At 55.9% G+C, this 115,343-nt stretch carries 109 protein-coding genes and 1 tRNA gene (1 of these 110 running past the window's edge); 51 read left to right on the forward strand and 59 right to left on the reverse strand.

Annotated features, from left to right (window positions below):
* Positions 1-201: 201 nt before the first annotated feature.
* On the reverse strand, positions 202-2,193 hold the full coding sequence (gene tkt, locus L462_RS08700) for a transketolase (RefSeq protein ID WP_020883715.1): 1,992 nt from the start codon (positions 2,191-2,193) through the stop codon (positions 202-204).
* A gap of 272 nt (positions 2,194-2,465) precedes the next feature.
* Between tkt and L462_RS08695 the strand changes: the two genes are divergently transcribed.
* On the forward strand, positions 2,466-3,224 hold the full coding sequence (locus L462_RS08695) for a metalloprotease LoiP (protein ID WP_032678933.1): 759 nt from the start codon (positions 2,466-2,468) through the stop codon (positions 3,222-3,224).
* A 220-nt stretch (positions 3,225-3,444) separates the two neighbouring features.
* On the forward strand, positions 3,445-4,713 hold the full coding sequence (locus L462_RS08690) for an OprD family outer membrane porin (RefSeq protein ID WP_025203270.1): 1,269 nt from the start codon (positions 3,445-3,447) through the stop codon (positions 4,711-4,713).
* 59 nt (positions 4,714-4,772) lie between these two features.
* Here the strand turns inward: L462_RS08690 and L462_RS08685 are convergent, their stop codons facing one another.
* The 14 genes from L462_RS08685 to L462_RS08620 all read right to left on the reverse strand — a co-directional run bounded on the left by L462_RS08685 (position 4,773) and on the right by L462_RS08620 (position 17,467).
* On the reverse strand, positions 4,773-6,413 hold the full coding sequence (locus L462_RS08685) for a thiamine pyrophosphate-binding protein (RefSeq protein ID WP_014171541.1): 1,641 nt from the start codon (positions 6,411-6,413) through the stop codon (positions 4,773-4,775).
* Between the two features lie 13 nt (positions 6,414-6,426).
* Positions 6,427-7,896, reverse strand: a complete 1,470-nt coding sequence (locus tag L462_RS08680) for an aldehyde dehydrogenase (protein ID WP_032678935.1) — start codon at positions 7,894-7,896, stop codon at positions 6,427-6,429.
* Positions 7,897-7,905: 9 nt separating this feature from the next.
* On the reverse strand, positions 7,906-8,676 hold the full coding sequence (locus L462_RS08675; RefSeq protein WP_032678936.1) for an aspartate dehydrogenase: 771 nt from the start codon (positions 8,674-8,676) through the stop codon (positions 7,906-7,908).
* Between the two features lie 9 nt (positions 8,677-8,685).
* Positions 8,686-9,480 (reverse strand): SDR family oxidoreductase, encoded by a 795-nt coding sequence (locus L462_RS08670; RefSeq protein ID WP_032678938.1) that lies wholly within the window; start codon positions 9,478-9,480, stop codon positions 8,686-8,688.
* Positions 9,464-10,234 carry an alpha/beta fold hydrolase gene (locus L462_RS08665; RefSeq protein ID WP_032678939.1) on the reverse strand — a complete coding sequence of 257 codons (771 nt, stop codon included), beginning with the start codon at positions 10,232-10,234 and terminating at the stop codon, positions 9,464-9,466. Before L462_RS08665 ends, L462_RS08670 begins: the two co-directional genes overlap by 17 nt.
* 9 nt (positions 10,235-10,243) lie before the next feature.
* Positions 10,244-10,774 carry a cupin domain-containing protein gene (locus tag L462_RS08660; protein ID WP_020883709.1) on the reverse strand — a complete coding sequence of 177 codons (531 nt, stop codon included), beginning with the start codon at positions 10,772-10,774 and terminating at the stop codon, positions 10,244-10,246.
* A gap of 10 nt (positions 10,775-10,784) precedes the next feature.
* Positions 10,785-12,041, reverse strand: coding sequence for an MFS transporter (locus L462_RS08655; protein ID WP_032678941.1), 1,257 nt, complete (start codon positions 12,039-12,041; stop codon positions 10,785-10,787).
* A 25-nt stretch (positions 12,042-12,066) separates the two neighbouring features.
* Positions 12,067-13,254 carry an NAD(P)/FAD-dependent oxidoreductase gene (locus L462_RS08650; protein WP_032678942.1) on the reverse strand — a complete coding sequence of 396 codons (1,188 nt, stop codon included), beginning with the start codon at positions 13,252-13,254 and terminating at the stop codon, positions 12,067-12,069.
* A complete protein-coding gene (locus L462_RS08645) occupies positions 13,251-14,177 on the reverse strand; it encodes a VOC family protein (RefSeq protein ID WP_032678943.1) in 927 nt (308 codons plus the stop codon). Before L462_RS08645 ends, L462_RS08650 begins: the two co-directional genes overlap by 4 nt.
* 78 nt (positions 14,178-14,255) lie before the next feature.
* Positions 14,256-15,044: an IclR family transcriptional regulator gene (locus L462_RS08640; protein ID WP_020883705.1), complete on the reverse strand. Its 789-nt coding sequence runs from the start codon at positions 15,042-15,044 to the stop codon at positions 14,256-14,258.
* Positions 15,045-15,056: 12 nt separating this feature from the next.
* On the reverse strand, positions 15,057-15,806 hold the full coding sequence (locus L462_RS08635; protein ID WP_032678944.1) for an SDR family oxidoreductase: 750 nt from the start codon (positions 15,804-15,806) through the stop codon (positions 15,057-15,059).
* Positions 15,806-16,828, reverse strand: coding sequence for an aromatic ring-hydroxylating oxygenase subunit alpha (locus tag L462_RS08630; protein WP_020883703.1), 1,023 nt, complete (start codon positions 16,826-16,828; stop codon positions 15,806-15,808). The genes L462_RS08635 and L462_RS08630 overlap by 1 nt, the downstream gene beginning before the upstream one ends.
* Before the next feature lie 10 nt (positions 16,829-16,838).
* On the reverse strand, positions 16,839-17,147 hold the full coding sequence (locus L462_RS08625; protein ID WP_014171555.1) for a recombinase-like helix-turn-helix domain-containing protein: 309 nt from the start codon (positions 17,145-17,147) through the stop codon (positions 16,839-16,841).
* Positions 17,144-17,467 carry a Rieske (2Fe-2S) protein gene (locus L462_RS08620; RefSeq protein WP_013098654.1) on the reverse strand — a complete coding sequence of 108 codons (324 nt, stop codon included), beginning with the start codon at positions 17,465-17,467 and terminating at the stop codon, positions 17,144-17,146. Before L462_RS08620 ends, L462_RS08625 begins: the two co-directional genes overlap by 4 nt.
* A gap of 417 nt (positions 17,468-17,884) precedes the next feature.
* Here L462_RS08620 and L462_RS08615 point away from each other — a divergent pair, with 417 nt between their 5' ends.
* Positions 17,885-19,096: an MFS transporter gene (locus L462_RS08615; RefSeq protein WP_032678945.1), complete on the forward strand. Its 1,212-nt coding sequence runs from the start codon at positions 17,885-17,887 to the stop codon at positions 19,094-19,096.
* Between the two features lie 3 nt (positions 19,097-19,099).
* Here L462_RS08615 and speB read toward each other — a convergent pair whose 3' ends face one another.
* From speB to yqgB, 3 genes are all read right to left on the reverse strand, one after another.
* Positions 19,100-20,020, reverse strand: coding sequence for an agmatinase (gene speB / locus L462_RS08610; RefSeq protein ID WP_014071686.1), 921 nt, complete (start codon positions 20,018-20,020; stop codon positions 19,100-19,102).
* Between the two features lie 209 nt (positions 20,021-20,229).
* Positions 20,230-22,206 (reverse strand): biosynthetic arginine decarboxylase, encoded by a 1,977-nt coding sequence (gene speA, locus L462_RS08605; protein WP_020883700.1) that lies wholly within the window; start codon positions 22,204-22,206, stop codon positions 20,230-20,232.
* An 8-nt stretch (positions 22,207-22,214) separates the two neighbouring features.
* Complete coding sequence (gene yqgB, locus L462_RS24495; RefSeq protein WP_071605459.1) at positions 22,215-22,346, reverse strand: acid stress response protein YqgB; 132 nt, start codon at positions 22,344-22,346, stop codon at positions 22,215-22,217.
* A gap of 332 nt (positions 22,347-22,678) precedes the next feature.
* Here yqgB and L462_RS25170 point away from each other — a divergent pair, with 332 nt between their 5' ends.
* The 9 genes from L462_RS25170 (at position 22,679) to ruvX (ending at position 30,120) form a co-directional block, all read left to right on the forward strand.
* Complete coding sequence (locus L462_RS25170; RefSeq protein ID WP_025203262.1) at positions 22,679-22,861, forward strand: hypothetical protein; 183 nt, start codon at positions 22,679-22,681, stop codon at positions 22,859-22,861.
* 147 nt (positions 22,862-23,008) lie between these two features.
* On the forward strand, positions 23,009-24,163 hold the full coding sequence (gene metK, locus L462_RS08600; RefSeq protein ID WP_014171559.1) for a methionine adenosyltransferase: 1,155 nt from the start codon (positions 23,009-23,011) through the stop codon (positions 24,161-24,163).
* Between the two features lie 367 nt (positions 24,164-24,530).
* Positions 24,531-25,928, forward strand: coding sequence for a galactose/proton symporter (galP, locus tag L462_RS08595; protein WP_032678946.1), 1,398 nt, complete (start codon positions 24,531-24,533; stop codon positions 25,926-25,928).
* A gap of 58 nt (positions 25,929-25,986) precedes the next feature.
* Positions 25,987-26,484 carry a SprT family zinc-dependent metalloprotease gene (locus L462_RS08590; RefSeq protein ID WP_032670169.1) on the forward strand — a complete coding sequence of 166 codons (498 nt, stop codon included), beginning with the start codon at positions 25,987-25,989 and terminating at the stop codon, positions 26,482-26,484.
* A gap of 94 nt (positions 26,485-26,578) precedes the next feature.
* Positions 26,579-27,286, forward strand: a complete 708-nt coding sequence (gene endA / locus L462_RS08585; protein WP_020883698.1) for a deoxyribonuclease I — start codon at positions 26,579-26,581, stop codon at positions 27,284-27,286.
* A gap of 52 nt (positions 27,287-27,338) precedes the next feature.
* A complete protein-coding gene (gene rsmE, locus L462_RS08580; protein WP_020883697.1) occupies positions 27,339-28,070 on the forward strand; it encodes a 16S rRNA (uracil(1498)-N(3))-methyltransferase in 732 nt (243 codons plus the stop codon).
* A 39-nt stretch (positions 28,071-28,109) separates the two neighbouring features.
* Positions 28,110-29,057 (forward strand): glutathione synthase, encoded by a 948-nt coding sequence (gene gshB / locus L462_RS08575; RefSeq protein WP_020883696.1) that lies wholly within the window; start codon positions 28,110-28,112, stop codon positions 29,055-29,057.
* An 86-nt stretch (positions 29,058-29,143) separates the two neighbouring features.
* Positions 29,144-29,704 carry a YqgE/AlgH family protein gene (locus L462_RS08570; protein ID WP_020883695.1) on the forward strand — a complete coding sequence of 187 codons (561 nt, stop codon included), beginning with the start codon at positions 29,144-29,146 and terminating at the stop codon, positions 29,702-29,704.
* Entirely contained in the window at positions 29,704-30,120 is a 417-nt protein-coding gene (gene ruvX, locus L462_RS08565) for a Holliday junction resolvase RuvX (protein WP_014171567.1), read from the forward strand. Before L462_RS08570 ends, ruvX begins: the two co-directional genes overlap by 1 nt.
* On the opposite strand, the gene L462_RS08560 is transcribed toward ruvX, so the two are convergent.
* Entirely contained in the window at positions 30,086-31,111 is a 1,026-nt protein-coding gene (locus tag L462_RS08560) for a type IV pilus twitching motility protein PilT (protein WP_032678947.1), read from the reverse strand. The two genes, ruvX and L462_RS08560, sit on opposite strands and share 35 nt — an antisense overlap.
* Before the next feature lie 17 nt (positions 31,112-31,128).
* Here L462_RS08560 and L462_RS08555 point away from each other — a divergent pair, with 17 nt between their 5' ends.
* The 6 genes from L462_RS08555 (at position 31,129) to L462_RS08530 (ending at position 34,869) form a co-directional block, all read left to right on the forward strand.
* Positions 31,129-31,830: a YggS family pyridoxal phosphate-dependent enzyme gene (locus tag L462_RS08555; protein ID WP_014171569.1), complete on the forward strand. Its 702-nt coding sequence runs from the start codon at positions 31,129-31,131 to the stop codon at positions 31,828-31,830.
* A 21-nt stretch (positions 31,831-31,851) separates the two neighbouring features.
* Complete coding sequence (locus tag L462_RS08550; RefSeq protein ID WP_014171570.1) at positions 31,852-32,418, forward strand: YggT family protein; 567 nt, start codon at positions 31,852-31,854, stop codon at positions 32,416-32,418.
* Positions 32,415-32,711, forward strand: a complete 297-nt coding sequence (gene yggU / locus L462_RS08545) for a DUF167 family protein YggU (RefSeq protein WP_014885193.1) — start codon at positions 32,415-32,417, stop codon at positions 32,709-32,711. Before L462_RS08550 ends, yggU begins: the two co-directional genes overlap by 4 nt.
* A 3-nt stretch (positions 32,712-32,714) precedes the next feature.
* Complete coding sequence (locus L462_RS08540) at positions 32,715-33,308, forward strand: XTP/dITP diphosphatase (RefSeq protein WP_014171572.1); 594 nt, start codon at positions 32,715-32,717, stop codon at positions 33,306-33,308.
* Positions 33,301-34,443: a radical SAM family heme chaperone HemW gene (gene hemW, locus L462_RS08535; RefSeq protein WP_014171573.1), complete on the forward strand. Its 1,143-nt coding sequence runs from the start codon at positions 33,301-33,303 to the stop codon at positions 34,441-34,443. Before L462_RS08540 ends, hemW begins: the two co-directional genes overlap by 8 nt.
* Positions 34,444-34,506: 63 nt before the next feature.
* A complete protein-coding gene (locus L462_RS08530) occupies positions 34,507-34,869 on the forward strand; it encodes a DUF559 domain-containing protein (RefSeq protein ID WP_032678948.1) in 363 nt (120 codons plus the stop codon).
* Positions 34,870-34,930: 61 nt separating this feature from the next.
* Here the strand turns inward: L462_RS08530 and L462_RS08525 are convergent, their stop codons facing one another.
* Genes L462_RS08525 through trmB form a run of 3 tightly spaced genes read right to left on the reverse strand, consistent with a single transcriptional unit; the run spans position 34,931 to position 36,749 of the window.
* Complete coding sequence (locus L462_RS08525) at positions 34,931-35,647, reverse strand: YggN family protein (RefSeq protein WP_032678950.1); 717 nt, start codon at positions 35,645-35,647, stop codon at positions 34,931-34,933.
* A 56-nt stretch (positions 35,648-35,703) separates the two neighbouring features.
* Positions 35,704-36,030 carry a YggL family protein gene (locus L462_RS08520; RefSeq protein WP_032678951.1) on the reverse strand — a complete coding sequence of 109 codons (327 nt, stop codon included), beginning with the start codon at positions 36,028-36,030 and terminating at the stop codon, positions 35,704-35,706.
* A complete protein-coding gene (gene trmB / locus L462_RS08515; RefSeq protein WP_020883687.1) occupies positions 36,030-36,749 on the reverse strand; it encodes a tRNA (guanosine(46)-N7)-methyltransferase TrmB in 720 nt (239 codons plus the stop codon). The genes L462_RS08520 and trmB overlap by 1 nt, the downstream gene beginning before the upstream one ends.
* A gap of 144 nt (positions 36,750-36,893) precedes the next feature.
* Between trmB and mutY the strand changes: the two genes are divergently transcribed.
* The 4 genes from mutY (at position 36,894) to L462_RS08495 (ending at position 40,874) form a co-directional block, all read left to right on the forward strand.
* On the forward strand, positions 36,894-37,946 hold the full coding sequence (gene mutY / locus L462_RS08510) for an A/G-specific adenine glycosylase (RefSeq protein WP_172425374.1): 1,053 nt from the start codon (positions 36,894-36,896) through the stop codon (positions 37,944-37,946).
* Positions 37,947-37,972: 26 nt separating this feature from the next.
* Positions 37,973-38,245, forward strand: a complete 273-nt coding sequence (locus L462_RS08505) for an oxidative damage protection protein (protein WP_032678953.1) — start codon at positions 37,973-37,975, stop codon at positions 38,243-38,245.
* 56 nt (positions 38,246-38,301) lie between these two features.
* The gene (gene mltC, locus L462_RS08500; protein WP_025203253.1) at positions 38,302-39,378 is read left to right on the forward strand and encodes a membrane-bound lytic murein transglycosylase MltC; all 1,077 of its coding nucleotides are present in this window, start codon (positions 38,302-38,304) and stop codon (positions 39,376-39,378) included.
* A gap of 239 nt (positions 39,379-39,617) precedes the next feature.
* A complete protein-coding gene (locus L462_RS08495; RefSeq protein WP_020883685.1) occupies positions 39,618-40,874 on the forward strand; it encodes a nucleoside permease in 1,257 nt (418 codons plus the stop codon).
* Positions 40,875-40,891: 17 nt separating this feature from the next.
* On the opposite strand, the gene citG is transcribed toward L462_RS08495, so the two are convergent.
* Genes citG through L462_RS08455 form a run of 8 tightly spaced genes read right to left on the reverse strand, consistent with a single transcriptional unit; the run spans position 40,892 to position 48,209 of the window.
* Positions 40,892-41,701, reverse strand: coding sequence for a triphosphoribosyl-dephospho-CoA synthase CitG (gene citG / locus L462_RS08490; RefSeq protein WP_032678954.1), 810 nt, complete (start codon positions 41,699-41,701; stop codon positions 40,892-40,894).
* Positions 41,679-42,218 (reverse strand): citrate lyase holo-[acyl-carrier protein] synthase, encoded by a 540-nt coding sequence (citX, locus tag L462_RS08485; protein ID WP_025203251.1) that lies wholly within the window; start codon positions 42,216-42,218, stop codon positions 41,679-41,681. The genes citG and citX overlap by 23 nt, the downstream gene beginning before the upstream one ends.
* A gap of 2 nt (positions 42,219-42,220) precedes the next feature.
* Positions 42,221-43,738: a citrate lyase subunit alpha gene (gene citF / locus L462_RS08480; protein ID WP_032678955.1), complete on the reverse strand. Its 1,518-nt coding sequence runs from the start codon at positions 43,736-43,738 to the stop codon at positions 42,221-42,223.
* A gap of 10 nt (positions 43,739-43,748) precedes the next feature.
* Entirely contained in the window at positions 43,749-44,624 is an 876-nt protein-coding gene (gene citE, locus L462_RS08475; protein ID WP_014171585.1) for a citrate (pro-3S)-lyase subunit beta, read from the reverse strand.
* Positions 44,621-44,914, reverse strand: coding sequence for a citrate lyase acyl carrier protein (gene citD, locus L462_RS08470; RefSeq protein WP_020883681.1), 294 nt, complete (start codon positions 44,912-44,914; stop codon positions 44,621-44,623). Before citD ends, citE begins: the two co-directional genes overlap by 4 nt.
* 16 nt (positions 44,915-44,930) lie before the next feature.
* Positions 44,931-45,956 (reverse strand): [citrate (pro-3S)-lyase] ligase, encoded by a 1,026-nt coding sequence (citC, locus tag L462_RS08465; protein WP_032678956.1) that lies wholly within the window; start codon positions 45,954-45,956, stop codon positions 44,931-44,933.
* A gap of 10 nt (positions 45,957-45,966) precedes the next feature.
* Positions 45,967-46,830, reverse strand: a complete 864-nt coding sequence (locus L462_RS08460) for a fumarylacetoacetate hydrolase family protein (protein ID WP_014171588.1) — start codon at positions 46,828-46,830, stop codon at positions 45,967-45,969.
* A gap of 17 nt (positions 46,831-46,847) precedes the next feature.
* Entirely contained in the window at positions 46,848-48,209 is a 1,362-nt protein-coding gene (locus L462_RS08455) for a 2-hydroxycarboxylate transporter family protein (RefSeq protein ID WP_014171589.1), read from the reverse strand.
* A 345-nt stretch (positions 48,210-48,554) separates the two neighbouring features.
* On the opposite strand from L462_RS08455, the gene L462_RS08450 reads away from it, so the two are divergent.
* A complete protein-coding gene (locus L462_RS08450; RefSeq protein ID WP_032678957.1) occupies positions 48,555-50,180 on the forward strand; it encodes an ATP-binding protein in 1,626 nt (541 codons plus the stop codon).
* Positions 50,170-50,862 (forward strand): response regulator, encoded by a 693-nt coding sequence (locus L462_RS08445; protein ID WP_014171591.1) that lies wholly within the window; start codon positions 50,170-50,172, stop codon positions 50,860-50,862. The genes L462_RS08450 and L462_RS08445 overlap by 11 nt, the downstream gene beginning before the upstream one ends.
* Before the next feature lie 50 nt (positions 50,863-50,912).
* Here L462_RS08445 and L462_RS08440 read toward each other — a convergent pair whose 3' ends face one another.
* A complete protein-coding gene (locus L462_RS08440; protein ID WP_032678958.1) occupies positions 50,913-53,048 on the reverse strand; it encodes an ornithine decarboxylase in 2,136 nt (711 codons plus the stop codon).
* A 255-nt stretch (positions 53,049-53,303) separates the two neighbouring features.
* Between L462_RS08440 and L462_RS08435 the strand changes: the two genes are divergently transcribed.
* A complete protein-coding gene (locus L462_RS08435; protein WP_014171594.1) occupies positions 53,304-54,017 on the forward strand; it encodes a DUF554 domain-containing protein in 714 nt (237 codons plus the stop codon).
* A gap of 95 nt (positions 54,018-54,112) precedes the next feature.
* Positions 54,113-54,188 (forward strand) — tRNA-Phe (locus tag L462_RS08430).
* Positions 54,189-54,242: 54 nt separating this feature from the next.
* Here the strand turns inward: L462_RS08430 and L462_RS08425 are convergent.
* Positions 54,243-54,770: a helix-turn-helix transcriptional regulator gene (locus L462_RS08425; RefSeq protein WP_044857798.1), complete on the reverse strand. Its 528-nt coding sequence runs from the start codon at positions 54,768-54,770 to the stop codon at positions 54,243-54,245.
* Between the two features lie 671 nt (positions 54,771-55,441).
* Here L462_RS08425 and pgaA point away from each other — a divergent pair.
* From pgaA to pgaD, 4 genes are read left to right on the forward strand one after another with little or no spacing between them, the layout of a single operon-like run.
* Positions 55,442-57,880: a poly-beta-1,6 N-acetyl-D-glucosamine export porin PgaA gene (gene pgaA, locus L462_RS08420; protein ID WP_032678959.1), complete on the forward strand. Its 2,439-nt coding sequence runs from the start codon at positions 55,442-55,444 to the stop codon at positions 57,878-57,880.
* A gap of 8 nt (positions 57,881-57,888) precedes the next feature.
* Positions 57,889-59,892 (forward strand): poly-beta-1,6-N-acetyl-D-glucosamine N-deacetylase PgaB, encoded by a 2,004-nt coding sequence (pgaB, locus tag L462_RS08415; RefSeq protein WP_032678960.1) that lies wholly within the window; start codon positions 57,889-57,891, stop codon positions 59,890-59,892.
* Positions 59,885-61,216: a poly-beta-1,6-N-acetyl-D-glucosamine synthase gene (gene pgaC, locus L462_RS08410; protein ID WP_032678962.1), complete on the forward strand. Its 1,332-nt coding sequence runs from the start codon at positions 59,885-59,887 to the stop codon at positions 61,214-61,216. The genes pgaB and pgaC overlap by 8 nt, the downstream gene beginning before the upstream one ends.
* Entirely contained in the window at positions 61,213-61,644 is a 432-nt protein-coding gene (gene pgaD / locus L462_RS08405) for a poly-beta-1,6-N-acetyl-D-glucosamine biosynthesis protein PgaD (RefSeq protein ID WP_020883670.1), read from the forward strand. Before pgaC ends, pgaD begins: the two co-directional genes overlap by 4 nt.
* Positions 61,645-61,709: 65 nt before the next feature.
* Here pgaD and gss read toward each other — a convergent pair whose 3' ends face one another.
* Positions 61,710-63,572, reverse strand: a complete 1,863-nt coding sequence (gene gss / locus L462_RS08400) for a bifunctional glutathionylspermidine amidase/synthase (RefSeq protein ID WP_032678964.1) — start codon at positions 63,570-63,572, stop codon at positions 61,710-61,712.
* 213 nt (positions 63,573-63,785) lie between these two features.
* Here gss and yghU point away from each other — a divergent pair, with 213 nt between their 5' ends.
* Both yghU and L462_RS08390 read left to right on the forward strand, forming a co-directional pair.
* Entirely contained in the window at positions 63,786-64,655 is an 870-nt protein-coding gene (gene yghU, locus L462_RS08395; RefSeq protein WP_032678965.1) for a glutathione-dependent disulfide-bond oxidoreductase, read from the forward strand.
* A 160-nt stretch (positions 64,656-64,815) separates the two neighbouring features.
* Entirely contained in the window at positions 64,816-65,148 is a 333-nt protein-coding gene (locus L462_RS08390; RefSeq protein WP_032678966.1) for a glycine zipper domain-containing protein, read from the forward strand.
* A gap of 80 nt (positions 65,149-65,228) precedes the next feature.
* Here L462_RS08390 and L462_RS08385 read toward each other — a convergent pair whose 3' ends face one another.
* The gene (locus tag L462_RS08385) at positions 65,229-66,776 is read right to left on the reverse strand and encodes a methyl-accepting chemotaxis protein (RefSeq protein WP_032678967.1); all 1,548 of its coding nucleotides are present in this window, start codon (positions 66,774-66,776) and stop codon (positions 65,229-65,231) included.
* 508 nt (positions 66,777-67,284) lie between these two features.
* On the opposite strand from L462_RS08385, the gene L462_RS08380 reads away from it, so the two are divergent.
* A complete protein-coding gene (locus tag L462_RS08380; protein WP_032678968.1) occupies positions 67,285-69,876 on the forward strand; it encodes an autotransporter outer membrane beta-barrel domain-containing protein in 2,592 nt (863 codons plus the stop codon).
* Between the two features lie 148 nt (positions 69,877-70,024).
* Positions 70,025-71,065, forward strand: a complete 1,041-nt coding sequence (locus tag L462_RS08375; RefSeq protein WP_032678969.1) for an aldo/keto reductase — start codon at positions 70,025-70,027, stop codon at positions 71,063-71,065.
* Between the two features lie 52 nt (positions 71,066-71,117).
* On the opposite strand, the gene L462_RS08370 is transcribed toward L462_RS08375, so the two are convergent.
* Together L462_RS08370 and L462_RS08365 are read right to left on the reverse strand one after the other, a co-directional pair.
* On the reverse strand, positions 71,118-71,606 hold the full coding sequence (locus tag L462_RS08370) for a TIGR00645 family protein (protein WP_014171606.1): 489 nt from the start codon (positions 71,604-71,606) through the stop codon (positions 71,118-71,120).
* 81 nt (positions 71,607-71,687) lie between these two features.
* The gene (locus tag L462_RS08365; RefSeq protein ID WP_020883663.1) at positions 71,688-72,191 is read right to left on the reverse strand and encodes an ESA_00282 family adhesion-associated protein; all 504 of its coding nucleotides are present in this window, start codon (positions 72,189-72,191) and stop codon (positions 71,688-71,690) included.
* Positions 72,192-72,293: 102 nt separating this feature from the next.
* Between L462_RS08365 and L462_RS08360 the strand changes: the two genes are divergently transcribed.
* Positions 72,294-72,698: a hypothetical protein gene (locus tag L462_RS08360; RefSeq protein WP_020883662.1), complete on the forward strand. Its 405-nt coding sequence runs from the start codon at positions 72,294-72,296 to the stop codon at positions 72,696-72,698.
* Position 72,699: 1 nt separating this feature from the next.
* Positions 72,700-73,152: a hypothetical protein gene (locus tag L462_RS08355; RefSeq protein ID WP_020883661.1), complete on the forward strand. Its 453-nt coding sequence runs from the start codon at positions 72,700-72,702 to the stop codon at positions 73,150-73,152.
* 45 nt (positions 73,153-73,197) lie between these two features.
* Here the strand turns inward: L462_RS08355 and exbD are convergent, their stop codons facing one another.
* Positions 73,198-73,623: a TonB system transport protein ExbD gene (gene exbD, locus L462_RS08350; protein WP_014171610.1), complete on the reverse strand. Its 426-nt coding sequence runs from the start codon at positions 73,621-73,623 to the stop codon at positions 73,198-73,200.
* A 4-nt stretch (positions 73,624-73,627) separates the two neighbouring features.
* Entirely contained in the window at positions 73,628-74,359 is a 732-nt protein-coding gene (exbB, locus tag L462_RS08345; protein ID WP_014171611.1) for a tol-pal system-associated acyl-CoA thioesterase, read from the reverse strand.
* Positions 74,360-74,610: 251 nt separating this feature from the next.
* Here exbB and metC point away from each other — a divergent pair, with 251 nt between their 5' ends.
* Together metC and yghB are read left to right on the forward strand one after the other, a co-directional pair.
* Positions 74,611-75,798, forward strand: a complete 1,188-nt coding sequence (gene metC / locus L462_RS08340; RefSeq protein ID WP_025203159.1) for a cystathionine beta-lyase — start codon at positions 74,611-74,613, stop codon at positions 75,796-75,798.
* A 149-nt stretch (positions 75,799-75,947) separates the two neighbouring features.
* Positions 75,948-76,607: a DedA family general envelope maintenance protein YghB gene (yghB, locus tag L462_RS08335; protein ID WP_014171613.1), complete on the forward strand. Its 660-nt coding sequence runs from the start codon at positions 75,948-75,950 to the stop codon at positions 76,605-76,607.
* Positions 76,608-76,654: 47 nt separating this feature from the next.
* On the opposite strand, the gene L462_RS08330 is transcribed toward yghB, so the two are convergent.
* On the reverse strand, positions 76,655-77,554 hold the full coding sequence (locus L462_RS08330; protein ID WP_020883659.1) for an AraC family transcriptional regulator: 900 nt from the start codon (positions 77,552-77,554) through the stop codon (positions 76,655-76,657).
* Positions 77,555-77,749: 195 nt separating this feature from the next.
* Here L462_RS08330 and yqhD point away from each other — a divergent pair, with 195 nt between their 5' ends.
* Together yqhD and dkgA are read left to right on the forward strand one after the other, a co-directional pair.
* Positions 77,750-78,913, forward strand: a complete 1,164-nt coding sequence (gene yqhD, locus L462_RS08325) for an alcohol dehydrogenase (RefSeq protein WP_020883658.1) — start codon at positions 77,750-77,752, stop codon at positions 78,911-78,913.
* Between the two features lie 105 nt (positions 78,914-79,018).
* Positions 79,019-79,846, forward strand: coding sequence for a 2,5-didehydrogluconate reductase DkgA (gene dkgA / locus L462_RS08320; RefSeq protein ID WP_020883657.1), 828 nt, complete (start codon positions 79,019-79,021; stop codon positions 79,844-79,846).
* A 35-nt stretch (positions 79,847-79,881) separates the two neighbouring features.
* Here dkgA and L462_RS08315 read toward each other — a convergent pair whose 3' ends face one another.
* The gene (locus L462_RS08315; protein WP_020883656.1) at positions 79,882-82,053 is read right to left on the reverse strand and encodes a YgiQ family radical SAM protein; all 2,172 of its coding nucleotides are present in this window, start codon (positions 82,051-82,053) and stop codon (positions 79,882-79,884) included.
* Between the two features lie 200 nt (positions 82,054-82,253).
* Here L462_RS08315 and L462_RS08310 point away from each other — a divergent pair, with 200 nt between their 5' ends.
* Positions 82,254-83,729 carry a TrkH family potassium uptake protein gene (locus tag L462_RS08310; protein WP_014171619.1) on the forward strand — a complete coding sequence of 492 codons (1,476 nt, stop codon included), beginning with the start codon at positions 82,254-82,256 and terminating at the stop codon, positions 83,727-83,729.
* A 33-nt stretch (positions 83,730-83,762) separates the two neighbouring features.
* Here L462_RS08310 and ftsP read toward each other — a convergent pair whose 3' ends face one another.
* From ftsP to L462_RS08290, 4 genes are all read right to left on the reverse strand, one after another.
* Positions 83,763-85,175: a cell division protein FtsP gene (gene ftsP, locus L462_RS08305; protein WP_020883655.1), complete on the reverse strand. Its 1,413-nt coding sequence runs from the start codon at positions 85,173-85,175 to the stop codon at positions 83,763-83,765.
* A gap of 59 nt (positions 85,176-85,234) precedes the next feature.
* Positions 85,235-85,972: a 1-acylglycerol-3-phosphate O-acyltransferase gene (plsC, locus tag L462_RS08300; protein ID WP_020883654.1), complete on the reverse strand. Its 738-nt coding sequence runs from the start codon at positions 85,970-85,972 to the stop codon at positions 85,235-85,237.
* Positions 85,973-86,136: 164 nt separating this feature from the next.
* Positions 86,137-88,395, reverse strand: a complete 2,259-nt coding sequence (parC, locus tag L462_RS08295; protein ID WP_032678970.1) for a DNA topoisomerase IV subunit A — start codon at positions 88,393-88,395, stop codon at positions 86,137-86,139.
* Positions 88,396-88,513: 118 nt separating this feature from the next.
* The gene (locus L462_RS08290; protein WP_032678971.1) at positions 88,514-88,915 is read right to left on the reverse strand and encodes a YgiW/YdeI family stress tolerance OB fold protein; all 402 of its coding nucleotides are present in this window, start codon (positions 88,913-88,915) and stop codon (positions 88,514-88,516) included.
* A 138-nt stretch (positions 88,916-89,053) separates the two neighbouring features.
* Here L462_RS08290 and qseB point away from each other — a divergent pair, with 138 nt between their 5' ends.
* The 4 genes from qseB to L462_RS08270 all read left to right on the forward strand — a co-directional run bounded on the left by qseB (position 89,054) and on the right by L462_RS08270 (position 92,091).
* Positions 89,054-89,713 carry a quorum sensing response regulator transcription factor QseB gene (qseB, locus tag L462_RS08285; protein WP_020883652.1) on the forward strand — a complete coding sequence of 220 codons (660 nt, stop codon included), beginning with the start codon at positions 89,054-89,056 and terminating at the stop codon, positions 89,711-89,713.
* Positions 89,710-91,059: a quorum sensing histidine kinase QseC gene (gene qseC / locus L462_RS08280; RefSeq protein WP_032678972.1), complete on the forward strand. Its 1,350-nt coding sequence runs from the start codon at positions 89,710-89,712 to the stop codon at positions 91,057-91,059. Before qseB ends, qseC begins: the two co-directional genes overlap by 4 nt.
* Positions 91,060-91,164: 105 nt before the next feature.
* Positions 91,165-91,746 (forward strand): NAD(P)H-dependent oxidoreductase, encoded by a 582-nt coding sequence (locus tag L462_RS08275; protein WP_014171626.1) that lies wholly within the window; start codon positions 91,165-91,167, stop codon positions 91,744-91,746.
* 30 nt (positions 91,747-91,776) lie between these two features.
* A complete protein-coding gene (locus L462_RS08270) occupies positions 91,777-92,091 on the forward strand; it encodes a putative quinol monooxygenase (protein WP_014171627.1) in 315 nt (104 codons plus the stop codon).
* A gap of 58 nt (positions 92,092-92,149) precedes the next feature.
* On the opposite strand, the gene L462_RS08265 is transcribed toward L462_RS08270, so the two are convergent.
* The 3 genes from L462_RS08265 to L462_RS08255 are packed head-to-tail and all read right to left on the reverse strand — an operon-like array spanning position 92,150 to position 96,477.
* Complete coding sequence (locus tag L462_RS08265) at positions 92,150-93,337, reverse strand: glycoside hydrolase family 88 protein (RefSeq protein WP_032678974.1); 1,188 nt, start codon at positions 93,335-93,337, stop codon at positions 92,150-92,152.
* 27 nt (positions 93,338-93,364) lie between these two features.
* On the reverse strand, positions 93,365-94,630 hold the full coding sequence (locus tag L462_RS08260) for an oligosaccharide MFS transporter (protein WP_025203155.1): 1,266 nt from the start codon (positions 94,628-94,630) through the stop codon (positions 93,365-93,367).
* Positions 94,631-94,662: 32 nt separating this feature from the next.
* Entirely contained in the window at positions 94,663-96,477 is a 1,815-nt protein-coding gene (locus L462_RS08255) for a DUF2264 domain-containing protein (protein WP_032678975.1), read from the reverse strand.
* 166 nt (positions 96,478-96,643) lie between these two features.
* Here L462_RS08255 and L462_RS08250 point away from each other — a divergent pair, with 166 nt between their 5' ends.
* Positions 96,644-97,483, forward strand: coding sequence for an AraC family transcriptional regulator (locus L462_RS08250; protein ID WP_020883647.1), 840 nt, complete (start codon positions 96,644-96,646; stop codon positions 97,481-97,483).
* A gap of 5 nt (positions 97,484-97,488) precedes the next feature.
* On the opposite strand, the gene L462_RS08245 is transcribed toward L462_RS08250, so the two are convergent.
* From L462_RS08245 to L462_RS08225, 5 genes are read right to left on the reverse strand one after another with little or no spacing between them, the layout of a single operon-like run.
* Complete coding sequence (locus L462_RS08245) at positions 97,489-98,376, reverse strand: MurR/RpiR family transcriptional regulator (protein ID WP_014171632.1); 888 nt, start codon at positions 98,374-98,376, stop codon at positions 97,489-97,491.
* Positions 98,373-99,323: an iron-siderophore ABC transporter substrate-binding protein gene (locus tag L462_RS08240; RefSeq protein ID WP_032679733.1), complete on the reverse strand. Its 951-nt coding sequence runs from the start codon at positions 99,321-99,323 to the stop codon at positions 98,373-98,375. The genes L462_RS08245 and L462_RS08240 overlap by 4 nt, the downstream gene beginning before the upstream one ends.
* A gap of 9 nt (positions 99,324-99,332) precedes the next feature.
* Entirely contained in the window at positions 99,333-100,373 is a 1,041-nt protein-coding gene (locus tag L462_RS08235) for a FecCD family ABC transporter permease (RefSeq protein WP_032678977.1), read from the reverse strand.
* Positions 100,370-101,353, reverse strand: a complete 984-nt coding sequence (locus tag L462_RS08230) for a FecCD family ABC transporter permease (RefSeq protein ID WP_032678978.1) — start codon at positions 101,351-101,353, stop codon at positions 100,370-100,372. The genes L462_RS08235 and L462_RS08230 overlap by 4 nt, the downstream gene beginning before the upstream one ends.
* Positions 101,350-102,162: an ABC transporter ATP-binding protein gene (locus tag L462_RS08225; RefSeq protein WP_014171637.1), complete on the reverse strand. Its 813-nt coding sequence runs from the start codon at positions 102,160-102,162 to the stop codon at positions 101,350-101,352. Before L462_RS08225 ends, L462_RS08230 begins: the two co-directional genes overlap by 4 nt.
* A gap of 384 nt (positions 102,163-102,546) precedes the next feature.
* On the opposite strand from L462_RS08225, the gene L462_RS08220 reads away from it, so the two are divergent.
* Positions 102,547-104,688: a TonB-dependent siderophore receptor gene (locus L462_RS08220; RefSeq protein WP_032678979.1), complete on the forward strand. Its 2,142-nt coding sequence runs from the start codon at positions 102,547-102,549 to the stop codon at positions 104,686-104,688.
* 83 nt (positions 104,689-104,771) lie between these two features.
* Here the strand turns inward: L462_RS08220 and parE are convergent, their stop codons facing one another.
* Genes parE through nudF form a run of 5 tightly spaced genes read right to left on the reverse strand, consistent with a single transcriptional unit; the run spans position 104,772 to position 109,180 of the window.
* Complete coding sequence (gene parE, locus L462_RS08215; RefSeq protein ID WP_020883640.1) at positions 104,772-106,664, reverse strand: DNA topoisomerase IV subunit B; 1,893 nt, start codon at positions 106,662-106,664, stop codon at positions 104,772-104,774.
* 28 nt (positions 106,665-106,692) lie between these two features.
* Positions 106,693-107,274: an esterase YqiA gene (gene yqiA, locus L462_RS08210; RefSeq protein ID WP_025203008.1), complete on the reverse strand. Its 582-nt coding sequence runs from the start codon at positions 107,272-107,274 to the stop codon at positions 106,693-106,695.
* Positions 107,274-108,101: a 3',5'-cyclic-AMP phosphodiesterase gene (cpdA, locus tag L462_RS08205; protein WP_014171641.1), complete on the reverse strand. Its 828-nt coding sequence runs from the start codon at positions 108,099-108,101 to the stop codon at positions 107,274-107,276. The genes yqiA and cpdA overlap by 1 nt, the downstream gene beginning before the upstream one ends.
* Before the next feature lie 27 nt (positions 108,102-108,128).
* The gene (locus tag L462_RS08200; protein ID WP_014833293.1) at positions 108,129-108,551 is read right to left on the reverse strand and encodes a DUF1249 family protein; all 423 of its coding nucleotides are present in this window, start codon (positions 108,549-108,551) and stop codon (positions 108,129-108,131) included.
* The gene (gene nudF / locus L462_RS08195) at positions 108,548-109,180 is read right to left on the reverse strand and encodes an ADP-ribose diphosphatase (protein ID WP_014171643.1); all 633 of its coding nucleotides are present in this window, start codon (positions 109,178-109,180) and stop codon (positions 108,548-108,550) included. The genes L462_RS08200 and nudF overlap by 4 nt, the downstream gene beginning before the upstream one ends.
* A 204-nt stretch (positions 109,181-109,384) precedes the next feature.
* On the opposite strand from nudF, the gene tolC reads away from it, so the two are divergent.
* The 3 genes from tolC (at position 109,385) to L462_RS08180 (ending at position 112,882) form a co-directional block, all read left to right on the forward strand.
* Positions 109,385-110,863: an outer membrane channel protein TolC gene (gene tolC / locus L462_RS08190; protein ID WP_020883637.1), complete on the forward strand. Its 1,479-nt coding sequence runs from the start codon at positions 109,385-109,387 to the stop codon at positions 110,861-110,863.
* A 190-nt stretch (positions 110,864-111,053) separates the two neighbouring features.
* Positions 111,054-111,719 (forward strand): DUF1190 family protein, encoded by a 666-nt coding sequence (locus L462_RS08185; protein ID WP_014171645.1) that lies wholly within the window; start codon positions 111,054-111,056, stop codon positions 111,717-111,719.
* A 2-nt stretch (positions 111,720-111,721) separates the two neighbouring features.
* Positions 111,722-112,882: a glutathionylspermidine synthase family protein gene (locus tag L462_RS08180; RefSeq protein ID WP_014171646.1), complete on the forward strand. Its 1,161-nt coding sequence runs from the start codon at positions 111,722-111,724 to the stop codon at positions 112,880-112,882.
* Positions 112,883-112,951: 69 nt separating this feature from the next.
* Here the strand turns inward: L462_RS08180 and ygiD are convergent, their stop codons facing one another.
* On the reverse strand, positions 112,952-113,740 hold the full coding sequence (gene ygiD / locus L462_RS08175) for a 4,5-DOPA-extradiol-dioxygenase (RefSeq protein ID WP_032678980.1): 789 nt from the start codon (positions 113,738-113,740) through the stop codon (positions 112,952-112,954).
* Positions 113,741-113,936: 196 nt separating this feature from the next.
* Here ygiD and zupT point away from each other — a divergent pair, with 196 nt between their 5' ends.
* On the forward strand, positions 113,937-114,710 hold the full coding sequence (gene zupT / locus L462_RS08170; protein WP_014171648.1) for a zinc transporter ZupT: 774 nt from the start codon (positions 113,937-113,939) through the stop codon (positions 114,708-114,710).
* Between the two features lie 67 nt (positions 114,711-114,777).
* Here zupT and ribB read toward each other — a convergent pair whose 3' ends face one another.
* On the reverse strand, positions 114,778-115,343 hold the 3' portion of the coding sequence (gene ribB, locus L462_RS08165) for a 3,4-dihydroxy-2-butanone-4-phosphate synthase (RefSeq protein ID WP_014171649.1). The gene runs 88 nt beyond the window's last position; the window shows 566 of its 654 coding nt (coding positions 89-654); the start codon falls outside the window, past its right edge; its stop codon occupies positions 114,778-114,780.

A 115,343-nucleotide genomic window follows, 5' to 3' on the forward strand; every position in this document is an offset into this window, starting at 1 on the left:
CAATAAGCGCGCTATATGACTTGCGTCACATTTTGGATGGAATAATTCACAGGAACGTTACATGTTTGAGGAATAGTGGACATATAAGGCGGATAGCGTGAAAAAAACAAAACGGTAACCCAAAGGTTACCGTTTAGGGTGTTTGCGCCCTCTTCTCAGTGAGAGCATGGACAGGGGCTCGCGCCCCTCCCCTACAAACAATTACAGCAGTTCTTTTGCTTTCGCGACAACGTTTTCAACGGTGAAGCCGAACTCTTCGAACAGCAGCTCTGCCGGAGCAGATTCACCGAAGGTGGTCATGCCGACGATGGCGCCGTTCAGGCCCACATATTTGAACCAGTAGTCAGCGATACCTGCTTCTACTGCCACGCGCGCGGTAACGGCTTTAGGCAGTACGGATTCGCGGTAGGCGGCATCCTGCTTGTCGAACGCATCGGTAGACGGCATGGAAACCACGCGCGCTTTAACGCCTTCGGCAGACAGTTTTTCCCATGCGGCAACAGCCAGCTCAACTTCAGAACCGGTCGCGATGAAGATCAGCTCTGGCTGACCCGCGCAATCTTTCAGCACGTAACCACCACGGGCGATGTTCGCCAGCTGCTCTGGAGTACGCTCCTGCTGTGCCAGGTTCTGACGGGAGAGGATCAGTGCGGTTGGGCCGTCCTGACGCTCAACACCGTATTTCCACGCCACGGCGGACTCAACCTGGTCACATGGACGCCATGTGCTCATGTTTGGCGTCACGCGCAGGGAAGCCACCTGCTCTACCGGCTGGTGAGTTGGACCATCTTCGCCCAGACCGATGGAGTCGTGGGTGTAGACCATCACCTGACGCTGTTTCATCAGCGCAGCCATACGCACGGCGTTACGCGCGTACTCGACAAACATCAGGAAGGTAGAGGTGTACGGCAGGAAACCACCGTGCAGGGAGATACCGTTCGCAATCGCAGTCATACCGAATTCACGCACACCGTAGTGGATGTAGTTACCGGCAGTGTCTTCGTTGATTGCTTTAGAACCAGACCAGATTGTCAGGTTAGATGGCGCCAGGTCAGCGGAGCCGCCCAGGAATTCTGGCAGCAGCGGACCGAACGCTTCAATCGCATTCTGAGAGGCTTTACGGCTGGCGATTTTGGATGGGTTCGCCTGCAGTTTAGCAATGAACTCGTTCGCTTTGGCGTCGAAGTCAGACGGCATGTCACCCTTCATACGACGGGTAAATTCAGCCGCTTCCTGTGGGAAGGCTTTCGCATAGGCAGCGAACTTCTCGTTCCATGCGGATTCTTTCGCCTGACCCACTTCTTTAGCATCCCACTGCGCGTAAATTTCAGATGGGATTTCGAAAGCAGGATATTTCCAGCCCAGCGCTTCGCGCGTCAGTGCGATTTCCGCGTCGCCCAGTGGCGCACCGTGGGAATCGTGGGTACCCGCTTTGTTTGGAGAACCGAAACCAATGATGGTTTTGCACATCAGCAGTGACGGCTTGTCCGTCACTGCGCGCGCTTCTTCTACTGCACGTTTAATCGAGTCAGCATCGTGACCGTCAACGCCACGCACAACGTGCCAGCCGTAAGCTTCGAAACGCTTCGCGGTGTCGTCAGTGAACCAGCCTTCAACGTGACCGTCGATGGAGATGCCGTTGTCGTCATAGAACGCAACCAGTTTGCCCAGCTTCAGGGTACCTGCCAGGGAGCACACTTCGTGAGAAATGCCTTCCATCATGCAGCCGTCGCCCATGAATGCGTAGGTGAAGTGGTCAACAATGTCATGACCTGGACGGTTGAACTGCGCGGCCAGGGTTTTCTCGGCAATCGCCATACCCACCGCGTTAGCAATACCCTGACCCAGCGGGCCGGTGGTGGTTTCTACACCTGCGGTGTAACCCACTTCCGGGTGACCTGGCGTTTTGGAGTGCAGCTGGCGGAAGTTTTTCAGCTCTTCAATTGGCAGATCGTAGCCAGTGAGGTGCAGCAGGCTATAGATCAGCATTGAGCCGTGGCCATTAGACAGCACGAAACGGTCGCGGTCAGCCCAGGAAGGGTTCTGCGGGTTGTGGTTCAGGAAATCGCGCCACAGGACTTCGGCGATATCAGCCATCCCCATAGGGGCGCCCGGGTGGCCGGATTTGGCTTTCTGTACTGCGTCCATGCTCAGCGCACGAATAGCATTAGCAAGCTCTTTACGTGAGGACATTTTAACTCCAGATCGGACTGTTAAAGGCCATGCCCTTGACGACAGCGCGTTTTGGGCTACGCCGGAAAAAAGTGCCAACAATGTAACCCAAGCGGCATGTCATGTACATGGAGCATTCTTTTGCAGCTTAAGAAATCTCTGGATCATGCTCGCATGTTGCGCAATCTGCTCGCCCGGCCCCGTAGATATTCCTTATACTTAGCCCGACCCCGGCTTCGTTGCCGGTGCACTTTTCAGATTTTATTCAGATTAACGAGTACGGAAGCGACATCATGAAAATGCGTGCAATAGTGCTGGCCCTGGGTACAACGCTCCTGCTGAGCGGCTGTCAGAATATGGATTCTAACGGCCTGATGTCCTCAGGCGCAGAGGCCTTTCAGGCCTACTCCCTGAGCGACGCACAGGTTAAAGCGCTGAGCGACCAGGCCTGTAAAGATATGGACGGAAAAGCCACGCTTGCCCCGGCCAATAGTACCTACACGCAGCGTCTGAATAAGATAGCCTCCGCGCTGGGTGATAACATTAACGGCCAGCCGGTGAACTATAAGGTGTACATGGCCAAAGATGTAAACGCCTTCGCGATGGCGAACGGCTGCATCCGCGTTTACAGCGGGCTGATGGATATGATGACCGACAACGAAGTTGAAGCGGTTATCGGCCATGAAATGGGCCACGTTGCACTTGGCCACGTGAAGAAAGGCATGCAGGTTGCGTTAGGCACTAACGCCATCCGCGCCGCGGCGGCGTCTACGGGCGGTATCGTCGGCAGCCTGTCACAGTCGCAGCTTGGCGATGTGGGTGAAAAACTGGTTAACTCTCAGTTCTCGCAGCGTCAGGAATCCGAAGCGGATGACTACTCCTACGATCTGTTGCGCAAACGCGGCATTAATCCATCAGGTTTAGCCACCAGCTTCGAAAAACTGGCCAAACTGGAAGTCGGTCGCCAGAGCTCTATGTTTGATGACCACCCGGCGTCAGAAGAGCGCGCACAGCATATTCGCGACCGTATGGCCGCAGACGGAATTAAATAATTCGAAAGGAGGCATATTTGCCTCCTTTTTATTTCGCATGAATTGTTAATTTAACCGCACATATCGGTAATAGCGCTTGAGTACCTTTCTAAGCCGCGCAAACACTGGCTTATTGCCCTGAAACGTCTCGTCACATAATTATTGCAATCATATACCATTCGGGTAATTATCGAGCTCGCAGTAATTCAATTTACAATATTAAGACAGAGACGTTCCCTCCGTGAAAAAAGAATTTTCATTAATTGCGTTAAGTTTATTCGCCGCATTACCCGCCGTTGCAAGCCAGCAATCCGACAGCAAAGGGTTTGTTGACGACAGCCATTTAGATCTGTTTTTACGCAATGCGTATATCAGTCGTGATTATCATCAGGGCCAGCAGGACAAAGCCGAATGGGGTCAGGGTATCGTTGCCACGTTCGAATCCGGCTATACCGAAGGGCTGGTTGGCTTTGGTGTGGACGGCATTGCCCAGTATGGCGTGCGTCTGGACGGCGGTCGTGGAAAGAGCGGCGCGGGCGGCATTGACTTCTTTAAACAGGAAGACGATGGCCGGGCTAAATCCGATCTGGCGAAATTTGGCGCCACAGCAAAAATGCGTATTTCCAATACCGTGCTGAGCTACGGTAACCAGCGTCCGGAATTACCGATTGTGAATGCCGACAATTCCCGTCTGCTGTTTGAAAGCTTTACCGGCACCATGCTGACCTCAAAAGAGATCGCGGGCCTGGAAGTGAACGCCGGTTACTTCACCGATGAGCAGCGCAAAAGTGACGACCGCCACGACAGCGGCCTGAAGAGCCTCTCCTTCGGCGGTGCGAGCTACCAGTTCAACGACCAGTTCAGCGGTGCGCTGTATGCCTCTCATGTGGAAGAGGTGATGAACAAGCAGTACCTGGGAATGAACTTCAAACAGCCGTTCAGCACCGGGCAACAGCTGGTGCTCGATTTCAACGGCTATAACTCACGCCTGGATCAGCGCTACGCAGACAGCCTTGATACCGGACGCAGCAATAGCATCTGGAGCCTGGCGGCAAGCTACATCTGGGATATTCATACCTTCAAGGTGGCGTATCAGCAGAGCAGCGGCAGCACCGGCTATCACTATGGCAGCTATCGCGATCAGGGTGGCGTAGGTGACGGCGGCAATACCATCTGGCTGGCGAACTCCTACTGGTCTGATTTCAACGGCGAAGACGAGCGCTCCTGGCAGGCTTCTTACGCGCTGGACTTCGGCGGTCTGGGCTTACCAGGCCTGAGCTGGACCACAGCTTACGTGCGTGGCGACAACATCAAGACCTCTGAAACCAGCAACGGTAAAGAGCATGAGTGGTTTAACCAGATCCAGTATCAGGTGCAGGACGGCCCGGCTAAAGATCTGAAACTGAAACTCCGTTACTCCGTCCTGCGCGTGTCCAGCAACGCCAGCGACTATAACGTGGGCGGGGATGAGATCCGCGCGTACGTGGAATACCCGTTTAACGTGTTCTGATTAAACCCCTCACCCGCCCTTCTCCCTAAGGGAGAGGGCTGGAGTGAGGGTAAACACGCTTAGTACAACGTCTTCTGCGGCGGCCCGGCAAACTTCAGCGCGCCAATCTGTCCCATCCGCACTTCCACTACCGACGGTCCTGGCATGGCAAGCGCTTCGGTCATCACCGCGTCAAAATCCTCAGCCCGTTCGACGCTCCACGCCTGTAACCCCATCGCATGCGCCAGCTGCGTAAAGTCCGGGGTATGCAGCTCGTTATAATACTGACGCCCGCCGAAATACTTATCCTGAATGCCGCGCATGACGCCGTAACCGCCGTCGTTCATCACCAGCAGCGTCACGTTGGCCTTCTCCTGCGCCAGCGTTGCCATCTCGCCCAGATTCAGGCTTACGCCACCATCGCCCACCAGCCCCACCACTTTGCGTTGCGGGTTGGCAATCGCCGTGCCAATCGCCATCGGTAGCCCCATGCCGATGGCGCCTGCCAGCGAGTGAATGTTCATCAGCGGTCCGTTGGCGCGGAACAAACGGCTGCCCCACAGGCTTCCGGATACGGTGATATCACGGACCAGCAGGCCATCTTGCGGCAGCGCGTTCTCGATGGCGTCGTTGAGCTTCGCATAAGCACCGCACTGCTCACGCAGTCCCGCAACGGCTTTCGCCAGCGCCTGCTGCACCTGTGTATCCCACTGTGCATCGCCCCATTCACGCCCCTGCGCTTTAGCCGCCAGCGCGGTTAACAGCGCTGCGCAGTCCGCCACAAGGGTTGTGTCCATCAGATAGTTGCGGCTCGCCGCCGCGGGGTCGATATCGATCTGGACGCGGGGATGCGGTAATTCAAGCGTCCACGAGCGGGTTTCGTTGCTGCGCAGGCGTGAGCCGGCGACCAGCGTAAAGTCGCACTGGGCGATCAACGCCTCAACTGACGGCGAGTTATGAAACGCCCGCAGGCTGGCGCGATGGCTGTCCGGCAGCACGCCGCGCGCGTGGGTGCTGGAGATAACCGTCACTCCCGCATCCGCCAGTTTTTTTACCGCATCAGCGCTACCGAGCGCTCCGCCCCCCAGCCACAGCAGCGGCTGTCTGGCCTGTTTAAGCTGCGCCCACAGCGTGTCGACCACTGCCGTATCAACCGCAGAAACCGACGTCGGTTTCACCGGAGCGGTGATCAGCGACACGGGGATTTTCGCCCCCTGAATATCAATCGGGATCTCCACGGAGACCGGCCCGCACGGCGGAGTTTGCGCCTCCTGAATGGCCTTGTGAAGGATCGCTATCGCCTGGTTTGCGTTGCTGATGCGGTATGCCCGTTTTGAGCTGGCCTTCAGGAAGGTCAGCTGGTCGCGGGTTTCGTGGATAAAGCCGGTGTCGGCATCCAGCCAGGCTTTTTCCACCTGGCCGGTGATATGCAGCAGCGGCGTGCAGGCATTCATGGCTTCCACCAGCGCGCCGACGGCGTTACCCGCCCCGGCACCGGTACTGGTCAGCGCCACGCCGAGCCCGGAAAAACGGCCGTGGGCATCGGCCATGGTGACCGACCCCGCTTCGCCACGTGCGGGCACAAAGCGAATATTCCCGCGCTGCCCTACCGCATCGGCGATGGGTAAATTGTGGATGGAGATGACGCCGTAGATGGCCTCAACCTGATACTGCTCCAGCGTTCTGGCGATGGCGTCGCCGACGGTTATCATTTCGCTCATTACTCACCCTTTCTCAGTCGCACCAGTGGTTGACGCTGTTACCCGTCGCCAGATAAATGCTCTTTTGCTGCATCCAGGCTTTCAGCCCCTGAATGCCCTTTTCGCGGCCCAGACCGCTCTCTTTAAAGCCCCCGAACGGGGTCGAAATTGCAAACACTTTGTAGGTATTTATCCACACCGTGCCCGCTTCAAGCTGCTCGCTCAGGCGCAGGGCGCGCCCGGTATCCCGCGTCCAGATCCCGGCGGCAAGGCCATAAACGGAGTCATTCGCCTCACGGATCAACGCGGCTTCATCGCTAAAGGGCATCGCCACCAGCACCGGGCCGAAGATCTCCTCCTGACAGGCGCGCGCGCTGTTGGTCAGGCCTTCGATGATGGTGGGCTGGAAGTAACTGCCGTTTGCCAGCAGTGGATCGGCAGGGATCTCCCCGCCACACAGCACGCGGCCCCCTTCACGCTTTGCCAGTTCAACGTAAGCCTGCACGCTCTGGCGGTGCGCGTCGTTAATCAGCGGTCCCACATGGGTGCCGTCGGTAAAGGGATGCCCGACCCGCAGGCCGCGCGTTAATTCGAGCAGCCTCGCCATCAGTGGGGCGTAAAGGCGCTCATGGATAAAGAGTCGCGAACCGGCAATACAGGCCTGACCTGCAGAGCTGAAAATACCGTAGCAGATCCCGCGCGCAGCCAGCTCAACGTCGGCATCTTCCAGCACGATGGTCGGGGATTTACCGCCCAGTTCCAGCGAGGCCGGGATCAATTTTTCCGCCGCCACGTGCGCCAGATGACGGCCCGTGGTGGTGCCACCGGTAAAGGAGATTTTTCGCACTTTCGGGTGACGCGCCAGCGCATCGCCAATCACCGAGCCTTTGCCCGGCAGCACGCTCAGCAGCCCGACGGGTAAGCCTGCCTGCTCAAAAATACGCGCCAGCTCCAGCGCCATCAGCGGGGTGGCTTCGGCTGGTTTGAGAACCACCGCGTTACCGGCAGCAATGGCCGGCGCCACTTTCTGCATTTCGCTGGCAATGGGGGAATTCCAGGGCGTGATAGCCGCCACCACGCCGAGCGGTTCATATCGGCTGAGGGTAAGCACATCAGGCTGGCGTGGGGTCGGCAGTTCACCTTCCAGCAGCTCGCAGGCGGCGGCAAAATAACGCGCCGTGCCTGCCGCGCTCATCACCAGCCCCCGCGCTTCCGCCAGCGGTTTACCGTTGTCGCGACTCTGCATGCGGGCCAGTTCATCGACGCGGGATTCGATCAGATCCGCCACCTTATGCAGGATCTTCGCACGCGCATGCGGCAGGCTGTTACGCCAGGCAGGATCGCGCCACGCGCGCTCTCCGGCGTCGATAGCCTCCTGCAGATCCTCCAGGCTTGCCGCGTGGAGCGTGGCGTTCACCGCACCGTCTGCCGGGAAATGACTCTGCATCAGGTTACCGCCGCCACGCCGCCAGTTGCCGCCAATGAAAATGTTAAGATCGTCCATCGTCGCTCCTCAGCGCTGCGTCAGTTCACGGCAGGCGCGAACCGCGCTGAGTGCCGCCAGGGTGGAGGTTTTGGGGTTGCTGGCAAGCGGTAGCCCGCTCAGCTCCAGATGGAACTCGCCAAACATCCCTTCGACGTGCAGCGTGTGGGTATTGCGTTGAGTGGCCGGGTCAACCATCAGTTGCACACGGGTATCATCCATCCCCACGCCGCCAAGTGCCACGGTCGCCGCCACGTTGGCGTTGGCCGGAAACAGTCGTGCCGCTTCACGTGCGCTGCCTTCAAAGAAGATCTGCGCCTCGGACACGGCGTTAAGATCGATAAGCTGCTCGGCATAGCTGCCGCGCCAGCTGGCCGGGCTTTTACGCGACTGGTAGGTCACCTTCTCAAGCCCGCCCTCTTTTGCTGCCGCCAGGCCATCAATGCCCGCCATCGCACCGGAGAGCAGCGTCAGCTTTCCGCCTGCGTTGAGCAGACGCTGTTCCAGCGCGCTGTCTGCCAGCGCGCCGGTGGAGATCACCGCCAGATGCCATCCACGGCGTAAAATCGCTTCCCCGTACTGCGCCACCGCCTGCTGGCTGGCACATTCCAGCACCAGATCGGGAGTATCCGCACATAATGCGGGCGAGGTCAGTGCCACCACCGCATCGCCAAACTGCTGGCGAATAGCGGCATGATGCGTCTCGCGCGCCACGATCCAGCCGATGGCAACCTGCTCGGGCAGACGCTCAATGACCGCCTGCGCCATGGCACCGTAGCCGATTAACATGATTTTTTTCATGATGTGTCCTTACAGATGACGGCAGAAGCCGCCGGAAACGTCCAGCGCCGCACCGGTGGTAAACGAAGCCAGCGGCGACGCGAGGAACAGCAGAGCCTGCGCAGGCTCCTGCGGCTTACCGAGACGCGCCATCGGAATGCCGCGTTTGCGGGCAATATCCGCCGTCCACTGCGGCCAACTCTGACTTTTATCCGCCCGGTTCTCAAAGCGACGCCGCCACTGGCCGGATTCCACCATGCCAAGCAAAATGGAATTCACGCGGATGCCCTTACTCACCAGCTCTTTCGAGAGCGTGAGCGTCATATTGAGCAGCGCGGCACGTGCTGCGGAGGTGGCAATCATGTGTTCCTCTGGCTGCAGCGCCAGCAGCGAGTTCACGCAGGTAATGGAGGCAATATCCGATTGCTCCAGCTGCAGCTGAAAAGCCTGTACGGGGTTAATCACCCCAAACAGTTTCAGTTCGGCTTCATGCAGCCAGGCCTCGCGCGGGGTGTCATTGAAGTGCGCCACATACCCCTGTCCGGCGTTATTAATCAGCAAGTCTGTCCCGCCAAAGCGGGACTTAACGGCCTGGGCAAAGGTCTGAACCTGGTCTGCATCCAGCACGTCGCAGCGGTGAGAGAAAATCTCGCCATCAGGGAATTCGTTTTGCAGCGACGCATGCGCGCTGGCAAGTCGGTCCGGGTCGCGGCCACAGAACGCCACTTTTGCCCCCTCGCCCAGCAGCAAGCGCAGTGTTTCAAAACCAATGCCAGAAGAACCGCCGGTGACTACCGCTACGCGCCCGTCAATTTGTGCATTCATCGCGCACCTCTTCGTTGATACGTAAAAGCTGTTGATTAAAAAACGCGTCGTTATCGAGATAGCTGGCGTGCCCGGCCAGGGGAATCGCGGTAAACGGCATGCCGTAACGTAGCGCCAGCCCCTGAACCAGCTCAAGCTGGGTAATGGCGTCCTGCTCGCCGCACCAGACTTCAAAGTCACCGGCGTAACGCTTCAGCCAGCCGTGAATATCGTCATGTGCCAGCATCCATGCGGCAGCGAGGTAGCCTTCCGGGCGCAGTTTGCGCATGCCCGCCGCAACGGTGGCAATATCGTCCTCACGCGCGCCCGGGCGTAATAATTTAGCGGCCCGGGTTTGCGCCAGGATCTCGCCCCCAAGCGCCATCTGCTGCTCCCGGTTACGCCAGACCTGCTCGCGCTGCGCCGGCTCGGCCTGGCCGTAACCCTGCGCGGCATCGGCCAGCACCAGATGCAGCACGCGTTCGGGATACTTCGCCGCAAAGGCGCTTGCCACCAGCGCCCCAAGCGAATGCCCGACCAGAACGACCTGCCAGACGCCCGCGCGATCCAGCATGGCCGCCAGCGCGTCGGCGTAATCCCCCGCGTTGGCGCGCTCAACCGCCAGCATCGGGCTTTCGCCATAACCGGGCATGTCCCACGCCAGCACGCGAAAACCGTTCAGCGCCATCTGTTTATGCCAGGAGGCAGCACCGGAGCTGATGCCGTGGAGCAGCATCAGCGGGATGCCGCTTCCCTGTTCACGAAAGCCCGTCATCGCGCCCCCTTAGTTCCGCTTCACTTTCGACAGCGGGTGATCGGCCGGATAGGTCGGGATTTCCGGCTTGTTGGTGCCGAGCATCACGCACATCAGCGCCTCTTCTTCACCATGATTGAACAGACCGCGATAGATGCCCGGCGGAACGGAGATCAGATCGCGTTCGCGCAGCACGGTTTCGGTGTAGTGATCGCCGTCCTGGATCATCAGCGTGATCTGCCCTTTAAGCATGAAGAACACCTCTTCCACGTCGTCATGCAGATGCAATGGTCCCTCGCACTTCGACGGCAGCACCATGGTGGAGAAGGTAAAGTGCTCAGCCGGCACGGTATTGGTATCGCTTGCCACGCCCGTTGCCCCGGTACCGATGTAGCGCATCTGCGCACGGCGGTATTTAGGATCGAAATCGGCCTGGAACTTCAGCGCGTTCCAGTCATATTTACGCCCTTCAAAGCGCGCAATGCGCGACTCGATCCACTCTTCCATGGTCAGATGGTCAGGTTTAATGCCTGGTTTTGCAGTTACGGTTGAATCAGTCATGACACTCTCCTCAGTAACGTCTCAGCAGCGGCAGTAACAGGACGCAGCCCACCGCCGCCATCACCGCCAGAAAAATCAGCCCGGAATCCATGCTGTGGGTGAAGGCGATCAACGCGCCCATCACCGCCGGCGACAGCGCGCCCGCAAAGTTTCCCAGTCCGTTGAAAATACCGCCCGCCGTCGCGCTCACCCGGGGATGGGTCGCCTTCGCCAGCAGTGCGAAAATGTTCGGCGCACCGGTGCCCCACATAAAGGTGCTAAAGCTCATCGCCGCGATAACGGCCAGCGGGGTATCAAGATGCATGACCGCCGTCAGGCCTAATCCCGCGCCAGCCATCGAGATAAAGCAGGCCACCGCGCGTTTATCGACCCGGTCAGAAAGCCATGCGCCAATCACCTCACCCGCCAGCATGGCAATAAACGGCATCGACGACAGCCAGCCCGCGTGTTCAAGATGAATGCCTTTCCCTTTAATCAGGTAACCCGGCAGCCAGCCATTGATTCCCCACAGGTAGGTGAGAAACGCGATGTTAAAGATGCAGATAATCCAGAAGTGCGGGCTGACAAACAGCTCGCGCCGCGCGGCACGTCGTTCATCTTGTGATTCGCGATCCGCAGCCGGTTTGGCACCCAGACGGATCCCGCGCAGACCGATGCGCACGAACACCAGCACCGGCACGGTGAGCATCGCCATCACAAAGAAGGTGCTCTGCCAGCCGAAGGCATTCAGCAGCCAGATAGAGAGAGGGAAACCAATCGCCGCGCCTACCGGGGTACCCAGCAGCCACAACATGGTGGCTCGCGCCTGCAGATGCTGCGGGAAGTTATGCCGCACAATGGCAAACGCCAGCGGAAACAGCGGCCCTTCTGCCACGCCCAGCAAAATGCGCAGGACGATCATGATCGTGTAGTTATGGGTAAACCCCATGGCTACCATCAGCACGCACCACACCACCATCATGCCGGTGAGCAGGCGAAGCGGTGCAATCTTGTCCCCCAGTCCGCTTAAAAAGACCGATGAGAAGCCGTAGCTCAGCAGGAAGGCGCTCATCAGAATGCCGAGGCGCGTGGTGTCAAAATCTATGCCCATCGCCTGCTGGAAATGGCTGTCGGAAAAGAGCGCCGCAATGCTGATTTTGTCGAAAAATGCCAGCAGCACGCAGGCCAGCAAAGACAGCGGGATGGCCCAGCGCACCGCTTTTTCGGGCGTGCGGGTGCCCTCACCGCTTGCCTCAACCGGCGCGGTGTTAGTCTCAAATGTGGTCATGTCTCCCCCTACGGGTGCGGGTTAGCTATCGCAATGACATCAGTGAAAAAGTCGGGTCAGCCAGCGGCACATCGGACAGATCCCTTCCGGCAGCCATCCAGCGTTTCGCCAGCTTGACGGTACGCGCATCGTTGAACGCCACCAGCTGGGTCAGCCGTCCGTTTTCATCCAGTGAGAAAAACAGCGTATTATCCCGGGCAAGGGTTGTGCAGTCGGCCTGCGGAATACCGAGGATCTGAATGTTGTGCTGGTATTGATCCGACCACAGCCACGGCGCGTCGTCATAGCCGGGGGCATCGGGATTGAGCATCGCCTTTGCCGTGGCAACCGCCTGATTCTGGGCAAAGGCCCACGACTGAATGCACAGCCCATAGTGATGGTGCTGGGCCACATCACCGGCAGCATAAATAAACGGATCCGACGTTCGCCCCTGAGCGTCCACCACGATCCCGCGTTCAGTCTGCAGACCCGCATCACGTGCAAGCTCGAGATTGAGATCAACACCGATCCCGACGACCACGGCATCAAAGGTTTCACGCTGGCCGTCACAGTGAATGACCGGCAGACCATTGTTATCTTCCAGCTCCAGCGCTCCGCAGCCGGTGCGGATATCCACGCCCTGTTCGCGGTGAAGTGTTTCCAGCTGCTGCGATACCTCGGCGCTCACCGAACGCATGCACAGCGCGGGCTGCTGCTCAAACAGCGTCACGGCGACGCCACATTTACGCGCGGAGGCCGCAATCTCCAGGCCAATCCAGCCTCCGCCGATAATCGCCAGGTTTTGACTCTCTGCCAGGCGCGCCTTCAGCCGCTGTGCGTCCTGCCAGTGGCGCAGGGTATAGACCTGCGGGTGGGCCGCCCATGCATCGCCCGGCAGACGCGCCCGACCACCGGTAGCGATTAAAAGAATGTTGTAACTAAGGTATTCACCGTTGCTTAAGCGCACCGTTTTCGCGTGACGATCGAGAGATTCCGCGCGCACCGGCCGGCACCATGTCAGGTTCAATGCCTGTTGCGCCGCTTCAGGAAAGAGACGCGGTAGCGGCGCGTCCGGCTCCAGTAACGCAGCCTTGGACAGCGGCGGGCGTTCGTAGAAATCCCACGCCTCTTCCGCCACGACGCAAATCTCGCCGTCGAAGCCTTCGTCACGCAGGGTTTTCGCCGCCCAGCCACCTGCCTGACCGCCGCCAATAATGACAATGCGCGAGGTCATACCGCCTCCGGCTTTTTCTGCTGACGGCGAGTGTCGTGGTCAATCCCACCCTCAACCGCCCACTCGGTGAACGACACCAGCGAATGTTCCAGCTCGCGCGGCTGCCAGTTTTCGGTGAGGTAATCATCGTTGGTGTAGTATTCAAACGCCCCGCCAGTTGGGCTGTTGACGTACCAGAAATAGGCCGAGGAGACCGGATGACGCCCCGGGCCAATAAAGGTGCTCCAGGCGTTTTTGTTCATCGCTATCCCACCACCGATCACCTCGTGAATGTCGCGTACGGTAAAGGCCACGTGGTTCAAACCCCGCTTACGGTTAGGCAGCTGAAGAAGGAACAAGTTGTGATGCCCGCCGCGCACGCCACAGCGCAGGAACACCGCACGGTTGATGTAGCGGTCAGACACCTGGAACCCAAGCACCTCACGGTAGAACGTCTCCACCGCCGCCAGCTCCTCCACGAAGAACACCACGTGGCCCACGTTAATAGGCTGGGCGCGATCGTAGACCGGGCTTGGCGTGTCGATACGGCGGGCATCGCCCCACTGGTTAATCGGCTCGACGTTCAGCTCCACCGGCACCTGATGGCTGACCTGTACGCGCAGGGTCATGCCGTTCGGATCGCGGCACTCCAGCGCGTCGCCCACCTCACGGAAACCGGACTGCTTCTCAAGCTTCGGGCGCAGCGCCTCCAGATCGTCCCGGGTGGCGACTGCCCAGGTCATCCGGCGCAACGTATTTCCTGCTTCAAACGCTGGTGGCAGGTCAGGGCTGTCGACAGGATTTAGCTCCACGCGCGCGCCGCTCAGGGTAGTAAAACGCTGGCCGCTGGCATCGCCCGTCAGGCCAAAATCACGCATAAATTTGGCGCAGTGCGTCAGGTTTTCGACGCCAAATTCCAGCTTTTCAATTCCGGTTATACACATCGTTCGTTGCCTCGTCTGGCCCAGATTGGGCGTAAAACATGCCCGACGCAATGAAGCGCCTGGCGTTAACCTGCTGATTTAACTGGCCTGTGACAAATACCCTAAGAAGCCAGAAATTTTATCCGCCGCCATGCGGACATCGTTTTGCAGGCGCTCGCGATCGGTCTGCGGGATCTCCTCCGAAGGCACCAGAATGCTCACCACGGCCGCCACCCTTCCGCTGCGGTCATACACCGGATAAACGATGGAGGAGATGCCATGACGGAAGAAGGATTCGCCGATCACATAGCCGCGTGCTTTGTCCTGCTGCACCATCTGCCACAACGCTTCGCGGTCGTGGATCTGGCCCGGCGTGTTGCCCGGCAGACGTTCGTGCGGGAACAGCTGTTCGAAATCGGCTCGCGAAATATCGGTCAGCAGCATGCGACCCAGCGACGTGCAGTGCACCGGCAAACGGGTACCAATGCTCACCTGATTGATGCGAGAACCGGCGGCGCTGACGCGGGCGATATAGATGATGTCGCGCCCGTCGCGGATCGCCAGATGACTGCTGCACTGGCTGACGTCACGCAGCTGCTCGATGACCGGCTGACCGACCTGCGCCACATCCAGTGAGGCAATGTATTCAAAGCCCAGACGCAGGACGTTCATGCCAAGCGAGAAGGTATTGGTTCGCGTGTTGCGTTCCAGAAAACCCATGTATTCCAGCGTTTGTACCACGCGGTAGGCGGTGGCTTTCGGCATATCGACCAGCCTGTGCAGCTCGGCAAAGGTCAGTTCACGGTGCTGCTCGCCAAAGGCCAGCAGCAGCTGTAAGCCTCGCTCCAGCCCCGGCACCAGGTACTTCACTTCGTGATCGCTTGCCATATTTGCTTTACCTCAGTTAAAGACAAAACCGCCGTTGACCGGAATCAGCTGGCCGGTGATAAACCGCGACAGATCGCTTAACAGCCAGACCACGCTGCCGGTGACGTCTTCCGGCTGCTGCGCCCCGGTGAGCGCCCGGCCGTTTTCGTAAAGCTGATGCCGCTCTGCAGGGACATATTCCGTCGCTTCGACGCGGGTTAAGCCCGGGGCGATGGCGTTAATACGAATGCGTTTTTCACCCAGCTCACGTGCCATTGAACGGGTCATGGCAATCACGGCGCCCTTGCTGGCCACGTAGGCCATCAGACGCGGCGCGCCCCACAGCGCGGTATCGGAAGCCACATTGACAATGGCTGCCCCTTCGCGCAGCAGCGGTACCGCATCCCGGGTAACCAGCCAGGTGCCTTTAACGTTAACGCTCATCACCCGGTCCCACAGATCCGGATCGTAATCAAGCATGTCCTTGCCGCCGACCCCGGTCGCCATCGCCGCGTTATTGACCAGACCGTCGATCGGTCCCTGTTTGCCAATGGTGCTGAACACCCGCGAAATGGAGAGCGGATCGGCCAGATCGATAACGTGTGATTCAATCGCATAGCCCTTCTCACTTAAGCCATGCGCGCTTTCAGCCAGCTCGCCCTGAAGGATGTCGCACATCACCACCGCCGCGCCCTGCTCTGCGCAGGCTTTCGCGAAATGAAAGCCCAGCCCACGCGCGGCACCGGTCACCACGATGCGTTTCCCGTTCAGCAGCCCATTCATCAGGCGGCTCCCTGCTGAGCTTCACGCGCCGCCAGCTGCTCTTTCGCCGCTTTTTGCATCATGCGGCGCAGGCGCGAGAGGCCCACATCATGCTGGTAAAGGTATTCGTGTTCCCGTGCATCTGGCGCCATGCTCTCCAGCACCACGCGGTCCTGCTCAAGGACTTCCCAGTGCAGTTTTTCCAGACGGTTACGGTACATGAAACGCCACATATCGCGCTGCCAGCCCTGCACGCGGCGGATACGCCAGAAGAAGACGCGGCAGTTATCGTTATCTTCCGGCACCACCATGCCAACAATGAAGAAGTGACCGCCCGGCCCGAAACGCTTCTTATAAGGAATGGACAAACGCATCCAGTAGGTGCCGCTGTTGCCCAGCTCAACCCAGTCGAAGTTGACGCCGCTCTGGCCTTTTTTCTCGAAGATAAACCCGGTTTTCGTTGGCTGCAGAACCATATCCGCTTTGCGATCCCCTTCCGCCATGGAGTGCGACGAAGAGTGCAGATAGGTGCCGTGCATCGGGTCCATCACGTTTTCCAGTGCGTACTGGTAATTGCATTTCCACGCGGCGGTGCAGAGGAAATTGCTGTAGGCGTCGGTGTCAGCCAGTTCGTCCGGGAAGCTCAGTTCGTCGGGTTGCTGATCGGCGGTAACGCCAAACCAAAGGAAGATGGCCCCGTGCACTTCCTGCACGTTGTAGCTGCGCACACACTGCTGGCCGACCAGTGGACATTTGTCCACCGCAGGCACATCCTTCACTTCGCCGTTACCCGCCACTTCCACGCCGTGATACCAGCAGGCGATACGATCGCCCAGATTCCAGCCCATCGACAGACGCGCGCCACGGTGCGGACAGCGATCTTCCAGCGCCTGCACCTGGCCATCTTTGTTGCGCCAGACCACAATCTGTTCGCCCAGACGGGTGATCCCCACGGGCGCAGACTGAACTTCCCAGCTCGCCAGCACCGGGTACCAGAGGCCGCGCAGACCTTTATCAAGATAGTTTTGTACGGTAGTCGTCATCGCATTGCCCTCAGTAGCCGTTAACCTGTAAGAAAGCCTGGAAGCTGGCATCGCTCCATGGCTCGCCCTGCTGATCGTGCATACGTACCGCGTTCAGCCCGTTGACCAGTTCCGGCACGGTTTCAGCGCCCTGTTCGAAAAGGTCTTCCAGCGTGGAGATAAGCGTGATTTCCCAGTTTTCCGGAACGCGGCTGCGGGTCTGCCAGATCAGGTTCTGGTAATCACCGGGCTTATGGATGGCGCCGTTACCGCCCTCAGCCGGAGGGGTAAACTGACGGCTTTCCGGCAGCGCCGGGTTGAAGTTCAGACTTTCGCTCATGCCACTGTCTCCTCGACGAAGGTAATCTGGATCTGGTTTTCAAATACCCGAACCGGGTAACGATTGAGGTTACGTCCGCCTGGGCCGTGCAGGCACTGGCCGGTTTTGACATCGAAAACCGCCTCATGCAGCGGACATTCCACTTTACCGTCCTCGACAAAACCCTGACTCAGCAGCGCGTAAGCGTGCGGGCATACGTCTTCTAGCGCGTAATATTCGCCATCAATCAAATAAACGCCGATCTCTTTGCCCTCGACGTTACCGCTAAAAGGGAAATCTTCCTGTACTTGTTCTGCGTCACATACGCCTATCCAGCTCATCACGATCCTCCAGGCTTTTGTTTCATATATGAAACTCTGTTTCTTATTTAATACGGTCAATATAAAAGCGAAGAATGTTTCGTCAAGCGCGAATGTGACGAATTTGTTAATCAGTAGAGGTTTAATTAGCTAAGTGTGCAAGCGATCACGAAAAAATGCAGCGATATGAAATTTTCATTATTCAGGCGTGAATGAATACATTTTTTTGATGATCTTTTATTTTTTAAAATAGAGATTGACTTCTTTTATTTTTATTCCTTAAAAATTATATGTGCGCATACCTCTGGTGTTTCACCTGTGAAACTTTAATTTGATTTATCTCATTAAAACAATGAGTTTCACAGGTGAATCATTTTAGTTACGTGACAATAACGTTCATAAAAAATATAAACAGACAGCACGATTAAGGCGGATTAAATGACGGCAAGATGGCAAGGCACGTTGGCACTTCTGGTGCTCATTATTATTTCCTACGTTGACCGCGTAAATATCTCGGTGATGATTTTAAACCCTGAATTTGCCGAACATTTTCAGCTAAATGAAAACAGAATGTTACAAGGAATGCTCATGACCTGCTTTTTGCTGGGTTATGGTTTTTCCGCTTTACTATTGACCCCAGTTATCGAAAGCAAATTACATTACCGACAGGGATTGTTAACCAGCATTGCGATATGGGCCGTGGTTTGCGCCATCTCGCCACTGCTGGGGTCGCTGATGGGCATGCTCATCGCCAGACTGATTTTGGGCATTGCCGAAGGCCCACTCTTTTCACTGAAAACACGCTTTATCAGCGATAACTTTAGCGCCGGGGAGATTGGTAAGCCCAACGCCGTTACCGCGCTGGGCGTTTCACTGGGGCTGGCAGTAGGCTTTCCGCTGATCACCTGGCTGATGGCACACCTTGGCTGGGCGGGGTCATTTTATGCCCTCGCGGCGATCAATCTGGCGCTGGGTGGGGGGTTAATCTGGCGTTTCCTGCCGGCCCCTCAACATACCGACAAGCGCCGGACGTCCGGGTTTGTGCAGACCTTTACGCTTGCCTGGCAGACGCCGCTTCTGGGCTGGATCCTGCTGGTTGAAATCGCCACGTTGAGTTATCTCTGGGGCAGCAGCGCCTGGCTTCCGGCCTGGCTGCGCGATGAACACCACTTCTCCCTGCACGCGACCGGCTTTCTCGCGGCTATCCCCTTCCTGCTGAGTCTTGGCTCAAAGTTTCTGGGCGGTGTGCTGCTCGACAAAATGCGCCCGGACCAGGCACCGCTGCTGTTTGTGGTGGGCGGGATCTTAACGGCGAGTTCCGTCGTCATGCTGATGCTGAGCCACCAGCCCGGCTGGCTGGCGCTGTTTATGCTCTCGGCCAATATTTTCTGGGGACTTCAGGGGGCCGCCATTCCGGCGGTTATCCAGCATCATGCGGCGCGGGAAGCCGTTGGCAGTGCCTACGGGATCATCAACGGGATTGGGAATATCTGCGCGGCGTTTATTCCGCTGCTGATGGGGATGGTGATGAAATCGGTGGGTTCAGTCAGCTCAGGGTTTTCGGTGCTGGTCGTCTCGCAGGTTATCACCCTGCTTGCAGGAGGCATGTTGCTGCTGCGCATGCGTCGCGCAGCAGCAATCCGGGCGTAAGGCTTATTCGCCTTTTTTCGCGGCCTGGATGTAGAGCATTTCCAGCGCGAGGGTGGCCGCTGCCAGAGCAGTGATCTCTGACTGGTCGTAAGCCGGAGCCACTTCCACCACGTCCATACCCACGATGTTCAGATCCTTCAGGCCGCGCACCAGTTTGATGGCGCGGTCAGAGGTCAGGCCGCCGATCACCGGCGTGCCGGTGCCCGGGGCAAACGCCGGATCCAGGCAGTCGATATCGAAGGTCAGGTAAACCGGCATATCGCCGACAATCTGTTTTACCTGAGCGATGATGTCATCCACGCCGCGATCGTTCACCTGGCCGGCATCCAGCACGGTGAAGCCGTTGTCTTTATCAAACTCGGTACGGATACCGATCTGCACAGAGTGGTTTGGATCGATCAGACCTTCGTTTGGCGCGGTGAAGAACATGGTGCCATGGTCGAATTCACAGCCGTTCGCGTAGGTGTCGGTATGGGCATCAAAATGCACCAGCGCCATCTTACCGAAGTGCTTCGCGTGAGCACGCAGCAGCGGCAGCGTGACGAAGTGGTCACCCCCGAAGGAGAGCATGCGTTTACCGGCAGCCAGCAGTTTTTCGGCATGGGCCTGCAGTTTTTCACTCATCTCGCGCGCGTCGCCAAAGGCGTACACCAGGTCACCGCAGTCAACCACGTTCAGGCGCTCGCGCATGTCGAAGTTCCACGGGAAGCGGTTGTGCTCCCAGGCCAGGTTAGTGGAGACCTGACGAATAGCTGCCGGACCATGACGGCCACCAGCACGGCCTGACGTGGCCATATCAAACGGCACGCCGGTGATCACCCAGTCAGCGTCACTGTCGTACGGCTGGAAGTTCATCGGGAGACGTAAAAAACCAAACGCGTTAGATACCAGAGAGTTATCGTACTGATGGCCTAAAGTGCTCATGTCCTGACCTCTTTAAAGTCGATACATTAAAAACAGATGAAAAAAAATCCCCTCCGCGTCGTTAAACCCGACGAGGAAGGGATTGATTTGTAAATCGCTTATTGGGGCGAATTATCGCCGCTAATTCATACGGGTTCAAGTGAGTATAGGCGAGGGTATTGCCCCTTGCCCTCACGCCGCCCCTCTCCAACAGAGAGAGGCAGGTTTACTTACTCGTCTTCCAGATAGGTGTATCCGTAAAGACCCGCTTCAAACTCTTCCAGGAACTGCTGCTGCAGCGCGTCGTCCAGACCGGTATTCTTCACCTGGTCACGGAACTGGGTCAGCAGCTTTTTCGGATCCAGCTGAACGTATTCGAGCATATCCGCCACGGTGTCCCCTTCGTCGGACAGCTCAACTTCCACGCTGCCGTCAGGGAAGACAAACACGTCAACCGCTTCGGTATCACCGAACAGGTTATGCATGTTGCCGAGGATCTCCTGATAGGCACCGACCATGAAGAAGCCCAGCATCGGCGGGTTCTCCGGATCGTACTCTGGCATAGGCATCGTGGTCGCAATACCGTCGCCGTCGACGTAGTGATCGATAGCACCGTCGGAGTCGCAGGTGATGTCCAGCAGCACCGCACGACGTTCCGGGGCGTGGTTCAGCCCTTCCAGCGGCAGAACCGGGAACAGCTGATCGATACCCCAGGCATCCGGCATCGACTGGAACAGTGAGAAGTTGACGTACATTTTGTCCGCCATGCGCTCCTGCAGTTCGTCAATAATCGGACGGTGAGCACGGTTGCTCGGGTCCAGCTGCTGCTGTACGTCGTGGCACATGTTCAGATAAAGCTGCTCAGCCCATGCGCGTTCCTGCAGGCTGAACGTGCCCGATGAATACCCCACATGAATATCATGCAGATCCATCTGGCTGTCGTGCAGCCACTCGCGCAGCGAACGGCGGGTACCCGGCTCGTGCATCTCCTGCCAGGTCTCCCACATGCTTTGCAGCGCACGAGGCGCGTCCTCAGCCGGCGGGGTTACCTCGGAAATTTCACTGCGTTCAACGCCGATAATGTTCGATACCAGCACGGTGTGGTGTGCGGTAACCGCGCGACCAGACTCGGTGATCACCGTTGGGTGCGGCAGGCCGTGCTCTTCACAGGCATCGCCAATCGCCCAGATGATGTTATTGGCATATTCGTTCAGGCCGTAGTTCACGGAACAGTCGGACTGCGAGCGGGTACCTTCATAATCCACGCCCAGACCACCGCCCACGTCGAAGCACTGAATGTTTACGCCAAGCTTGTGCAGCTCAACGTAAAAACGTGCTGATTCGCGTACGCCGGTGGCGATGTCGCGAATGTTGGCCATCTGCGAGCCGAGGTGGAAGTGCAACAGCTGAATGCTGTCCAGACGACCACGCTCACGCAGAATCTCAACCAGCTGCAGAACCTGGGTCGCCGCGAGACCAAATTTGGATTTTTCGCCGCCTGAGGACTGCCATTTACCGGAACCCTGCGACGCCAGACGCGCACGCACGCCCAGACGCGGGATAACGTTCAGACGCTCCGCCTCTTCCAGCACGATAGCGATCTCTGTCATCTTCTCGATTACCAGATAGACCTTGTGGCCCATCTTTTCGCCAATCAGCGCCAGACGAATGTATTCACGGTCTTTATAACCGTTACAGACGATCACCGAACGGGTCATGCCAGCATGTGCCAGCACGGCCATCAGCTCCGCTTTGGAACCCGCTTCCAGGCCCAGCGGTTCACCGGAGTGGATCAGGGATTCAATCACGCGGCGGTGCTGGTTCACCTTGATAGGGTAAACCAGGAAGTAATCGCCTTTATAGCCGTAAGATTCACGCGCGCGTTTAAACGCGGCGTTAATGGAACGCAGACGATGTTGCAGGATCTGCGGGAAGCAGAACAGTGCAGGCAAACGCTGGCCCTGCGCCTCGCGTGCTTTCACCAGTTTGGCGAGATCCACGCGCGCTTCAGGAACGTCAGGATCCGGGCAAACGCTGATATGGCCCAGTTCGTTGACGTCGTAGTAGTTATTGCCCCACCAGGCAATATTGTAAGTGCGCAGCATCTTGCTGGCTTCCTGGGAGCTCATCGCAACCTCCTGCATGGAACGTAGTACACCCTGTTCGCCCGCTGACGAAGGCGAAAGCGAAGACATGTCGTCAGACATAGCGAACCTCAACTCTTTGTATTAAGTGTAAAACAGTTGACTACTATCGCAGCGTTATACGGCGATAACAACCCATAAACGGATCCATTTCCCAGCAGACTATGCTGAAAACCAGACCGTGCGACCGGTTTCATATTCATATCATTGTAAACACGTGTCCGAACTTAATTATGACAACGTTCGGCGAAACCACGAGAAAACTCTTGTCTTAACAAGAGCGCCCTTGTTCAGTTTTCACAAAGCGTGACCGGCCCTGGAATCCTGAGAAGCCCCGAGATGGGTATAACATCGGCAGGTTTGCAGATTAGAAATGCGGGTTGCAGGAATCAAATACGCGCCAGAACGGCTGCGCTGAATTAGCGGAAAACACTGGTTCATTATCTCGTATCACCTCCACGGCCGCTCCTGCTGAAACGGACCACAAGCCAAAGCTAAAAGTTCACTGCTTAACCCGGCTGGAAGTGGCGACACGATGAGTTCATCGAGCGCTTATTGGTATGAGCCGCGCGCCGCGTTTTATACCGAGAACAGGGGTAAATTGCAAAAGATAAATGCGCGGGTTGCCAGCGCCGTCAGGAAAAATTTCCAGCAGCGAATTCAACTCAGTGAGAGGTTAGTCAAAAAAAACTGGAAATCGGGCGAAGAACTGACCTAAAATAGCCATCCAGATGTTAATCCATCCATACTGATTAACACTCAGACTGCCAGTGTCATTAACCTGCAGGCCTTGGTAGAATTATCTCCTTTGGCTATTCCACACAGCAGCTTGAGCTAAACAAATTCCTTTTAGGTGAAATAAAACATGGCAAAACACCTGTTTACGTCCGAGTCCGTATCAGAAGGACATCCAGATAAAATTGCTGACCAAATCTCCGATGCGGTGCTTGATGCGATCCTGACGCAGGATCCAAAAGCGCGCGTCGCGTGTGAAACCTACGTCAAAACCGGCATGGTTCTGGTTGGCGGTGAGATCACCACCAGCGCATGGGTGGATATTGAAGAGATCACCCGTAACACGGTTCGTGAGATCGGTTATGTCCATTCTGATATGGGCTTTGATGCCAACTCTTGTGCGGTACTGAGCGCAATTGGTAAACAGTCTCCGGACATCAACCAGGGCGTTGACCGTGCCGATCCGCTGGAACAGGGCGCGGGCGACCAGGGCCTGATGTTTGGTTATGCAACCAACGAAACTGACGTGCTGATGCCAGCGCCCGTGACCTACGCACACCGTCTGGTGCAGCGTCAGGCTGAAGTGCGCAAGAATGGCACTCTGCCATGGCTGCGTCCTGATGCGAAAAGCCAGGTGACCTTCCAGTACGACGACGGCAAAATCGTCGGTATTGACGCGGTCGTTCTGTCTACTCAGCATTCCGAAGAGATCGACCAGAAATCCCTGCAGGAAGCAGTGATGGAAGAGATCATCAAGCCGGTTCTGCCAACTGAATGGCTGAGCTCCGCAACCAAATACTTCATCAACCCAACCGGACGCTTTGTAATCGGCGGCCCAATGGGTGACTGCGGTCTGACCGGCCGTAAAATCATCGTTGATACCTACGGCGGCATGGCGCGTCACGGTGGCGGTGCCTTCTCCGGTAAAGACCCGTCTAAAGTTGACCGTTCTGCTGCGTACGCTGCGCGTTATGTTGCGAAAAACATCGTTGCTGCTGGCCTGGCTGACCGCTGTGAGATTCAGGTTTCCTACGCTATCGGCGTGGCTGAACCGACCTCCATCATGGTTGAAACCTTTGGTACCGAGAAAGTGCCATCCGAGCAACTGACGCTGCTGGTGCGCGAGTTCTTCGACCTGCGCCCATACGGTCTGATTCAGATGCTGGATCTGCTGCACCCAATCTACAAAGAAACCGCTGCATACGGTCACTTTGGTCGTGAACATTTCCCATGGGAAAAAACCGACAAAGCCGCTCTGCTGCGTGAAGCTGCCGGTCTGAAATAATCAACTGACAGCGAATGTTAAAAAAGGCCAGCCTCGTGCTGGCCTTTTGCTTTTGTCAGCCAGATAGCCTGACATTGCGCTTTGCGTGAAACCGATTACACCCCACCCGATATACCTCGCTTTCAGAATAATCTCTTTGCATGATCGCATGTCTTATGCTGTTACATTTCCTTTCAGTTAAGTCTGAAATTCATTCAAACGCGATGCGCATCAACTAATTTACCTCTATATTTTCAAAGCTTTAATTTTATTTACGGTTGCAGACTAGTGTAACCGATTACACCAATGTGATTTATCTCACATATTTATACGGGTTGCTCACTTACCCTTAACATCGATAAAACTGATAACCCAACTGGAGGGCATAATGCCTGACAATAAAAAACAGGGGCGTACGTCCAATAAGGCGATGACATTTTTCGTCTGCTTCCTCGCCGCCCTGGCAGGATTACTTTTTGGCCTGGACATTGGCGTGATTGCCGGTGCGTTACCCTTTATCACTGAAGAGTTCCAGATAAGCCCTCACACCCAGGAGTGGGTAGTAAGTTCCATGATGTTTGGTGCGGCCGTGGGTGCCGTGGGCAGCGGCTGGCTCTCTTTCAGGCTGGGCCGCAAAAAGAGCCTGATGATCGGTGCAATCCTGTTTGTTGCTGGTTCGCTCTTCTCAGCAGCGGCTCCAAACGTTGAGGTATTGCTGCTTTCTCGCGTGCTGCTTGGTCTGGCCGTGGGTGTGGCGTCGTATACCGCCCCACTCTATCTCTCTGAAATCGCACCCGAGAAAATCCGTGGCAGTATGATTTCGATGTACCAGCTGATGATCACCATCGGCATCCTCGGAGCTTACCTTTCCGATACCGCGTTCAGCTACAGCGGCGCATGGCGCTGGATGCTTGGCGTGATCATTATCCCTGCCATTCTGCTGCTGATTGGCGTTTTCTTCCTGCCGGACAGCCCACGCTGGTTTGCAGCGAAGCGTCGTTTTGTCGATGCCGAGCGCGTGCTGCTGCGACTGCGCGATACCAGCGCGGAAGCGAAAAACGAACTGGAAGAGATCCGCGAGAGCCTGAAGGTAAAACAGTCAGGCTGGGCGCTGTTTAAAGAGAACAGCAACTTCCGTCGTGCGGTATTCCTGGGCGTGCTCCTGCAGGTGATGCAGCAGTTCACCGGGATGAACGTCATCATGTACTACGCACCAAAAATCTTTGAACTGGCGGGGTATACCAATACCACCGAGCAGATGTGGGGGACCGTCATCGTTGGGCTGACCAACGTTCTGGCGACCTTTATCGCTATCGGTCTGGTGGATCGCTGGGGCCGTAAGCCGACCCTGACGCTGGGCTTCCTGGTGATGGCCGCCGGTATGGGTGTTCTCGGCACGATGATGCACGTGGGGATTCACTCTCCAACCGCCCAGTATTTCGCTGTGGGCATGCTGCTGATGTTTATCGTCGGGTTTGCGATGAGCGCCGGTCCGCTGATTTGGGTGCTGTGCTCTGAAATCCAGCCGCTGAAAGGGCGTGATTTCGGTATCACCTGCTCCACCGCGACCAACTGGATTGCCAACATGATTGTCGGTGCGACGTTCCTGACCATGCTCAATACGCTGGGCAACGCGAACACCTTCTGGGTCTACTCCGGCCTGAACATCTTCTTTATTGTTCTGACGCTGTGGCTGGTTCCTGAAACCAAACACGTGTCACTGGAACATATTGAACGTAACCTGATGAAAGGTCGTCCACTGCGCGAGATTGGCGCACACGACTAATTCTCTGGCGGGAGGTGCCTCTTGCACCTCCCCGCTTCGCGCTTTATGCTCTGCCCCTATGAAAGCACCCCGTCTCCCCATCGCCCTTCAGCAAGCCGTTATGCGCAGCCTGCGGGAAAAACTCGCCCAGGCCAACCTGAAACTCGGCCGGAATTACCCTGAGCCGAAACTCGTCTACCAACAGCGTGGCACGGCGGCGGGCACGGCGTGGCTCGAATCCTATGAGATCCGTCTGAACCCGGTGCTGATGCTGGAAAATCAGCAGGCGTTTATTGAGGAAGTGGTGCCGCACGAGCTGGCGCACCTGCTGGTATGGAAACACTTTGGCCGCGTGGCACCCCACGGCAAAGAGTGGAAGTGGATGATGGAAGCCGTGCTGGGCGTTCCGGCACGCAGAACCCATCAGTTTGAACTTGAGTCGGTACGCCGCAATACCTTCCCCTACCGCTGCCAGTGTCAGCAGCATCAGCTTACCGTTCGCCGTCATAATCGCGTGGTGCGCGGCGAGGCCACCTACCGTTGCGTCAAATGTGGTGAACCGCTGGTCGCGGAATAACCAACTGAACTTTCAGGAACTTTCCTGATCTGACTGATTGCATACAGGAACAACATTCGTTACGTTGCGGGCTCGTTTTGACACGGAGTGTAAGATGTCCCGTAATTTTTCTCTCGCGGTCGCTTTTCTGGCGACAGCACTCTCCGGCCAGGCTCTGGCCGACGGTATTAACAGTTTCTCCCAGGCAAAAGCGGCAGGCGTAAAGGTCAACGCGGATGTTCCCGGTGATTTTTATTGCGGTTGTAAGATTAACTGGCAGGGTAAAAAAGGGATCGTTGATCTCGAATCCTGCGGCTATAAAGTGCGTAAGAATGAAAACCGCGCCAGCCGCATCGAGTGGGAACATGTGGTGCCGGCATGGCAGTTTGGCCACCAGCGTCAGTGCTGGCAGGATGGCGGTCGTAAAAATTGCGCCAAAGATCCGGTCTATCGCCAGATGGAAAGCGATATGCACAACCTGCAACCCGCGGTTGGCGAGGTGAATGGCGATCGCGGCAACTTTATGTACAGCCAGTGGAACGGCGGAGAGGGTCAGTACGGCCAGTGCGGCATGAAGGTTGATTTTAAAGAGAAAGTCGCTGAGCCCCCGGCCCGCGCGCGCGGCAGTATCGCCCGCACCTATTTCTATATGCGTGACCGTTACGACCTCAACCTTTCCCGCCAGCAGACGCAACTGTTCAACGCATGGGACAAGCAATATCCGGTGACGGAATGGGAATGCCAGCGTGACGCGCGCATCGCGAAAGTTCAGGGTAATCACAACCCTTACGTCCAGCGGGCTTGCCAGGCGCAAAAGAGCTAACCTACACTAGCGGCAATTCGCTTACACCGCATGACATATGGAATTTCTGACTATGCGCATTCCTCGCATCTACCACCCTGAGCTGATTACCGTCGGCCGCGAAATTGCCCTCTCTGACGATGCCGCCAACCATGTTGGTCGCGTACTGCGCATGGGAGCAGGACAAGCTATTCAGCTGTTTGATGGTTCTAATCAGGTTTTCGACGCGGAAATTACGCGTGCTGATAAAAAAAGCGTGCATGTAACGATATTGCGCGGCGAAGTGGATGACCGTGAATCTCCGCTGCACATACACCTGGGACAGGTGATGTCGCGCGGAGAAAAGATGGAGTTCACCATCCAGAAATCCATTGAACTGGGTGTAAGCCTCATTACGCCACTTTTTTCTGAGCGCTGTGGCGTTAAACTGGATGCGGAACGTCTGAATAAAAAGATCCAGCAGTGGCAGAAAATTGCCATTGCTGCCTGTGAACAGAGTGGCCGCAACCGTATTCCGGAGATCCGCCCGGCGATGGATCTGGAGGACTGGTGTGCTGAAGAGGAAAGCGGGCTGAAGCTCAATCTCCATCCACGCGCCAGCGCCAGCATCAATACGCTGCCGCTACCCGTTGAACGTGTTCGCCTGCTAATTGGTCCGGAAGGCGGCTTGTCCGCTGACGAAATTGCCATGACGGCGCGTTACCAGTTTACTGATATTCTGTTGGGACCTCGCGTTCTGCGTACTGAGACAACGGCACTCACAGCCATTACCGCGCTACAGGTGCGTTTTGGCGATCTGGGTTAACGCTAAGCCTGAGCCCTCAGGCTTTTAACGGAGATGAAAATGATCAAGCTCGGCATCGTGATGGATCCCATCGCAAACATTAACATCAAGAAAGATTCCAGCTTCGCGATGCTGCTGGAAGCGCAGCGTCGCGGCTATGAACTCCACTACATGGAGATGAACGATCTTTACCTGATCAACGGTGAAGCCCGCGCACGCACCCGCATCGTTAACGTCGAGCAGAATTACGACAAATGGTATGAATTCGGCACCGAGCAGGATATTGCCCTTGCCGACCTCAATGTCATTCTGATGCGTAAAGATCCTCCGTTCGACACCGAATACATCTACTGCACCTATATCCTTGAGCGCGCGGAAGAGAAAGGAACGCTGATCGTCAACAAACCCCAGAGCCTGCGCGACTGTAACGAGAAGCTCTACACCGCATGGTTCTCTGACCTGACGCCTGAAACGCTGGTGACCCGCAACAAGGCACAGCTGAAAGCGTTCTGGCAGAAACACGGCGACATCATCATGAAACCGCTGGACGGCATGGGTGGCGCATCTATTTTCCGCGTGAAAGAGAGCGACCCGAATATTGGGGTGATTGCCGAAACGCTGACCGAGCTGGGCACGCGTTACTGCATGGCACAAAACTACCTCCCGGCCATTAAAGATGGCGATAAACGCGTTCTGGTGGTGGATGGTGAACCGGTGCCGTATTGCCTCGCGCGTATCCCGCAGGGCGGCGAAACCCGCGGTAACCTGGCGGCCGGTGGCCGCGGTGAGCCGCGCCCGTTAAGTGAAAGCGACTGGGAAATTGCCCGCCGCGTTGGCCCGACACTGAAAGCCAAGGGCCTGATTTTTGTCGGCCTGGATATCATCGGCGATCGTCTGACCGAAGTGAACGTGACCAGCCCAACCTGTATTCGTGAAATCGAAGCGGAATTCCCGATTTCGATCACCGGAATGCTGATGGACGCCATCGAGAAACGTTTACAGAAATAACCTTTCAATACTATTAGTGACAGCACCCCGGTTTGTCCGCATACTGGGGCTGTCGCTTTTTAAACCAGGAAACAGTACCTCTGACAATGAATTTACAGCATCACTTTCTTATTGCCATGCCTGCTCTCCAGGATCCGATTTTTCGCCGCGCCGTGGTTTATATTTGTGAATACAATGAAGACGGCGCGATGGGCATTATCATCAACAAACCGCTGGAAAACCTGCAGGTTGAAGGGATTCTGGACAAGCTGAAAATTTCGGCTGAAGAGCGTCTGCCGGAAATCAGGCTTGATAAACCGGTGATGCTGGGCGGGCCACTCGCAGAGGATCGCGGTTTTATCCTGCATACGCCGCCGGTCTTCTCTTCCAGTATTCGCATCTCTGACAACACCGTCATTACAACCTCTCGCGACGTGCTCGAAACGCTGGGTACCGCTGAGCAGCCGTCGGAAGTGCTGGTGGCCCTGGGCTACTCCTCCTGGGAGAAAGGCCAGCTTGAGCAAGAGATCCTCGATAACGCCTGGCTGACCGCGCCTGCGGACATGAACATTCTGTTTAAAACCCCTATTGCCGATCGCTGGCGTGACGCCGCGAAACTGATCGGCATTGATATCCTGACTATGCCTGGCGTAGCGGGGCATGCCTGATGAGCGGAACACTTCTGGCCTTCGATTTTGGCACCAAAAGCATAGGCGTCGCCGTGGGTCAGCGAATCACGGGTACCGCACGCCCGCTCACGGCCCTGAAGGCCAGTGACGGCACACCGGACTGGAACCTCATCGAGCGCCTGCTAAAAGAGTGGCAGCCGGATGACGTCATCGTTGGGTTACCGCTGAACATGGATGGCACTGAACAACCGCTTACCGCCCGAGCGCGTAAGTTCGCCAATAAAATCCATGGCCGCTTTGGCGTCTCCGTGAAGCTCCACGACGAGCGTCTGAGCACCGTTGAAGCACGTGCAGGTCTTTTTGAACACGGCGGCTTCAGGGCTCTCAACAAAGGCAGCGTTGACTCCGCGTCTGCTGTCATCATTCTCGAAAGCTATTTCGAACAGGGTTATTGAGCGCCGGGGCCTGAAGTTGCCCCTGCGCCCGTCTTTCAGCCAGGCTCTGGTCAAAGTTCTGCATCCCCGCCTGCTGGCCGGTTTGAATAATACCGGGCAATTGCCACGTTTTTCCTTCGCGAATGAGATTCGCCGCCGCCGGAGTATTCACCAGCAGCTCATAAAGCGCCACGCGCCCGCCCTGCGCATCCGGGAGGAGCTTTTGCGCCAGCACCGCCCGCAGGCTGCCGGCCAGCTGATTGCGCACCGGATCTTTCTCCTGCGCCGGAAACGTATCGACCAGCCGCTCAATCGCCTGCGCTGCCCCGCGGGTATGCAGTGTCGCGAGCACCAGATGTCCGGTTTCTGCCGCCGTCAGCGCGAGGCGGATTGTTTCACTGTCGCGCAGCTCACCCAGCAGTATGACATCAGGATCCTGGCGTAACGCCCCGCGCAGCGCGTCGGCAAATGACGGGCTGTGTTGGCCAATCTCGCGCTGCTGGATCAGGCACCGTTCGCTCTGGTATAGAAACTCCACCGGGTCTTCGAGCGTCAGAATATGCCCGTCAGTATGGTGATTAAGAAAATCCACCATCGCTGCCAGCGTAGTGGACTTACCGCTGCCGGTTGCCCCGGTGACCAGGATCAACCCGTTGTCACTGGATAACAGCTCAGGAACAACCCGGGGCACCCCCAACGCGGAGAGTTGCGGGCAGACCCCGGGCAACAGCCGCAGCGTCATTGAGACGCCGCTTGTCTGTTTAAACGCGCTTCCGCGCAGGCGCTGGTTGCCCGCCAGGGTGACGGCAAAATCCACCTGCCCGTTCGCCCACCACGTTCCCTGCTGTTCATCGTTGAGCCACGCTTTTAATAGCGTATCGACTTCGGGCGGCGGAAACGGTGCGGGTTCAAGACGACCTGATCTGCGCCAGCGCGGTGGTGAATCACTGCACAGGTGTAGATCGGAGACATTATGCTTTACACTAAGGGCCACAATTTCTTCCACATCCATACAATACTCCTCGGAAAATGAACGACATTGCGCACAACCTGGCACAGGTCCGGGACAAAATCTCAGCTGCAGCAACACGTTGCGGCCGTGCTTCAGAAGAAATTACGTTACTTGCAGTGAGTAAAACCAAGCCTGCGAGCGCCATCGCAGATGCGATTGAGGCGGGTCAGCATGCGTTTGGTGAAAACTACGTGCAGGAGGGCGTGGATAAAATTCGCTTCTTCCAGGAACAGGGGAAGACGGATCTGCAATGGCACTTTATTGGCCCCTTGCAGTCGAACAAAAGCCGTCTGGTCGCTGAACATTTCGACTGGTGCCATACCATTGACCGTTTGCGTATTGCTTCGCGTCTGAACGACCAGCGCCCTGAAGCGTTACCGCCGCTGAATGTGCTGATTCAGGTCAACATCAGTGACGAGAACAGCAAGTCCGGTATTGCGCTGGAAGAACTGGATGCGCTGGCAGCAGACGTCGCGGCACTGCCGCGCTTAACCCTGCGCGGGTTAATGGCCATCCCGGCACCGGAGTCAAGTTATGAAAGGCAGTTTGCCGTGGCACAGCAAATGGCTGTAGCATTTGAGGCGCTTAAAGCGCGCTATGAAACGGTAGACACGCTTTCTCTGGGCATGTCGGATGATATGGAAGCCGCCATCGCGGCAGGCAGCACTATGGTGCGCATCGGCACGGCAATTTTCGGTGCGCGCGATTACACCCAATAATAAGGAAACCTGAGGAACGCCATGAAGACGTTGACTTTCCTGCTTTCAACGGTCATTGAGCTGTATACGATGGCGCTGTTACTGCGCGTCTGGATGCAGTGGGCCCGCTGTGATTTTTACAATCCGTTCTCGCAGTTTGTCGTGAAAATCACGCAACCTATCGTAGGACCGCTGCGTCGCGTCATTCCGGCGATGGGCCCCATTGACAGTGCTTCTCTGCTGGTCGCGTTTATTCTGAGCGTTATCAAAGCGATTGTGCTGTTTATGGTTATCACCTTCCAGCCGATAATCTGGATTGCCGCTGTTCTGATCCTGATAAAAACCGTTGGTCTGCTGATCTTCTGGGTGCTGCTGGTCATGGCGATCATGAGCTGGGTAAGCCAGGGCCGTAGTCCGGTGGAGTACGCGTTAATTCAGCTGGCTGAACCGCTGCTGCGTCCAATCCGTAACCTGCTTCCGTCTATGGGCGGCATCGATTTCTCTCCGATGATCCTGGTTCTGCTGCTGTACGTCGTGAATATGGGGATCGCTGAGCTGTTACAGTCCACGGGCGATATGCTGCTGCCGGGGCTGTGGATGGCGCTATGAGTGCAGTGAGCACCTGCGCTGACGGGCTGGTTTTACGGCTGTATATTCAGCCGAAAGCCAGCCGTGACAGTATTGTTGGGCTGCATGGCGACGAGCTAAAAGTCGCCATCACTGCCCCACCGGTTGATGGCCAGGCGAATGCGCATCTGACCAAATATCTGGCAAAACAGTTTCGTGTCGCCAAAAGCCAGGTGATCATCGAGAAAGGTGAACTTGGGCGGCATAAACAGGTAAAAATTCTCAACCCGCAATCTATCCCGACGGAAGTCGCGGCGCTGACAGAGCAGGATTAAACCATGCAGAAAGTTGTTCTCGCTACCGGTAACGCCGGTAAAGTGCGCGAGCTGGCCTCGCTATTAAATGATTTTGGACTGGATGTCGTTGCACAGACCGAACTGGGTGTGGATTCCGCCGAAGAGACAGGGCTGACGTTTATCGAAAACGCGATCCTGAAAGCGCGCCATGCCGCACAGATTACCGGTTTGCCCGCGATTGCCGACGACTCCGGTCTGGCGGTAGATGCCCTTGGCGGTGCGCCGGGTATCTACTCCGCACGCTATTCTGGCGTCGATGCCACCGACCAGCAGAATCTGGAAAAGCTGCTTGTCGCGCTGAAAGACGTGCCAGATGATAAACGCCAGGCTCAGTTCCACTGTGTACTGGTCTATCTGCGTCATGCCGAAGACCCTACGCCAGTCGTCTGCCACGGCAGCTGGCCGGGGGTGATTACCCGTGAAGCGGCAGGCAGTGGTGGCTTTGGCTACGACCCGATTTTCTTTGTCCCGTCTGAGGGCAAAACCGCTGCGGAACTGTCCCGCGAAGAGAAAAGCGCGATTTCCCACCGTGGACGCGCCCTGAAACTGTTACTGGAAGCACTGCGTAATGGCTAATTTGCCGCCTCTGAGTCTTTATATTCACATCCCGTGGTGCGTGCAGAAATGCCCGTACTGCGATTTCAACTCGCACGCGCTGAAAGGTGAAGTGCCGCATGATGACTACGTTGCGCATCTGCTGGCCGACCTGGATGCCGATGTACCTTACGCACAGGGACGTGAAGTTAAGACCATTTTCATTGGTGGCGGTACGCCGAGCCTGCTTTCTGGCCCGGCGATGCAAACGCTGCTGGACGGCGTGCGTGCGCGCCTGAACCTGGCCGCGGATGCTGAAATAACAATGGAAGCCAACCCCGGCACCGTTGAAGCCGACCGTTTTGTCGATTATCAACGTGCAGGCGTAAACCGCATCTCGATCGGTGTCCAGAGCTTTAGCGAGCCGAAGCTGAAACGTCTGGGACGCATTCACGGCCCGGAAGAGGCAAAGCGCGCGGCAAACCTGGCCACTGGCTTAGGCCTGCGCAGCTTTAACCTGGATTTGATGCACGGTCTGCCGGACCAGTCGCTTGAGGAAGCGCTGGACGATCTGCGTCAGGCGATCGCGCTTAACCCACCGCATCTCTCATGGTATCAGCTGACTATTGAGCCAAACACGCTGTTTGGTTCCCGTCCGCCGGTGCTGCCGGATGATGACGCCCTGTGGGATATCTTTGAGCAAGGTCATCAGCTTTTGACCGCGGCAGGTTATCAGCAATACGAAACCTCCGCATACGCGAAGCCGGGTTACCAGTGTCAGCACAACCTGAACTACTGGCGCTTTGGTGATTATCTGGGGATTGGCTGTGGCGCACACGGTAAAGTGACCTTCCCTGACGGGCGCATCCTGCGTACCGCCAAAACGCGTCATCCGCGTGGTTACATGGAAGGCCGCTACCTTGAACGTCAGCATGATGTTGAGGCGGCGGATAAACCGTTTGAGTTCTTTATGAACCGCTTCCGCTTGCTGGAACCCGCACCACGTGCGGAGTTTGCGCGTTATACTGGATTGCCGGAAGCCACGATTCGTCCGCAGATTGACGAGGCGCTGGCGCAGGGATATCTCACCGAGTGTGAGGATTACTGGCAGATCACCGAGCACGGCAAACTGTTTTTAAACTCCCTGCTTGAGTTGTTCCTCGCAGAAGATTCCTGAAGGCTGATTCAGGATTTTGCACCCCATTCTGCCGGCTGAGGGAAAGGCTGGCAGAGTGTGGGGATGGATATTACTCGTACTGATGCAAAACAGCTCAGACGGGAGCTGACAAAAGAAGAAAGACGGCTTTGGTATCTACTGCGCAGCCGCCGCTTCGAAAATTATAAATTTCGTCGACCACATCCTGTAGATCACTACATTCTGCATTTCACCTGCTGTGCGGCTCATCTGGCTATTGAACTGGATGGCGGGCAACTTGATGAAAAGCAGGAATACGATCGTCAAAGAACGTGCTGGCTTAACGAGAAAGGCTGGTATGTCATTCGATTTTGGAACAACGAACTCTGTAATAACGAAGAAGCGGTGTTAGAAAAGATCCTTGAAACACTGCAAATGCTGCAACCCTCACCCCGGCCCTCTCTCTAAAAGGGAAAGGGAGCAAACCATCCCCTCGCCCCTTTGGGGAGAGGGTTAGGGTGAGGGGAAATTACTTCAGCGTTCCCACCAGCGCCTTGCGGCTATCTTCCAGCGACACCACGCGTTTACAGACGTCTTTGCCGAACTGCTGGAAATCGTCTTCCTGGTTCTTCCACTCGTTCTGAATCGAGGTCTGCAGACCGCCCAGGCTACCGAGCACGCCCTGCAGTGGGTTACCGCCGCCTTTCAGCACCGCTTTAGCCCCCATCTCGTTAATGCTGTCCTGCAGGATGCCACCCATTGCCTGGTTCACCAGCTGCTGACCGTCGGCACGAACCTGATCGATTGCCTTGTAATGGAACGTCAGGCCGTCGGAGCGATGCTCAATAATGCGGTTCATCTGCTCTTTCAGCTGTTTGTCGAGCTTCGTCAGGCGGGTGCGCATGTTACTGCTCTCTCCCACCTCTTTGGTGATGATCTTATCCAGCGCGACGCGGCTCTTCTCTACGCGCGTCAGGGCACCTTCATCAATCCACGGCAGCGTGGTACGCAAATCGGCCTGGTAGTCTTTCGCCTGCTCACGCTGAGCGGGGGTCAGGTTGTACTGTTTACCGTTAAATGTGACGTTCCCGTCCGGCGTAATCACCAGATGACCGTTCTCGCCTTTGACCTGCACGGTTTGCGGGCTTAACACCACGTCATCACGCGGGGTGACGCTACATTTATACTCCGCATGAGCGGTGAATCCGGTTGCCATTAAGGCAACAGCCAGCAACGTTTTGCGCATCTTAAACACTCCCTCAGACAAAATGGGCCAGCTAATGCTGGCCCCTTACTGCTTAATTAGTCCCACCAAACGTCAAAAAGTTCGCTGACGCGGACATCTTCCAGTTTGTGGTCTTCAAGCCATTTGCGCACAAGCGCCTGATGTTCTTCGGTGCATTTACCGACTTGCTGGGTGCAGATCAGACCTTCCCATGCCAGGTAACCGCTACCATCAAAGGCCAGCTTGTTTGGCTCGATCACTTCATTAATGAACGCATCTACGTCCTGATCGATCTGGTCTACGCTGGTGCCTTCCGGGAAACGCCACGCAACGGAGAAGCCCACTTCCTGGAATTCTTCGATGTGCATTTTTTTACGCAGACGACGGCTACGATTCTTTGCCATTATTTCACCCTCTCGAACATTAAGTCCCATACGCCGTGACCAAGACGATGGCCACGCTGTTCAAATTTTGTCACCGGACGTGAATCCGGACGCGGTACATAGTCGTTGCTTGCAGACTGGTTTTTATACCCGTCCAGAGACGACATGACTTCCAGCATATGTTCCGCATAAGGTTCCCAGTCGGTCGCCATATGGAAGACACCGCCCAGTTTCAGCTTACTTTTTACCAGCTCAGCAAACGGCGCCTGAACGATACGGCGTTTATTATGCCGTGCTTTGTGCCACGGGTCAGGGAAAAAGAGCTGAACCATGGTCAAAGAATTGTCAGGAATCATTTTGTGCAGCACTTCAACCGCGTCGTGACACATAACGCGCAGGTTCTCAACGCCCTCTTCATGAGCCGTTGCCAGACATGCGCCTACGCCTGGTGAGTGCACCTCAATGCCGAGGAAATTTTGCTCCGGGCGCGCGTGGGCCATGGTAACCAGTGAAGACCCCATACCGAAGCCAATCTCCAGTGTTACCGGCGCGTCGCGGCCAAACAGCTCGGTAAAGTCCAGAGGCTGCTCGCTGAATTCAACGCCCATCACCGGCCAGTAGTTGTCCAGCGCATGTTGCTGCCCTTTGGTCAGGCGACCCTGACGGCGGACAAAGCTGCGAATACGGCGCAGCGGGCGACCGTTTTCATCAAATTCCGGTGAAATGACGTCGTTTTTCATAAAAGAGTTGTCTGCTTGTGAGAATGTTCGGGAAACGGGCATTATCCAAAGTTAAGGCTTCTATGCAAGCATGGGAAAGATCCGGTTTACAGCAGATTGACGCTGTGCTGCAATCGGCGTCCCTGATTATGCGAATCGATGACCATGCAAGCCTCTCAATTTTCAGCCCAGGTGCTGGACTGGTACGACAAATACGGGCGTAAAACCCTGCCCTGGCAAATTGAAAAAACGCCTTACAAAGTATGGCTCTCCGAAGTGATGTTGCAACAAACGCAGGTCGCCACGGTGATTCCTTACTTCGAGCGCTTTATGGCACGTTTCCCAACGGTGACCGACCTGGCCAATGCGCCATTAGACGAGGTGCTGCACCTGTGGACCGGTCTCGGTTACTACGCCCGAGCGCGCAATTTGCATAAAGCCGCGCAGCAGGTGGCGACCCGACACCACGGCACATTTCCGGAAACCTTCGATGAAGTGGCTGATTTGCCCGGCGTCGGACGTTCAACCGCTGGCGCAATCCTCTCCCTGTCTTTAGGTAAACATTTCCCGATCCTCGACGGCAACGTGAAGCGCGTCCTCGCACGATGCTATGCCGTTGACGGCTGGCCGGGAAAAAAAGAGGTCGAAAAACGGCTGTGGGAGATCAGCGAAGCGGTTACCCCGGCAAAAGGCGTGGAGCGCTTTAACCAGGCGATGATGGACCTGGGGGCCATGGTCTGCACGCGATCAAAACCGAAATGCGAACTTTGCCCGGTCAATAATCTCTGCGTGGCTTATGCGAACCATTCATGGGCGCAGTATCCGGGCAAAAAGCCAAAGCAGACGCTGCCAGAGCGCACCGGCTACATGCTGTTGATGCAGCATGGCGATGGCGTCTTTCTGGCGCAGCGGCCGCCGAGCGGCCTGTGGGGTGGTCTATACTGCTTCCCACAGTTTGAAGATGAAGAATTGTTACGGGAATGGCTTAAACAGCGCGGCATCGCTGCCGATAACCTGACGCAGCTGACCGCGTTTCGTCATACCTTTAGCCATTTCCATCTGGATATTGTACCGATGTGGCTTCCCGTGTCCTCAATCACCGCCTGCATGGATGAAGGAACGGCTCTCTGGTATAACTTAGCGCAACCGCCATCAGTCGGGCTGGCGGCTCCCGTGGAGCGCCTGTTACAGCAATTACGTGCCGGTGCAATAGTTTAGCATCAGCCACCAACAGAGGAATGAGTATGGCCAGAACTATTTTTTGTACTTTCCTGCAGCGTGACGCTGAAGGCCAGGATTTCCAGCTTTATCCGGGCGAACTGGGTAAGCGCATCTATAACGAAATTTCCAAAGAAGCCTGGGGACAGTGGCAGAAAAAACAGACCATGCTGATCAACGAGAAGAAACTCAGCATGATGAACCCGGAGCACCGCAAGCTGCTTGAGCAGGAGATGGTGAACTTCCTGTTCGAAGGCAAAGACGTCCACATCGAAGGCTATACGCCGCCGGAACAATAACAGCGTGCGGGGGCAACTCCGCCGTACAAGCAAACACAACACGCACTCCCGGAATGATGAAAAAATTTTTAGCGCTAGCCCTTGTTGCGCCGTTGCTTGTCTCTTGTTCTTCCAAAAAAGGCGATGATTACAACGAAGCCTGGATAAAGGACACCAACGGTTTTGACATTTTGATGGGGCAGTTTGCCCATAACATCGAAAATATATGGGGATTTAACGAAGTTCTTATTGCCGGACCTAAGGACTACGTTAAGTACACCGACGCCTATCAGACCCGTAGCCACATCAACTTTGATGAGGGGACTATCACGGTTGAAACCATCGCAGGCACCGAACCTGCCGCACGGTTACGTCAGGCGATCGTGAAAACCTTACTGATGGGTGATGATCCAGGCTCAATCGATCTCTACTCCGACGCCGATGACATCACCATCTCCAAAGAACCGTTCCTGTACGGCCAGGTTGTCGATCAGACCGGACAGGCCATTCGCTGGGAAGGGCGTGCCACAAAATTTGCCGATTATCTGCTGCAGACGCGCCTGAAAAGCCGCTCTAACGGCCTGAAGATCATCTACAGCGTCACCATTAACCTCGTGCCGAACCACCTCGATAAACGTGCGCATAAGTACATTGGCATGGTGCGTCAGGCCTCGCGTAAGTACGGCGTGGATGAGTCGCTGATCCTGGCGATCATGCAGACCGAATCGTCGTTTAACCCGTACGCGGTAAGCCGTTCCGACGCGCTGGGACTGATGCAGGTCGTGCAACACAGCGCAGGTAAAGACGTCTTCCGCGCTCAGGGGAAATCCGGTACGCCGAGCCGCAGTTATCTGTTCGATCCGCAAAGCAACATTGATACCGGCACCGCCTACCTGGCGATGCTCAACAATGTCTACCTGGGGGGAATTGATAACCCGACATCACGTCGCTATGCGGTGATCACCGCGTATAACGGCGGGGCGGGCAGCGTCCTGCGCGTCTTCTCGAGTGACAAAGTGCAGGCGGCGAATATCATCAACAGTATGGCGCCGGGGGATGTCTATTCCACGCTCACCACCCGACACCCGTCTGCGGAATCGCGTCGTTATCTGTATAAAGTGAACACGGCGCAAAAAAACTACCGTCGACGCTAAACCCTTTACCCTGCCCTCTTCCTGTGGGAGAGGGTGAGGGCATCAGACCGCTCCCTCCCCGCTCCCACCCATACGAAAATGTTATTTGCATCACAATCCAAACTGCAAATTAATGTGGATTGCATTTTTTTGCGGGAGGTAACAAAACATAACCTCGCCTGCTGATAGAATTGCATCAAATAACAACCCTGAATGTTCCTATAACAACATATCTCCCGCTCACTTGTGAGGAAAGTAACATGAACCTTAAGCTGCAGCTTAAAATATTGTCGTTTCTGCAGTTCTGCCTGTGGGGTAGCTGGCTGACTACACTCGGCTCCTATATGTTTGTGACGCTCAAGTTCGATGGTGCGTCTATCGGTGCCGTCTACAGCTCGCTCGGCATTGCGGCTGTCTTTATGCCAACGCTGCTGGGGATCGTGGCGGATAAATGGTTAAGTGCGAAATGGCTGTACATGCTTTGCCATCTGGTGGGTGCGGGGACGCTGTTTATGGCAGCCCAGGTCACCACGCCGGGGGCGATGTTCATGGTGATCCTGTTTAACTCGCTGGCCTATATGCCAACGCTTGGCCTGATCAACACCATCTCCTACTACCGCCTGAAATCTGCCGGTATGGAAATCGTCACCGATTTCCCACCAATCCGTATCTGGGGCACCATCGGCTTTATCATGGCAATGTGGGGCGTGAGCTTCGCAGGCTTCGAACTGAGCCATATGCAGCTCTACATCGGGGCGGCACTCTCCGTGGTGCTGGCGCTGTTCACCCTGACCCTGCCGCATATTCCGGTGTCTAACCAGCAGAAAAACCAGAGCTGGAGCACCATGCTCGGTCTGGACGCCTTTGCGCTGTTTAAAAACAAACGCATGGCGATCTTCTTTATCTTCTCCATGCTGCTGGGTGCGGAACTGCAGATCACCAACATGTTCGGCAACACCTTCCTGCACAGCTTCGACAATAACCCGCTGTTCTCTGGCAGCTTTATCGTTGAACATGCGTCAGTGATGATGTCCATCTCTCAGATCTCTGAGACGCTGTTCATCCTGACCATCCCGTTCTTCCTGAGCCGCTACGGCATCAAGAACGTCATGCTGATCAGTATCGCTGCATGGATGTTGCGCTTCGGTCTGTTTGCCTACGGCGACCCAAGCCCGTTCGGTACCGTGCTGCTGGTTCTGTCGATGATTGTTTACGGCTGCGCCTTCGACTTCTTCAACATCTCTGGTTCGGTGTTTGTGGAAAAAGAGGTGAAACCTGAAATTCGCGCCAGTGCTCAGGGTATGTTCCTGATGATGACCAACGGCTTCGGCTGTATTCTGGGCGGTGTGGTGAGCGGTAAAGTGGTTGAGATGTACACCACTAACGGCATCACCAACTGGCAGCCCGTGTGGCTTATCTTCGCCGCGTACTCATTGGTACTGTTCTTCGCGTTTATCGCACTGTTCAAGTACAAGCACGTACGCGAACCGCACGCTGCGCAGCCTATCGCGCATTAATGATTACCCCTCTCCTTTCAGGAGAGGGGTAATTTCGCCAGCACCCATCCTACCGACAATAAATCCGCACTGCCCCCCGGGCTTAAATTCCGTTCAATGAGCGCATTGTCCATCTGTATTAATGCATCACGATCCCAGCCACGCGTCAGTAATGCCCGCGCATAACCCTGCACATAGCGCAGCCCTTCCATACCGCCGCGCGACACCAGGTTACTGTCCTGATTCATCGCCATCAGGCGCAGCAGCAGGTCATGAAGCGCGTGCCCGTTCCATTGCGCCAGCGCTGCACGCACCGTAGCAAAACCGCTTTCCGCTTCGCCCCGCGCGCCGGTTAACCCATACTGCTGAAACTGCCGCTCCCCTGCCGTCGCCTGTCCACTGCGCGCTGCCAGCTCACGCGCCACCAGCCCGCGACAGAGGTGACTCACCTCACTACAGAGGCTCTCAGCCGTGGCGTGTTTCACACGTCCGGCGGCAAAGCACAGCAAACCGAGGGCAAAAATGCCGCCTTTATGCGTGTTCACCCCGCATGTTGCAGCGTACATTGCCTGTTCACAGGCAATGCCCATCGGGCGAATGATCCGTATTTGTTCCGCCACGGGTTTATCCGCATGGGTATGACCCAGCTCTGCAAAGCGCGCAAACCACGGGGTGATAGCCGCAATACTGCGGGCAAACAGCGCATGGTCCATATCGCGGTGTGCACCGTTGTTGAGCTTATCCACCAGACCCGGCTTTGGCGTCAACGCCAGCTCCTGCCATAACGCCTCTTCGGCGAGCCCTGGCACATCGCATGGCTGCGGGTTAGTCGCGAGCAAACCAGTCATCGATCATCTTCTCCACGCGAGCCACCACCTGCTCTACAGGATGCTTACGCGAACGGGAACAGGCGTGGGCAGGCTCATCACATACCAGACAGCGCCGGAGGTGTGCCCCTAAAGACTGGCGCCCCACATGCCCCTGTACCGGGCAGATCACATCCAAATCCCACAGCCTGCCGAGCGGGTGAGTCTGCTCCAGATCCGTACAGTGCGCTTTGATTTCCGCCGCCGGATGCGCCACGCACCAGATTGCTTCTGGCCCGGTGGGCAGCCACAGCACCTGGCGGTCCAGCACCTGCCAGCGGTTTTCCCACAGCAGCTGGTCGCACATCTGCAATGCCACGCCCATCGTATTGCGATAGCGCAGGCTGTCTTTGATCTCCCCGGGGGTAACGAGCGTGAGAGAAATCACCGGTTGTTGATAGTGCGTGAGCCAGTCAGTCTGGCGTGCTGCACGGCGCTCTTTCGCCGCCAGCAGCTCCTCCAGGCTGACACCCGCCCGCACGGGTGTCGCTACAGTCATCATTACTCCTTCACCTGTCGAACGGTGTCGATGACGCTGCCGTCGCGGTAGCGGATCACACCGACGATTTTGTCGGTAAACTCAATGGGTTTTGGTACGCCAGTCAGTGATATCGCCCGCTCGAAAAGCGCGTTGATATCGACAACGTTGAGGCCTGCGGCAAGCAGTCGTTCGCGGATTTCCGGGCGTGCCGGGTTAACCGCGATGCCGTGATCGGTAACCAGCACGTCGATGCTCTCCCCGGGCGTCAGCCGGGTGGTCACCCGCTTCACGACGGTTGGAATACGGCTACGCAGCAGGGGGGCGACCACGATGGTCAGGTTCGCCGCCGCGGCCACATCACAATGTCCGCCGGATGCCCCACGCATTACGCCGTCAGAGCCGGTAATAACATTGACGTTAAAATCGACGTCAATTTCCAGGGCGCTGAGGATCACCACATCAAGCTGGTCGCAGCTTGCTGCCTTGCTGCCGGGGTTGGCATAAACGTTGGTGGAGATCTCCACATGATTCGGATTTCGTGCCAGCGAGGCTGCGGCCTGGCCGTCGAAACACTGGGTATCGAGCAGCTTTTCGATCAGCCCTTTCTCGTGCAGATCCACCAGGCTGCCGGTAATGCCCCCGAGCGCGAAGCGCGCCTTCACGCCGCTGCGCTCCATTTTCTCCTCCATAAAGCGGGTACAGGCGGTAGCCGCCGCACCGGAGCCGGTCTGCATGGAAAAACCGGGTTTGAAATAGCCTGAATGTTCAATCACATCCGCCGCGTAGCGGGCAATCATCAGCTCACGCGGATTACTGGTCACGCGAGCCGCACCGACGCTGATTTTCGCCGGGTCACCCACGCTCTCCACCTGCACAATGTAATCCACCTGATCCTGCACCAGGCTGGCGGGCATATTCGGGAACGGCACCAGCGCTTCGGTCAGCAGCACCACCTTGCGGGCGAAATGCGCATCCACCATTGCATAGCCAAGCGAGCCGCAGCACGATTTCCCGTGCGTGCCGTTGGCGTTGCCAAATTCATCGCTGCACGGCACGCCAAGAAACGCCACGTCGATATTCAGCTCACCGTCCTGCAACAGCTTCACGCGCCCGCCGTGGGAGTGAATTTGTACCGGCTCGGCCATCAACCCGTGTGAGATAGCGTCCGCCAGCTTGCCCCGCATACCGGAGGTATAAATCCGGGTGATAACACCGCTTTCGATGTGTTCGATCAGCGCGTCGTTACAGGTCATCAGCGAGCTGGAAGCCAGCGTCAGGTTTTTAAAGCCCATACGCGCAAGCAGCGCCACGACGGTATTGATCACCCGGTCGCCTTCGCGAAACGCGTGGTGGAAGGAGACGGTCATCCCGTCCTGTAACCCGCTGCGTAACACCGCCTCTTCGACCGAAGCACAGAGCTTACGGGTGTGTTTTTCGTCAGGGCTGTTCAGCCATGGCGTTGCGCTGTGGGCGGCATCAAACGGTTTTAAGTCCCGCAGATGGGGGAAATTCACATGGAGAAGTTCTGTCTGATTCATTGTGTAATCCTTAACGACGCACGCCGGAGGCCGCCGCGCGTTCCAGCACCATCTGCGCGTGGTTAATAATAGGGGCATCGACCATTTTGCCGTTGAGCGACACGACGCCCAGGCCGTTACGCTCCCCCTCTTCTGCCGCTTCAATCACCCGTTTCGCGTGATCCACTTCCTGCTGGGTTGGGGCATAGGCGTTATGTAACAGGTCAATCTGACGTGGGTTAATCAGCGATTTACCGTTAAAGCCCATCTTGCGGATCAAATCGACCTCGCGCAGGAAGCCGGCTTCATCGTTAACGTCCGACCACACCACGTCGAAAGCGTCGATACCCGCGGCGCGGGCGGCGTGCAGCACGGCACAGCGGGCATAAAACAGCTCAGTGCCATCCCCGCGTTCCGTCTGCATGTCCATCACATAATCAAAGGCGGCCAGCGCGATCCCGATTAAGCGCGGAGAACTGCGGGCAATGGCCACGGCGTTAATCACCCCAATCGCGGACTCAATAGCCGCCATGACGCGGGTCGAGCCCGGCTCGCGCCCACATTCACGCTCGATACGCGCCAGATGCCCTTCCAGCTCATCGATATCCTCTGGGGTGTCGGTTTTCGGCAATCGAATCACGTCCACCCCTGCCCGCACGGCGGCTTCCAGATCCAGCAAGCCAAACGGCGTGCTCAGCGGGTTAATGCGCACCACGGTTTCGATATCCTGATACATCGGGTGCTGCAGGGCATGAAACACCAGCATGCGCGCGGTATCCTTCTCGCGCAGGGCGACGGCGTCTTCAAGGTCAAACATGATGGAGTCCGGGCGGTAGATAAATGCCGTAGAGAGCATGGCGGCGTTTGCGCCCGGCAGGAACAGCATACTGCGGCGGAGTTTGCTCATTTCAGCGCCCCCCAGTTGAGTGTCGGCTCATCGGCTGCGCGCAGGAGCGCGCTTTGCAGACGGGCGCGGATCACACAGTCCAGCGCCCCTTTGTCTTCAACAATAATTAATCCCTGGTGCACGTTCATGGCGCGCAATGTGTCGTTAACGACCTGGCGAATATGTTCGCCAAACTGCTTAATCACTTCACTGTGGATGATAATTTCCAGCTCACCCTGAGCGGGGGCAATTTTTACCATCAGGTCGCTGGACTCCTGCGTACCGGCCAGCGCCTCCCTTACAATTTTCATGATAAATTCCTGATAGTTATGCGACTTCCGCACTCGCACGGTAATGCGTTTCGAGGTGCGCGAAGGTGGAGTCCGGGACAATCTCCCGGATCCGGGAAAACTGCTGTGTCTTCAGCAAGCGGCGGACTTCCGACGCGGAAATAGCGTTGCCGGTGACCTTGATGCGCGGCATTTCCACCACGTCAATCTGTGAGGCCAGCAGGTCGTGCAGCGTCTGGTTGTACTGACGGGTGATATCGCAAAACGGCTCCGAGCCGATAAAGCGATGCGTAATACCCAGCGCCGGGGCGATGAAGTCCCGAAAGATCAGCACATCGATTTCGCTCCACGCCTGCTGTACTTTGCCGGTCTCTTTCAGGAAGTAGGCCGGGAACGTGGCGCGGGAGATGATGTACTGCGATCCTTCATGCACAATCACGTTCGGCAGATGCGCCACGCCCGCCCGTACCATCTCTAGCCGGGCGCTGAACGGGAAGAACGAGGCATCCTCGCGCACCACAAACAGATGCAGCGCATCGCACTGCCCCGCGGCCTGCTCGACCAGATGCCGGTGGCCGAGGGTAAACGGATTCGCATTCATCACGATCGCGCCAATCTTCTTCCCGGCCTTGCGCTGACACTTGAGCGCGCGGCAGTAGCGCTGGATCCCCTGCGGGGTGTTCTCCATCAGCACCGCGTTGTTCCGGCTCTGGGCAATCGGCCAGAAGCCGCTGCGGCCAAAGCGCTCCTTGTTGCACGGACGGGTGCAGAGGAAGAGGTGAAAATGGCCGCGCTCCAGCGCCGCGTTTTCCACCTCTGCCAGCAACCGTGCGCTGAGGTTCTCCCCACGAAGCTGCTCGTTTACCGCCACGCACTTGATGACGTTAGCGGCAAGCCCGGCACAACCCACCAGCTGCGTGCCGGACCAGGCTTCGACAAACAGCGTGATGTCGTTGTCCAGGCCAAGGCCGCTGTCTGCCAGCAGGTAACGGATCTGGCTTAAGCGTTCCGGGTGTTTCGCCACAAGGGTGTGGCGAAAATCGATAGTGGGTTGACTGTTCATGCCGTTTTACTCAGTGTGCTGCCGCAAGCCCGGTGGCGGGCGCTTCCATGATCACATTGCTCAGATGACCGATATGCTCGATCTCCACCTCAATGCGATCGCCCTCTTTCATGAACAGCGGCGGGTTGCGCTTTTTGCCCACGCCGCCAGGGGAGCCGGTGATGATCACATCGCCCGGGCTGAGGCGGGTAAAGGTGCTGATGTATTCGATAAGCTCCGCGACCTTGTGGATCATGCTGCTGGTGTTGTCTTCCTGCACCATACGGCCGTTAAGCCAGGTGCGGATCGCCAGCTGGTGCGGGTCCGGGATCTCATCAGCCGTCGCCATCCACGGGCCAAACGCTCCGGTCTGACGCCAGTTCTTGCCTGCCGTAAACCAGGTGTGCTGCCAGTCGCGGGCGGAGCCGTCCATATAGCAGCTGTAACCCGCCACATGGCGCAGCGCCTCATCACGGCTGATGTTCTCTCCGGCTTTGCCGATGATGACCGCCAGCTCTCCTTCGTAGTCGAATTCACTGGAGTGACGCGGCTTCAGCACCGGTTCGTTATGGCCGGTCTGCGAATCCGGGAAGCGGACAAACAGCGTCGGCGCCGGGTTGTGCTGGTCAAACTCTTTGCGTTTGTCGGCGTAGTTCATGCCCACGCAGAGGATTTTTTCCGGCTGCTCAATCACCGGTAAGAAGGTGATGGCATTCAGAGGGACATCCACGGCGTCGTTGAGATAACGGGTGGCCTCGGCCAGCCCGTTGCCCTGCAGCAGCGCTTTGAGGTCACTGTAGCGGTCGCCGAGACGGCGACCTAAATCAATCACACCTTCGGCCTGAACGATGCCGTAGCTGCGTGTTCCCTGGTATAAAAAGCTTGCGAGTTTCATTGTTCTTTCCTGAAAACTTAAACGAGGAAGTTGCCCAGTATCAGCAGAGAGATAGAGACGTTAATCGCGCCGCCGATACGGGTAGCAATCTGGGCGAAGGGCATCAGGCTCATACGGTTACCTGCGGTCAGAATCGCCACGTCACCGGTACCGCCCTGACCGCTCTGGCAGCAGGAGACGATGGCGACATCAATCGGGTGCATGCCAATCTTTTTGCCAACGAAGAAACCGGTCGCCACCAGCGCGGAGACGGTGCTGACAATCACCAGCAGGTTGGTCAGCGTGAATGCGGCGACCAGTTCATGCCAGGGGGTAATGGCCACGCCCACGGCGAAGAGAATGGGGTAAGTTACTGACGTCTGGAAGAATTTATACACCACCTGAGAGCCTTCCAGCAGACGCGGAGAGGCGCCATTGCAAAGCTTGACCAGCACCGCCATAAACAGCATGCCAACCGGTGCGGGCAGGCCAATCAGCTTGTGGCCGAGCATCCCCAGCATGTAGAGCAGAACGGCCAGCAGTGCGCCAGAAGCGATCGTGGTGACGTCCGCTTTACCGGAGAACGCAGGCTGTGCGGTGGTTTCATCGGTATTCGCACGGTTAGGCATCAGCTGGCCTTCGCCGGTCAGGTGCGGGTAACGTTTACCGAGCTGATTGAGGCAACCGGAGATGATGATTGCCGTCAGGCCGCCGAGCATAACCATAGGCAGAACGCGACCGAGCGCCACGCCCTGGTCCATATGCAGCAGGGTGGCATAGCCGATGGAGAGTGGGATCGCCCCTTCCCCAACACCGCCCGCCATGATCGGCAAAATGATAAAGAAGAAGATCTGGAATGGCTCAAGGCCCAGCGCTATCCCTACGCCCATGCCAACAATCATGCCGACAATTTCGCCGCACAGCATCGGGAAGAAGATGCGCAGGAAGCCCTGAATCAGCACGGTGCGGTTCATGCTCATGATGCTGCCGACAATGATGCAGCAGATGTAGAGATACAGAATGTTGGTGGATTTGTAGAACTTCGTGGTGGACTCCACCACCACATCCGGCAGCAGACCGTAATAGACCAGTGCCGAAGGAATAAAGGTGGCGCAAATCGCCGCCGCACCGAGTTTACCGACAATCGGCAGGCGCTTGCCAAACTCACCGCAGGCAAAGCCGAAGAACGCGAGCGTGGCGACCATCACCACGATATCGCTGGGCAGTTTGCCGCCGAGGCAATCAATGGCAATCAGCGCGCCGGCCAGGACAAACAGTGGCAGAGGGATAATTCCGATTTTCCACGTATCCATAATATGCCACCAGCGCTCTTTGAGTGATGGTCGCTGAATATCAATCGGGTCGTGGGTAACAGAGAAAGAATCGTCAGTTGTGCTCATAATAAGCCCCTTAGTTATTTTGTGCGTTCAGCTTAGAGTCACAAAGGCTTACTTTATGTGAGGGATGACATATTAAAAGCGAAGTTTTTATGGCAGCTATGGTTTTAATGGTTTCTTTTATTTAATGTGATTTACGCCTTATTTATTGCCGTGGTTTTTATGGTTTCTTTTCTAAAACGAACAATCAAATAACATTTCTCCAGACGGTTTCAGGCGCATAGGCTATTCGGAAAATTCTTTTACAGGGCCTGCTGTGCAAGGGATCACAAGTTTTCGGCAAACCGGGCATCCGCGCGAAAAAAGATGATATATTGGCAATCTTTGCTGCTACCTCGCGTGATAGTTATGAAAGTATCGTTTCAGATTAAGCTGTTTATTTCGCTGGTCGCCTTTTTCTCAGTACTTTTTGCGTTACTGGGCGGATATTATTACGTCGATGTCGGCAAGCAGCTTTATCAGGAAATGAGCGCACGTGCCAAAATACAGGCGGAAGAGATCGCACTTATTCCCTCATTACGTGATGAGGTTGAACAAAAAGATATCAAAGCCATCCATGATTTTATGCAGAAAATTGCCGCTCACAGTGACGCCAGCTTTATTGTGATTGGAGATAATAAAGGTCTGCATCTTTTTCATTCGGTCTTTGCCGACAGAGTGGGCAAGACGCTTATCGGTGGAGACAATGAGGAGGTCCTGCAGGGAAAAAGCACCACCACCATCCGCAAAGGGGGGTTGGGTATTTCGCTGCGCAGCAAAGCGCCCATCTTCAACGATGCGGGGCAAGTGGTGGGGATTGTCTCGGTGGGTTATCTCACCAGCTACCTTGATACCATTACCGTCAGCAAAGTGGTCAATATCCTGCTGGCCGCCGTGCTGCTGTTGATTGCGCTCTTTATCTTCTCCTGGTTCTTTACCCGCAGTATCAAGAAGCAGATCTTCTCCCTGGAGCCACGGGAAATCGGCCTGCTGGTGCGCCAGCAAAAGGCGATGATGGAGTCTATCTATGAAGGAGTGATCGCCATTGATGATGAGCTGCGCATTGAGGTGATCAACCAGGCGGCGCGCAAGTTGCTTGGTCTGAGCCAGCCAGCCCGTGAACTGCGCGGGCAGCTGATTAGCCAGGTTATCGACCCTGTCCCGTTCTTCTCAACGCAGACGATGCTGGCGAAAGATACCCATGATGAAATTTGCCGTTTTAACACCCTCACGGTGATTGCCAGCCGGGTGCGTATCATGCTTGAGGATTCGCTGCAGGGCTGGGTGATCACTTTCCGCGATCGGAATGAAATAGACTCGCTTAGCGCCCAGCTCAGCCAGGTTAAACGCTATGTCGATAACCTGCGCATCATGCGTCATGAGCAGTTGAACCGCATGACCACTCTGTCCGGCCTGCTGCACATGGGCCGCTATGAAGAGGCGATTGGCTATATTCAGGCGCAGTCGGAACACGCTCAGGAGCTGCTGGACTTTATCTCTTCCCGCTTCTGCTCCCCGACCCTGTGTGGCCTGCTGCTGGGTAAAGCCGCCCGCGCGCGGGAGAAAGGGGTCGAGCTCAGTTTTGACCCGGCCTGCCGGCTGGACAGGCCGTTCCCGTCGCTGGCTGAAGAAGAGCTGATCTCAATCATCGGCAACCTGCTGGATAACGCCATCGAAGCGACGCAGCGCTCACCGCTTCCCCATGCACCGGTCGAAGTGCTGATCAAACTGAGCGAGCAGGAGCTGATTATCGAAGTGGCCGACCAGGGCGTTGGCATCAAACCGGAGATCCGTGACAGGATATTTGAACGCGGCATCACCACCAAAACACGCGGCGATCACGGGATTGGCCTGTATCTGATCGAAAGCTATGTTACGCAGGCTGGCGGCGCGATAGAAATTGCCGATAACACCCCGCGCGGCGCCATTTTCTCACTGTTTATTCCCGCCCGGCGTCCCGCCCAGCAACTGGAAGATACCGACTATGCAACATGAACTTATCGACGTATTGATTGTTGAAGACGAGAACGAACTGGCGCAACTGCACGCGGAACTTATCGGTAAACATCCGCGCCTGAGGCTGGTAGGGATCGCCTCGTCTCTCGCTGCCGCCCAGGTCCAGCTTGAAAGCAAGCAGCCGCAGCTTATGCTGCTGGATAACTATCTGCCGGACGGTAAAGGGATCACACTGATCAATGACCCCATGCTCACCCGCGCCAACTGTTCGGTAATTTTCATTACTGCTGCCAGCGACATGGACACCTGCAGCCAGGCCATCCGAAATGGCGCCTTTGATTACATCCTGAAGCCGGTCTCCTGGAAACGCCTCAGCCAGTCGCTTGAACGCTTTGTGCAGTTTGCCGAACAACAGCGGGTCTGGAAGATTGTCGACCAGCAGAACGTCGACTCGCTCTACCAGCTGCAGGCGAAAAACTACCGTCTGGATAACGGCAGCAAAGGCATTGAGGAGAATACGCTGGCACGGGTGCAGGCGTTGTTTAACGACAAGGCGACACACTGTTTTTCCGTCGACGAGGTCGTGCAGGAGACAGGATTAAGTAAAACCACCACCCGACGCTATCTGGAGCACTGCGTGGAGGCGGGGTTTCTGAGCGTAGAGATGTTGTACGGGAAGATTGGGCATCCGCGGAGGATGTATAAGAGAAGTGCGGTGTGAGCCCTGACCCTCTCTTTTGGGGAGAGGGCCGGGATTACGGATGACGGCGACTATGACAAAACATACCCGTACAGTCGCTTAATCCCATCGGGATCCTTTTCGCTGTAAACGCCCTGTAGCTCCGGCGAGAAACCTGGCAGCAGGTTGATGCCCTCCTCCAGCGCCAGGAAGTAACGCTGTACCGCCCCACCCCAGATTTCACCCGGCACCACGCACAGTACGCCAGGGGGATAGGGCAGCGCGCCCTCGGCGGCAATGCGTCCGCCGGCATCACGGATGCGCACCAACTCCACGTTCCCGCGAATATACGCCTGATTCGCATCCTGCGGATTCATCGCCCGTTCTGGCAAACTCTCTTTACGGAACATTGCCTTCTGCAGATCTTTCACGTCAAAGCTCACGTAGAGATCGTGCATCTCCTGGCAGAGCTGGCGAAGGGTGTAATCGCGATACCGTACCGGGTATTTCTGGTAGATGGTCGGCAGGACGTCAGCAAGCGGCGTATCGTCTTCAATATGCTGTTCAAACTGACCCAGCATCGCCACCAGCTGCGCCAGCTTCTCACTGCTTTCGGCAGGCGTCAGCAGGAAGAGGATCGAGTTGAGATCGCACTTCTCCGGCACAATGCCGTTTTCACGCAGGTAGTGCGCAAGAATGGTCGCCGGAATGCCGAACTCGGTATATTCCCCGGTTTCCGCATCAATACCCGGCGTGGTCAGCAGCAGCTTGCACGGATCGACGAAATACTGCTCGCTGGCATAGCCTTCAAACCCGTGCCATTTAGCCCCCGGCTCAAAGCTGAAGAAGCGGCGCTCGCTGGCGATGGCGTGAGTGGGATGATCCTGCCACGGACGCCCGGCCACCATCGGCGGAATAAACGGTTTGATCATATGGCAGTTGGCAATGATCGCCTTGCGGGCCTCAATGCCCAGCTCAACACACTCCGCCCAAAGCCGGCGCCCGCTCTCCCCTTCATGGATTTTCGCGTTCACATCGAGAGCCGCGAACAGCGGATAGAACGGACTGGTCGAGGCATGGAGCATGAACGCATTGTTGAGGCGCTTGTGCGGACAGAAACGCGCCTGGCCGCGAATGTGATTATCCTTTTTATGGATCTGCGAAGTCTGCGAGAACCCGGCCTGCTGTTTATGCACCGACTGCGTCACGAAAATGCCCGGATCGTTCTCGTTCAGATCCAGTAACAGCGGAGAGGTTTCCGCCATCATCGGAATAAACTGCTCGTAGCCCACCCAGGCCGAATCAAACAGGATGTAGTCACAAAGATGGCCGATCTTGTCGATCACCTGACGGGCGTTGTAGATCGTGCCATCGTAGGTGCCAAGCTGAATGATCGCCAGACGAAACGGGCGTTTCTCCATGGCCTTTTCCGGCGCAACTTCACGGATCTGATTTCGCAGGTACGCGTCGTCAAAGCACTGCGCGTCAATCCCGCCAATAAAACCAAACGGGTTACGCGCCGCTTCAAGATAAACCGGCGTGGCGCCCGCCTGGATCAGCGCACCGTGGTGGTTGGACTTATGGTTGTTGCGATCGAACAGCACCAGGTCGCCGCGGGTCAGCAGCGCATTGGTGACCACCTTATTTGCAGCGGAGGTGCCGTTCAGCACAAAGTAGGTTTTATCAGCATTAAAGACTTTTGCTGCGAACTTCTGGGCATGCTTGGCGGAGCCTTCGTGGATCAGCAGATCGCCCAGTTTCACATCGGCATTGCACATATCGGCGCGAAATACGTTCTCACCGAAGAATTCATAGAACTGCCGTCCCGCAGGGTGTTTTTTAAAAAATGCACCGTGCTGGTGTCCCGGACAGGCAAAAGTACTGTTGCCCATCGCCACGTACTGGCTCAGGGTGTCAAAAAATGGCGGCAACAGATTCTCTTCATACCGGCTGGCCGCCGTCTCCAGTTCCAGAAACTCCTGAGCTTTACCTGATATCACTGCCGTTGCGCCATCAGGAACATCTGACGGCTCTTGCGAGTAAATAAACACCGGAAGCTGAAAGCCCGTGCGTTTAAGCAATACCAGAATGCCGCTGCAACTTTCCGCGGGGGTAATGACGACTGCCGCCACATCCGTAAAATCAGTGTTATCCAGCGTCACCTTTTCGCGGTGCGTAGACACAGTAGAGACCAGCTCGCGGCTGACGGCGATTTTCATGGTTTTCATAAGTGCAGTTACCCTCACCGAACGGTGAGACAGGAGTAGATAATATCGATACGGGTGAGCGTTCGCGCAGCGACAGACAACATCATCATTGGCGGCTCCGTACACAGGAAGGAGAAATTTCGCGCAATCATGTCACCTTTTATTTTGAGGTGCAAGAAGCAATCAGTATGTGTTAACCCGCCTAAACCTAAGCTTAACAGGCCCCTGGCGTGTCATAATCCTGCAATACCCATGATTAACTAACAGGAGTTCACGGTGGTTATCGGACCCTTTATCAATGCCGGTGCCGTATTGCTGGGCGGCGTACTTGGCGCCGTATTAAGTCAGCGGTTGCCGGAGCGTATTCGCTCTTCCATGCCCTCAATATTCGGCCTGGCCTCGTTAGGTATCGGCATTTTACTGGTGATCAAGTGCGCCAACCTGCCGGTGATGGTGCTTGCTACCCTGCTCGGCGCGCTCATTGGCGAGTTCTGCTATCTGGAAAAGGGTATTAACAGTGCGGTCAGCAAAGCCAAAAACCTGATTGCCCACCCGGGCAAGGCGAAAAACGGCACTCACGAGTCGTTTATTCAGAACTACGTCGCGATAATTATTCTTTTTTGCGCCAGCGGCACAGGCATTTTCGGTTCAATGCAGGAAGGCATGACTGGCGACCCCAGCATATTGATTGCGAAGGCGTTTCTTGATTTCTTCACGGCCACCATTTTCGCCACGACCCTCGGCATCGCCGTCGCCGCGATTTGCGTGCCCATGCTGCTTATCCAGCTGGCCCTCGCTACCTGCGCCACACTGATCCTTCCTCTCACCACGCCGGCGATGATGGCCGACTTCACCGCCGTCGGTGGCCTGCTGCTGCTGGCGACAGGGCTGCGGATATGCGGAATAAAGATGTTTGCGGTGGTGAATATGCTGCCCGCGCTGTTGATTGCAATGCCGCTATCCGCGCTCTGGACGCACTTTTTTGCTTAAGTTTACGGCGAACTGGTGAGAGAGTGTGCAGTCCGTTACGAAAACAACAAATTTCGTTGACGGCAGAGGGCATATCAGGTTTAATGCGCCCCGTTGCCCGGATAGCTCAGTCGGTAGAGCAGGGGATTGAAAATCCCCGTGTCCTTGGTTCGATTCCGAGTCCGGGCACCACTCTTCAGAAAACCCGCCCTCGTGGCGGGTTTTTGCTTTTGGGGTAAAACTAAGCTAGGGATCGTTCCCATCCGAATCCAGCAGTTTATTTTTAAAGATAAACAAACAAGCCTCGTTGAAGTTCTCTGCCCCCAGCCGTTCTGAGAGCGCGGTCCGTTTACGGTAGAGGCTTTTAATCGACGTATTCAGTTCCTGTGCCACCTCTTCCATCGCCATGCCAGCCCTGAGCAACCGCAGCATAATGGCTTCATGCGTGCTCAGCCGTAAGTTCAGCAGCCACTTTGTTGTCAGACGTTTGCCCTTCATGTTGAGCACCAGGTTGAATAACGACGCCATATCGGGTGCCGTGAGCGACGTGTTCATAAACAACTTCATGCTGAGCAGATTCTCCTCGCGATGCCGCATATCGAGCATAACGCAGCAGATTGTTTTTTTCGTTCTGGCCGGATGGCGTATCAGGTAATCATATAAACGCAGCGGTGCACGGCTATCAATCAATACAGAATATTCATCTGCGCCGTTATCAAATATCTTTCTGTCAATGGAGTCCAGCAGGATTATATCCGGAAAAAATATCCTCATCCCCCTGACAAGGTAGCGATCCTGTGTCACTAACACTATTGAAGTTGCCACTAACCATCCCTTTTAGATTAAAGCAAGAACGACCCTTCGGAAAGAAGTCCGCCTTCGTTTTATAGCGCTTTTATATTAACGATAAATGTATTCTGGCTTTGATTGACCCTCAATTCGCACATTCATTGATACGTCTTCCCATAGACTATCATTCAATGGCTGCCATTAATTATAAGTAAAAAACAATCTCAGAAAAGTCACTTTTATGGATATTAAGAATTTTTGTCATGAAACTTCCCAAACATGCACCGGAAAGTACTTTAATTCACACCAATAAGGCACATTAAAAATATAAACAAATTTGTCACAATATAAATAAAAATCAATAAAATCATAAAGTTATAAATATAAATTCATTTCAAAATAATCGTTTAGGACAGCTCATTACAGAATTATCTCAAAACAACCACCCTGCTTTTCAACATATTTATCTGCCAACATATCGGGTGTACATTACCAGCCACTTAGCCCTGACCATAAGGACCCATAATTACCTTTAAGTAAGTACCCCATAACGTAACTGCATTCAGATTAAACGTTCTCATTTATGGCCTTTAACCCCGTGCTTAAAGGCGGCCGTGTTATGCAATGGATTTATGATAAACAAATGGCAAATAGATATGGAAAGATCACTTCGCTTCAATACGTTATTCTTTTACCGCACTCCCGCTTTATTGTTTCTGTTATTACTTTTCCCCTTTCTGGTTCAGGCAGCAGAATCAGTATATGAACAACAGATTCAGCAGGCGCGTAACGGTAATTACGCACCTTTTCTGCAATATCTTCAGCGTTATCAGCAGCAACATGCCCTGACGCCTGAGCAGGTTGCGGACTGGTTGCAGGTGGCGTCCTGGGCGGGTCGTGATGACGACGTTATTCAGGTCTGGCTGCGTTATAAGGTCTATATGGCTCTTCCTGCCCGTGGCGTGGCTGCTGCTGCTCAGGCAAGGCGAAACCAAAAGGCGTGGCAACCTGCGTTAATGCTCTGGAAGGAGGCGTGTAACCTTGCACCGGATAACGACGATTATCGCATCGGCTACATCAAAACCCTCGCCGACGCCCGCATGGATACACTGGCTCTGCAGGAAGCCCGGCAACGGGTGGCGGAAAAGCCCTCTCTGGCTCACCTCCAGACGCTCTCTTATGTCTATTCACGCCAGGGGAAAAACCAGGAGCGGCTTTTGGCAGACATCCGCGCGTTGAATAGTGCGCCAGCGGATGACGCCCTTCGTACTGAGTTGATTGATGCGTTAACAGACAACCGGGCCGACACGCCTGCCCTGCGGCTTTCACAAACGGTGACGCTGCCCCCCGCGCAACGTCGCCGCCTGGCACTCAACGCCGCCGCCGAAATGGTACGCCTTGCCGATGTGCCTGCCCGTTCCGAAACAGAGCGTTTGCAGCTCGCGCAAGCGGCGCTGAACCGCTATGACGAACTGCTGTCCCGCTGGCAAAACGAACCTCAGGCTGCGGAGGACGTTATCCGGGCCCGTGTCGATCGGCTTGGCGCGCTTCACGCCCACGGTGATTATCCACAGGTCATCAGGGAATATCAGGCGTTAACGTCGGCTCAGCATCCCGTGCCGACCTGGGCAATTGGCTGTGTTATCTCCGCGTATCTGGAGGAGAAAAATGCCGATGCCGCCCTCTCGCTTCTCAAACGTTATCCAGACTATGCGCCGGATCCGCAGGACGACGATCATGCGCTTTTCTACGCCTGGCTGGATACCGGGCAGTATCAGGCCGCTCGCCAGTATGTTGAGAAGATAACCCGTAACACGCCCTGGACCCGCTACGATTTCGGTTCGCCAACCCCGCAACCCAACGATCAATGGCTCATCGGGCAGTCGCTCACCTTTAACTATTTGCTGATGACCAATGCCCTTCCGCAAGCCGAAAAGCTGGCGCAACGTCTGGCTGCGTCAGCGCCGGGAAATCAGGGATTACAGATTGATTACGCCACCTTACTTCAGGCGCGGGGTCTGCCGCGGGCGGCGGAGCAAAAGCTCAAAATGGCCGAGACGCTGGAGCCATCCAATATCGAGCTGGAACGGCAGCAGGCCTACGTCGCAATGGATCTGCAGGAGTGGCGACAGATGGATTTACTGGCCGATGACGTTATCGCCCGCGCGCCTGTCGACGGGAGCGCCCGACGTCTGGACAGGCTCAGAAACGTCCATCACCTGTCCGAACTGCGTCTGAACGCGGGCAAAGGACTGCACTCTGATAACCCCGTCAGCGGCACACACGATCTGAGCTGGGATGCCACGCTCTACGGTCCGCCCGTCGCGGATAACTGGCGGCTGTTTGGTGGAACCCGATTTGCGCAGGGCAATTTTGACGAAGGCAAAGGCAGCAGCCGCCACCTGTTTGCCGGCGTCGAATGGCGGCCTCGCGACCTTCTGGTCGAAGCAGAACTCTCCGGTAACCATTATCACGGTGCAAACAAGCCCGGTGCTCGCCTCTCGGCGGCGTACAGCCTGAACGATAGCTGGCAGGTGGGCGGAAACCTTGAACGTCTTTCACGCACGACGCCTTTACGGGCACTGCGTAATGGCGTCAGCGCAAACCGGGGAGAAGGCTGGGTCCGCTGGTATCAAAACGAACGCCGTGAGTACCAGTTTAACGCCTCTGCCAGCCACTTTTCCGACCATAACCGCCGCCAGGAGTTCGCCCTTACGGGTAAAGAGCGGCTGTGGCAGACACCCACCCTGACGCTGGATCTCGAACCGGGTATTTCAGCGAGTACCAACACCCTGCGGGACACGCTCTATTACAACCCGGAGCGGGATCTCTCCGTAACGGCGGCCCTGTCCGTCGATCATCAGATGTACCGCCATTACGACACGCTCTGGAGCCAGCAGGTCGTTCTCGGCGGCGGGGAATACTGGCAGAAAAATCAGCCCGCTGGCGCCATCGCCCTGCTGGGTTACGGGCAGCGCATTCAATGGAACAACGTCATTGATAGCGGCGTGATGCTGAACTGGGACAAGCGCCCTTTCGACGGTAAACGAGAAAGCAATCTCTCCGTCACGTTTGATGCGAATTTACGCTTTTAAGGATGAATATGCTGAACAAACGTTTTTCTGTGAGCCTGATAATTATCGGCTGGTTATGCCTCAGCGCGAGCGTCTGCGCTCAGGCCCTCTCGTTTACCCCCCCCCAGGAACGGCCACAGCCTGAGGCAAGTAAACCCTGGCCAAAAAACCATTTTCTGGTTCTGGCCTACCATGACGTTGAAGATGATGCAGCCGATCAGCGCTACCTGTCCGTTCGTACCAGCGCCCTAAACGAGCAGATCGGCTGGCTTGTGCATCACGGTTATCACGCCATTAGCGTGCAGGATATTCTGGATGCGCATGAGGGCAAAAAAACGCTGCCGCCCAGAGCCTATTTACTCAGTTTTGATGATGGCTACAGCAGTTTCTATACCCGCGTCTGGCCACTTCTTCAGGCCTGGAGCGTCCCTGCGCTGTGGGCACCGGTGGGCAGTTGGGTAGATACACCAGCGAATCAGCAGGTCAATTTCGGCGGACTGATGACACCCCGCGAGCGCTTTGCAACCTGGGATATGGTGCGGGAGCTAAGCCAGTCTCCTCTGGTTGAGATTGGCTCGCATACCTGGGCTTCGCATTACGGCATACCGGCTAACCCACAGGGAAGCCGTGAACCCGCCATCGCCAACCGCTTTTACGATAAAGCGACGGGGCGTTATGAAACCGATCGGCAGTTCAACCAGCGGATCGCTGATGACGTGCGCAAAGTTACCGACAAAATTACCCGGGTGACAGGAAAAGCGCCCCGTGCCTGGGTCTGGCCCTATGGCGCCGCGAACGGCACATCGCTCGCCATCGCCAGAAAGCAGGGTTATCAACTGGCCTTTACCCTTGAGGACGGGCTGGCGGATGTGCGCGATCTCGGCAATATTCCGCGTCTTTTGATTTCCGGAAATCCCTCGCTCAAATCCTTTGCCAGCACGGTCAGCCAGATTCAGGAGGCCGATCCCGTGCGCGTCATGCATGTCGATCTCGATTATGTCTACGATCCCGATCCGGCCCAGCAAACCAACAACATCAACAAACTTGTCCAGCGGGTTTACGACATGAAAATCAGTCATGTTTTCCTGCAGGCGTTTTCCGATCCACTGGGCGATGGCACGATCAAAGCGCTCTACTTCCCTAACAGCCGGCTTCCGGTGCGCGCCGATCTGTTTAATTTTGTCGCCTGGCAGCTGCAAACCCGTGCAGGCGTAAAAGTTTATGCGTGGATGCCGGTGCTCTCTTTCGATCTCTCACCCGCACTCCCGCGGGTACAGCGCTGGGATCGTCAAACGGGCCAATTGCACGAGGCTACCGACCCCTACATCCGCCTCTCCCCGTGGAACACCGAGGTTCGTCAGCAGGTCACGGAAATCTATGAAGATCTTGCCCGCTACGCCAGCTTCAATGGGATCTTATTTCACGACGATGCGGTACTGACAGACTTTGAAGATGCCGGCCCGGATGCCCTGCGCGCCTGGAATAACCGCAGCATCGCCGCAATGCAACACGATCCGGCCGCCCTTCACGCCTGGAGTCGCTTTAAAAGTCAGACGCTCATCGGCTTTACCCGCAGCCTTAGCCAGGCGGTGAAAAACATACGCGGCCCGCAGATTAAAACCGCGCGGAATATGTTCGCCCTGCCCATCCTGCAGCCCGAGAGCGAAGCGTGGTTTGCACAAAATCTGGATGATTTTCTGATGACCTACGACTGGACGGTTCCGATGGCTATGCCGCTGATGGAATCCGTTCCGGCAGAGGAAAGCGATGCCTGGCTCACGCGGTTGATCGCCGCCGTTGCCGCACGGCCCGGTGCACTCAATAAAACCCTTTTCGAGCTACAGGCCCGGGACTGGAAGCAGAAACCTCAACGTGCCGTGCCCGACACGCGTCTGGCCCAGTGGATGCGCGTACTCCAGCTGAACGGCATCAAAAATTATGGTTACTACCCCGACGATTTCATCAACAACCAACCTGATATTTCACGCATCAGGCCTGAATTCTCTTCGTACTGGTACCCTGACAATGACTGATCGCATTATCGCATTCTCTATTTTATGCCTGGTATTCGGGTTGCCTCTGGGCGTGGCTGCCCTCTTTACCGGAGAACTGATTCTGGATTTTGTCTTCTTCTGGCCACTGTTCATGTCCGTGCTCTGGATAACCGGGGGACTCTATTTCTGGTTTCAGCTTGAACGGCACTGGTCATGGGATAAGCAGACGCCTGCTCCGACGTTAGACGGCGATCCGTTAATTTCAATCCTGATCCCGTGTTTCAACGAGGAAAGAAATGCCCGGGAGACCATTAGTGCCGCGCTGGATCAGCGCTACCCCCATATCGAAGTTATCGCGATCAACGATGGTTCTTCTGACAACACCGCAGAGGTGCTGCAGCAGCTGGCGCAGGAACAGCCGCGCCTGCGCGTCATTCACCTCGCAGAAAACCAGGGTAAGGCGGTGGCGCTTAAGGCCGGTGCGGCGGCGGCGCGCGGCGATCTGCTGGTCTGTATTGATGGCGACGCCCTGCTCGATCGTGATACCGCAGCCTATCTGGTAGAGCCGCTGATTAAGTATCCCCACGTCGGGGCCGTCACCGGGAATCCGCGTATTCGCACACGATCAACGCTGATTGGCCGTATTCAGGTAGGCGAGTTCTCATCGATTATTGGTCTCATCAAACGGACACAGCGGATCTACGGCAGGGTCTTTACCGTCTCCGGGGTTATTGCGGCCTTTCGCCGGCAGGCGCTGGCAGATGTGGGGTACTGGAGCCCGGATATGATCACCGAAGATATCGACATCAGCTGGAAGCTTCAGCTTCGACACTGGGATATCTTTTTTGAGCCGCGGGCGCTGTGCTGGATCCTGATGCCAGAGACGTTAAAAGGTCTGTGGAAACAGCGTTTACGCTGGGCGCAGGGCGGTGCAGAGGTCTTTCTGGTTAACCTTCGCAAGATCGTGCGCTGGGAACATCATCGCATGTGGCCGCTGTTTTTAGAGTACGCGTTGTCAACGCTGTGGGCATTCGCCTATGCGGTGACCGTGTTGCTGTTCATTGTCAGCCATATCATTACGTTACCCACAAACCTGACCGTCGAGAGCCTGTTTCCTCCTGAATTTACCGGGTTGCTTCTGGGGGTCATGTGTCTGATGCAATTCCTCGTCAGTTTGTATATCGAGCGGCGCTATGAAAGAAACGTGGCGAGTTCACTTTTCTGGGTGATCTGGTTCCCGATGGTGTACTGGATGATTGGTCTGTTCACCACCCTCGTCGCCTTTCCAAAAGTCATGCTTAAACGCCAGCGTGCACGTGCGCGCTGGATCAGTCCGGACCGGGGAAAAGGAAGCATTCAATGAACGAAAATACGCTAATTCTGACTGAACATCGGCTATTGCCCCGTCTTTTTGATGCGGTGCTGACGCTGCTGGCATGGGGAGGTTTTCTGTTTTTCCTCTATGCCAATCTGTGGATGCAGGTAACCGAGGAGAGCAACTACCGCTGGGGCATTATTATTGCCTCGTTTAATACGGTGCTGATCTATTTGCTGATCGCCGCGCTTAACGGCTGGTTGCTCATTCTGTGGTATCAGTACAATCGCCGTCGCGCTCAGGTAAGGCGGCGGCGTCCCGATACCTGGCGTCACGATGAGCTGGCGAGAAGCTTTAACGTTCCCCCACAAATCATTTCAGAGATGAGTCAGTACAATTTGCTGACGGTCTATCATGACCAGATCGGCCGCATCATTGACCTGAAGATAAGTCAGCAGCACGACGAGCATCCCTGAGCCGCCAGAAAACGAAAAACACCCGCAAGGAACACTTGCGGGTGTGTGTTGACAGCCGGAACAGCTTACTTGTCTTTCACCACAATCAACGGTTCGATGTCGCTCTCTTTCTTCACCACCAGCGAATCATCCCCGCGCAGGCAGGTGCCGCCGTAGTTACCGCCCACGGTAAACGTACAGACCTGGATATGCTTGCCATCCACCTTCGGCAGGCACCACAGCTGCTGGTAGATATTTTTGCGATCGACAAACTTGCCGCTCGATTTATCCAGCACTTCATCCCCGGCGCTAATCAGATCGATATTGCTGCCGCAGCGTCCGGCAATTGGTTTGATGGCGTAACCGGTCTGTTTCAGCAGGTCGTTAACCTCGAAATCGGTATCGAGCAAATAACGGTGATTCGGGAACAGCTGCCAGAGCACCGGGAGGATCGCCTTGTTGCCGGGAATAACCGTCCACAGCGGTTCGAACACCAGCACTTCCGGACGCAGCAGGACGTCAATCAGCCGTACATCACCCGCCGGATGCCCGGTGCGGATCGGCACGGCGGCGTATTCGGTTTCGCTCACCTCGCGGATCTGCTCTATCGCCGTCTCCCACGCCCAGGTTTTCCACACGCAGTTAACATGACGGCCTTCATCGTCAATCAGTTGCCCGGCCGCATCCCAGCTGAGAGCGTTAAGCCCATGCAGAATTTTGGTTTCAAACCCGGCCTGCAGCAGAGAGCGCTGAATAAAGAGCGCGTGATAATCCTCTTCGACGTCATTGTCCTGCATGATGTGCACGAACGGACGCGCATGGCTGTGCTTCCACGCGCCGGTAAGTTCTTCCAGCAAACCTTCCGCCGGATTGTGGCCGTTACCGCGATAACCGTTCTTCACCCACTCTTCGAGGATTAATCCCCCTTCCGTGTGGCAGGAGGCGGAATCGGCGTTGTACTCGTAAACCTTGATGCCACGCTCATCCATACAGAAATCCATACGAACGGTGATCATATGGTGACGACGCCACTGCCATGAGAGGCGCAGACGCGGCCAGAGGATTTTAGGGATGTCAAAAAGCGCCAGTAAGTTATCGTCTTTCAGCACTTTGTCGGTCGCGTGCAGGTACATCAGGTGCAGTTCATTGGTCGCTTTGATCAGCTCCTGCTCGGCACTTTCGGTGATGGTAAAATACTGGCAGGGATCTTTATTGATAAAGTGGCCGTTTGCGCGGACATATGCCTGCTGCAGGGCGTCGTTTTCGTTGAGCCATTTCCCGTCAAACTGACGTTTATTCTTCAGCCGCGCACCGCTGATTTTGAGCAGTTCACCGTCGAGTTCCGGCTGCGGGATGCTGTGCTCCGTGTCGTCCGTCTGGATCATCCAGCCGAGAATTTCGGTATCGTTAAAGGTGTCATGCAGCGTGTAAGTACCGTTCTCAACGGTCATTCGCAGCTCGCGCGTCCACTGCTGCCCGAGCGGGAGCGGAGAGTGAATAACGTTCTGCTCGGCAATGCGCACCTTATCGTCCAACAGTTGCGTGATCACAGCAACGTGGCCGGTCTCATGAAACTCCCCGCCCTTTTGCCAGATAAGCAACGCCCCGGCCTGCGGCGCGCGTTTCGACCCATTGGCAAAGGCCTGAAGCGGCAGGATGTTATCGTTCACGACCTGGCGCAAAAAGCGCAGAGAGAAGATCTCCCACGCCATACCGACGTCGGTGAAAACACATCCATAATTGAGGAACAGAAAACGGCGGGCGAACTCAACACACTGCCACTTATGGCCCATGTATTCATTGCCAATATAGCTGCGAAAATCCGCGTCTTCCGGATAACGACGCGGATCGAGACTGCCGTAGTTTGAAGAGTAAATCGCCACGCCACCCGGCGCATAACCTAATAACGTCCCGAATGGCGCGTCACTGCTTAACTTTCCTTTACGCATGTATCCAACCTAAGACGGGCAGGCGGCAATGTTGAAAGGGTTGTCGTCGTCTGCACGTTGTAATTAACCTGACAGAGGTGGGATTTATCATACACCCGTTCCGCTGTCTGTGTAGTGTGGCGCGAAGGGGAAATGTATTGCGCTCAGTTCGCTAAACCCTCCCATGAACTCCTGCTACACTCCCTCAACACATCACAAAAAAGGCAGGCCAACATGTCAGACGAAAATACCTATCAGCCACCCAAAGTGTGGGAATGGAAAAAGAACGGCGGCGGCGCGTTCGCCAATATTAACCGTCCGATCTCCGGTGCGACGCATGAGAAAGAGTTACCCGTGGGCTCGCATCCGCTGCAGCTCTATTCTCTGGGCACACCAAACGGGCAGAAAGTGACGATCATGCTGGAAGAGCTTCTGGCGCTTGGCGTGACGGGTGCCGAGTACGATGCATGGTTGATTCGCATTGGTGAAGGCGACCAGTTCTCCAGCGGCTTTGTTGAAGTGAACCCGAACTCGAAAATTCCGGCGCTGCGTGACCACTCCACGACACCGCCCACGCGCGTATTTGAATCCGGCAGCATCCTGCTCTATCTGGCAGAGAAGTTCGGCCATTTCCTGCCAAAAGATCCGGCGGGACGTACGGAAACCCTGAACTGGCTGTTCTGGCTGCAGGGCGCGGCCCCGTTCCTCGGCGGCGGTTTCGGCCACTTCTATAACTACGCACCGGTGAAGATTGAGTACGCGATTGACCGCTTCACGATGGAAGCCAAACGCCTGTTCGACGTGCTGGATAAACAGCTGGCGCGTAGCCGTTACGTGGCCGGTGAAGAGTACACCATCGCCGATATGGCGGTCTGGCCGTGGTTCGGCTGCGTGGCGCTGGGTAGCGTGTATAACGCCGCAGAGTTCCTCGACGCTGAGAAGTACACCAACGTTCAGCGCTGGGCGAAAGATGTGGCACACCGCCCTGCCGTGAAGCGCGGGCGTATCGTTAACCGCACCAGCGGCGAGCTCAACGAGCAGCTCCACGAACGCCACGCGGCGAGCGACTTCGAGACCCATACGGAAGACAAGCGTCAGGCGTAATTCTCTGCCGGGCGGACCACCGCCCGGCAACAGGGATCCCTGCAAGGGGCATGATTTGCTTAAGGGTTGAGCCGGTATTACTGGCACTATGCGGACGTTTTTCTCAGGTCAGATGACGAGAAAAGCGGACTCAACCGACAGCAGTCACAAAGGATTTGTTATGAAATTGATGAAAACAGCGCTGATTATCAGCACCCTGATCTTTTCCACTTCTGGTATGGCGATAGATAAAACCGCCGCCGGTGCAGTGGCCGGTGCGGCAATTGGCGCAGCCACGGGCAAAGATTTGAAATCCACGGTAGGCGGTGCGGTCGTTGGCGCGGGTACCGGTGCGATGTTCAAAAACGGCGACAAAGGTAAAGCTGCGCGTAAAGGCGGTGCGGTGGGTGCCGTGGTGGGTGCAGGTACTGCGGCGGTAACAGGCAACAGCGTACTGAAAGGGGCCGCCGTCGGTGCCGGCTCTGGCGCACTGATTGGTGAAGCCACCCACTGATAAGCGGCGGGCGGCGCTCCGTTTGGCTCGCCTGCATTTAACCGAAAAAAAGGCCGCACACGGCGGCCTTTTAGCAGTGTTTATGCCGAGAGGCGGAATTTCTGCACCGACCGCTGGAGCTCTTCGGTCTGACGTTCAAGCGCGGAGGCCGCTGCCGAGACCTCTTCCACAAGCGAGGCGTTTTGCTGTGTCACGCCATCCATTTGCGTGATAGCAATACCCACCTGCGAAATCCCCTTACTTTGCTCCTCAGAGGCAGACGCGATTTGCTTCATGATGGTCGTCACTTCCGTCACATCACGCAAAATGGCATCCATGGTGGTGCCCGTGTCGCCCACCAGCTTTGCGCCCTGCTCTACGCGGGAAACGGAATCGGTAATCAATCCCTCAATTTCTTTTGCCGCGTTGGCGCTGCGGCTTGCCAGGTTACGCACCTCGCCGGCCACGACGGCAAACCCACGTCCCTGCTCGCCCGCGCGCGCCGCTTCAACGGCAGCGTTGAGCGCCAGGATATTGGTCTGGAAGGCAATGCTGTTGATCACATTGGTGATTTCAGCAATCTTCTTCGAGCTCTCAGAAATACCGCTCATGGTGGTCACCACCTCTTCCACCAGCGAGCCGCCGCGGCTGGCCGTTGTTGACGCCACATCCGCCAGCTGGCTGGCCTGACGCGCACTTTCCGCGTTCAGCTTCACGGTGGCGGTCAGCTGTTCCATGCTGGCCGCCGTCTCTTCCAGTGCGGCAGCCTGCTCTTCGGTACGGGACGAGAGATCGTTATTACCGCTGGAGATCTCCGTCGCGCCGCGCCAGATATTCTCGCTGCCGGAGCGAATAGAGCTCACCGCTTCTCGCAGGCTATCCTGCATCGCGCTCAGCAGGGGAACCAGTTGACCCACGCAGTTGCGACCGAACGGTTCAATCGGTTGACTGAGATCGCCCTGGGCAATCTGGCGGAACTGCTGGCGAATGCGAGCCAGCGGTTTTACCAGCATCGCCACCAGGTAACGGTCGGTGAAGAGCAGTATTAACAGGCCAATAATCGTGGCGGTGATAATCACCGTGCGGGTCATGCTGGTCAGGCTGTCCACGACCACTCGGGTGCTGTCGAGTGCCCGGGCGGCCGCGTTGTTAAAGTTCTCCGCAGCAGCACCAAACGCACGACTCAGCGGAGGGGTGATGTTATTCGCCTGCTGACGGTAGCCCTCCAGAGAGGACTGCTTCGCCTGCTGCATTTGCGGCGTTACGCCCTGCTCAAGCAAAGCCTGCCAGCTACCGATCACCTGAGCTGAAACTTGCTCATCCATCGGTCCTGGTGAGATTGCCTTCATCTCAGCCAGTTTCTTCCCCATATTGTCCAGCGCCTGCTGGGCAGGGGCCAGGTCCGGTGTGCCACCCGCGGCTTTCACTTCCATCGCGCGACTCAACCGGGTCACAAAGCGAAAATACTGATCGTTACCCTGACTGAGTATGGTCATCTGTTTGACCAGCTGGCGATCCACCTCATTGCCCTCTGATACCCGTGACAGAGACCAGGTGCTGTAAAGCCCCACGCCCGCCCACATTAAACAAAAGATCCCGAGAATCGTCAGCATGACGAAACGGATCGTGAAATTACGCAACATATTCATAAGTCTTCCTTGCCGTGAGGGTGAATTCGCCCAGAGGCGAGTCTTACCCTCGTTATCGGCAGGAATGAGCAAATTCATCACCTTTCACGCATTATTTTTATTAAAATTTTTACTGCCCCTGTGTTCATTCAGAAAAAAGAGACATTTTCGAAGGGGAAAATTACCCTGCTAAGAATGTGTTTTACTTTGTCAGTGGATAAATAAATGTAAAACTGCAGCGCATTAAATTAACGGTCATACCTCCTGAGGAGTACCTCATCAACAGGTTGCGTCAATCAATAGCGCTACCCTTTCGCGAAAACCCGCTTAATTTGCAGGGTAACTATTCAGTTCTATTTATCACATAAATATATTAACACCTAATTATCAGATTTCCTGATTTAAATACCCCAATAACTTACCTCCCCATTTTTCAAATTTCATTACATCCTTCACTTATGAGAAATTTCTTAAATTAAATAAATTCCTTTACAAGGATGGCGACGATTTTTTATTAACGGAGTTTCAGATGCGTAAATTTATGAACCGCACATTGCTTTCGCAGTGTGTCTTAATGGCTTTAACCTCTTTCGGTACCCAGGCAGCAATGACGGCAGCGACACCGTGTGAGGATGGCGTGACGACGCAAACCTGTGGATTAACGAAATATACCGATGACAGCTTTTATCAAAATCCCGGTGTGACAAATGCGGTTATGGCCGACGCCACGGCGAATAATATTTTCATGGATGGTCATCGAGGTGATGGCGACACGCAGTCATTAACGGTATCCGGAACGGATATGTCAGGCCACTATATCCAGGGAAGCAACGGCGGTACCGCGAATATCACCCTGAATAACGGCGCTACGGCCGATATGATTGAAGTCGGTAGCGGAGGCGCGACCACCAATACCACCGTGACGGTTGATGGCGCGACGCTGAACGGTGAAAACAGCACAGGCAATTACCAGCGTGATAAAACCTATATGATGGGCTCAGCAATTTATCTCGATCCACTGGATAAAGGCTACCACACCGTCAATATTGAGAACGGGAGCGCGCTGCACGGCAGCATTGTAAGCGCCGGTGCTGGCGAACAGGATATTACCCTCAGCAACAGTACAATGGATAAGGGCGGTATTTATGCAGGGAGCGATCAATCGGATACCCGCATTACGCTGACCGGAGCCACCGTCGATGCCTCGCAGAGTGAAATCGCGCAGAACATGGGCGACCTGGCCGAAAAACTCAGCGAGTATAAGCCGTTCAGTGACATCAACCTGGATGGCGTGGGCGATCTAGCCATCGCCATGTACGGCACCCAGGCCGATTCCCTGGCCCTGAATAACAGTACCGTCACTGGCGATATTGGCGTTATTAATGAAAAGGGGTCGACATCACTTACGTTTACTAATAAGAGCGTTGTGAATGGCAATATTACCCTGAACGGCAGTTCAGCGAATTCTGTTCTGGTGGATAACAGCACCATTAATGGTGCGGTAAATACCGGTCAAAACAGCGGCAATACCACCATCACGCTGCAAAACAATGCCACCGTAAATGGTGATATTACAACCGGTGCGGGCGATGATACGGTCGTGCTGACCAATAATTCTCATGTTAACGGCAATGTTGATGGCGGTGACGGTAGCGACACGCTGTCGATGGATGCCGGCAGTTCTGTTTCTGGTGAAATTAGTCAGTTCGAGACGGTGAACACGACCAGCAATAACAGCATCGCCATTGATAAAATTAACGATGCCACCAGCTGGAGTTTGCAAAATGGCTCAACGCTTGTCGCTACTACCACCGGCAGTAATGCGATGGTAAATATGAGCACCGACAGCTTTGTTGATTTCGGCAATATCACCGGGGTTAATAACGCCGTTGTCGTCAACAGCATTACTCCCTCGGCACAAAATCAGCAGAACGTGATTCTGGGTACGTTCACCACTTCAGGCACCAGCACCCCGCAAAATTATGCGGCGGCCACCTTCACAAATGGCCAACAGAATGTTGAAAACCGTAGCGGCGCTTATAACTATGACAACAGTCTGAATATTGTGGCCGCAGATACCGCGCCGCAGACACGCCTTACCGCCGATAATACGCAGTCGTGGAATATCGAATTTAACAGCCAGAAGGGCAGCCTCGCGAGCGACGTTCAGGGCCTTGTTGCCGGTCTGGACGCTGCCGAGCAGGCCGGACATCAGGTGGCTGATGATATCAGCAACCATATGAATCAGGTGCATCTGGCTAACCTGCTCGGCAAGCAGGAGGAAGGTGCGCAGGTCTGGGGTGATTTCCTCTATCAGAATGGCAATTTCAGCAATGATGTTGACTATAAGAGCATCACCCAGGGCGCTCAGGGTGGCGTGGACTGGACGGCGCATCTGGACAATGGTGATAGCGTCACTGGCGGTATTGCACTGGCATGGACACGCAGCCGCGTGCAGGATACCCATGACGGCGCTGATAGCTTTAATGACAGCGTCTACGGTAATTACTACAGCCTGTACGGTGGCTGGCAGCAGGCGCTTAACGGCAGAACATGGGGTATGTTTGCCGACGGTAGCTTCAGCTATGGCGATATGCGGTACACCCTGTCTGCGAATAACGTGACGGGGAATACCAGCGGCATGACCGAAGCACTGCACGGTTCGACGGATGGCACCCTGTATATGGCGCAGGCGCGTACCGGTGTGAACGTGTTGCTGCCAGGTGAAACCCTGCTGCAACCTTACGCCACCTTAGGCTGGGATCAAACCAAAGCAAACGGCTTCTCCGACAGTGAAGTGACCTTCGCCGACAGTCAGGTCTCTTCCTGGAACAGTGGGGTCGGGTTGAGACTCACCACAACGCTTCGCGATCTGAACAAGAACGTGCAGATGATGCCGTGGATCGACGCACGCTTCCAGAAAGAGTTCAGCGACGATACTGATATTCAGGCGGCGGATTACCACACCACCTCCGGCCATAACAACACGATGGGGATCTTCGGAGCAGGCATCAATGCAACCATCGCGCATAACTTCACGCTCAATACCGGGGTGTATGTCGGCACCGGTGACGTGGACAACGATGCCAGCGTGCAGGCGGGGATGAGCTACAGCTTCTGACGAGTGAACGCCCGGTCAGTCTGATGCTGCCGGGCTTTAATCATTCAGGGTGATCAGGCATGTCATCGCTTATCAACAGGATTTGTGATTTGATAAGCACAGAATGAAAACGTTGTTTCGAAAATTCATCGACAAGAAAGGAGACATCATGTCCTGGCACCCTTACCCCGCCCGCTACGAAAATATGCAGTACCGCTACTGCGGAAAAAGCGGCCTGCGCCTGCCGGCGCTGTCGCTTGGTCTGTGGCATAGTTTCGGCCATGTACAGCCTCTCGACTCTCAGCGGGTGCTGTTGCATAAAGCCTTCGACCTCGGCATTACCCATTTCGATCTTGCCAACAACTACGGCCCGCCGGCGGGAAGCGCGGAAGAAAACATGGGTCGTCTGCTGCGGGAAGATTTTGCCGCGTATCGCGATGAACTGATCATCTCAACCAAAGCAGGCTATGACATGTGGCCGGGGCCATATGGGTCGGGCGGGTCGCGCAAATACCTGCTCGCCAGTCTCGATCAGAGCCTCAAGCGCATGGGGCTGGAGTATGTGGATATTTTCTATTCTCACCGCGTGGATGAAAATACGCCGATGGAAGAGACCGCCGCTGCGCTGGCCCAGGCTGTGCAGAGCGGTAAAGCGCTGTATGTCGGTATCTCCTCCTACTCCACGGAGCGCACCCAGAAAATGGCGGACCTGTTACGTGAGTGGAAGATCCCGCTGCTTATCCACCAGCCATCTTACAACCTGCTCAACCGCTGGGTCGATCACACCGGCCTGCTGGATACGCTTGAGAAAAATGGGGCGGGTTGCATTGCGTTTACGCCGCTGGCGCAGGGTCTGCTGACCGGAAAATACCTGAACGGTATTCCTGAAGATTCTCGTATGCAGCGTGAAGGCAAGAAGGTGCGCGGTCTGACGCAGAACATGCTGACTGAAGCCAACCTGAACAGCCTGCATTTACTGAACGAGATGGCACAGGCCCGTGGTCAGACGATGGCGCAAATGGCGCTGAGCTGGCTGCTGAAGGATGAACGCGTGACATCCGTGCTGATTGGTGCGAGCCGTCCGGAGCAGATCGAAGAGAACGTGCAGGCCCTGAATAACCTGCGCTTTAGCGACGATGAGCTGAAAAGGATTGACCAGCATGTTGCGGATGGGGAATTGAATTTGTGGCAGGCATCGTCGGATAAATAGCGCGGTCTGTCGCGCTCACGCCCCCCTCTCCCCTGGGAAGAGGGGGGGGAAATTACTTCTTACTGATCTTATCCAGATACCCCATCACGAACGCAGACAGCACAAACGTCAGATGGATAATCACATACCACATCAGTTTGTTGTCCGGGACATTCTTGGCGTCCATGAATACGCGTAGCAGGTGGATAGATGAGATCGCCACAATCGACGCGGCCACTTTATTCTTCAGCGACGAGGCATCCATTTTGCCCAGCCAGTTGAGCTTCTCTTTGCGCTCGTCGATATCGAGCTGAGAGACAAAGTTCTCATAGCCGGAGAACATCACCATCACCAGTAATCCGCCCACCAGCGTCATATCCACCAGCGAGAGCAGAACCAGAATCAAATCTGCTTCGGCAATGGAAAAGATGTTCGGCAGAACATGCAAGATTTCCTGGAAAAACTTAATCGTCAGCGCAATCAGCGCCAGCGAAAGGCCAAAATAGACGGGTGCCAGTATCCAGCGAGAGGCGTACATCGCGTTTTCAAAGAAGCGTTCCATAAAGTCCTGTCTGCAAACGAAACCAGCGCCCAGTATATCTCAACGGCGCTGACTGTTTGCAACAACTCACTCGTTGTACGTTCAGACATTGTCAGGATTAACGTCCGGGCGCGCATACTCCGGCCAGACCAGCACCACCAGTTCCGGATACGCCTCCAGGCTGAACTCACGAAAACACTGGCGCAGGTTTAATACGTCCAGATCGGAACAGGAGACCTTCTCACCGTTAAGGCAACGCTTTTTGATATTGTCATAATATTTATACACCGCGGAATTCAGGTCGCTGCAGCGGCGCTGCGCTTCAAACAACCCAGGCGTGTCATTAATTTCCGACATTTTCATTCGCTTAATTGTCGCGTGCAAAAAGTCGATATATTCATGGTTCACCCGCCAGTACCAAACCGGTGTAACCGAGTTCATCAATACGGAGAAATGGTCTTCACCTTCCTCTTTTGTCATCAGTTCAGGTAGCGGAGGTTCACTGGCGTCTTTCGACACTTGCGTTTTATTGAACTCCTGCATCAATAAAAGAACACCAGCGGTCAGTAATAGTAATGTGATGACCGTAAAAAAAATGCTGTTCATGGGTAGGCTCCATTTTTTTTGATTTTAAAATTGCCTCATGATATTGTCAACGAATCTCACGCCTTTACCAACCCCACCCTGTTGTAATTAAAGGAAATTAAAATGCTGCCCGACTACCTCGTCCCGGCTAAGTACCACATTGCGCCTGTGGAACAGCAAACGACGGAAGCAGAAAAAGAGGCTAATTTCACTCAGGGGAAAAGAAAGCTCTCTGATTACGAGTCTGACATATTAATAGGCGTTTCTCGCACCGGTAAATCCCGTAATATGTTACTGGAAGAGCACGACCGTCATATAAAGGACCGGTTATTTCGCGCCGTTAAAATAGAAGCCTTTGTCCACCTGCTGAATGACCTGCAGGCCGAAGGTGAAATAGATGCCCAGAAATTAAGTCAAATAATCGCGGAAAAAACCAAAGAAATAAACGAAGCCGGCAATGAAATTTGGCTTAATCTAATTACGCGTGAAACCAATAACCCTATTTTTTATAACCTTGGGGAAGAGTAACGTGAAAGAAATTAAAGATAACGACGTTTATTTGGCTTTAGATAACAAAAAAAGTGATGAATTTATCTTAAAGCAAAATCTCGATGCACTGCGAAACACAAAAAATGCCGAGATGACGCGAATAACTCAGGACCTGGTATCGATCCCGGCGACGCTGGTACGCCTGAAATGGCATAATCGCCGCGAGATTTATCCTCTGCAGGTGAAGGAAGAGATATACGGCGCGGTGATGAATACCCTCATCGAACAGCGGCCTGAGCTGAAAGAGAAGCTTCTCGGGCGTCTGGAGGCCAATTATCAGTATCTGCTCGCCAGAGAAGTGGCCACCCTGCGTCTGACGCGCAAACTGTCTGACGGCGAGTACCGCACGTCAAACGTCACCTGCGTTGCGCTTGATGAAGACGCGCTGGCGTCCCACGCGCCTGCGCCTGCGTCCACTGAGACAAAAAACTGATCGCCCGACACGCATAAAAAAAGCCGGCTTTCGCCAGCTTCTTTGTTATTTCGCGGCCGCTTTCTCTTCGCCGACCAGCCCAATCTTGAGATAACCCGCCTGATGCAGCGTGTCCATTACCTTCATCATGGTTTCGTAATCGACGGTTTTATCCGCGCGGAAGAAGACCGTGGTGTCTTTCTTGCCGCCGGTGAGCTGATCCAGGGCCGGGATAACAGACTGATCCGTCACCGGGTCGTTGCCGAGGAACATCGATTTATCCGCTTTCACCGACAAATAGACAGGTTTCTCAGGACGCGGCTGCGGCTGGCTGGAAGAGGCTGGCAGATTCACCTTCACGTCGACCGTCGCCAGCGGCGCAGCCACCATGAAGATAATCAGCAGAACCAGCATGACGTCGATAAACGGCGTCACGTTGATTTCATGCATTTCGCCGTTATCGTCCAGATTTTCGTTAAGACGCATCGCCATACAATCAACCTACGCGCAGTTTAGACGCCGCATGCACCGGTTTAACGGAGCTGGCATTGAGGTCAAGATCGCGGCTTTGAAGCAACAGCACCTGCGCGGCGACGTCACCGAGCGTGGCTTTATAGTTGCCAATCATACGCGCGAATATGTTATAGATGACGACCGCCGGAATGGCCGCGACCAGACCGATTGCAGTCGCCAGCAGCGCTTCAGCAATCCCTGGCGCAACCACCGCCAGGTTGGTGGTCTGCGTCTGCGCAATGCCGATAAAGCTGTTCATGATGCCCCAGACCGTACCGAACAGACCGATAAACGGTGAGATCGCCCCGATAGTGGCCAGATAACCGTTACCGCGGCCCATATGGCGGCCAACGGCAGCAACGCGACGCTCCAGGCGGAAGCCGGTACGTTCTTTAATGCCTTCGTTATCTTCACTGCCTGCGGAGAGTTCCAGCTCGTTCTGTGCTTCGTTGACTAACAGGGTGGTCAGGCTTTTTCCATGGAAGGATGAGGTCATGTCTAAGGCCTGATCCAGGGAGCGGGCTTCAGCCAGTTGCTGTTGCTCCCGCTTGAGGCGACGCTTCTGCGACAGCAGTTCGACGCTCTTACTGAAGAAGATAGCCCAGGTGATCACGGACGCCAGAACCAGGCCGATCATCACAATCTTAACCACGATGTCAGCATGATGATACATGCCCCAGACGGAGAGATCCGTCTGCATCAAATTATTACCCACTCTGTATCTCCAGGACGCAAATCACAAAATCTGACCGTAATAATATCAAAACATCGTCGAATTGATAGTAGTTCTCATTAGTATTTACATACTGCCGTAATTTTCGTTCACTTTCCTTGCGCTTACGCAGTAAAAATTTCTTATGCGTATTTTTTCTAATATTTTCTGCTTATTCGATAAGCCCCCGGGTGCAGATTTTTACAATCGTGGTAGTCTGGACGTCCAGACGTATAAAAACAGGGTTAGCGAACATGACAAAGAAGCATCTTGATACCACGCTGGTACAGGCAGGACGCAGCAAAAAATACACTCAGGGATCGGTCAACAGCGTGATTCAACGCGCCTCCTCACTGGTATTTGATACCGTCGAGGATAAAAAAATCGCCACACGCAACCGCGCCAAAGGCGGGCTGTTCTATGGCCGTCGTGGCACGCTAACCCATTTTTCACTTCAGGAAGCCATGTGCGAACTGGAAGGCGGCGTGGGCTGCGCCCTGTTCCCCTGTGGTGCGGCGGCAGTCGCCAATACCATTCTGGCGTTTGTGGAACAGGGCGACCATATCCTGATGACCAATACCGCTTATGAACCAAGCCAGGATTTTTGCACCAAAATCCTCAGCAAGCTCGGCGTGACCACCGGCTGGTTCGATCCGCTGATTGGCGAAGGTATCGCTGAACTTATTCAGCCGAACACGCGCATTGTGTTTCTGGAATCCCCAGGCTCTATCACCATGGAAGTGCACGACGTCCCGGCTATTGTGAAAGCAGTTCGCAGCAAAGCCCCCGAGGCAATCATCATGATCGACAACACCTGGGCGGCGGGCGTACTGTTCAGGGCGCTGGAATTCGACATTGATATCTCTATTCAGGCAGCGACCAAATATCTGATTGGCCACTCTGATGGCATGATCGGTACTGCGGTATCCAACGCGCGCTGCTGGGATCAACTTCGGGAGAATGCCTACCTGATGGGCCAGATGGTGGATGCGGATACAGCCTACATGACCAGCCGCGGTATCCGTACGCTGGGGGTGCGCCTGCGTCAGCACCATGAAAGCAGTCTGAAGGTGGCCGAATGGCTGGCCCGGCACCCGCAGGTCGAGCGCGTTAACCATCCGGCGCTTCCGGGCAGCAAAGGCCATGAATTCTGGCAACGTGACTTTACGGGCAGTAGCGGGTTGTTCTCATTTGTTCTTAAAAAACGGCTCAGTAACGACGAACTGGCGAACTACCTGGATCATTTTACCCTCTTCAGCATGGCTTACTCCTGGGGCGGGTTTGAATCCCTGATCCTGCCTAACCAGCCGGAGCAAATTGCGGCCCTACGCCCCGGTGGAGAAGTGGATTTCAGCGGCACGCTTATCCGACTGCATATTGGTTTAGAAGATGTTGACGATTTAATTGCGGATTTAGCGGCAGGGTTTGAACGTATCGTGTAGAGTGCATGCTGAAAATGTACTCCCTGGACGCTTTTGTGAACACTGCCACCAGAAAAGTCTGCATTAGTTGCGCCCGCGATCAAACCCCACGGGCGAATTAGGGAGTACAATAGCGCTATATCTGCATCTGCTGTTCCACAGGAAAGTCCATGGCTGTTATTCAAGATATTATTGCGGCGCTCTGGCAACACGATTTTGCCGCGCTGGCGGACCCTCACGTTGTAGGTATCGTCTATTTCGTGATGTTCGCAACCCTGTTTCTGGAAAATGGATTACTGCCAGCCTCATTTTTACCCGGTGACAGCCTGCTTTTACTGGCCGGGGCGTTAATCGGTAAAGGCGTCATGGACTTCACGCCGACGATGGTCATACTTACCTCCGCTGCCAGCCTCGGTTGCTGGCTGAGCTATCTGCAGGGCCGCTGGCTCGGCAATACGCGCGTCGTGAAAGGCTGGCTGGCGCAGTTACCGCATAAATATCATCAACGTGCGACCTGCATGTTTGACCGCCACGGTCTGCTGGCGCTGCTGGCCGGGCGTTTTCTGGCGTTTGTTCGCACGCTGCTGCCGACCATGGCAGGCATTTCCGGGCTGTCAAACCGCCGCTTCCAGTTCTTCAACTGGTTGAGTGCCCTGCTGTGGGTAGGCGTGGTGACCACGCTTGGCTACGCGCTGAATATGATCCCCTTTGTGAAACACCACGAAGACCAGGTAATGACCTTCTTGATGATCCTCCCGCTTTTCCTGCTGGTCGCGGGACTGCTCGGGACGATTGCGGTTGTGATTAAGAAGAAATACTGCAGCGCGTGATATAAAAAAGCCGGGTGACGATACGCTTACCCGGCTGGACTCTCCCCTCAGGTCCCCTGCATCATTCTGATGCGCGACGCATCTTCCCCCGGCGTGACGCCGAAGTAACGCTTAAACTCCCGACTAAACTGCGACGCACTTTCATAGCCCACCCGCATCGCCGCCGCGCTGGCCTTCATGCCGTCGTGGATCATCAGCATACGAGCCTTATGCAGCCGATAGGTTTTAAGATACTGCAGCGGTGAGGTGCTGGTCACCGACTTAAAATTATGATGAAACGCCGAGACGCTCATGTTTGCTTCCGCCGCCAGCTGGTCAACGCTCAGGTTTTCCGTGTACTGGCTTTCGATACGCTTGAGCACGCGGCTAATCAGGCTGAAGTGCGTCTGGCGGCTGACCAGCGCGAGTAATGCCCCACCGCCCGGCCCCAGCAGCACATGGTAAAGAATTTCGCGGATAATCTGTTTGCCCAGGATGCGTGCATCCAGCGGCCTTTCCATAACGTCGAGCAGACGCTCAATGGCGCAGAGGATCTCCTCGGATAACGTCGCGGAGTTAATCCCGCTCGCGGGCATCGACGGCCGGAACAATGCGTCCTCGCCAATCTCCATCAGCAGCTCCTGCAGCTGAAGGATATCAACATTTAAACGAATGCCCGCCAGCGGTACCGCTTCTGTCGCGAAAGTTTCACATTCAAAGGGTAAAGGTACTGTGAGCAGAAGATATTCATTGGTGTCATACCGGAACACGCGCTCATTGATATAGCCAATTTTATGGCCTGAAAAGAGAAAAACGATGCCCGGCTGGTACATGACCGGTGTGCGTGTCCCTGGCTGCGTCCCATACAGAAGACGAATGTCAGGCAACATGTCACCGACACCATTTTCTTTATCAATCAGTCTTTTAATCTGCGCAGTAAGCTGAAGGCAGATCGCTTCACGGTTCATTTTACGTTACTCCGGCTACGGTTTCCGACGTTAACAGTGTGCGCAGTTTACCGTGTTTTCTCCAGCGCTCTGTAGAAATGGGCAAGACATCGGCAGGAATGTGCATTGAGAGGATAGTCCCGGACGGCCACAATGTGCAGCATCAGGTCGCCTTCAGCGCCACCACGGTTTTTCACCCACATAAGGGAACGAGCAATGAATAATTTTAATCTCCACACCCCAACCCGCATTCTGTTTGGTAAAGGCGCTATCGCCGACCTGCGCGCACAGATCCCCGCTGACGCCCGCGTACTGATCACCTACGGTGGCGGCAGCGTGAAAAAAACCGGGGTACTGGATCAGGTTTACAGCGCGCTGGAAGGTCTGGACGTGCGTGAGTTCGGCGGTATCGAGCCTAACCCGTCTTATGAAACACTGATGAACGCGGTCAAGATCGCCCGTGATGAAAAAGTCACCTTCCTGCTGGCAGTCGGCGGCGGCTCCGTTCTGGATGGCACCAAATTCATCGCCGCTGCGGCGCACTACGCGGACGGTATTGACCCGTGGCACATTCTGGAAACCCGTGGCAGCGATATCAAAAGCGCGATCCCAATGGGTTCCGTGCTGACCCTGCCTGCGACCGGTTCTGAATCCAACAAAGGTGCCGTTATCTCCCGTAAAACCACGGGTGATAAGCAGGCCTTTATGAACGATCACGTTCAGCCTGTATTCGCCATCCTCGATCCGGTTTACACCTACACCCTGCCTGCACGTCAGGTCGCGAACGGTGTGGTCGATGCGTTTGTGCACACCGTTGAGCAGTACGTTACCTACCCGGTAGATGCCAAAATTCAGGATCGCTTCGCGGAAGGCATTCTGCTGACGCTGATTGAAGACGGTCCGACAGCGCTGAAAGAGCCGGAAAACTACGATGTGCGCGCCAACGTGATGTGGGCGGCAACCCAGGCGCTGAACGGTCTGATCGGTGCCGGCGTGCCGCAGGACTGGGCAACCCATATGCTGGGCCACGAACTGACGGCCATGCACGGTCTGGATCACGCGCAAACGCTGGCCGTCGTTCTGCCTGCACTGTGGAACGAAAAACGTGATACCAAACGCGCCAAACTGCTGCAGTACGCTGAGCGCGTGTGGAACATCACCGAAGGTTCTGACGATGCGCGTATCGACGCGGCTATCGAAGCAACCCGCAGCTTCTTTGAAGGTCTGGGCGTGCCAACGCGTCTGTCCGGCTATGGCCTGGATGGCAGCTCCATCCCTGCCCTGCTGGCGAAACTTGAAGAACACGGTATGACCCAGTTGGGTGAGCACGGCGACATTACGCTGGAAGTGAGCCGTCGTATCTACGAAGCGGCACGCTAAGCGTTTTTGACATCCCGCCTTTCGTTTTTTGACATTTCGTCCAGACTTAATGCACATCACATCGTCGGGGGTTCCCTCCGACGATGAGCACCTGAAGGAGGAAAAATGGCAAACCAAACCGTAATCAAGCTGCAGGATGGCAACGTGATGCCCCAACTGGGGCTAGGTGTATGGAAAGCCGGTAACGACGAGGTCGTCTCCGCCATTCATAAAGCACTGGAAGTCGGCTATCGGTCGATTGATACCGCCGCCGCGTACAAAAATGAGGACGGCGTGGGTAAGGCACTGGCCAGCGCTGGCATGCCCCGCGACGACCTTTTCATCACCACCAAACTGTGGAACGACGATCAAAAACGCCCCCGCGAAGCCCTGCAGGAGAGTCTGGACAAACTCCAGCTCGATTTCGTCGATCTCTATCTGATGCACTGGCCAGTCCCGGCTATCGATCACTATGTTGACGCCTGGAAAGGGATGATTGAGCTGCAGCAGGCAGGGCTGGTGAAAAGCATCGGCGTGTGTAATTTCCAGGTTCACCACCTGCAGCGCCTGATTGACGAGACGGGTGTCGCGCCGGTTATCAACCAGATTGAGCTGCACCCGCTGATGCAGCAGCGTCAGCTTCACGCCTGGAACGCCACGCACAAGATCCAGACCGAGTCCTGGAGCCCGCTGGCACAGGGCGGTGAAGGGGTGTTCGACCAGAAAATTATTCGCGATCTCGCGGATAAATACGGCAAGACGCCGGCGCAAATCGTTATTCGCTGGCATCTGGATAACGGCCTGGTGGTGATCCCGAAATCGGTCACGCCATCGCGTATCGCTGAGAACTTCGACGTCTGGGATTTCCGCCTGGATAAAGATGAACTGAGTGAAATTGCGAAGCTGGACAAGGGCAAGCGTTTAGGCCCGGATCCCGATCAGTTTGGCGGATGAATAAAAAAACCCCGGCTCGCCGGGGTTTTTATTTTTTACGCTTTACGTTTCACGGGTTTCTTCGCACTGGCGTTACCGTTTGAACGCTGATGCACAATCGGCGTGTGCTTGGTCAATGCCGGGCGCGTATGGCGGTTCTGGCGGCGCGCTTCACGCATCTCGTCAAGCGTAGGCGCAGGCACCAGGCAGTCGCGGCGCGAGCCGATCAGATGCTTTTTACCCATATCTTCCAGCGCCTGACGGATCAGCGGCCAGTTAGCCGGATCGTGGTAGCGCAGCAGTGCTTTATGCAGACGGCGCTGTTTATCCCCTTTCGGCACCACCACATCTTCACTCTTATAGCCAATTTTACCCAGCGGGTTCTTGCCGGTGTAATACATGGTCGTTGAGTTCGCGAGCGGTGATGGATAGAAGTTCTGCACCTGATCCAGACGGAAGCGACGCTGTTTCAGCCACAGCGCCAGGTTCACCATGTCCTCATCGCGCGTGCCAGGGTGCGCGGAGATGAAGTATGGGATCAGATACTGCTCTTTACCCGCCTGCTTCGAGTAGGTGTCAAACAGCTCTTTAAAGCGATCGTAGCTGCCCATACCCGGCTTCATCATCTTGGACAGCGGGCCTTCTTCGGTATGCTCAGGGGCAATCTTCAGGTAGCCACCCACGTGATGCGTCGCCAGCTCTTTGATGTAGCGCGGATCTTCCACGGCGATATCGTAACGCACCCCGGAAGCGATCAGGATCTTCTTGATCCCTTTCAGGTCACGCGCACGACGATAAAGGTTGATCGTCGGTTCATGGTTGGTATCCATGTGCTGACAGATATCCGGGTACACGCACGACAGACGACGGCAGGTCTGTTCCGCGCGCGGTGACTTACAGCGCAGCATGTACATGTTGGCAGTCGGACCGCCCAGATCGGAGATCACCCCGGTGAAGCCAGGCACGGTATCGCGAATGGCTTCGATCTCATTGATGATCGAATCTTCGGAGCGACTCTGAATAATGCGCCCTTCGTGCTCGGTAATGGAGCAGAAGGAGCAGCCGCCGAAGCAGCCGCGCATGATGTTTATTGAGAAACGGATCATCTCATACGCCGGGATTCGGCTCTCGCCGTATGCCGGATGCGGCACGCGTTTGTACGGCAGCGCGAAGACGCTGTCCATCTCTTCGGTGGAAAGCGGGATGGCCGGCGGGTTGATCCAGATAAAGCGCTCACCGTGCTTTTGCATCAGCGCACGCGCGCAGCCCGGGTTGGTTTCGTGGTGTAGAATACGGGACGCATGCGCGTAGAGCACTTTATCGGCTTTGACCTTCTCAAAGGAAGGCAGCAGCACGTAGGTTTTTTCCCACGGTTTCGGGCGCGGCGGCTGAACAACGATAGCTTTCGTTTCGGCTTTCTTTGGCTCTACCGGCTTGTTATCCGCACACGGCAGATCGTCGCCGTACGGGTGCGGGATCGGGTCGATTTTACCCGGCATATCAATGATACGGGAATCCACCCCGCTCCAGCCCGGCAGCGCCTCTTTCACCATGATCGCGGTGTTGCGCACGTCGCGGATGCTGCTCACCGGCTCACCCTGTGAGAGACGGTGCGCCACTTCCACCAGCGGACGTTCACCGTTACCGTAAATCAGCATATCGGCTTTGGAATCCACCAGCACCGAACGGCGCACGGTGTCTGACCAGTAGTCGTAGTGCGCGGTACGGCGCAAACTCGCCTCGATGCCGCCCAGGATAACCGGCACGTCTTTCCAGGCTTCTTTGCAGCGTTGGGTGTAGACCAGCGTCGCGCGGTCAGGACGTTTACCCGCGACGTTATCCGGCGTGTAGGCATCGTCATGACGCAGCTTACGGTCGGCGGTATAGCGGTTGATCATCGAGTCCATGTTGCCTGCGGTCACGCCGAAGAACAGGTTGGGTTTCCCCAGACGCATAAAGTCGTCTTTGCTGTTCCAGTCAGGCTGGGCAATGATCCCTACCCGGAAGCCCTGCGCTTCAAGCATACGGCCACAGATAGCCATGCCAAAGCTCGGGTGGTCGACATAGGCATCGCCCGTCACCAGAATGATATCGCAGCTGTCCCAGCCCAGTTGGTCCATCTCTTCCCGGGACATCGGCAGGAACGGTGCCGGTCCAAAGCAGGCCGCCCAGTACTGGGGCCAGGAGAAGAGGTCACGATCCGGCTGGATCAGGGAAATTGCGCTCATAGTGCTTCCGAAGAAAAAATAGACAAAAGGAGCGGGATTATACGCTGTTAGTCCGCCGGATTTGAAGAAAAGGATGCAAGAAGTAAACAGAAAATCCTGGAAGCCGTTAAAATACAGCGCACTGTTAATTTTGGATCATAATATCCACTATATCTTGCGGTAATCAGTTACCGGGATGCATTCTGGCACGGAGTTTCTTTGTGAAGTTCAACGATTCGTTACATGTGTCCCAGCTGCGGGTTGTGCTTCACCTCTGCGGTTTTCTGGTTCTTCTGTACAGCCTGTCCATGCTGCCGCCGATGGTTATCGCCCTGCTGAATAAAGAGCGAACCTACTTTGCTTTTTTAACCACCTTTTTGACCTTTTTCACCCTTGGCGGACTCACCTGGCGGGCAACACGTCATTCCGGTATACAGCTGCGCACCCGTGACGGTTTCGTGATTATCGTTCTGTTCTGGCTGCTGTTTTCATTGATTAGCGCCATGCCGTTATGGATGGATGACGGTCTGCAACTCTCCTTTTCCGATGCGCTCTTTGAAGGGGTCTCAGGGATCACCACCACCGGGGCGACGGTGATTGGGGACGTCAGTGCCCTGCCGAAGTCGTACCTTTATTACCGCGCTCAGCTCAATTTCATTGGCGGATTAGGGGTCATCGTACTGGCCGTCGCGGTCCTGCCGCTGCTCGGTATCGGTGGCATGAAGCTGTATCAGTCGGAAATGCCTGGGCCGTTTAAGGAGGAGCGCCTGACGCCCCGACTCGCCGATACCGCGCGTACGCTGTGGGTAACCTATCTGGCGCTGGGACTGGTCTGCACGCTGGCGTACTGGCTGGCGGGCATGCCCTTTTTTGACGCCGTCTGTCACGGGCTTTCCACCGTCTCATTGGGTGGGTTTTCAACCCGAAGTGAGAGCATCGGGTTTTACGACAGCCACGCGATTGAGCTTGTCGCCGGGGCTTTTTCACTGCTTTCCGCGTTTAACTTTACCCTCTGGTATGTCGTCATCGCGCGCCGCACGCTGAAACCGATTCGGCGCAGCCCGGAGGTGAAATTCTTTCTCGGTGCCGCCACCGTCATTATCGCCATCACCGCCTGGCAGGTGTGGCACGCGGGGATGTACAACGGCACCGACAGCCTGGTACATGCCTTCTTTCTGGCCAGCTCCATGATGACCGACAACGGTCTTTCGACGGCCGATTACGCTCACTGGCCTCCCCACACCATTTTCCTGCTGTTGAGCGCCAGCTTTTTTGGCGGCTGCGTCGGCTCTACCTGCGGCGGGATCAAAGCGCTGCGTTTTCTCATCATGTTTAAGCAGTGTATTCAGGAGATGAATCAACTCGCGCATCCGCGCGCGCTGCTGAGTATTAAGGTCGGCAAAAGCGTCGTGAATGAACGCGTTCTGCGCTCGGTCTGGAGCTTCTTTTTTCTCTACGTGATGATAACGGGCTTTTTCGTCTGGGCGCTGAACCTGCTGGGATACGATTTGTTCACGTCATTTGCCACCGTTGCGGCCTGTATTAACAATATGGGGCTGGGGTTCGGCGAAACGGCGTCAACCTTCGGGACGCTAAAAGACGAGGCCAAGCTGTTGATGTGTGCGGCGATGATTATGGGGCGTCTGGAAATTTATCCGGTGCTGATCCTGTGCTCACGCTTTTTCTGGCGGGCATAAGAATTCCCGGCGAACCGGGAATCGTATCGTGGTTTAGGGTGCCGGGTTGACCAGCATCTGGCCGACGGATCCCCTGTCCATCATCTCCAGCGTCTGGCTGTGGAACAGGAACGGGAAGTGCGGCCACGAAGGCTGTCCGTAGTAGACCAGCAGTTCGACCTGCCCATCCACCCAGACGGTATCCTTCCAGCCCCTGTCTTCGGGGAACGGCATCGCGCCATTGACATTGCGGATCAGGAAACTCACCCCTTCGATATGGAACGACTGCGGCATGTCCGAGCGAACCGTCCAGCGCTCCCAGGTGCCCTGCTGCGCGGTAATATCGATACGGTTAACGTCCCACAGCGTGCCGTTGATCCCCGGATCGTCGCCCAGGCTGATATCGCGGCTGCGCACCGGCGAACCGCTCATGATCTCCTGCGGTAGCAGGCGCATCGGCAGGCTGTCGGTCACCAGCGGCAGCAGGCCGGTAGGACGCAGGGTCAGCACCAGGGTGGAGACCAGGATACTCGACGGCTCAAAGAAACCGCGAATGCGGTCCACAATGCTGGCCGCTTCGCCACAGGTGATCGACACCTCATCACCGTTGGTCATATCAATAAGGATTTCGCGGCGTTCGCCTGGCGACAGCGCCAGCTGCTTCACGGAAACCGGGGCCGGTAAAAAGCCCTGGTCGCCGGAGATGACGTGTAGCGCACGGCCATCGCTCATTTGCAGCTGGTAGCGGCGCGAGTTAGAGGCGTTCAGCAGACGCAGACGTACCCATCCACGCGACACTTCGACATACGGACTTTGCGCGCCGTTAACCAGCAGCGTATCGCCAACGAAGCCACCGCTGCCCGGCTCGCTGTATTCCGGCGTGCCGAAATTATCCAGCCGTTTGTCCTGAATAATGACCGGAAAATCATCCACGCCATAGTGGTTCGGGATTGGCAGGGATTTACTGATTTCATCTTCCACCAGCCACATGCCGGCCAGGCCGTTATACACCTGCTGGGCCGTGCGGTTAGGGGTATTGGCATGATACCAGAGCGTCGCCGCGCTCTGACGAATCGGCAGAACGGGCGCCCAGTCAGCGTTAGGCGACATCATGCGCGCCGCGCCGCCAAGCAGCGGGCCAGGCACCTGTAAACCACTGATGGTCATGGCGACATTTTCTGTCGTACGGTTACTGTAGATCAGCTTAACGTCATCGCCATTCCACACGCGTATGGTCGGCCCAAGGTAACGCCCGTTAATGCCCCACACCGGCGCACGCGTGCCCTGGGTAAAGGACCAGTGGCTGCGCTGTAGCGTCAGGAAAAGCGGCTGCCCGCGACGGGATTCTATTAACGGCGGAATGGGCAGCGGCTGTTGCTGCCCGGCGGCGTTGGCTGTCAGCGGCAGCGCACCCGCACAAAGGGCGATCCCGGAAGCCTGAATAAACTGACGCCGACTGAATGACATATAAGCTCCATCTGAAACGACTAACAACGCGGGAATTCGTTTTCCCTTTTAACGCCGGCTTACTTCTTACCGGCGGCTTCTCTCTCTGCGACTTCTTTGTCGAGCAGCGCAATATGCTGAGCCATCAGTTCACGGCAGTGTGCTGCCAGCTCGCGAACCTGGTCTTTACCGTATTTGCTGGTATCCACCGGCGGCAGCATTTCGACAATCACCAGCCCGTTATTCAGGCGGTTAAGATTAATCTTATTAGAAGTATTGGAAACACACACAGGAATAATTGGAACACCTGCCGCAATTGCAGCATGAAACGCACCGGTTTTGAACGGCAGCAGGCCACGGCCACGGCTGCGCGTCCCTTCCGGGAACATCCAGATTGAGATCCTGCGCTTTTTGAAGTGATTAACCACTTCAGCAATAGTGCTGTGCGCTTTCGCGCGGTTGTTACGGTCAATCAGCAGGTTACCGGTCAGCCAGTACAGCTGGCCGAAAAAAGGGATCCACAGCAGGCTCTTTTTGCCCACGGTCACGGTCGGTGGCAGAACAATGTTGGAGGCCGTCACCATATCGTAGTTGTTCTGATGGTTAGCGATAAAGATGGCGTTACCGAAGTTCTCAGCCCCTTCCGGCAGGCGTTTTTCAACCTTCAGGCCAAACAGCGGCGCAAGGCGGCCGAACATATGGCCGAAGGTGGCGACATGTTTCGGATTGCGCGGACTGAACAGGCAATAAATAGAGCCGAAAATACAGACCAGAATGCAGTAAATAATGGTAAGAATTAAACGAACAATGAATAGCATAGCGACCTCTGAAGCCCTGACAGCTGACAATTATACTTCACCTGTGGCCAGGTAAGGACTTTATTACGAGCGCGTATTGTTAATCGCAACGCACGAATTAACAACGATTTTACGGGAAATTTTATTGAAATTCCCCCTCCGGAACAGAGGGGGAGATAACGGCGTTACTCTTCGCTGTCGCCCGCGGTACTGCGTGCAGGAGAGTCAATCTCCACGCGGTCAATACGCTGCAGGCCGCGCATCAGCGAGCCGCGTCGACCGCGCTCGCCCACCACTTTCTGCAACTCTTCCGGACGAAGCTTGATTTTACGTTTGCCGACATGAATGGTCAGCGTGCTCTGCGGCGGTAGAATAAAGAGGTGCGCCAGACCATCTACCCCTTTCGCCGCTTCCGCTGACGGGATGCTGATGATCTTGTTGCCCTTGCCTTTTGACAATTCCGGCAGGTCGCTGACCGGGAACATCAGCATACGTCCGGCGGCAGTGATCGCCAGCAGCATATCGCTGTCGTTTTCCACCACCAGCGGCGGCATCACATGCGCGTTGTCAGGCAGGCTGATCAGCGCCTTACCGGCACGGTTGCGGGAAACAAGATCGTTAAAGGTACAGATAAAGCCGTACCCCGCGTCAGACGCCAGCAGCAGTTTCTGGTCATCGGCTTCCATCAGCATATGGTCAACCGTTGCACCCGGCGGCAGCGTCAGCTTACCGGTAAGCGGTTCGCCCTGTCCGCGGGCAGAAGGCAGCGTGATCGGGTCGATGGCGTAGCTGCGCCCCGTCGAGTCGATAAAGGCGACCGGCTGGTTGCTCTTACCTTTCACGGCCGCTTTAAAGCTATCGCCCGCCTTGTAGCTCAACCCTGGCGCGTCGATATCGTGACCTTTAGCACTGCGCACCCAGCCGCTCTGAGACAGCACAATGGTGACCGGCTCAGATGGCTGCATGTCGTGCTCATTCATCGCCTTCGCTTCTTCGCGCTCATGCAGCGGAGAACGACGGTCGTCACCGAATGCATCGGCGTCAGCCTGCAGCTCTTTCTTGAGCAGGTTGTTCATCTTGCGTTCGGACGCGAGGATCGCCTGCAGCTGATCGCGCTCTTTTTCCAGTTCGTTCTGCTCACCGCGGATCTTCATCTCTTCGAGTTTGGCGAGATGACGCAGTTTCAGCTCAAGGATCGCTTCGGCCTGGGTTTCACTGATGCCAAAGCGCGACATCAGCGCCGGCTTCGGCTCGTCCTCGGTACGGATAATCTCAATAACTTCGTCGATATTGAGGAACGCCACCAGCAAACCTTCAAGGATGTGCAGGCGTTTAAGCACTTTTTCCAGTCGATAGTTCAGACGTCGGCGAACGGTATCGCGGCGGAACGTCAGCCATTCGCTCAGGATCTCCAGCAGGTTTTTCACTGCCGGACGACCGTCGAGGCCGATCATGTTCAGGTTGATGCGGTAGCTTTTTTCCAGATCGGTGGTGGCAAACAGGTGGTTCATCACCTGCTCCATGTCCACGCGGTTGGAACGCGGCACGATCACCAGACGCGTCGGGTTCTCGTGGTCGGATTCGTCGCGCAGGTCATCCACCATCGGCAGCTTTTTATTGCGCATCTGGGAGGCAATCTGCTCCAGTACTTTCGCGCCGGAGACCTGGTGCGGCAGCGCGGTGATGACCACTGCGCCGTCCTCTTTGGTCCACACCGCACGCATGCGCACGGAGCCGCGGCCGTTCTGGTAGATTTTGCGGATTTCCGCGCGCGAGGTGATGATTTCGGCCTCGGTCGGGTAGTCCGGCCCCTGCACGATATCCAGCAGATCGTCCAGCGTGGTTTTCGGCTGTTCAATCAGGGTGATGGCGGCTTTCGCCACTTCACGCAGGTTGTGCGGCGGAATGTCCGTCGCCATACCCACCGCGATACCGGTAGTGCCGTTCAGCAGGATGTTCGGCAGACGCGCAGGCAGCATTTTCGGCTCCTGCATCGTACCGTCGAAGTTTGGCACCCAGTCCACGGTTCCCTGACCCAGCTCGCCCAGCAGCACTTCAGCGTAGCGGGAGAGACGGGATTCGGTATAACGCATCGCTGCGAAGGATTTCGGATCGTCCGGCGCCCCCCAGTTCCCCTGACCATCCACCAGCGGATAACGGTAAGAAAACGGCTGTGCCATCAGCACCATCGCTTCATAACAGGCGCTGTCGCCGTGCGGATGGTATTTACCCAGTACGTCACCGACGGTACGGGCGGATTTTTTGAACTTGGCGGTCGCATTCAGCCCCAGCTCGGACATCGCATAGACGATGCGGCGCTGAACGGGCTTCAGGCCATCCCCGATAAACGGCAACGCCCTGTCCATGATGACGTACATGGAGTAGTTCAGGTAGGCGTTTTCCGTGAATTCATGTAGCGCGAGGCGCTCTGCCATATCGCTCATTATGTGTGATTCCTCAACTCAGAAACCGAAAGGTTTCAGGCAATATTGCCGCAGATACTACCTTATCTGGCGTGTTGAGTCACAAAGAAAAAGGGCCGCATCCGCGGCCCTTTCGGGGTTATTTGTTCAGTTTGATAACCTGCTTCACGTCGATTTCAAAATCGTTCCACTCTTTATCGACTTTACCCTGAATTTCCACCTTATCCTGCGGGGTTACGGTCACGCCGTTCCAGCGCTTGTGGTCAATCTCCACGTTAACCGTACCGGTCTCATCGCGGAAGGTGTAGCGGTCATCTGACAGGCGCTGAGTGATGTTCCCGCGCAGCTTCACCCAGCTGTCGTCCTTCATGTCCTTCACTTTCACCGCGGTGGTGAGGTTCGCGTCATTATCGACAAAACCGCCCGCCTGCGTCTGGGCCTGGGTTTGTGCGGCAGAGGGGCCGTTAAATCCGCCCTCTGCAGCAAAAACAGGGGCAGTGGTCATCATCATGATGGCGGCAATCGCAGCGAATTTTTTCATATTAACTCTCCCTTTAATGTGGTTTCGCAGTCCATTTAACAGGGTAAACCTTAACAACTTCTTAAGGGAAAAATTTATTTATTATTACTGTACAGCAGGCTGATGCAGAGGGTTTACTGACGTTATCAAGGAGGGAACATGCGCATTTTACTGGTTGAAGACGACAAGTTGATCGGCGATGGCATCAAGGCGGGTTTAAGCAAAATGGGCTTTAGCGTGGACTGGTTCACCGACGGAAAAACCGGCCAGACCGCGCTTCATTCTGCACCGTATGATGCCGTAGTGCTGGATCTGACGCTGCCGGAAATCGACGGACTGGAGATTCTGCGCGCCTGGCGCGAAAGCGGACGCCGCGAGCCGGTATTGATTCTGACGGCGCGGGATGCGTTGAACCAGCGTGTCGAAGGGCTGCGTCTGGGGGCGGATGATTACCTGTGCAAGCCCTTTGCACTGATCGAAGTGGCTGCCCGCCTTGAGGCGCTGGTGCGCCGAAGCCACGGCCAGACCCGCAGCGAGTTGCACCACGGAAAGGTCACGCTCGATCCCTCCAGTCTCGTGGCCACGCTGGACGGCGAAACGCTGACGCTCAAGCCGAAAGAGTTCGCCCTGCTGGAGCTGCTGATGCGTAACGCGGGCCGCGTGCTGCCGCGCAAGCTGATCGAAGAAAAGCTCTACACCTGGGACGACGACGTCTCCAGCAACGCCGTTGAAGTCCACGTCCACCATCTTCGTCGTAAACTGGGCAGCGAATTTATCCGCACCGTGCACGGTATCGGCTATACCCTGGGTGACGCATGAAACTGACCCAACGCCTGAGCCTGAAGCTGCGCCTGACGCTCCTCTTTTTAGTGCTGTCGCTGACGGCGTGGTTTGCCGCAAGCCTGGTCGCCTGGCAGCAGACCACCCACACGCTGGATAAGCTGTTCGATACGCAGCAGATGCTGTTTGCCAAACGGCTGTTGACCATGGATCTGGATGAGATCCGGGCCCCCGAACGGATGCGTGAGATCCCCAAAAAAGCGAAGCACGGTCGTCTGGATGACGACGCGCTGGCCTTCGCCATCTACGCCACCGACGGCAAGATGATGTTAAATGACGGCGAAAACGGGCGGGACATTCCGTACCACTATCGCCGCGACGGGTTTGATAATGGACGGCTACAGGGCGACAACGACGAGTGGCGTTTTTTATGGCTCACCTCACCCGACGGGAAGTACCGCGTGGTGGTCGGCCAGGAGTGGGAGTATCGCCAGGAGATGGCGGTAGATGTGGTCAGCTCCCAGTTGACCCCGTGGCTGGTGGCGCTGCCCCTGATGCTGTTGTTGCTGATCGTTTTGCTGAGCCGGGAGCTGAAACCGTTAAAAAAACTGGCGCAGACCCTGCGCTCCCGCTCACCGGATGCCACCGACGCGCTTCCGACTCAGGGGGTTCCCACTGAGGTGCGCCCGCTGCTCGACTCGCTGAACCATCTGTTCACGCGAACTCAGGAGATGATGACCCGCGAGCGTCGTTTTACCTCAGATGCCGCGCACGAGCTACGCAGCCCTCTCGCGGCCCTGAAGGTGCAAACCGACGTGGCGCAACTGTATCAGGACGATCCGCAGGCGCAGCAAAAAGCGCTGGCGCAGCTGCATGCGGGTATCGATCGCGCATCCCGGCTGGTGGATCAGCTCCTTACGCTGTCGCGTCTGGACTCGCTGGATAACCTCGACGATATCGAACCGATCGTGATGGCCGATCTCCTGCAGTCGGCGGTGCTGGATATCTGGCATCCGGCACAGCAGGCCGGGATTGATATTCGTCTGAACATTCATGCCCCACAGGTCACACGTCAGGGCCAGCCGCTGCTGCTGAGCCTGCTGGTGCGTAACCTGCTGGACAACGCCGTGCGTTATAGCCCGCAGGGCAGCGTGGTGGACGTCACGCTGGACACCCGGCGTTTTACCGTGCGTGACACCGGCCCCGGCGTTTCCACCGATGCGCTGGCGCGTATTGGCGAGCGTTTTTATCGCCCACCGGGACAGGATGCAACGGGTAGCGGCCTGGGGTTATCTATCGTCAGGCGCATTGCCGCCCTGCATGGTATGCGCGTCGCGCTGGGCAATGCGGCAGAAGGTGGCTTCGAAGTGAAGGTCAGCTGGTAAGGGATTATTGCGTTTAATGCAAAAGACTTTGCACATTTTGCTCATTTAACCGCATCGCTCGCGCGCGTAAAATCCTCGCCATACTTTCATCTTCGAGGACACCTCATGAGCAACATTCTGATTATCAACGGTGCAAAAGAATTTGCGCACTCTAAAGGCCAGCTGAATGACACCCTGACCGAGGTCGCGGACGGTTTTCTGCGCGACGCCGGGCATGATGTTAAGGTCGTGCGCGCGGACAGCGATTACGATGTCAACGCGGAAGTGCAGAACTTCCTGTGGGCTGACGTGATTATCTGGCAGATGCCTGGCTGGTGGATGGGTGCCCCCTGGACCGTGAAAAAATACATGGATGATGTCTTCACCGAAGGCCATGGCGCACTGTACGCCAGCGACGGTCGCACCCGCTCCGACGCATCCAAAAAATACGGTTCTGGCGGCCTGATTCAGGGCAAAAAATATATGCTGTCCCTGACCTGGAACGCACCGCTGGAAGCGTTCACCGAGAAAGATCAGTTCTTCGAAGGGGTGGGCGTTGACGGCGCATATCTGCCGTTCCACAAAGCTAACCAGTTCCTCGGAATGACGCCGCTGCCAACCTTTATCGTTAACGACGTCATCAAAATGCCTGACGTCCCGCGCTATATCGCAGAATATCGCAAGCATCTCGCGGAAATTTTTGCTTAACTGGTAACCTGGAATTAGAAGGAGTTAACCATGCTTACTGTTATTGCTGAAATCCGTACTCGTCCAGGCCAACATCACCGCCAGGCGGTGCTGGATGAGTTCGTGAAAATTATCCCCACCGTACTGAAGGAAGAAGGCTGCCACGGCTACGCGCCGATGGTCGACGCCACCACCACCGCCAGCTTCCAGGCTACTGCCCCAGACTCGATCATTATGATTGAGCAGTGGGAAACCGTGGCCCATCTTGAAGCCCACCTGCAGACCGCGCACATGAAAGCGTGGAGCGACGCGGTGAAGGGCGATGTGCTGGAAACGCATATCCGCATTCTGGAGCAAGGGGTGTAAGTTTACCCAGTTCCTGATTCCTGCCCTCCCCCTTTCGGGAGAGGGTCAGGGAGGCATATTACCAGTACAACTTCCAGCTTTGGGTAAACCTGACCAGCGCCTCCACGTAGAAGTAGTCCCCCCAGCTCGCGCACTCGTCCACGCCTTTATTGCTTGCCAGATGATAAACGGAGTGCTTCAGCAGCCCAGTTCCCTTCTCATCTTTGCCCATCAGGTAGTGTTTCGTCAGTGACGACATCATTCCTTTTGCCCATTCAGAATACCGCTCGCGATCCGGGTCGGTCACCGGCAGATGCTTCACCAGCTCCAGCAGGCCACATACCGCAATCGCCGCCGAGGACGCGTCGCGTAGCGCATCCGTGCCGACCAGCGCCAGGTCCCAGTGGCAGACGTAATCTTCCGGCAGACGGTTGAGGAAGTAGTTCGCCAGCCGTTTCGACAGGGCAATCATCGTCGCATCACCGGTATAGATATAGCTCAACAGGAAGCCGTAAATTCCCCACGCCTGCCCGCGCGACCAGCAGGAGTCATCGGCATAGCCTTGCTGAGTATTGCCGTAGCGCGGCGCGCCGGTGTGCACATCCATATAGTAGGTGTGGAACGTTGAGGCATCTTCACGGATAAGGTACCTCGCTGCCTGCATCACGTGTGCTTTGGCGGCATCGGCAAAGCGCGGATCGCCCGTCTGTTCGCTCGCCCAGTAGAGCAGCGGCAGGTTCATATTGCAGTCGATAATCATCCGCCCGGCCTGTTCCGGGTCAGCCAGATCGCCCCACGCCTGAATAATCTTTGCCTTCTCGTGGAAGCGCTCCAGCAGCGCCTCCGCCGCCAGCAGCGAGAAGCCACGCGCCTCACGGTTACCGGTCAGTCGCCAGGCCGCCACGCAGGAGAGCGTATACAAAAATCCCAGATCGTGGGTGTTAGTGTCGTGGCGCCCGGCGATACGCAGGCCAAACGAGCGCACATGTTTTTCCGCCATCGCGCGGAATTTCGCTTCGCCGCTCATCTCCCACGCCAGCCACAGCTGCCCGGTCCAGAAGCTGGTGGTCCACTCCACGTTGTCGGTCAGCGGATAAAAACCCTGCTGGCAGGTTTCCGCCGGGAACTGCTCACCAAACGCCGTTAAATGGCGGCTAATCAGCGCGAGGACATGGTCGCGCGCTGAACTCAGTTCATCGCGGAATACGCGCGAATCAACGGGCTCGGGGATAGCGGGCAGGCGTTCCTCTGCGATACGACTTAACATATTTCGGTTCCTTCTTTGACGGCTTAATTATCGTGATGAGGGTTCTGCTACGTTCAGCGCGCGGGGGCCGCGCCATTTACTCTGGCAGGCAGATAACGTAAAGGCAGAAATAAACGTGAAGATCAGCGCCGTGGCGCCCATGATGATATAGGTGTTCTCGAAACCGATGCGGTCATACATATAGCCGGCAGGCGACGAGACCACGACATTGCCGACGTACAGCATCGCCTGATATCCCAGCAAATACATGGTGGCGTTAACGCGCTTATCGAAATGTTCGGCAATATATTTAAAGACGGAGACCAGCAGCAGACAAATTTCCAGACCGTACAGCGGCTTAAGAATGGAAATTAACAGATGTGAATCACACAGACCGGAAATAATCAGACGCGCACCGACCACCAGCCCGACAATTAACAGCCCTCGTTTGGCGCCAATAGCGTTCACCAGCAGCGGGATCACCATATACATGACAAACTCCATTCCCGACTGCACGGTCCCCAGATAACCAAACACCGCATTGCCCTGGTGAATATCATCAAAGAAGGTCACGAAATAGCGCGAAAACTGCTGCTCGGCGATAAACATCATCCACGCCACACCGGCCACGTACAGACAGAAGGCCCAGAATTTACGGTTACGCAGCAGCGCGTAAACGTCTGACGGGGCAATTTTCTCTTTCGTCAGCACTTCGCCGGCATGTGCGGAGTTAGTGTTCACTTTCAGGCTCAACAGGACAATCAGCATCACCACCGATGCCACGCTGCCCATAATAAAGTTATACGCTGGGGAGAGATTAAACAGCAGGCCGGAGAAGGAGGACGCCACTGCCCAGCCAAGGGAGCCCCACATCCGGATCTGACCAAACTCCATGCCGTTTAAACGGCTAAAACGGTCAGAATAGGATTCGCACGCCGCCACGCCCGCATACCAGGCAAAGCTTAAATAGAGTGCGCCAATAATAATCCCCAGCAGCGTGTTGGACATTAACAGCGGCTGATAGACATAAATAAAGAACGGCGCCATCAGGGCAGACATTGCCACCACAAAATAGAGCAGGTATTTGCTCATGCCGATCTTATCGAGAATATAGCCATAAATGGGCTTCAGAATGACGGAGAAAATACCGTTCACCGCAAATACCGTACCAATCACCGAACCACTGAGGTTCGCTTTCTGGCCTAACCAGATAGCCAGCAGGCCAATACTGGCAGACCAGGTAAAGAAATAGAGAAATATAAAACTGCTGATTTTGTAATATTCAGTTCTGTTTGTTGTAGCGGTCTTTTTCATATCATCCTCGCCGACGTGTAGGGTCAGAGTTTTTATAATGAGAACGACAGCTGTCGCTCACTGCCGGGCTCGCGGATAACAACCCGGTTCTCGCTGATATTCAGTTGTGGGACTGCCATAACCGGCTGGCTTTCGCCGGCGACGGCGGCACAACAGAGCCAGCTCTCCCCCTGCGCAAGCGTGGTTTTCAACAGCGGAATGGCAGCGCATTCCGGGAACATGATGCTGCTGTTCGGCGGTGTGACGATGCTGTCCGGTTCACGGTTAATCACCGGAGAGAGATCGACCAGCACGCTGGTGCCATTACCGGCGACAAGCCAGCATCCGTTCTCACGGATCTGCGGTTCGGTGTTCATCACCGCAAATCCGCCCTCCGCCGTATTCAGTCGACGGGCGCTGTTGATACGGTGCAGGCGCAGGTGCCACTCACCAAACGGCACTTGCCAGGTTTCGATATGGACGTCATGCCACGGAGACCAGCGTGAGTAGAGATAATCTTCAGTGATCCGCACCGCTTCACATTCGCGGCGCCCGCGGAAATAGTTATCCCCGTCTGCCAGCAGCAGCATGGAGTCGCAGGCGGCATGTTTCAGGCCAAACCGTCCGCGCTCAATCGTGAAACCAAAGCGGCTGGAGTAGGCAAATTTGGTGTATTTGGCTTCCGTATTCACGTAGTTATTCAGCTCAAGCTGCCCGGCGGTAAGCAGGGTGACGTGCTGCGACTGACCGGCATGCATCAGGATCTGCAGTGCATGCGGGATGACGCGTTTTTCCGCAAGCGCGGGCAGTGGCTGCTCTTCAGCCTGCCAGAACGGATGGTCCTCCGGCATCGCCAGAATCAGGTAAGTTTTCAACGCCCAGTATGGCGAGCCGGGGGCGTTATAGTCCTCACACATCGCCAGGTTCGGATAAGCAAAACCGAGGGTCAGAATACCGTCCCGATCGGTGATGGGCTGTTGCTGCCACCAGCGCAGATGGCGCAGCACGATGCCCTTCACAATCCCCGGCGTGAACACCTCCAGACCGGAAAAGGCGACGGCACTCCAGAAGGCGACCATTGCAAAGCGATAGGTCAGACTGCGACCAAACGGTACCGAGGCACCGTCGGCGGCTGACCAGTAGATAAAATCTTCGGCGAACAGGCGCGAACGCGCTCGCAGCACCTGCGACCTCTCCTCGTCACCGTTCAGGGTGGCATAAATCAGGCCGTAGAAATGAAATGCCATCGAGATGTAATAATCTTTCGGCCGCCCCGGCCCGTCGGAATACCAGCCATCGCCCAGATAATAGGCCTCCATCATTGCAAACCGTCGGTCAATCGCCGTCTGGTCATACGGCAGGCCAGCGCGCTTAAAACCGAGCTGCACCATAATGGCAAAGTAGTTCCAGTTGCTGTCCGGCATTTGCGCATGGGCGATCTGGTTGAGCCATGCGTGCAGGTTTATGACCTCGCGCCCGGTGAAGTGCGCGGTGAGTTTATCCCCCAGCAGGGCAAGCCCCAGACCGTAGGCCGCCATCTCGACCAGACGCTGATCGTAGGGGCCGGTTTCGCCCCAGTAACCGTCACTGTGCGGATCGGTGCCGAGTTTGATCGCGGTAAGGTATTTTTCGCAAAAGGGGCTGGCATCGCCGGATGCCAGCAGCGGAAACAGCCCCCATAGCGCACGTGAGAGTCCCTCCATCTGCGCGATATCCGTGCTGTAATGCGCACAGGTTTCACCCAGCGAAAATCGTGAACTGCCCGGCGCAAACGCTTTATCCAGCGCACTCAACAGAGTATTCAGTGACGCCACGATATCCTGGCGTGAAGACAACGGATTTGATTTTTCTTTATTTGCCGCCCACATACGCTCACCCTCGTAATCAACTGCGGCAAAGCATAGTGAATCCACACGGGGCAGAAATGTTAGCCATGTCACAGCTAAGAGCGATGAATAAACCCACAGTTAAGAAAATTTAAAAAGGTGGTTTATAAAGAGATTCTGACGGGAAAAAGTTGAGTTTTATTGCACTATGCGCGACACGCCAACATCCGATCATCTGGAGCTGATTACCTTAAATGACACCGTGGTGTCGTTTAGCCGCCTGTTCGCCAATACGGTGCGCTATCACCACTGGCATCAGTGTCTGGAAATTCTCTATGTGGAAGAAGGCTTTGGCGTGGCGATTGTCGATAACCGTCACTACACCATGCGCCCCGGGCGGCTGTTTTTCTTCCCACCGTTTACCCTGCATAAGGTGATGGTGGACGAGAAGGCAGAGGCCCTTTACAGGCGCACCATTATTCATCTCGACCAGCATGCCGTACTGAAAACCCTGCGTGATTTTCCGCAGGCTCAGCAGCGTCTGCAGAAGCTGTCTCGTCGTGGTGGCGAGGCCTGGGTCGCTGACCTGGCGCATTGCCAGAAGCATATCGATTATCTTCTTGGCTGTTATCAGCCGCCGCTGAACAGCGAAAACATTGCCGGGCTGTTGATTAGCCTGTTTGCCATGCTGCCGGATGATAACGACGGTGCCCCGGGGAGCAGTCAGGGGGTGGCAAGTCAGGTAATGTTTTGGCTGGATGAGCACTATCGGGAGAAATTTCGCCTGGATGCGCTGGCGGCTGAGCTGGGAAAATCACGCAGCTATGTATCGCGAAAATTCCATGCGGAAACAGGCGAGAAGATCCACGACTATCTGAATACGCTGCGGCTGCGAAAAGCCTGCGAGTACTTGCTGCACAGTGATGCCAGCGTGCGTGAGATTGCCGCGCGGGTGGGATTTTCAGATGTGACGTGGTTTATCAGCGCCTTTAAAAAAGGGATTGGCGAGACGCCGCTGCAGTACCGGAAAAATCATGGCGCGGCGTGATCCCCTCACCCGCTCTTCTTGCCCGGTTTTAACCCGCGATGAAATTCGTTAATGCGCTTCATCGACCTGATGGTGCGCTGGGGCTCCGTTGACGCTACAGATAAAATAATCATCTCCAGACACAGCAGTACCGTGCCGTGGAGCGGAATTTTGCCCTTTTCACCGCCGCGCGGAACGTGGATCACCACGCTGGCCTCTTTGCTGAAGCGCGAGTCCGTAGCATTGGTCAGCAATATCGTGGGAATACCCAGCCGTTTCGCTTCACGCAGCGTGGTTTGTCCTTCCCGGTGGGCCGATTTTTGCGCCATCATCACCAGCACGTCGCCGCGCTGTAAGGCTATCAGTTGCTCTGCCAGACCAATGCCGGTGCGGTTGAGCGCAATAGCGGGCAGGCCGATACGGCTGAACAGCCGGGAAGTGTACTCGGCCAGAATGCCGGAAGCCCCAATCCCAAAGATCGCGACCTGACGTGCCTGCGCCAGCAACGACACCGCCTGCGCCATTGCGTAGCGGTTGTGCGGCTCGGATAGCACGTCACAGGTATGCTGATGCCCTTCCAGCACAAAATCGATGCTCGCGTTCACGTCGCTGGTGAGCGTATTCACCGTGGTGGACATTTTTTCGCTGGAGGAGACCACCGGCCCAAACCACTGCTCCAGAGTCTGCTTCAGGTCACGCAGCCCGGCAAAGCCAAGAGCCTGAATGGCGCGAACCACCGTAGCGTCCGAGGTTTTCAGCAACGCGGCAATCTCCATCGCCGTCTGCTCCATCACCGCTTCGCGGTTTTCATTGATGTAACGCGCAACCTGCAGCAGGCGCGGCGTGAGCTGGTGCCCCCGCGAGCGAAAGCGGTCGCCATAGACATCAACCCGGGCTTTGTCTTTTCTGATCACTGTGACGCCTCCGGCAGCGGTCGACCGGCAATCTGCGACTGCACCTGGGCGGCCATCAGGCCTAAGGAGGCAAAGGAGTTCGAGATGGCCTCTTCACGGGAGATCAGTACGTAGTGGCCGGTGCGACAGGCATTGAGGAACTGACACCAGCCAGGCATCACGGCATCCATCGCTGCCAGCTCATCCTGCGGTTTGCCGCCGGTATCCCCGCGCCAGGTGGCAAAGACAAAATCTGCATCCAGCTCGGGCAGACGCTCGGCGCTGACGTCAATTCGACCGCCGTCAGGGATGGACTCAATCAGCGGCGGGAATGTGAATCCTGCGTCGCGCAGCACGCGCCCCAGCGAGTGGTAGCTGTGCATGGCGTTGATTTTGCCCTGGTTGGCCTGTATCACCGACACGGTGATGTTGCGGGTGTCGATGGTCGCTTTCAGGGCGTTAATCTGCTCCAGATAGCGACGTTCAAGGATCTTCAACCGGGCTTCCGTGCCCGTGAGCTGTGCCAGCTTGCGGTAGATCTCCGGCGCGCCGCCATCGAGATGATCGATACTCACCGTCGGGGCAATTTTCTCCAGCTGTTCAACCGGCGTGTTACGGGTCGGTTCGGTGATGATCAGATCCGGCTTTGCAGCGGCGATGGCCTCGATGTCAATATCCGCGGAGCCGATAAATTTGATGTCGGCGTTATCAAAATCAACGCCCGTCAGCATGCCGCTGGCGCGCAGAAAATGGCTACCGTCCGGCCGCGTGCGCCCGTGGCTCGCCACTGGCGGCACGCCGAGCTCAATCAGCGGAATGGTGATATCCAGATCGTGCAGCGAGACAATTCGCTTTGGGTGAAGGGGCACAGTCACCTTGCGGTTCAGATCGTCGGTAAACGTCTGCGTCGGCTCCGCCGCACTCACGGTAAACCCCACCAGCAACAACATCGAAAAAAGTATACGCATCACCATCCCCTAAAATCTGTCCCGTCGCTGCCAGAGCAGCAGCAGGAAAAACGGTCCGCCAATCAATGAAATGACTACGCCTGCCGGCAGCTGCAGCGGCAGGAAAGCCAGACGTCCGACGTTATCTGCCAGCAGAACCAGCAGCGCACCCAGCACGGCACTTCCCGTCAGCAGCGCGGTTTGTCCGCCGCGCAGCAGCAGGCGTGCCATATGTGGCGCAATCAGTCCCACAAAACCGATACTGCCCACGCAGGAGACGCAGGCCGCAGTCAGCACCACCGGGGCAAGCACGCGCAGCAGCGCCAGACGCGAGGTGTGTACGCCAAGCCCCGTTGCGGTGGGGTTGCCCATCAGGGCCACGTCTGCGGCGCGCGCGGTCAACAGCAATAGCACAAATGCCGGCAGCGTCCAGGCTGCCGCAATGCCTACCAGCGTCCAGTTTGCTGCATGCAGGCTTCCCGCCAGCCACAGCATCGCCGTCTGCACGTCACGCACGTCGGCGGTGGTCATAAAGACCCCCATTGCCGCGGCAAACGCCCAGGAAACGCCGATCCCCGTCAGGATAAATCGCGGCCGCGAAATATCGCGCGCCAGCGCCACCACCAGCAGCGCGGTGAGTATGCCCCCCGCCATTCCCGCCAGCGGTCGCCAGGCCAGGCTGAGCGCCGGGAACTGAAAAATCAGCACCAGCACCGCCGCGCTACATCCCTCTTTCACGCCGATAAGCCCCGGGTCGGCAAGGCCATTACGGGTGACAGACTGCATCGCTGCCCCCGCCATGCCAAGCATGGCACCGCATAACACCGCCATCAGCAGACGCGGCAGACGGATATCCATCACGATGTAGCGCGTATCCGCCTCCAGACTTTGCGGATACAGCAGCGCCCGTCCGATGACCGACGTCGGGATCGGCAGCGAGCCGTGCGTCAGGCCAAACCCGAGCAGGATAAAGGCCGCGAGCGAAATCAGCGCAAGGCAGGCCAGCGCCCTCGGGCGTACCAGCGTAGAAAAGGTGCCAATACGCAACGCGCGCAGTCCGGCCCGGCTCATTTGAACGCCCTCGAGGCCATAAAGATAAAGACGGGAGCACCGACCAGCGCGGTCATAATGCCGGTCGCCAGTTCATAAGGGGTAAACAGCGTGCGGGCGGCGAGATCCGCCAGCAGCAAAACCAACCCTCCACACAGGGCTGAAAGCGGCACCATCACGCGCAGATCCACCGTCACCAGACGCCGTATCAGCTGTGGCACCACGAGGCCAATAAAACCAATCGGCCCGGCAACGGAGACTGCCGCGCCGCACAGCAGCGCAATTGAAAGCAGCGCGAACAGGCGCGTCCTGAGAAGCGATACGCCAAGCCCCTGGGCCATCCGGTCCCCCAGTGCCAGCATATTGAGTGACCGCGACAGCCAGAGCGCAAGGGCGAAACCCGCGCCAGCGGCCCACGAAGCGCTGCGAAGCGTCCCTTCTGTTATCCCCGCCAAATCCCCCGCCAGCCAGGTGCGTAAGGCGAGAAGCGTCTGCTCATCAAGGATCAGGACCGTGGCGGTAATCGAGGAGGCGAACGCCGACATCGCCACCCCGCACAAGGTGACTTTCATCGGCGTCAACCCGGTGCGTCCCGAAGAGGAGAGCATCAGTACCAGCAGAAACAGCCCGGCGGCGCCGGTGGCGGCAATCAGCGGGCGACCAAACGGCAGGGTGAACCCGAGTGCGCTTGTCAGCACGACAGCCAGCGCGGCGCCGGCATTCAGCCCCAGAATATGCGGCTCGCCCAGCGGGTTACGGATAACGGACTGCAGCAAGACGCCTGCCACGCCAAGTGCAGCGCCGGTCAGCATGGCCGCAAGGAGGCGTAACAGGCGCAGCCTGATAATGATGTTATGGTCGAAATTGCGCGGGTCGAAATCGACAAAAGCCTGCACGACCGTCAGGGGAGAAATAACGCGCGCGCCCGTGCCCAGGTGTGCAATTGCGCCCATCACCAGCAGCAGCGCAAAGAGCAGAAAAGCCAGTGACGTTCGCATCATGATTTTTCTGCGACCTGGCGAAACGGCATGAAGAACGGTTTGCCGGTGAGCGGATTAACTGACATATGTACGTCAACCTCAAACACCGCTTTGATCAGTTCCGGCGTACAGGTATCGCCCTCGTGAAGCACGCCCTCGACTTTCCCCTGGCGTAAAAAGACCAGGGAATCACCGTAGTTCACCGCAAAGTTAAGATCGTGCAGCACCACCACGACGGTGCGCCCGTGCTGGCGGGTCAGCGTATGCAGCAGTTCAAGGATTTCCACCTGATAGCGGAGGTCAAGAAACGTTGTCGGCTCGTCGAGCAGGATATAGGGCGTTTGCTGCGCCAGCGCCATCGCAATCCAGCAGCGCTGACGCTGGCCGCCGGAAAGGCTTTCCACCGGCAAATGGGCAAACTCCGCCGTACCGGTCAGGCGCAGTGCCTCTTCCACGGCCTGCTCGTCTTCGTCACTCCACTGGCGCATAAAATTTTGCCAGGGGAAACGCCCGCGCGAAACCAGCTCAAACACGGTTAACCCTTCCGGCAACAGCGGTGACTGCGGCAGAATGCCCAGCTGACGGGCGACCGCTTTGGTTGGCTGTTGATGAATGGCTTTGCCATCCAGCAGCGCAGCTCCCCCGAGCGGTTGCAGCAGACGTGCGATCGTGCTCAGTAGCGTGGATTTTCCACAGCCGTTCGCGCCCACCAGAACGGTTATTTTCTGTGGGGGGATCGCAAGCGAGATCTCATCGACGATGATTTTTTTCTGATAGCCAGCAGAGAGGTTCTCAAGAACCAGTCCTGACTTATTCGTGTTGTGAGCCACGTGAACGCCAACTTAATAAAAAACTAACAAATAAAAATAAAACTCATTCTCTTTTGAGAGTTTGCCGCTGCGCCATGTAGTAGTCAAGAGAAGAAACACCCTTAAAACCCCAGGGTTATCGTGCAGAAATGGGAAAACCGCTAAACGCATTAATTAGTTTATTTTCAACAAGTTAATTACTTACCACGCTAAGTATCAGAGGGGACATGCTGCTGTAGTCGATTTTTGCTTTTTTCCATTTACTACTACATCAGCGCATGATTGAATGATTCTCAATTACATGTTCGATGCCAGCGATGGCTAACGAGCAGACCGTAAAGGGCAATGACTCACACATTCTTCCGTGACGCTTCATTCGCGGGATATTTCGGGAAAACAGATGTAATGGCTACGTTCACTCCTTCACTCTCTGGGGTAAAAGGGCGCGCGCTCTTTTCACTGCTGTTTATGGCGCCGCTGGTGCAGGCAGCAGACAACACCGCGGCTCAGGACGGCGAAACGCTTACCGTCACCGCCGATCCTAATGCCGTGGTCGATGCCACCAACGGCTATCAGCCGCTGAACACCTCCACCGCCACGCTGACCAACATGCCGATGCTGGATATCCCGCAGGTGGTAAATACTGTCAGCGATAAAGTGCTGGAAGATCAGCACGCTACCACGCTGGATGAAGCCCTCTATAACGTCAGTAACGTGGTGCAGACCAACACGCTGGGCGGCACGCAGGATGCGTTTGTACGCCGTGGATTTGGCGCGAACCGCGACGGTTCAATCATGACCAACGGCCTGCGCACCGTGCTGCCGCGCAGCTTTAACGCGGCCACCGAGCGTGTGGAAGTCCTCAAGGGACCGGCCTCAACGCTGTACGGCATCCTCGATCCGGGAGGGCTTATCAATGTGGTCACCCGACGTCCGGAAAAACAGTTTGGCGGTTCGATCTCGGGCACCTCCTCAAGTTTTGGCGGCGGTACCGGCCAGCTCGATGTCACAGGTCCCATTGAAGGAACGCGCCTGGCTTACCGCCTGACGGGCGAGTACCAGGACGAAGATTACTGGCGAAGTTTCGGCAAGGCGCGCAGCACCTTTATCGCGCCCTCGCTGACCTGGTTTGGTGATGACGCCACCGTGACCGTGCTCTATTCACATCGTGATTATAAGACGCCGTTCGATCGCGGCACGATCTTCGATCTCACGACCAAACAGCCGGTGAATGTTGACCGTAAAACCCGATTTGACGAGCCGTTCAACATTACCGATGGCCAGTCCGATCTGGCGCAGCTCAACGCGGAATACCGCCTTAACAGCCAGTGGACAGCGAAGTTCGATTACAGCTACAGCCAGGATAAATACAGCGATAACCAGGCGCGGGTGATGGCCTATGACGCGAAAACCGGCAACCTGACCCGTCGTGTGGATGCGACGCAAGGCTCAACGCAGCGCATGCATTCCACCCGTGCAGACCTGCAGGGGAACGTGGATATCGCGGGCTTTTACAATGAGATCCTGACCGGCGTGTCGTATGAGAATTACGACCTGCTGCGCACGGATATGATTCGCTGTAAGAATGTAAAAGATTTCAATATTTACCATCCGTCTTACGGCAATCTGAGCAAGTGTACGACCGTTTCCACCGCGGACAGCGATCAGACGCTCAAACAGGAGAGTTACTCCGCTTACGCTCAGGACGCCCTGTACCTGACGGATAAATGGATTGCCGTCGCCGGGCTGCGTTATCAGTATTACACCCAGTACGCGGGCAAGGGCAGACCATTCAACGTCAATACCGACAGCCGCGACGAGCAGTGGACGCCGAAGCTGGGGCTGGTCTATAAGCTCACGCCATCCGTCTCGCTGTTTGCTAACTACGCCCAGACGTTTATGCCGCAATCGTCCATCGCGAGCTACATTGGCGACCTGCCACCAGAAACGTCCAATGCCTACGAAGTCGGCGCTAAATTTGACCTGTTCAACGGTATTACCGCCAACATCGCGCTGTTTGATATCCACAAGCGCAACGTGCTGTACACCGAAAGCGTGGCGGGTGAAAACATTGCTAAAACCGCTGGCCGCGTGCACTCACAGGGCGTGGAAGTGGATCTGGCAGGCTCTCTGACCGAGAACACCAATATTATTGCCAGCTATGGCTACACCGATGCGAAAGTGCTGGAAGACCCGGATTACGCCGGCAAACCGCTGCCAAACGTGCCGCGCCATACCGGTTCGCTGTTCCTGACGTACGATATTCACAATGTCATCGGCGGGAATACCCTGACAATTGGCGGCGGTGGACACGGCGTGAGCCGTCGCTCCGCGACCAACGGTGCGGATTATTATTTGCCAGGGTACGTTGTTGCTGATGCCTTTGCGGCCTATAAAATGAAGCTACAGTATCCGGTGACGCTTCAGGTCAACGTGAAGAACCTGTTTGATAAGACCTACTACACCTCGTCGATTGCGACCAATAACCTCGGCAACCAGCCAGGCGATCCGCGTGAAGTGCAGTTTACGGTGAAGATGGAATTTTGATGTAAAAAAGCCCGGTGGCGCTAGCGCCTACCGGGCCTTCGTTCCATCCCCTCTCCCGGTGGGAGAGGGGTAAAGAGAGGGCATCAGGCCTCAATATCCGCCATATCGCCTTTTTCCTGCAGCCAGTTGCGTCGGTCTTCCGAACGCTTCTTGGCAAGCAGCATATCCATCATGGCGTTGGTTTGCTGTTCGTCTTCGTCGCTGATGGTCAATTGCACCAGGCGGCGGGTGTTTGGATCCAGCGTGGTTTCGCGCAACTGCATCGGGTTCATCTCGCCCAGCCCTTTAAAGCGCTGCACGTTCGGTTTGCCCTTCTTACGCTTGAGCTGTTCCAGTACGCCCGCTTTTTCCTCTTCCGTCAGCGCGTAGTAGACCTCTTTGCCGAGGTCGATACGGTAGAGCGGCGGCAGCGCCACGTGGACGTGACCGTTTTTCACCAGCGTCCTGAAGTGCTTCACAAACAGCGCGCACAGAAGCGTAGCGATGTGCAGACCATCGGAGTCCGCATCCGCGAGGATACAGATCTTACCGTAGCGCAGCTGGCTCAGATCGTCGCTGTCCGGATCGATGCCGATCGCAACGGAGATATCATGCACTTCCTGCGAGGCCAGCACTTCATCCGACGACACTTCCCAGGTGTTCAGGATCTTACCCTTGAGCGGCATGATCGCCTGATATTCACGATCGCGCGCCTGCTTGGCAGAGCCCCCTGCCGAGTCCCCTTCCACGAGGAACAGCTCGGTGCGGTTCAGATCCTGCGCGGTACAGTCCGCCAGCTTGCCCGGAAGCGCCGGGCCACTGGTCAGTTTTTTACGCACCACCTTCTTGGCGGCACGCAGACGACGCTGGGCGCTGGAAATGGCCATTTCTGCCAGCATCTCGGCGGCCTGCACGTTCTGGTTCAGCCACAGGGTGAAAGCATCTTTGACCACGCCGGAGACGAACGCCGCACACTGACGTGAGGACAAACGTTCTTTGGTCTGACCGGCGAACTGTGGATCCTGCATCTTCACCGACAGAACGTAGGCGCAGCGATCCCAGATATCTTCCGCCGACAGCTTCACGCCGCGGGGCAGAATGTTGCGGTATTCGCAGAACTCGCGCATTGCATCCAGCAACCCCTGACGCAGACCGTTGACGTGCGTACCGCCAAGCATGGTCGGGATCAGGTTGACGTAGCTTTCGGTCAGCAGCTCGCCGCCTTCTGGCAGCCACAACAGCGCCCAGTCCACCGCTTCCGTATCACCGGTGAAATTACCGACAAACGGTTTTTCCGGCAGGGTTGGCAGGCCGTTAACGGCTTCGCACAGATAGTCGTTTAGACCGTCTTCATAGCGCCAGGTCTGTTCGGTGTTGTTGACGTTATCTTTAAAGGTAATTTCCACGCCAGGGCACAGTACCGCTTTGGCTTTCAGCAGGTGCGTCAGGCGTGAAACAGAGAAACGAGGACTGTCGAAGAAGCTTTCGTCAGGCCAGAAGTGGACGCTGGTCCCGGTATTGCGCTTGCCGCACGTGCCGACGACCTGCAGATCCTGCACCTTCTCGCCGTTTTCAAAGGCGATGTTATACACCTGACCGTCGCGGCGGACGTTGACTTCCACGCGTCTGGACAGGGCGTTAACCACGGAGATCCCCACGCCGTGCAAACCACCCGAGAACTGGTAGTTTTTGTTGGAGAACTTACCGCCCGCATGAAGACGACAGAGGATCAGCTCAACGGCTGGCACACCCTCTTCCGGGTGGATATCCACCGGCATGCCGCGTCCGTCGTCGATGACCTCCAGCGACTGATCGGCATGGAGGATGACGTCAACGCGTTTGGCATGGCCAGCCAGCGCTTCATCCACACTGTTATCAATAACTTCCTGGCCCAGATGGTTTGGGCGTGTCGTATCGGTGTACATCCCAGGGCGGCGGCGAACCGGCTCAAGCCCGGTGAGTACCTCAATGGCATCAGCGTTATAGGTTTGCGTCATGATTTAAACTAGCAGTTCGCATTGATTGTCAGTGGCTGTGCAGTCCAAGAAAATCGACAATCTGGGTGAAATGATTCTCAAAGCCCGTGAAAGCATGGTTTCCGCCTTCTTCTATAGTCTGGCGGCAGGATGCGTAATACGCCACTGCCTGGCGGTAATCCAGCACTTCATCACCCGTCTGTTGCAGCAACCAGATAAGATCGGGCGCTTCAAGCGGGTCTACCTGCATAACTTTGAGATCGTAAATATGGCGTGACTCTAGCACATATTGTTGGCCGGTGTAGGGGTTCTCGTTTTGCCCGAGAAAGTCCCGCAGCAGCTCAAATGGCCGAACCGCCGGGTTAACCACCACCGCAGGCAGCATAAAACATTGCGAGAGCCAGGTGGCGTAATATCCGCCCAGCGAAGAACCGACCACGCCGAACGATTCGCCGCCGTGTTCCATCACTACCGATTCCAGCATTTCTGCGGCTTCCGCCGGGTAAGGCGGCAGTTGAGGGATAATCATCTCAACGTGCGGGTGATGTTCGCTCAGCCACTGGCGAAACTGCGTCGCTTTCGCAGAGCGCGGCGAACTGTTGAATCCGTGCAGATAGAGGAGCGTAGACATCAATAGCCTTCTGAAGCGGTGTCCGGGCGGAATTTTGCGCCGGTTAAACGGCAGACTTCCGTGGTGAGCAGGCCATCGGGATGCAGTTCGAGCCAGCGCCAGCCCGGTGCGATGGTGTCCAGGGTAAAGTTTGCGCAATGCGGCTTGAACTGAACGCAGGTCGAGGGTGTGGCCAGCAGTCGGCGGCCATTCCAGTCGAGATCCTGTTCCTGATGAATATGTCCGCACAGGAGATTCTGCACCCGCGGGAATTTCGCCAGCACTCTGTCCAGCGCGGCAGAGTTGCGCAGGCTGTGTTGATCAAGCCAGCTACAGCCCGCCGGCAAAGGATGATGATGCAGCAACAGCAGCGTATGACGTTCAGGTTCGGCAGACAGTTTGGTCTCAAGCCAGTCGAGTTGAAAGTCGCTTAACTCACCGTGTGGGACGCCAAAGACCTGGCTGTCCAGCAGCAGGATCTGCCAGTGGTCACCCACAAAAACACATTTTGCCGGAGAGATCCCCGCATCCTGCAGCGAGCTGTACATGGCAGGCTGGAAATCGTGATTTCCCGGTAGCCAGACGCAAGGCACGCTAAAACTCGCGATGCCTTCAGCGAAATGCTGGTAGGCCGCGGAGGATTGGTCCTGCGCCAGATCGCCCGTCGCGACAATCAGATCGCATGGGCGATTTTCAGCGTGAATGGCGCTAAGTACCGCCTGATAGCTCTCCCAGGTATTCACCCCAAGCAGAGTTTCATGCTTTTCGGCAAAAAGGTGGGTATCGGTGATTTGTAATATCCTGACTGGTGCCCCACCAGCAACAGTCAGGTTCAACAGGCTTTCCAAATGGTGTCCTTAGGTAGGTTTATGACGCTAACAAACCGGAATCGCCATTGCTCCATGTGCTAAACAATATCTTAGCCAGTCGGCTAAAAACTGGTTAATTTGATGCTTTTCGTCGCGTTGATGCAACTTTTTATTCGGATAATCATACCGCGCTTTGAAGCGAAAGATCTGCTGGCTTGAACACACTTCAGCGACCATCGCGTCATGGTAAAGGCGCACCGTCATCGACGGCAGGCTCCAGTAGCTAATGCTGGGCGCCGTTTGTTCAATTTCGACAAGCGTAGTGTAGCGCGTTGATTCTGTTATCGTTAATCGATACTGCGCGTTGCTCACCTGATAGCTCACCGTTTCGCCGGGTGCGTCGTTTTTCGGCAGCAGGCGGCGCAATTGTGCGAAATTGGTTTCGCACAGGCGCATCATTTCTGGGAAGTCAGGTGTATAACGCTTCATTTTTTCCACTCGTTTCGTAAAGTCTGATAATGCAGTTGCAGCCATTGCAGAGCGATGACAGACGCTGCGTTGTCGATTTTCCCCTCTTCTACCCACTGATAAGCCTGCTCCCGACTCACCACATGAACCCGAATATCTTCGTTTTCATCTGCCAGACCGTGGATCCCTTCCGCCGTCGTGGCGTCCACTTCGCCCACCATAATGGACAAGCGCTCGCTGGTGCCGCCTGGGCTTGCCAGATAACTCAGCACCGGTTTTGTCCGGCCAACCACCAGCCCCGCCTCTTCCAGCGCCTCGCGGCGGGCAACGTCTTCGACCGATTCGCCCTCTTCAATCATACCGGCCACCATCTCCAGCAGCCAGGGGCTGGCGCTGACGTCATACGCGGCAATGCGGATCTGCTCCACCAGCACGACTTCATCACGCACTGGGTCAAAGGGTAGCAAGACTGCCGCATGCCCGCGCTCAAAAATTTCGCGTCTGATTTCACCGCTCATTTCGCCGTTAAACAGGCGATGCCTGAAACGGTAAAGTTCCATTGAAAAAAAACCGCTATAAAGCGTTTCTCGTGCAATAATTTCTACATCGTTTTTCGCGAATGTCACGGGCAAGTTTTCTGGTTTTTGCATGAGTCGAGTCCTGGTAGCAATGGTGATGAAATTATGAATTTCAAGGCTGTTTGGCTGCCGTTTGTAAGGCTATATGGTAGATTGGTGCAAATTACCGCCAGATGGCACGTAACGCCAACCTTTTGGTATGGAAGATTCTGTTAGAATCGGCAATTATTTTTTAATTAGATCAGCGCTAATACTGCTTCACAACAAGGAATGCAAATGAAGAAATTGCTCCCCATCCTTATCGGCCTGAGCCTGACGGGCTTCAGTGCAATGAGCCAGGCGGAAAACCTGTTACAGGTCTACCAGCAGGCACGTCTGGGCAACCCTGATTTACGTAAATCAGCGGCCGATCGTGATGCTGCGTTTGAAAAGATTAACGAAGCGCGTAGCCCATTGCTGCCACAGTTAGGTTTAGGTGCAGATTATACCTACAGCAACGGCTTCCGCGACGCCAATGGCGTTAACTCCAATGCTACCAGCGCCTCACTGCAATTAACACAGACGCTGTTTGATATGTCCAAATGGCGTGCCCTGACCCTGCAGGAAAAGAGCGCGGGCATCCAGGATGTGACGTATCAGACCGATCAGCAGACGCTGATCCTGAACACCGCCACCGCATACTTCAACGTGCTGAGCGCAATTGACTCGCTCTCCTACACCGAAGCGCAGAAACAGGCGATTTACCGCCAGTTAGATCAAACCACCCAGCGTTTCAATGTGGGTCTGGTGGCAATCACTGACGTTCAGAACGCCCGTTCACAATACGATAGCGTCCTGGCCAACGAAGTGACCGCACGTAACAACCTCGATAACGCGCTGGAATCCCTGCGTCAGGTTACCGGGAATTACTACCCTGAGCTGGCGTCGCTGAACGTCGACAGCTTCAAAACGGATAAACCGCAGGCCGTTAACGCCCTGCTGAAAGAAGCGGAAAACCGCAACCTGACGTTACTGCAGGCGCGTCTGAGCCAGGATCTGGCCCGCGAGCAAATCCGTCAGGCACAGGACGGCCACCTGCCGACCCTGAGCCTGAGCGCGTCTACCGGCGTGTCTGATACCACTTACAGTGGTTCCAAAACGAACACCTCCCAGTACGACGACAGCAACATGGGTCAGAACAAAGTGGGTCTGAACTTCTCGCTGCCACTGTACCAGGGCGGCCAGGTGACCTCTCAGGTGAAACAGGCGCAGTACAACTTTGTTGGCGCGAGCGAACAGCTGGAAAGTGCCCACCGCAACGTGGTACAGACCGTTCGTTCGTCCTTCAACAACGTGAATGCCTCTATCAGCAGCATCAACGCCTATAAACAGGCCGTTGTGTCTGCGCAGAGCTCTCTTGATGCCATGGAAGCGGGTTACTCCGTGGGTACGCGTACCATCGTTGACGTCCTGGACGCGACCACCACGCTGTACAACGCGAAACAGCAGCTCTCCAGCGCACGTTATCAGTACCTGATTAACCAGCTGAACATCAAACAGGCGCTGGGTACGTTGAACGAGCAGGATCTGCAGATGCTGAACAGCACCCTGGGTAAACCTGTCTCTACTTCTCCGGAAAATGTTGCGCCAGAGAACCCTGAGCAGGTTGCCGCCGTTGATAACTTCAACGGTAACGGTGCTGCACCTGCCGCGCAGCCAGCTGCCGCACGTACGACTGCCCCCGCCAGCAGCGGTAACAATCCGTTCCGCAATTAAGCATGTCATCGGGCCCATTGCGGCCTGATGCCTTCGCTATACCCCTCTCCTTTCGGGAGAGGGCGTACGCAAATCACACCTGAACGTAAGCCAACGTAAAGATCCCCCTCATTCCGGCCATCATCGCTTCATTTTCAACCACTCATCCTCTATCCTGAGCGTTATTACCACTGGGTCCAGGAAGACAACGATGAAACGGACAAAATCTATCAATCACGCTTCGTTCCGCAAAAGCTGGAACGCGCGTCATCTCACCCCTGTTGCGCTGGCCGTCACGGCAGTCTTTATGCTGGCAGGCTGTGAGAAAAGCGATGAAACAGTTTCGCTTTATCAAAACGCGGACGACTGTTCTGCTGCAACCGGCAACGCCGCAGAGTGTAAAACGGCATATACCAACGCCCTGAAAGAGGCGGAACGTACTGCGCCGAAATATGCTTCACGTGAAGACTGCGTGGCAGAGTTCGGTGAAGGTCAGTGTCAGCAGGCACCGGCTCAGGCAGGCACAGCCCCTGAAAACCAGGCACAGGCCCAGTCCAGCGGCAGTTTCTGGATGCCGCTGATGGCAGGTTACATGATGGGCCGCCTGATGAGTGGTGGTGCGGGTTACCAGCAGCAGCCGCTGTTTAGCTCGAAAAACCCGGCCAGCCCGGCTTATGGTCAATATACCGATGCCAGCGGCAAAGGCTATGGCGCAGCCACCCCTGGCCGCTCCGTAACCGTACCGAAAACGGCGATGGCTCCGAAACCCGCGACCACCAGCACCATTACCCGTGGCGGGTTCGGTGAGTCTGTGGCGAAACAGACCAGCATGCAGCGTAGCGCGTCAGGCACGTCCACTCGCTCAATGGGCGGCTGATCATGGAACGAGTCAGTATCACCGAGCGCCCGGACTGGCGCGAAAAAGCGACCGAATACGGTTTTAACTTCCACACCATGTACGGCGAGCCATACTGGTGTGAAGACGCTTACTACAAGCTCACGCTTGCCCAGGTTGAGAAACTGGAAGAGGTGACCGCCGAGCTGCACCAGATGTGCCTGAAAGTGGTGGATAAAGTCATCGACAGCGACGCGCTGATGGCGAAGTTCCGCATTCCGAAGCACACCTGGAGTTTCGTCCGCCAGTCGTGGAAAACCCACCAGCCTTCGCTTTACTCACGTCTCGATCTGGCGTGGGACGGCGTGGGCGATCCTAAGCTTCTGGAAAACAATGCTGATACGCCAACCTCGCTGTACGAAGCGGCGTTCTTCCAGTGGATCTGGCTGGAAGACCAGGCCAATGCCGGCAACCTGCCGCAAGGCAGCGACCAGTTCAACAGCCTGCAGGAAAAGCTGATTGAGCGTTTCGCTGAACTGCGCGAACAGCATGGTTTTAATCTGCTGCACCTTGCTTGCTGCCGCGACACGGAAGAAGACCGTGGCACGGTGCAATATCTGCAGGACTGCGCGGCCGAAGCTGAAGTGGCGACCGAGTTTCTCTATATCGAAGATATCGGCCTGGGTGAGAAAGGTCAGTTTACTGACCTGCAGGATCAGGTGATAAGCAACCTGTTCAAGCTCTACCCGTGGGAATACATGCTGCGTGAAATGTTCTCCACCAAGCTGGAAGACGCCGGCGTGCGCTGGCTGGAGCCGGCATGGAAGAGCATTATCTCCAACAAAGCCCTGCTGCCGATGCTGTGGGAGATGTTCCCGAACCATCCGAACCTGCTGCCGGCTTACTTTGCGGAAGACGATCACCCGCCGATGGAGAAATACGTCGTTAAACCGATCTTCTCCCGTGAAGGGGCGAACGTGTCGATTATTGAAAATGGCAAAACGCTGGAAGCCGTTGAAGGGCCTTATGGCGAGGAAGGAATGATCGTCCAGGCGTTTTATCAACTGCCGAAGTTTGGTGACAGCTATACCCTGATTGGCAGCTGGCTCATCAACGATCAGCCAGCCGGGATTGGCATCCGCGAAGATCGCGCGCTGATCACGCAGGATCTGTCACGGTTCTATCCGCACATTTTCGTCGAGTGATCGGGTGTGCCGGGGTGCGAGCGGAAGCCCTCACCCCGGCCCTTTCTCTTTGGGAAAGGCATGCATACGTTATCCAATCTGCACCGACAACATACTTAAGCTTCCCATCTCAATGCCATCGACCGGTATGCTGATCGGCTCCTGACCATCCCACGCGCCCAGTACATACAGCAACGGCAGAAAGTGTTCCGGCGTCGGGTTAGAGAGTGAACCGCCTTCGTGATCCAGATAGTTCACCAGCGGATGCTCCTCAACCGGCCCTTGCCAGGTCAGATTCGCTTTCACGTAATCGTTAAAAGATGTCGCCCACGGGTATGGCGTGTTCTCACCGTGCCAGCGCGCTGTACGCAGGTTGTGTACCACGTTGCCGCTTGCGATCAGCATGATGCCCTCGTCGCGTAAGGTCGCCATTTTTCGCCCCATCTCCAGGTGCCAGGCCGCCGGTTTAGTGCTGTCGATACTCAACTGCACCATTGGGATGTCCGCCTCGGGATACATCTTTATCAGTACGCCCCACGAGCCATGGTCAAAGCCCCAGGCTTCGTTATCCAGCGCCACGGGCACAGGCGCGAGTAATTCCACCAGCTGTCGGGCCAGCGCTGGCGAGCCGGGTGCCGGATAGTGCGTGTCGTACAACGCCTGCGGGAAGCCACCGAAATCATGAATGGTTTTTGGCGTTTCCATTGCGGTCACGCCCGTGCCCCGGGTAAACCAGTGCGCAGACACCACCACAATCGCTTTCGGACGCGGTAGCGTCTCGCCCAGATGACGCCATACTCGGGTATAGACGTTGTCTTCCAGAACGTTCATTGGGCTACCGTGGCCTAAAAACAGTGCTGGCATACGGGAAGAAGTCATGGTGATATCCTTACAGAAGGTGTCAATTTAATGGTTCTACATTACGCGCAATCTCGCCCGGATGAACGCTGATAAGCGTGAAGATCATCATCAGGAAATTTGAATGTAAGGAATGTGTAAAGCAGGGTTTCGCCTCTCGCTTTGACCGAAATGAACCATTAATATTAATGATAATCATTATCATAAGGAGCAATGCATGTCAGTCCCCTTGATCCTGACTATACTGGCGGGCGCCGCAACGTTCATCGGTGCCATTCTCGGTGTGCTTGGTCAAAAGCCGTCTAACCGCGTGCTGGCCTTCTCATTGGGCTTTGCTGCCGGGATCATGCTGCTCATCTCTCTGATGGAGATGCTCCCTGCCGCACTGGGCACCGAAGGCATGTCTCCGGTGCTGGGGTATGGCATGTTTGTATTCGGCCTGCTTGGTTACTTTGCCCTCGACCGCATGCTGCCGCACGCGCATCCGCAGGATTTAATGCAAAAAAGCGTGACCCCGATGCCGCGCAATATTAAGCGCACGGCCATTCTGTTAACGCTCGGCATAAGCCTGCACAACTTCCCGGAAGGCGTAGCAACCTATGTCACCGCCAGCAGCAATCTGGAGATGGGCTTTGGTATCGCCCTGGCGGTCGCTTTGCACAATATTCCTGAAGGACTGGCGGTGGCCGGGCCGGTTTATGCCGCCACGGGCTCGAAACGGACCGCGGTCTTCTGGGCGGGGATCTCGGGGATGGCCGAAATTCTCGGCGGCGTGCTGGCGTGGTTGATTCTGGGCAGCCTGGTCTCGCCTGTGGTGATGGCCGCTATCATGGCCGCCGTGGCCGGGATAATGGTGGCGCTCTCCGTGGATGAGCTGATGCCGCTGGCGAAAGAGATCGATCCGAATAATAACCCAAGCTATGGCGTGCTGTGCGGTATGTCGGTGATGGGCTTGAGCCTGGTGCTGCTGCAAACGGCAGGGATCGGCTAAAACAATAGCGCATTAACGTCTCACAACAAAAAAGCCGGGTTTCCCCGGCTTTTTCACATCGGCCCTTTCAGCTGGCTTTGCGCGCGTGCGCCTGGCGATACTCCACCAGATCTTCAATCGTCACCACGGGCATATTATGCAGACGGGCAAAGGTGATGCACTCCGGCGCACGTGCCATGGTGCCATCGTCGTTGGTGAGTTCACACAGTACGCCCGCAGGTTTAAAGCCTGCCAGGGTCACGAGGTCAATGGTCGCTTCGGTGTGACCGCCACGGGTCAATACACCGCCAGCCTGCGCACGCAACGGGAAGACGTGCCCTGGACGATGCAGGTCTGATGGCTTCGCATCATCGGCAATCGCGGCACGCACGGTGGTCAGACGGTCAGCCGCCGACACGCCGGTGGTCACGCCATGTGCCGCTTCGATGGTCACGGTAAAACCGGTTCCAAAGGCGCTGGTGTTGTTTTCAACCATCATGGGCAGGTCGAGCTGCTTACGACGGTCTTCGTTGATACACAGGCACACGATGCCGCTACCGTGACGGATGGTCAGCGCCATCTGCTCAACGGTCATGTTTTCGGCGGCGAAAATCATGTCGCCTTCATTTTCACGGTTTTCATCGTCAAGCACCA

The sequence above is a fragment of the Enterobacter sp. BIDMC 26 genome, assembly GCF_000534435.1.
Lineage (GTDB): Bacteria > Pseudomonadota > Gammaproteobacteria > Enterobacterales > Enterobacteriaceae > Enterobacter > Enterobacter ludwigii.

Coding starts and splice junctions, on each gene's coding strand:
- pgaA (WP_032678959.1), top strand. CDS start 55,442: ATGGAAAGATCACTTCGCTTCAATACGTTATTCTTTTACCGCACTCCC.
- yqgB (WP_071605459.1), bottom strand. CDS start 22,346: ATGAATATGAAACCGGTCGCACGGTCTGGTTTTCAGCATAGTCTGCTG.
- L462_RS08375 (WP_032678969.1), top strand. CDS start 70,025: ATGTCCTGGCACCCTTACCCCGCCCGCTACGAAAATATGCAGTACCGC.
- L462_RS08315 (WP_020883656.1), bottom strand. CDS start 82,053: ATGAGCGCAATTTCCCTGATCCAGCCGGATCGTGACCTCTTCTCCTGG.
- tkt (WP_020883715.1), bottom strand. CDS start 2,193: ATGTCCTCACGTAAAGAGCTTGCTAATGCTATTCGTGCGCTGAGCATG.
- plsC (WP_020883654.1), bottom strand. CDS start 85,972: ATGCTATTCATTGTTCGTTTAATTCTTACCATTATTTACTGCATTCTG.
- ygiD (WP_032678980.1), bottom strand. CDS start 113,740: ATGACTTCTTCCCGTATGCCAGCACTGTTTTTAGGCCACGGTAGCCCA.
- gss (WP_032678964.1), bottom strand. CDS start 63,572: ATGCGTAAAGGAAAGTTAAGCAGTGACGCGCCATTCGGGACGTTATTA.
- yggU (WP_014885193.1), top strand. CDS start 32,415: ATGAGTGCAGTGAGCACCTGCGCTGACGGGCTGGTTTTACGGCTGTAT.
- L462_RS08360 (WP_020883662.1), top strand. CDS start 72,294: ATGCTGCCCGACTACCTCGTCCCGGCTAAGTACCACATTGCGCCTGTG.
- citE (WP_014171585.1), bottom strand. CDS start 44,624: ATGAGCAAACTCCGCCGCAGTATGCTGTTCCTGCCGGGCGCAAACGCC.
- L462_RS08645 (WP_032678943.1), bottom strand. CDS start 14,177: ATGTGTATAACCGGAATTGAAAAGCTGGAATTTGGCGTCGAAAACCTG.
- parE (WP_020883640.1), bottom strand. CDS start 106,664: ATGACGCAAACCTATAACGCTGATGCCATTGAGGTACTCACCGGGCTT.
- pgaD (WP_020883670.1), top strand. CDS start 61,213: ATGAACGAAAATACGCTAATTCTGACTGAACATCGGCTATTGCCCCGT.
- L462_RS08520 (WP_032678951.1), bottom strand. CDS start 36,030: ATGGCAAAGAATCGTAGCCGTCGTCTGCGTAAAAAAATGCACATCGAA.
- endA (WP_020883698.1), top strand. CDS start 26,579: ATGTCCCGTAATTTTTCTCTCGCGGTCGCTTTTCTGGCGACAGCACTC.
- L462_RS08275 (WP_014171626.1), top strand. CDS start 91,165: ATGAGCAACATTCTGATTATCAACGGTGCAAAAGAATTTGCGCACTCT.
- speB (WP_014071686.1), bottom strand. CDS start 20,020: ATGAGCACTTTAGGCCATCAGTACGATAACTCTCTGGTATCTAACGCG.
- metK (WP_014171559.1), top strand. CDS start 23,009: ATGGCAAAACACCTGTTTACGTCCGAGTCCGTATCAGAAGGACATCCA.
- yqiA (WP_025203008.1), bottom strand. CDS start 107,274: ATGTCTACGCTCCTCTATCTGCACGGATTCAACAGTTCGCCGCGCTCT.
- L462_RS08450 (WP_032678957.1), top strand. CDS start 48,555: ATGAAAGTATCGTTTCAGATTAAGCTGTTTATTTCGCTGGTCGCCTTT.
- L462_RS08680 (WP_032678935.1), bottom strand. CDS start 7,896: ATGGACGATCTTAACATTTTCATTGGCGGCAACTGGCGGCGTGGCGGC.
- L462_RS08255 (WP_032678975.1), bottom strand. CDS start 96,477: ATGTGGGCGGCAAATAAAGAAAAATCAAATCCGTTGTCTTCACGCCAG.
- citC (WP_032678956.1), bottom strand. CDS start 45,956: ATGAACAGTCAACCCACTATCGATTTTCGCCACACCCTTGTGGCGAAA.
- gshB (WP_020883696.1), top strand. CDS start 28,110: ATGATCAAGCTCGGCATCGTGATGGATCCCATCGCAAACATTAACATC.
- L462_RS08290 (WP_032678971.1), bottom strand. CDS start 88,915: ATGAAAAAATTCGCTGCGATTGCCGCCATCATGATGATGACCACTGCC.
- mutY (WP_172425374.1), top strand. CDS start 36,894: ATGCAAGCCTCTCAATTTTCAGCCCAGGTGCTGGACTGGTACGACAAA.
- L462_RS08200 (WP_014833293.1), bottom strand. CDS start 108,551: ATGAAGCGTTATACACCTGACTTCCCAGAAATGATGCGCCTGTGCGAA.
- L462_RS08250 (WP_020883647.1), top strand. CDS start 96,644: ATGCGCGACACGCCAACATCCGATCATCTGGAGCTGATTACCTTAAAT.
- L462_RS08655 (WP_032678941.1), bottom strand. CDS start 12,041: ATGACCACATTTGAGACTAACACCGCGCCGGTTGAGGCAAGCGGTGAG.
- L462_RS08270 (WP_014171627.1), top strand. CDS start 91,777: ATGCTTACTGTTATTGCTGAAATCCGTACTCGTCCAGGCCAACATCAC.
- L462_RS08590 (WP_032670169.1), top strand. CDS start 25,987: ATGAAAGCACCCCGTCTCCCCATCGCCCTTCAGCAAGCCGTTATGCGC.
- L462_RS08230 (WP_032678978.1), bottom strand. CDS start 101,353: ATGATGCGAACGTCACTGGCTTTTCTGCTCTTTGCGCTGCTGCTGGTG.
- L462_RS08570 (WP_020883695.1), top strand. CDS start 29,144: ATGAATTTACAGCATCACTTTCTTATTGCCATGCCTGCTCTCCAGGAT.
- L462_RS08695 (WP_032678933.1), top strand. CDS start 2,466: ATGAAAATGCGTGCAATAGTGCTGGCCCTGGGTACAACGCTCCTGCTG.
- L462_RS08385 (WP_032678967.1), bottom strand. CDS start 66,776: ATGAATATGTTGCGTAATTTCACGATCCGTTTCGTCATGCTGACGATT.
- trmB (WP_020883687.1), bottom strand. CDS start 36,749: ATGAAAAACGACGTCATTTCACCGGAATTTGATGAAAACGGTCGCCCG.
- L462_RS08390 (WP_032678966.1), top strand. CDS start 64,816: ATGAAATTGATGAAAACAGCGCTGATTATCAGCACCCTGATCTTTTCC.
- citD (WP_020883681.1), bottom strand. CDS start 44,914: ATGAAAATTGTAAGGGAGGCGCTGGCCGGTACGCAGGAGTCCAGCGAC.
- L462_RS08630 (WP_020883703.1), bottom strand. CDS start 16,828: ATGACGACTACCGTACAAAACTATCTTGATAAAGGTCTGCGCGGCCTC.
- L462_RS08380 (WP_032678968.1), top strand. CDS start 67,285: ATGCGTAAATTTATGAACCGCACATTGCTTTCGCAGTGTGTCTTAATG.
- pgaC (WP_032678962.1), top strand. CDS start 59,885: ATGACTGATCGCATTATCGCATTCTCTATTTTATGCCTGGTATTCGGG.
- L462_RS08660 (WP_020883709.1), bottom strand. CDS start 10,774: ATGACTGATTCAACCGTAACTGCAAAACCAGGCATTAAACCTGACCAT.
- L462_RS08495 (WP_020883685.1), top strand. CDS start 39,618: ATGAACCTTAAGCTGCAGCTTAAAATATTGTCGTTTCTGCAGTTCTGC.
- L462_RS08365 (WP_020883663.1), bottom strand. CDS start 72,191: ATGAACAGCATTTTTTTTACGGTCATCACATTACTATTACTGACCGCT.
- L462_RS08265 (WP_032678974.1), bottom strand. CDS start 93,337: ATGTTAAGTCGTATCGCAGAGGAACGCCTGCCCGCTATCCCCGAGCCC.
- exbD (WP_014171610.1), bottom strand. CDS start 73,623: ATGGCGATGCGTCTTAACGAAAATCTGGACGATAACGGCGAAATGCAT.
- citF (WP_032678955.1), bottom strand. CDS start 43,738: ATGAATCAGACAGAACTTCTCCATGTGAATTTCCCCCATCTGCGGGAC.
- L462_RS08675 (WP_032678936.1), bottom strand. CDS start 8,676: ATGAAAAAAATCATGTTAATCGGCTACGGTGCCATGGCGCAGGCGGTC.
- L462_RS08525 (WP_032678950.1), bottom strand. CDS start 35,647: ATGCGCAAAACGTTGCTGGCTGTTGCCTTAATGGCAACCGGATTCACC.
- L462_RS08505 (WP_032678953.1), top strand. CDS start 37,973: ATGGCCAGAACTATTTTTTGTACTTTCCTGCAGCGTGACGCTGAAGGC.
- L462_RS08330 (WP_020883659.1), bottom strand. CDS start 77,554: ATGAACCGTGAAGCGATCTGCCTTCAGCTTACTGCGCAGATTAAAAGA.
- L462_RS08185 (WP_014171645.1), top strand. CDS start 111,054: ATGAAACGGACAAAATCTATCAATCACGCTTCGTTCCGCAAAAGCTGG.
- L462_RS08220 (WP_032678979.1), top strand. CDS start 102,547: ATGGCTACGTTCACTCCTTCACTCTCTGGGGTAAAAGGGCGCGCGCTC.
- L462_RS08240 (WP_032679733.1), bottom strand. CDS start 99,323: ATGCGTATACTTTTTTCGATGTTGTTGCTGGTGGGGTTTACCGTGAGT.
- nudF (WP_014171643.1), bottom strand. CDS start 109,180: ATGCAAAAACCAGAAAACTTGCCCGTGACATTCGCGAAAAACGATGTA.
- L462_RS08550 (WP_014171570.1), top strand. CDS start 31,852: ATGAAGACGTTGACTTTCCTGCTTTCAACGGTCATTGAGCTGTATACG.
- galP (WP_032678946.1), top strand. CDS start 24,531: ATGCCTGACAATAAAAAACAGGGGCGTACGTCCAATAAGGCGATGACA.
- citX (WP_025203251.1), bottom strand. CDS start 42,218: ATGACTGTAGCGACACCCGTGCGGGCGGGTGTCAGCCTGGAGGAGCTG.
- speA (WP_020883700.1), bottom strand. CDS start 22,206: ATGTCTGACGACATGTCTTCGCTTTCGCCTTCGTCAGCGGGCGAACAG.
- rsmE (WP_020883697.1), top strand. CDS start 27,339: ATGCGCATTCCTCGCATCTACCACCCTGAGCTGATTACCGTCGGCCGC.
- yghU (WP_032678965.1), top strand. CDS start 63,786: ATGTCAGACGAAAATACCTATCAGCCACCCAAAGTGTGGGAATGGAAA.
- mltC (WP_025203253.1), top strand. CDS start 38,302: ATGAAAAAATTTTTAGCGCTAGCCCTTGTTGCGCCGTTGCTTGTCTCT.
- citG (WP_032678954.1), bottom strand. CDS start 41,701: ATGACTGGTTTGCTCGCGACTAACCCGCAGCCATGCGATGTGCCAGGG.
- L462_RS08650 (WP_032678942.1), bottom strand. CDS start 13,254: ATGACCTCGCGCATTGTCATTATTGGCGGCGGTCAGGCAGGTGGCTGG.
- L462_RS08425 (WP_044857798.1), bottom strand. CDS start 54,770: ATGAGGATATTTTTTCCGGATATAATCCTGCTGGACTCCATTGACAGA.
- L462_RS08635 (WP_032678944.1), bottom strand. CDS start 15,806: ATGAATGGGCTGCTGAACGGGAAACGCATCGTGGTGACCGGTGCCGCG.
- L462_RS08670 (WP_032678938.1), bottom strand. CDS start 9,480: ATGAATGCACAAATTGACGGGCGCGTAGCGGTAGTCACCGGCGGTTCT.
- L462_RS08625 (WP_014171555.1), bottom strand. CDS start 17,147: ATGAGCGAAAGTCTGAACTTCAACCCGGCGCTGCCGGAAAGCCGTCAG.
- L462_RS08685 (WP_014171541.1), bottom strand. CDS start 6,413: ATGAGCGAAATGATAACCGTCGGCGACGCCATCGCCAGAACGCTGGAG.
- L462_RS08445 (WP_014171591.1), top strand. CDS start 50,170: ATGCAACATGAACTTATCGACGTATTGATTGTTGAAGACGAGAACGAA.
- dkgA (WP_020883657.1), top strand. CDS start 79,019: ATGGCAAACCAAACCGTAATCAAGCTGCAGGATGGCAACGTGATGCCC.
- yghB (WP_014171613.1), top strand. CDS start 75,948: ATGGCTGTTATTCAAGATATTATTGCGGCGCTCTGGCAACACGATTTT.
- L462_RS08455 (WP_014171589.1), bottom strand. CDS start 48,209: ATGAGCACAACTGACGATTCTTTCTCTGTTACCCACGACCCGATTGAT.
- L462_RS08370 (WP_014171606.1), bottom strand. CDS start 71,606: ATGGAACGCTTCTTTGAAAACGCGATGTACGCCTCTCGCTGGATACTG.
- metC (WP_025203159.1), top strand. CDS start 74,611: ATGACAAAGAAGCATCTTGATACCACGCTGGTACAGGCAGGACGCAGC.
- ftsP (WP_020883655.1), bottom strand. CDS start 85,175: ATGTCATTCAGTCGGCGTCAGTTTATTCAGGCTTCCGGGATCGCCCTT.
- L462_RS08180 (WP_014171646.1), top strand. CDS start 111,722: ATGGAACGAGTCAGTATCACCGAGCGCCCGGACTGGCGCGAAAAAGCG.
- tolC (WP_020883637.1), top strand. CDS start 109,385: ATGAAGAAATTGCTCCCCATCCTTATCGGCCTGAGCCTGACGGGCTTC.
- L462_RS08460 (WP_014171588.1), bottom strand. CDS start 46,830: ATGAAACTCGCAAGCTTTTTATACCAGGGAACACGCAGCTACGGCATC.
- zupT (WP_014171648.1), top strand. CDS start 113,937: ATGTCAGTCCCCTTGATCCTGACTATACTGGCGGGCGCCGCAACGTTC.
- L462_RS08665 (WP_032678939.1), bottom strand. CDS start 10,234: ATGACGGGCTTTCGTGAACAGGGAAGCGGCATCCCGCTGATGCTGCTC.
- L462_RS08440 (WP_032678958.1), bottom strand. CDS start 53,048: ATGAAAACCATGAAAATCGCCGTCAGCCGCGAGCTGGTCTCTACTGTG.
- hemW (WP_014171573.1), top strand. CDS start 33,301: ATGGCTAATTTGCCGCCTCTGAGTCTTTATATTCACATCCCGTGGTGC.
- L462_RS08235 (WP_032678977.1), bottom strand. CDS start 100,373: ATGAGCCGGGCCGGACTGCGCGCGTTGCGTATTGGCACCTTTTCTACG.
- L462_RS25170 (WP_025203262.1), top strand. CDS start 22,679: ATGAGTTCATCGAGCGCTTATTGGTATGAGCCGCGCGCCGCGTTTTAT.
- L462_RS08615 (WP_032678945.1), top strand. CDS start 17,885: ATGACGGCAAGATGGCAAGGCACGTTGGCACTTCTGGTGCTCATTATT.
- ruvX (WP_014171567.1), top strand. CDS start 29,704: ATGAGCGGAACACTTCTGGCCTTCGATTTTGGCACCAAAAGCATAGGC.
- L462_RS08555 (WP_014171569.1), top strand. CDS start 31,129: ATGAACGACATTGCGCACAACCTGGCACAGGTCCGGGACAAAATCTCA.
- L462_RS08620 (WP_013098654.1), bottom strand. CDS start 17,467: ATGAGCTGGATAGGCGTATGTGACGCAGAACAAGTACAGGAAGATTTC.
- pgaB (WP_032678960.1), top strand. CDS start 57,889: ATGCTGAACAAACGTTTTTCTGTGAGCCTGATAATTATCGGCTGGTTA.
- L462_RS08540 (WP_014171572.1), top strand. CDS start 32,715: ATGCAGAAAGTTGTTCTCGCTACCGGTAACGCCGGTAAAGTGCGCGAG.
- L462_RS08530 (WP_032678948.1), top strand. CDS start 34,507: ATGGATATTACTCGTACTGATGCAAAACAGCTCAGACGGGAGCTGACA.
- qseB (WP_020883652.1), top strand. CDS start 89,054: ATGCGCATTTTACTGGTTGAAGACGACAAGTTGATCGGCGATGGCATC.
- L462_RS08560 (WP_032678947.1), bottom strand. CDS start 31,111: ATGGATGTGGAAGAAATTGTGGCCCTTAGTGTAAAGCATAATGTCTCC.
- L462_RS08640 (WP_020883705.1), bottom strand. CDS start 15,044: ATGGCAAGCGATCACGAAGTGAAGTACCTGGTGCCGGGGCTGGAGCGA.
- L462_RS08260 (WP_025203155.1), bottom strand. CDS start 94,630: ATGAAAAAGACCGCTACAACAAACAGAACTGAATATTACAAAATCAGC.
- parC (WP_032678970.1), bottom strand. CDS start 88,395: ATGAGCGATATGGCAGAGCGCCTCGCGCTACATGAATTCACGGAAAAC.
- yqhD (WP_020883658.1), top strand. CDS start 77,750: ATGAATAATTTTAATCTCCACACCCCAACCCGCATTCTGTTTGGTAAA.
- qseC (WP_032678972.1), top strand. CDS start 89,710: ATGAAACTGACCCAACGCCTGAGCCTGAAGCTGCGCCTGACGCTCCTC.